Origin of the sequence: Candidatus Rickettsiella isopodorum, assembly GCF_001881495.1 — a bacterium.
GTDB lineage: Bacteria > Pseudomonadota > Gammaproteobacteria > Diplorickettsiales > Diplorickettsiaceae > Aquirickettsiella > Aquirickettsiella isopodorum.
Genome location: NZ_LUKY01000033.1, coordinates 115,344 through 230,686, shown reverse-complemented (window position 1 = coordinate 230,686; position 115,343 = coordinate 115,344). Strand labels below are relative to the sequence as shown.

Here is a 115,343-nt window from a genome sequence, read left to right as displayed (position 1 = left end):
GCAATGATTAAATTAATTTAATCATTGCTTGATCAGTAGTATAGAACATTATACTCTATTCCTGTGCTGTAGGTCTTATTTAATAAGGAAGTTGATTATGTTTAGAGCACAAACCGTCTTTTTGGTATTGTTAATTTTATTTTTCAATCCAGTTGCATTTGCTGCGACAGTAACGGCAAATTTACCCGTTAACGCGACAGTGAATGCAACTTGTGTCTTTGGTAATATCACTTCAGTAAACTTCGGTAACTATTCAGGAGTTCAAAATGATGCAACGGGTAGCATTGAGGTGACTTGTAACAATGGTACTGCATATAACATTGGTTTAAATGCGGGAACAGGTAGTGGTGCAACCATTACTAACAGGGTTATGACGGGAACACCTTCAGGAACACTGACCTATCAACTTTATCAAAATGCAGGGCGCACAACAAATTGGGGAAATACTCCACCTACGGATACAGTCAATTTGACAGGTAGTGGAACAGCTCAATTATCTACTGTATACGGACGAATACCTGCCGGGACAGTTCCTCCGACAGGTAGTTATAATGACACTGTACTAATAACCGTTACTTACTGACATTATTCTATTTAAAAAGTATCCTGACGAAATATATAAATGGTACTTTAATTATGCTAATTGATTTTATAAATTTCATTAAAAGATTTTAGCGGTCTAAGTTATAAAAAGGATTGTAAAGGATCAGTGCAAAATGAAAATAAAGTACTATATTGCTAGGTTTAGTATTCTGGCTGCCTTATTTATACCAGTCGTTAGTGCTAACGTTTTAGAAGTCACCCCTGTCCAGCTTTCTTTATCTCCTAGTCAAAGGATAGGCGTGCTTAAAGTGGCTAATCGAAGTGGTGAACGTAGTATATTCCAATTAAGTTTACTTGATTGGCAACAAAGCCCCAAGGCTAAAGATATTTATAAGATTTCACATGACATCTTGCTTACACCGCCATTATTTGCCTTACCCGCACACAAAACCCAAATTATACGTTTTGCTTTAAAACACCCTACCTATAATACAGTGCAAAAAGCTTATCGAGTGCATTTAAAAGAAGTGCAACAACCAAGACAAAAAAAATTAGGCCAAACATTATATTTTTTAATGGATATTTCACTCCCTTTATTTGTGCAGCCACTGCACATGGTTGAGAATGCAGTTTGGTCAATCAAAGTTTTAGATGCACACCATATGAAATTAAATTTATATAATGATGGCAATATTTCTTTATTTGTAAATCAATGGCAATTATTGTCTAATCAACCAGGGTACTCAATGAAAAAACATTCAACTTTTACATATGTTTTCCCACGTTGTTCTTTTTCTTGGACAATAAAAAACAATTCTAATATTAATTATACGGATATTCTGTCAAATATTAATGGACATAGCAAAAAATCATCTTTGCATAGGCTTTAGATTTGTATTAATTGCATGTTTTATCATTTTTTCTTTAAACAGCATAGATAGCAACGCAAAGCTTGGAAAGAAAACTCCAATAAAACAAGTATCCAAAGAAAAAGCTAAAATTTCAATAATTCCCTTGTTGCTTGAAATAAAGCTAAATGGGACATTGTTGCCGGGTGTTACACAGTGCTATCAAGATGCATCTGGTCAGATCTGGGTTGAAGAAAGTGATTTACACCAATGGAAGATGCAATTTAACTCCCACTCTCCTTTTAACTATCATCGAGATCATCTCTATAAACTGGATTGGTATCCTGGTCTTCATTATCAATTAGATCAGTATGCGATGCAGCTAACTTTATTCGCACCACCAGAATTATTTGTTATTCAAACCTTTGATCCTCTCAGTAAACGTTTAGGTGCGCTACGCCCACAAGATCCTGGCGCCTATCTCAATTATGATGCGGTTGCCTTAAGAAATAATTCTCCTGGAATCAATCAAACGAATCTTTCCGCATTGATGGGCTTAGGTTTATTTAATCGCTTAGGCGTTGGGACTGCCGATGTGATCGCGTATAACAAATATGTGAATAGCATTACCTCACTAACCAATCAATCCAGTAAGTTAGTACGTTTGAATACCACCTGGACTTTAGATCAGCCAGAAAAAATTGCACGTTGGCGTTTTGGTGATGCCATTACGGGTTCGACTTATTGGAGTGGTGCATCGCGTTTTGCTGGTATTCAATATGCCACAAATTTTAATACACAGCCTAATTTAGTGACTTTCCCACTTCCTGGTTACCAGGGTGAAGCAGCTATTCCGAGTAAAGTCGATGTATTTGTCAATAGCGTTTTAAATCAACAACAAATAGTGAATAACGGACCTTATATTTTTAATAATATTCCGGTTATTTCTGGAGCGGGTACTGTGAATATAGTAACCCAAGATTTGCTGGGACGTAGCAAAGTCGCAAGTTTTTCTTACTATGCCAGCCCGCAATTGCTTAAGCCCAATTTAGTTGATTTTTCGTATGAAGCAGGGTTTGTACGCGATAATTATGGTGTGAATAGCAATGACTATGGGCGTTTTTTGGCTGTGGGAACCTATCAACGCGGAATTACTGATAATTTAACCTTAGGTGGTCATGCCGAACTATTATTTGATCAGCAAACCTTAGGTTTTTCTGCTAATTATTTATTAAATAATTATGGAGTAGCTACTTTAGCATTGGCAGGCGGGCATAATAATTCAGGCGGTGGTGGTTTATTAGGCTTAGGTTTTATTCGTCAAGGTCCGCAGCTTAGTTATGGTTTTAATACCAGCTTAACCACTTTAAATTATATACAACTAGGGACACAACCTAACACCTCACCGCCCAGTGTCGTGAATCAATTATTTTTAGGGTACAGTTTAGAAAATTATGGATCGCTTAGCACTAGCTTTACGATGGTTAATAGCCGCAATTTTAATACTGCGAATGGAATATCCAACACACCGACAGCACGATTATTGACAGCTACTTATACGCATAATTTATTTAAAAATATTTCTCTAAGTTTGGGTTTTGTGGGAGATTTACGAAGCTCACAAACAAATCAAGCATTTCTTACTCTCGTTTTTGCTCCTGACGTGAATCATTACATTAATAATTCAACCACTTGGCAAAATCATCAAATACAAGATCTATTGCAATTTACTAAACCAGTTCCATTAGGTAAGGGCTACGGTTATAACATTCTGGGTAGCAATAACAGTAATCGTTATGCAGGTGCTGATGTGACTGTACAAACTGAAATTGGTGCATATACTGCGCGCGTAGGGCAAGGCAGGGGACAAGCAAGTTATGAAGTAGATGCAAGCGGCAGTGCTATTTATTTTGCAGGCGATGGCTTTTTAGCACGTAAACTCACCCAAAGTTTTGCTTTGGTAAAAGTTCCCAATTTCCCTGGTGTGGATGTCTATTATGAAAATCAACTCATGGGTAAGACCGATAGAAATGGAAATTTATTAATCACTGAATTATTGCCTTATCAAGAAAATAGCGTGGAAATAGAACCGACAACATTGCCATTAGATGCAGAGATCGATGTTACGCGTGAAAAGGTCATACCTTATTTGCATAGTGGTGTTTTAGCAGAGTTCTCAGTTAAGCGTATGCAGGGTGTGGAGTTACACTTAAGGACCCCTAGTGGTAATTTTGTGCCTGTAGGGGCAGAGCTTATATTAAATAATGATAGCAATTGTGAAGCCTTTCCTGTCGGATATGATGGTGAAGTTTACATTCCTGAAGTTAAAGATCACTTTTTAGAAGGTTCAGTTAATTGGGAAAATCATGTGTATTATTTTTCAGTTCGCTTACCTAATACCAATGATCCGATTATCGAGTTAGGAGATGTGTCGTGTTACTAAAACAAATTGAACGATATTGGTTACATATGGTTATTTTATTTTTATGCAATTTTTATAGCTATTCTGCTTATGCTGTTTGTACAGGACTGGGATGTTCATGCTCAGTTGCAACCACAGCAGTGACATTTGGTACTTATGTTCCTACTTCTTTAAAAACCGCTAATGGTAATGTGGCAGTGACTTGTTCGGCATTAGTTCTTTTTACTGCTTCTTATGTAATAAGTATGGCTAAGGGAAATAGTACGACTTATACGCCGCGCTTTATGAATTTGTTAGGTGTTCATTTAAATTATAATTTGTACACAACGGCAGGATTTGCTTCCATCTGGGGAGATGGTACTGGTGGCACAGTGACAATTAGTGATTCTTATACAGCAATAGTAATAGGCCCTGTGACTAGAAATTATACCGTTTTTGGCCGAATACCTGCTTCTCAATTTGTCAATACTGGAACTTATACTGACGCGGTTTTGGTAACTGTTACTTATTAACCCCTGTATATCCTAAACGTACTGGATAATAAGCCGTTCATCTATTAGTCTTAATAAGAGGGAGTTGAACGATGTTCGAATAAAGTATAAGCGTAGAAAGAATATTTTTTGCTATTGTTCAAGCTAATTTCTAAAAAAGATATTTTAAGCTTCTTCCTGCAATTATAAGCCTAGTTAGTAAAAGGATTAATTTTCTGTCAATTCTGACCATTGGATGGATAGAAAGGGGGGTTAATCATGCGTTTGTTGTCCCATGCGTGCGTTGCTTTATTTTTTTTATTCTCAATAAGTCCAGCATTTTGTGATGATGCGACTTCAATGCTGGTTTCAGTAAGCGTAGTAAGTGGATGTACTATTCGTGCTACGCCATTAATATTTGGTTTATACAATCCCGATTCATCTATTCCTACTGATTCAACAGCGCGCCTCTACGTGCTGTGTACTTTAAATACACCTTATTATGTGACCTTAGATCAAGGAGCGGGGTATTCAGCAACAACAAGATTACGCAGTATGTCAGGGCCTGATCATTCAGAGATTAAATATCTCTTAACTCAAAATCTAACCCATACGATTAACTGGGGAAATGTTGTTGGTATTGATGCGCAATTTGGTGTGGGAAAGGGTTTGCAGCAAACCTTAGTCGTCTATGGACAAATACCACCTAAGCAGAATGTGGGTATTGGTTCTTATAGAGATGTAGTCAACGTCGGAATTATTTTTTAACAAAAAAGGCAAATTAACCAAACAATTGCTTATCGATCAAATCACATAAGCAATGGATGATCAATAGGTGTGTTTCCTGTATTCGTGCAGTCGATGTTCCTTGAACCCGAATTTCAATATCAGTGGAGCTCAATAATCCCGCTAAAGCACCTCCTTCTTTGCCGGTAAGCGCAGTAATTTTTAGATCTCTACTTTGTGCGGCTTCACAGGCTTTTAATATATTCTCCGAGTTACCACTGGTTGAAATAATTAATAAAATATCACCTGCTTGACCTAAGGCTCTAATCTGTTTGGCAAAAATTTCACTATAGCTATAGTCGTTAGCAATAGAGGTAATCGTTGAAGTATCGGTGGTCAAGGCAATTGCAGGCAAACTCGGACGTTCGGTTTCAAAGCGGTTAATCATTTCTGAGGCAAAATGTTGCGAATCAGCTGCAGAGCCGCCGTTACCACAAACCAGAATTTTATTATTATTCAGGAGACATTCAACAAATAGCTCACTGGCTGCCAAAATAATTTCAGGTAACGTTTCTGCTGCATCCGATTTTGTACGTATGCTCTCAGAAAAATGGGTTTTAATACGTGCTAATAGATTCATAGATTACCTAGAGAATGCGTTTTTTATCCATTCTACTTGAGCCGAGTCCAGTTTGGAAATATTGCCTAGCAATTTATTAGTTGGGGGTTTAACACCCACCACATCGAAACGACAAGTTATTTTCTCAGATAGCTGTTGGGACAATAAATAATATTCTGCTGTTTTAATAATTTTATTTTGTTTAATTAAATTGACTGATTCTAAGCTACTGCCAAAGTGGTGACGTTGTCGATAACGAACTTCTATGAAAACCAATGTAGATTGATCAGACATAATCAAATCGATTTCGCCCAAGCGGCACTGATAATTGCGTTCAATGAATTTAAGTTTTCGTTGTCGTAAATAATCACAAACTAGAGCTTCGATTTGATTGCCTAATTTTTTTGTAGGGAGGGTCCTAGTCATTAATTGACAGGAACTAAACTTCCATGTCGAAATTGTGCACAAGGTAATTGGCGTACGACGCGATGTTGCTTATTTAATGAAAGTATTCCTGTTGTACCTTGCAATGTTTGTTGTGGCGATTGGTTTAGACGTCCCAGTTCTTGAATAATATGAAACGCATCAATACCTAAAGCATAATACTTACAGTTTCGACTGAAATGCATAGGCGAAACTGACTTCAATTGCTGATAAAGATTAGGTTCAATGTTGCAGTTAGGTAGCGACCACGGAGCTGCGCAGAAGATAACTTGATTCAAATCATTGTCAAAACGCTGGGATCCAGGTATGCCACTATAAATTGATGCGGTAGCGTAAACCGGTGTGCCACCGGCATAAAAGAATTTTAGTAAAGGTTTCACTTGGCGACCTATTTGCGGGCTACTGGCTAAGAAAATCACATCAAAATCGGTGCGCCTATCATGGGGAGGTTTAAAATGGAGAAAATGACGCATTTGCTTGGTTATACCAGAAGGATTTTTCGACAATACAAGTTGACCGACAACAGTTCCCCCTAAGGTTTGCCATTGTTGTGCGAAGGCTTCGCCAATCTGCGATCCCCAATTGCCATTGGCAGTTATGATGAGTGCAGAACGTTTACCATTTTTCCAAGCATGATTTGTGGCTTGTTGTGCTTCGTCGATAGGGGATAAACCAAATTGGTATAACTCAGGGGGTGTACTAATATCAGAATTTAAATAGTTCAGTGCTAAAATAGGAATGCTGGTTTGTAAACTGGCAATACTTTGCACCTGAGGTTTGAGTAATGGACCGACAATTATTTTCGCGTTTCTTGCTATGGCTTGGGTATAAGCGGCTTGTATCGAAGATCCAACACGGGTGTCTATGAGGATAATACGCGGTGATGATCCATTTTCCTCAGCAGCGGCCAAAAAACCTTGTTTTACCGATTGACCAATATTAGCTAAGGGACCTTGTAATGGTAGAAGTAAGGCAATAGGCTGTAGATTATTGCTAGAAACTGCTGATGTGGAGATAGCAGAATTTTGGTTCGATAGTAAAGGATTAGGTACACGCATATAATTGCTAGCACAAGCAGTAAGGTCGCCTAAACTTATCAATAATAAGCTTGCGGTTAAACCTAATCGATTCATCAATGAAAAAGACACTCTCTTTCCTAGTCAAATTTTAAACACAGTGTTAATAATAGTTTATTCTAATACTTTTACGCAATGCTTCAGAAAATTTTTCTTACCTAGGTACCTCGTGTATGAGTAAACCTGCTCCGCCTGATAAAGAGGATCTTGAGTTTTTTAAGAAAGCGATGTCAGGTGTAAAACGGTCACAGTCATTTCATACAAAAGCTAAATCAAAAAAAGTTATTTCTGTGGTTGATAAATCAAAGTTAATTAATCAAAAAGATGAGAAGCATCAAATCGCTGTACTTCTTTTTGACCCGACTGAGTTAACAGTAGGATCAGAAGATCGATTATTTTTTAGTCGGCCAGGTTTACAAAATAAACGTATTAAACAATTAACACGAGGGAATATCCGTCAGTCTGATTATCTTGATTTACATCAAATGACTGTAGAGCAGGCGCGAAGGACTGTGCTCAATTTTTTGTTACAGAGTCGTGAACAGAGTTATATCTGTGTGCGCATCATTCATGGGAAAGGAAAGCTAAATCAATCGGGAGCTAAACTGAAAAATCATGTCTATTGTTGGTTAATGCAAATTCCGTGGGTGTTAGCTTTTTCCTCTGCTCAAGCACGAGATGGTGGCGCAGGAGCACTTTATGTCTTATTACGCCGAAATCATTGAAATCAATAGGTATTCTCACAGCAATTGGATTTTTGTCAAGGCGCCGCGAAATGAAGTAACCACAGTGTATTTAAGATACATGAGGATTGCGAATTGAGCGGCAACACAGACAAAGATTCAAGTGCGAAGAGTATATTTATTTTGCGGTTAGTTTGGCATAACTTGCGACTAACCATTTTGTACCGGCATTGTTAAATTTAACCTGTAGACGCATGTGCTCACCGCGTCCTTCGGCATCGATCAGGGTCCCTTCACCGAAGGTATTGTGCGTGACGGTTTGTCCAATGCGTAATCCGGTATCACCTATCATCGAATCACGATTAGAATTTTTTGCAGATTTTAATGCGGATGTAGGTCTAATAACAGAGGTACGCAAACGGATTTCTGCTAATAATTCTTTGGGTATTTCTGAAATAAACCGAGACGGTCGATGATGACTTTCGTTGCCATGTAAACGTCTAACTTCGGCATAGCTAAGGAATAATTTACGCATCGCACGTGTCATGCCGACATAACACAAGCGACGTTCTTCTTCTAGACGACCCGGCTCTTCATGAGACATATGATGAGGGAACAATCCTTCTTCCATTCCGCATAAAAATACCCAGGGAAATTCTAACCCCTTAGCAGAATGCAAGGTCATTAACTGCACGCATTCTTGTGTAGTGTCTCCTTGATGCTCACCCGCTTCTAATGCAACATGTGCAAGAAAGGCAGATAAAATAGAAATACTACTATCTTCAGGAACAAATTGTCTGGTCGCATTGATTAGCTCTTCAAGATTTTCAATGCGTGCTTGACCACGTTCGCCTTTTTCTTTTTTGTAATGACTCAACAAACCACTACTATAAAGCACTTGTTCGGTTTGTTCTGCCAGCGTTAACGCCTGAGTCTCGTTATTTATTTTGTTGATCAATTGGATAAAAAGAGTTAATGCATTGGCTGCACGCGAAGACAAGCTTTGATTAGCTAATAAGTATTCAGCTGCTTGCCATAAAGAAATACCTTGAGAGCGCGCTTCCAACCGTAGCATTTGTAAAGTTTGATCACCAATACCACGTGTCGGAGTATTGACGATGCGTTCGAAAGCGGGATCATCATTGCGATTAGCAATTAAACGTAAATAGGCTAAGGCGTCTTTGATTTCAGCACGTTCAAAAAAGCGTAATCCACCATAGATACGATAAGGAATTTGTGCTGATATTAACGCCTCTTCTAATACACGTGATTGAGCATTGGATCGATATAGAACAGCCACTTCATTAGGTCGTAGTTCTTTTTTTAAGCCTTGCTTAATTTGGTTTATAATAAATCGTGCTTCATCTAAGTCATTAAACGCACCGTAAAGTGAGATCAGATCACCTTGTCCACCATTACTCCAAAGTTTTTTACCTAAACGGCCGTCATTATGGGTTATTAAGGCATTCGAAGCGGCTAAAATAACGCCTGTTGAACGATAATTTTGTTCGAGTCGTATCACCTGATTATCTGGAAAATCACGAATAAAATCTTGAATATTTTTTACGCGCGCACCACGCCATCCATAAATCGACTGGTCATCATCACCGACTATCATTAAATAATTTTTCCCACTACTTAATAATTTTAACCAAGCGTATTGTATGGTGTTAGTGTCTTGAAACTCATCAACTAAAATATGTCGAAAACGTTCTTGATAATGGTGCAAAATATCTGGATTTTTAATAAAAAGCTCATAGCTACGTAAAATAAGCTCTGCAAAATCGATAACCCCATTCCGAGTGCAAATTTCTTCATAGGATTGGTAGATACGAACTAAGGTTTTGGTATAAGGATCATTTGCGTTAGGTACTTGATTAGGTCTTATTCCATCATCTTTTTGTTGATTAATAAACCATTGCACTTTTTTCGGCGCCCATTGTGTTTCATCAAGATTCAGGCTAACCAAAATTCGTTTAATGACGCGATATTGATCATCACTATCTAATATTTGAAAGGCTTGTGGTAATCCAGCGGCTTCCCAATGCTGACGTAATAAGCGATGAGCAAGCCCATGAAACGTACCTACCCACATCAGTCGCATCGGGATATCGAGTAAATTTTCTAAGCGTTGACGCATTTCTCCCGCCGCTTTATTAGTAAAAGTGACAGCAAGAATATTATGCGGAGAAATATTTTCCACATTGATCAGCCAGGCAATACGATGGACTAGCACGCGAGTTTTTCCGCTACCGGCTCCGGCTAATACCAACAAATGGGACTGTGGGGCAGCAACGACTTGTTGTTGTGCCTCATTTAACGATTTTAATAGGTGATGATTAGGATTGGACAACATAGCTGGCGATTGTAACGAAATTTCTATCTTCTTGCATGATTATTTTGAAAGCGACAAAAATTTATTACAAACTTTAGTTTTTTAATCGATCAACTCCGTAGCATATTTATTAGTTGTTAAAGGTTTCGAGATGATGTGTTTTTGATATAGGAATACCATAAATTTTGCATAGGCTTTTTTATTGAAATTAGCTGGATGCCGTGCAATATAAGGTAAAGTAGTTTGCCAAATTTGGTGATTTAACGCATTGTTTAAGGCAGGATGGTTTTTTGCAAATATTTGCCAGCTTTTTTCTGGGTTATTGAGCAAGTATAGAGTTGCTTTGTCGAGTGCTGCCAAAAATTTAGTCAGACGTGGGTCAGTTAATTTATTTTTATTGGCAATGAGAATTAATTCATCATAGGTTGGAATGGCAGCTAACTCGACTGGAAAGATTTTTACCGGCTGGTGAGCAAATTGCATTTGTAAAGGTTCTACGTTGCGCATCACATTAATAACGGCGTCGATGCGATTGCTTAATAGAGCTTGCGTTAAATCATATTGCACATTAATGGTTTGTACATCGCTCATTGTTAAGTGCGCCTTTTCTAATAAGGCACTTAACATCAGCGTTCCTTCAACATGTGATGTATAAGCGATACGTTTGCCTTTTAAATCGGCAAGCTGATGAATAGGCCCATTTTTTTTTACTATCAAACAGTTTAAAGGTTGCTTTATTAAACTGGCTACGCGCATTAAAGGTAATCCTTTTGAAGCTTGTACAACTAATTGCGGTTGATAACTAACGGCCAAATCAGCATGACCTGCTGCCACCAATTTAGGGCCATCATCAGGATTACTCGGTGCAATAATATTTACTTGTATTCCTTCTCGGCTAAAAAATCCTTGTTCTTTTGCCACAAAAATAGCCGCATGATCGGGATTAACCAACCAATCTAGAATTAACGTTAATGGTTTAGCCACGACAGTGCGAGTGAATAACAAAAAGCTCATTAGAATAATAAATTTTTTTTGTATTGGCATAAATAAAAAGTTTCTTTTTTTGATTGATTTGTCTTTTTTCAATGTGAAGGCAATAATGTCCATGGCAGAGCCAGTTTGATCAAAGTATCAACAAGGTAATAAAGTAAAATTCCTAAAAAAAATATAACCAGCAAAACCGCAAACATGAGATCAATTTGCATTTGCGCGTTAGCATTTAACAATAAAAAACCTAACCCTTGATTCGATCCAACCCATTCTCCAATAATGGCTCCTAAGGGCGCCATAGCAGTTGCAAGCCGGATGCCGCAAGCAAGATTCGGTAATGCGGCGGGGATACGGATTTGATACAGAATTTGCCAGCGACTACTATTCATAATCTTAGCGATGTTTAAATAATTTTCCGGTGTTTGCTTTAAGCCATCGAGAAAATTATTAGTAACAGGAAAAAATAACATAAAAGTGGTGGTAATAATTTTAGCCGTTACACCATAACCAAACCAAAGTACTAGTAAGGGAGCAATGGCAAATACTGGCAAAGCTTGGCTGGCCAATAATAAAGGGAGTAAAAAGGTATGCAAGGTGCGAAATAAACACATACTGATTGCAATAGTGACACCTAATATAATTCCAAAAGATAAACCTAAGAGAATTTCGGCCAGTGTTGGTAACGTCTGTGATCCAATTAACGCGCCATGATTAATGAGACTTTGTAATACTTCAAATGGCGTGGGTAATATATAATTTGGAAGTTGTAAAAAGTGAATTAAACATTCCCAGATGATAATACACCCTATGGGAATGCTAATTTTATGAAAAAATAAGGGGCACACTTTTAAAAAAAACTGTTTATTAGAAGAGAATTTTGAAGTCCATGTGAACAAGAGAAAAGTGTGTAGTTGAGTCATTCGATTAATGAATCGGTGACGTAAAAAAATTGGAACCATTATTGTAATTCCTGTAGACGATACAAGAGTTTTGCTTGCCATTGTAATAATTCAGGCTTATTAAGCGATCGCGGTGGCGAATCATTAAATTTGCAATGTATATAATCTATTTTTGCTGGTTGTCCAGACATAATCGCAATATGATGTCCTAAACGCAATGCTTCTAATGGGTCATGCGTTACTAATAATACCGTACGATCTTTTAATGCTTGTGCGGTGAGTTCTTGTAGTTGATAACGAGTAATGGCATCTAAGGCAGAAAAAGGTTCATCCATTAATACAATAGGCCGATTTTCTAACAATACTCGTGCTAAAGCGACGCGTTGTTGCATTCCACCTGACAATTGTGCAGGGTATTTATTTGAAATGTCACCTAAGCCTAATTGCTTTAATAATTTACGGGCTTGGTCGTAAGGCTTGTTGCTACGTCGTAGGCGATGGCCTAAGACAACATTATTTAAAATGTTTAGCCAAGGTAATAAAGTATTAGTTTGTGACATGTAAGCTAATCGACCTAGCAAGCCTTTTTGATCGCAGGTGGTGATATGCGCCGATGGGGTGTTTAATCCGGCGATCAATTGTAGAAAACGACTTTTGCCAATACCACTGCTACCGAGTAGGCAAGTCGTTTGTCCTGCAGCCAAATGGAAATTTAATCGATTAAAAAGAACTTTATCTTGATAGCGCAAACTTGCGTTGCTTACCAACACAGCCGGTGATTTTAACATACACTTTTCCTACGCGGGCATTATCCCGATCAGGTATATAAGGGTATTTCTCAGCTCGTCTCCTAAAAGATTTGTTTTAGGAGACGAGCACCCCTAAGCGAAAGCGGGCATGGTAGCAAGCTCATTACCAAAATGAAAGCACTATCAAAATTTAAATTTTTAATTTCGTAAAGTGATGTCAGTTTAATTGATGGTTTTATCTGCTTGTGTGAATATTGAACAGGAGGTAAATACTTGAGTTATTTCAAAAATTGAAGTTTAATGGGATTCAAAATACTCAAGTTTAAAGCCTAATAAAATTATTAAGCGTTGCGTCACAACCTGGTTTACTGCGAGGAATAGTATGCGTAAAATATTTAAATTAGTGCTATTAACCAGCATTTTGTTAAGTGTATCTAGTTTGGCATGGGGAGCTAGCATTGTAAGAGATTTTAACCTTTCTAATTATAAAGGTAGATGGGTAGTCATTAGTTATTGGGCAACTTGGTGTGAGTATTGTATGGGCGAAATACCTGAATTAAACGCATTTTATCGAACACATGCGGATCAGGTGGCCATGTTTGGCTTTAATTATGATGATCCAGGTAATTTGCAGCAACATATACAACAAAGCGGTGTTATATTTCCTACCTTAGTGAATGATCCGAAAGCTAGTTTTGGAATACGAGGCATATCGGGTTTGCCTACCACATTTGTTATTGGGCCTGATGGTCGATTGAGACATGTATTAGAAGGGCCACAAACAAAACGCAGTTTAGAAAGAGCGGTTGGTTTGTAATTCTCGGTTGCTTACTCTATTTAGTGCCATAGTCTAGAATAGGTTGTAAGTTACGTTTAGAAAACAGGTTCATTGCTTGGATTATTATTCTGTTTTTCTTCAATAGAAGATTCTGTTTGCGTTTGAGGTTCAGTCGTATCGGTAGGAATCTCACCAGGGTTATCAATCGCATTGAATGAAGTTGACTCTTCGGGTGTCGATATTCTTGTTAAATTATCTTTACGAAAATATTCTAAGATAGAGCCCGGTGTTCCGTTAGGTAATAGATTGCCGGTAACGGGATCGATGCTTGCTATCACAATATCAGTTGGCTGTGGCATGGTTTTTTCAGCTTGGCCTTTTAATGCGACGCGCATGAAATCAATCCACATCGGTAAAGCTGCTTTCGCGCCATATTCTTGAACAGAACTTGGTTGGTCGAAACCTATCCAAACGGTGGCCACTAAATTACTGTTAAATCCTGTAAACCAAGTATCGACATAATCACTGGTTGTACCCGTTTTTCCAGCTAGATCACTCCGATTCAACACTCTAGCTTGCGAACCTGTTCCATACCGTATGACATCTTTTAAAGCAGAAGTCATGAGAAAAGCGATATCAGCAGGAATGACTTGTGGTGCATAAGGACTATTTTTTTCATCGGTTAATGGAGGCTCCATTTCTCCGCGTAGACAAGCTTCACATGCTATTTTAGGTTCTGCTTTATAAATGATTTGGCCTTGTTCATCGGTAATATGATCAATTAAATAAGGTGTTATCCGAAAGCCACTATTGGCAAATACAGCATATGCTCGAGCTAATTCCAGAGGAGTGACTTCGCCGGTTCCGAGTGCAAGGGAGAGATTACGAGGTAATTTTTTTGGATTAAAACCAAAACGTTTTACATAAGTTAATGCATAGGGGACATCGATAGCTTGTAATAACCGAACCGATATAAGATTGATAGATTTAGCTAAAGCGACGCGTAAACGCGTCGGGCCACTGAAAATATGATTGTCATTTTGTGGGCGCCAAGGTTCATCGCGACCAGGTATATCAAATACTAGCGGAGCATCATTAAAAACATTGGCTAAAGTATAGCCCTTAGCCAAAGCAGCGGCATAAATAAAAGGTTTAAATCCTGATCCAGGTTGTCGTTCTGCTTGAACGACGCGATTGAATTTACTTAAATTATAATCAAAGCCACCGACTAAGGCAGTAATTGCACCTGTCTGTGGGTTTAATGCGACTAAAGCCCCCTGTACTTTAGGGATTTGTGATAATTCCCAGGTATTATTGGCAGTTAATTGCACACGTATAACATCGCCGACATGAACTTTATTCTTCAAGACCTCAGGAGGAGGATTTAAATTAGTCACGTCAAGGTGAGGCATCGTCCATGCTACACCTTGCCAAGGGATAAAAATCATTTGATTATTGACTAAAAGAGCGGTGATAGCTTGATCAGTCACAGAAATAACAATAGCGGCTTGTAACCCATTGATGGAAGCAACCCGATGTAATGCATTTAAAGTATGGGTTACTTTATTTGCATCTAATGGAGCGATATTTTTTTTTGGTTTCCTATATTCATGCCGTTTGTCATAAGCTAATAAGCTAGTCCGTAATGCTTTATCAGCGGCAATTTGTTGAGCCGAATTGATCGTGGTGTAGACATTATAACCTTTTACATAAATATCTTGGCCAAAACTTTTGTACATCATGTCACGTACCATTTCAGCGACATAAGGTGCTTTAATCATTCCCCCTATATCGGTTTGTGCATGCGTCAACATAGGTGTTGCTATAGCTGCTTCATACGTCGTTTTAGAGATATAACCCAACTCATACATCCGCAATAAGACATGATCGCGACGTTGTTTTGCGGCAATTGGGTTGACTATTGGGTTAATGGCAGAAGGGGCTTTTGGCAAACCAGCAATAGTTGCCATTTCCGGTAATGTGAGTTGATTAAGTGTTTTATTAAAATAAACTTGTGCCGCAGCAGCGATACCATAAGCACGATTTCCAAGAAAAATCTTATTCAGATAAAGTTCTAAAATTTGTTCTTTAGTAAATTCACGTTCGATTTTTAACGAGAGTAAAATTTCAGTAAATTTTCTTAAAAAAGTTTTTTCTCGAGATAAGTAAAAATTACGTGCAACTTGCATTGTAATAGTACTTCCCCCTTGTACTTTGCTTCCTGTGAGTAATACTTCACTCGCGGCACGTAATAAACCATAAAAATCAACGCCATGATGTTCTAAAAAACGTTGATCTTCAGTTGCTAAAAAAGCTTTAACCATTAGATTAGGGACTTCATTCAATCTAACCAGATTTCGATGGAGTTCACCAAATTCAGCGATAGGTTGTCCATCGCTGGTGTAAATTCGCATTGGGATAGGAAGTTGTACCGATTTTAATTCCTCAACATCGGGTAATTGTTTGTCAATATAAATATAAAGCAGACTTCCCGCTACCATCAGCGTGATAAAAAGGCTTAATAGCATCAAAAAAAAATTACGGAAAAAATGATTCGATCGTTTCATAATGAAAGCAGTTGATTAGATGGGCTTTATCATATCGTATGTGGCATCCCTCTTTAAACAAGGGTTTTAATAAAAATAGTGGGTAATAAGGTCTTTGTACACTTTATTTCGATTAAAAGAAAGTAGCGTGGATTTTATATCATTGTATTTTTGAAAATAATAGCTTGCATTTATGTATTAAATAATTGACAATTTATTATTTAGATGCATAATAAAAAAGAACAATAAGTTTTGATAACCTATTAAAAAGTATAAGAAGTATGTATTTTTTCAAGGATAGATTTAAAAAAACTTACGACATTGATGCTACTATAGGCTTGGATATAGGCAGTAGCATGATTAAATGGGTAAGTTTAGGCTGTGATCAGGAGCTTCAGCATTATGCTATTCAAGCAATTTCTAAGTCAATTGGAACTCCTCAGACTAAAGACGTCACTCAAATTGCCAATAGCTTAAAGAGAACATTGCTAGAACGAGACTACATAAGAAATTGTATAGTCAATATCCCTGATATTCTCGTATGCAGTAAATGGGTGCATGTCGATCGTACGGATTGTCAGTTTATTGAAGAAACAATTGAGTTATTGCTGGAACAATTCATTCCCTGTCCGTTATATAAACTTTATTTTGATTATCAAATTTTTGAACCATCACTTGAAAGTTATGAAAAATGTAAAATTTTAATAGTAGCTTGTCGTAAAGAACATTTAGATTTTCGTTTAGATATTATTCATCAAGCAAATTTAGTTCCTATTGCTGTAGAAGTGAGTTCATCTGCCTTAGAGAGAGCTTATTGTTTTTTTTATCCTGATAAGATGAATGAAAATATTATCCTAATAGATATCGGGGCGAGTCAGGTAGCCTTGTTATTTTTGAATAGTTCTCAAACAACGGTTTATAGTGAAAATCTATTAAATGCTCTAGAGCAAGAGTCTACTTTATTGCAAATAAAGCGCTGTATAAAAAGATATGTTCTAGCTTATCCTTATCACAGTTTAAGAGAGCTTTTTCTTATTGGGTCTAATATATCCTTATTAAGCTACTTATTAAATAAATTAGATGGGTTTTTAGAATTAAAGATTCAAATATTAAAACATCAAAATCGAATTAAATATAGTTCTAGATTAAATAGAATAAATTTAGAACAGAAATTTTTAAATTTATTCTTAAGTTACGGTTTAGCTTTAAGATAAGGAAAATATATATGAATCAAATCAATTTGTTGCCTTGGCGTGAACAAGAAAATAAATTAAAAATAAGGCAATTTATTATTGTCTGGTTTGGGATTTCATGCTCATGTCTTATCTTATTATTCACCGTAAAAATTCTGATTATTCAGCAGATGAAACACTATCAATTAGCCTATGAAGATGTTTTATTAAAGATTAAAACACTATCACCCAAAGTGAGAGAAATAAAACAACTTCAATTTGCATCAAAAGAGCTGAATAAAATTATAAAAGTTGTTCAGATCAATCATCAGCAAGTTAAAAAAATTTTAGATTTTATAACACATCTTAAATATTTAATATCTCCCGATATCTTTGTTCGTTTAATAGAATTTCATCCGCCTTATGTGAATTTAGTAATGCATGCGGGTTCAAAAAAAGAATATTTAACATTGATTAAATTTTTAAAACTTAAATATGATCATGAATTGCGATGGTTGATTCTTAATAAATCTCAGGACTTGCAATTAGATTTTATGATTCAAATGATGTTTGATAAAAATTAAGATTCGGATAATCGATTTAGAATACGGTAAATGATGTATATAAAAAATGGCAAAAACTAATTTAAAAAGAATTGATTTATGGTCAATTCATTTCAAATCTATTGTAATCATAGCGACCATTTTTTTTATTTGTATATTAGGATATTTTCTTTATTTACGACCAAGCCTTGAAAAAAAGGAAAAAAGCTATTTAAATTTTAAAGCTTCTGAAAAGGAATTAAATAATCAATTAGAAATAACTTCAGAGTATTCTATTTGTCAAGAAAAAATTAAAAATATAAAAAAACAATTCGATATATATTACAAAGATTCTATAGATAAAACTATTTTAAATGTTCTAAATGGGAAACTTGCGACGCCATTTTTTAAAATTAATAAGATACATATTTTAACAATTAAAAATAAAAAAGATTTTTTAAATTATTTAAAAATAGAAAGTCATTTTTTTAGTGTTAATAATAATATTTTTAATTTTCTATATCTAATATCCAGATTAAAAAAATTAATAATAATAGAAAATTTCAAGTGGATATTTTTCAATGTGCTACAAAAAAATCAAAGACAAGAGATTATTTTTTCATTTAAAATCTATGCGCCTTATTTAAATAGCAAAAATTTAATTTTAGTACTATCAAAAATAAATAAACCAGATGCTAAGTTTACCTCTGAAAAAAATAACTTATCAAAATATTCTCTAAGTAAAATAAAAATGTTAGGTTTTTTGGCGGCATATAAAGATCGGAATTGGGGTTTGGTTGTATTGCCAAATAAACAAGTTTGCAAGCTTAAGTTAGGTGATTATTTAGGTTTGGAACGAGGAATTGTCATAGGAGCTTACGCTCATGAAATTTTAATTCAAGATAATAGTCTAAATAAAATAATAAAGTTGATTATGGACGACAGAAAGTTTCTCTATGCTAAAAATTCTGCGTAAGAAGATGGTATTAATCTATGTTTTAATGTTAGCTTTTAATTGTAAATTATTTGCTAATGAAAATATTTCAAATAAACAAGAAGATAATACTATTTCTTTAACTTTTCATAATATAAAAATTCGTTCAGCTTTACAGTATTTGTCTGAATTGCATAATAAGAATTTAGTTATTGATGATAAAATCAAAGGAAAATTTAGTATTTATTTGCATCATATTAATTGGGATCAAGCATTAGATACTATTTTGCAAACACAAGGTCTTTCAAAGCGATCGATTGCTAATGGCTGGTTTATTACCACGTCTGAACAATTACTAAAACAAGATAGAATTAATTCAGACATACAAAAGAAAAAAAAAGATTTATCCCCATTATTTTTTAAGATCGTTCAAATTCATTACAGAAAAGCATCCGATATTAGTAAATTATTAAAAGATAAAACCAATACTCTTTTATCAACGCACGGTAGTGTAAGTATAGATAATCCGACTAATAGCTTATGGATTAAAGATTCTGCTGAACAACTCAAGGAAATTGTCGCATCTATTAAAGAGTTAGATAAACCTATCGGCCAAATTTTGATAGAAGCACGAATTGTAAGCATTGACCAAAATAAAGAAAAAGAATTAGGAGCACAGTTTGGTTCAACACAAACGCATACAGTTAATAAACTTTTAAAATCCCAGCTTAGAAGTAAAGTAAGCAGTCATAATAATGGCTTACTACAATACTTAACTATGGATTTACCTATCACAGGTAGTCATTCTATTAATGGTGCAGCATTCTTAGGCTTGCGTTTAATGCACTTAGGCCAAAATACTTTCTTAGATCTCGAATTAGCTGCGTTAGAAAGTGAAGGGGCAGCTGAAGTTATTTCTACGCCGCATTTAATAACTGCTGATCAGCAAACCGCCTTTATAGAAGCCGGAGCTGAAATACCTTATCAAGAAAAAGCCTCGAGTGGTGGGACTAATGTTATATTTAAAAAAGCCGTACTATCCTTGAAAGTAACGCCTAGAATTATGCCCGATGAGTGTATGATATTGGACTTAAAGGTCAGTCAAGATCAACCCAGTAGTATTATGACGGTTGCTGCTCCGACAATAAAAGCACGAGGAATTAAAACACAAGTTATTGTCAAAAATGGTGAAACGATTGTATTAGGTGGAATCTATGAGTATTCTCAGAGTAAAATAGAACAACGGGTTCCTTTTTTAGGTACTTTACCCATGATAGGGCGCTTATTTCGTTTAACTAGGTTAAATAACAGGCGTAGTGAGCTTTTGATATTTTTAACTCCGACGCGCTTAAAATACTAAGGGTTGAGACCTTACTTATCAGTTTATTACCCACGGCAATGTGATTTTTGGTAAGTGCCTCGACGGCAGCTATTTGCTGTATACAATAACCATGAGGACTGCGAGTTGAGTAGCAACGTAGACAAAAATTCAAGTACGAAGAGTATATCCATTTTATTAACGAGCTAACTATGCAATTTACTCAATGGCAACTTCAGCTTCATAAATTAAATAGTGACCGAATTATCCATAGTTTAAAAACAGCTATCGCATTATTATTTGGTTTATTGGTTTCTTATTTATTTAAACTTCCACTTCAAGGAAGATGGGTCGTTATCACTATTTTAGTGGTTATGTGCGCGCAATCTCGTGTCGGGGCAATTTTACAAAAATCCTATATGCGTTTTCTAGGAAGTGTAATAGGTGCTAGTGTCGCTAGTTTGATGCTTTGGCTAGTTTATCCAAACGTGGTATTTACTATATTAATTCTATGTATCGCGACAGCGGTATTTAGTTATATAGCGGATAGTCCAAGTACTTGGAGTGAAGCGGGTCCTTTAGGAGCTGTGACATTAATTATTATCGTTATTTCACAAAATCCAAATTTTTATACAGTGGTAAGTCGTTTTTTAGAGATCAATTTAGGTATCGTTATCGCTTTGTTAGTATCACGTTTTATTTGGCCTTTGCATTCACGTACGAAATTACGATACATATTAATTGATACCTTGCAGAATCAAAAAAATCTCGCTCAACAATTAGAAGAATTTACGTTCTCTTATGATGATAAGAGTGAGAAACCTTATGAAGTTTTTGAGAATAAAATATTGAATAATATAGGCATTCAAAAAAAATTATTTCAAGAGGTGATGAGCGAATCATTTGGTCGATCTAATTTAAGCCAAGCCTTTAAAAATATTTTAGATGCTGAGAGAGAAATTTTACGTTGTATCACTTTAATGAGGAATGCATTAATGAATTTCTCAGATCAAAATATTTTGATCTTTAATCAGCATGCTGAAGTACAAAAAATTTATCAATTAATACAAGATTTGTTTCAAAAGAGCCTTGATATTCTCAAAAAAAAGGATGAAGAACAAGCAGTTGAAATAATAGAAGTTTTTTCGGATTGGAAAAAAGAAATAAAATTTCAACTCAAATCGCTAGAAATAAATCAATCCGATCAATTTGCTATTGATTTATTTATTTTTAGTGCCGAACAGTTATTAGTTCAGTTACGTACGCTGATTAGTTTAATAAAGAAAGTATAAAACTTATGAAAAATTCTCCACATTGTTTAATACGTGCTCTTTTAAAGCAACCTGTTGATCGCACGCCCATTTGGATTATGCGTCAGGCAGGCCGTTATTTACCTGAGTATCGTGCAACTCGTAGCAAGGCAGGTAATTTTTTAACTTTATGTAAAACGCCTGAGCTTGCTTGTGAAGTCACGTTACAGCCGCTACATCGATTTGATTTGGATGCAGCCATTATTTTTTCAGATATCTTGACCATTCCGGATGCGATGGGTTTGGGACTTTACTTTATTGAAGGAGAAGGTCCTAAGTTTCATAAACCTTTAAAAACTTTAACCGATATTAAGGCCTTACCAATCCCTGATCCGGGTAGCGATTTAAATTATGTAATGCAGGCTATTGCACTTGCTCGTAGTGAATTAAAAGATAAGGTCCCGTTAATTGGATTTGCAGGAAGTCCTTGGACACTTGCTTGCTACATGCTGGAAGGTGGGGGAAGTAAAGAATTCAGACAAATTAAAACACTCTTATATCAAGAACCCAAGGCATTACATCAATTGCTAAATACCTTAACTAAAGCAACTACCTTGTATCTAAATGCGCAAATTGAAGCAGGAGCGCAAGCCATTATGATTTTTGATACTTGGGGTGGATTATTAACTTCAGCGGCTTATCAACAATTCTCATTAGAGTATATGTCACAAATTGTGACTAATGTGAAAAGAGTGACTACACGCGAAAAAGTGCCTATTGTATTATTTACCAAAGGTGGAAATTTGTGGTTAGAAAAAATAGCTAAATCTGGTTGCGATGCGATAGGATTGGACTGGACGATCGATATAGGCTTGGCTCGACAAAGACTTAACAACAAAGTTGCTTTACAAGGGAATATGGATCCTGCAGTTTTATTTGCTAATCCTGAAAATATCCGCAATGAAGTGATGAGCATACTTCAATCCTATGGTTCAGGATCGGGTCATGTTTTTAATTTAGGTCATGGTATTTCACAATTTACTTCGCCAGAAAATGTAAAAATATTTGTTGATGCGGTGCACCAATTAAGCCCTGCTTTTTATTAGAAACTATATAATATAATTTTATTTTTTAAACGAAGGTACTGATTTAAAGGGGCTTGTGGTGCCATGATTAAAATTAGTTGCTGAAGTTTTATCTTCTTTAAAAAGTGTAGCGACATAAACTAATCTATCAAAGTTATTAACCTTTGGATATTTTGGCAAAGGTCTCATATAGCTTGTGTAAGCTAACCGATTCGGATGTTGAAAGTTTTTTTTAGATGTGTCTTGAGAATTTTTTTCCATATATTTTTTTATTATTTAAAAGCCATTTAGAAGGTTAAGAATAAATTAACTACACTAAACAAATTTTTTTCAATATTAAACTTAAATTTTCAATTTGTAAAAATATAAATAATAATTTTAAATTTTATTTATATTCTTAATATTTTATAAACTAGTAATTGATCTGAAAATCGGATTAATATAATATTATCTGTAGGAAAATTTATGACAAGGAGGATGTTTTTTCATAAAAAATGTAATCTTTTATTTACTTAATAAATAAATTCAGGCAATGGAGTATATTGAGCTATTTTTACTTTTAGCAAAAATATAAAATTATCCCTAATCAATAGAGGTTATTATGCAGGTATTAAGTCGTCACTTATATGAAGAACTTTGTGATGTAAACAAAGCTTACTTGAGAAGTCAAAATTTAATTATTGATGAAAATTGGTCTGATATAGAGCTGGGGGAAGATCAAAATCGAATTATTAACCAACTTATAAAAAATGAAAATGATATAGTAAAAGCTTACGATAAAAATTATCAAAAAGAAAAAGATAAAGTAAAAAATATTCTTTTATTTCTCGGAGCCGCTATCGCATTATTAAGCACAGGTTTTGTTTTAGTTCCACTTTTTATAGCCTCTACTGTAGTATTACCGATACTTCCAATTTTATTGTTTGGCTTTGCAATTGTAGGGATTACCGAATTGTTTTTAAATTTAAAAATTAATCATCTTAAAGCGAATGTAACTTATGCTAACAATACTTTGGATCAATTAAAAGAAGTTGATATCAATGTGAAGCAGGAAATAGTAAGTACGTTTAACCATAAAATCCAAGAAATAAAAGATGCCACAATGGTAGTGCATGATAAAATTGATAGATTAGAAGAAAAAAATACTCAAAATATCTCTCAGCTTTTGGCCAAATTAGGCACATTCTCAACAGCGGTAATTCCTATCCCGCATATAGATCCGGCTAATGAGTTTCATAGCAAGGAAGCTATGTCATCAAGTCCAACACATCAATAAAAATAAAGACCATTTTTGTAAAAACAAAGATGGTCTTTAGTTAAGAAATTTAATGCTTAATAATATTCATTTTAGCGGGTATCGACTTTTGTCGAGATAACAATAAAATACAATAACCTGCAATACCGGATAAAATTGAACCAGTAAAAACACCCAACCGAACTAAAGAGGTTAACTCACTCTCTCTGAAAGCTAATCCAGCAATAAATAAACTCATCGTAAAACCTACTCCACAAATTAAAGCGGTTCCGTAAATATGCCACCAGTTCACTTTATAAGGTAATTTTGCTAGCTTAGTTTTTACTGCTAACCAACTTGCACCAAAAATACCTACTTGTTTCCCAAAGAATAATCCGACAATAATCCCTAAGGGTAGTGGGTGGAGAAAAGTTGCTAAGTGTATATTCGAAAACGATAGGCCGGCATTGGCAAAAGCAAAAAGCGGTAAAATTCCGTAAGCAATCCATGGATGTAATTGATGGATTAAATGATGTAGCAAAGAATTAAAATTTTTATTGTCACTGTTTAATGGAATTGTGAAGCCAAATAATACGCCCGCTATAGTGGCATGGATACCTGAGTTGAGTATGAGTAACCATAAGCTTATACCTAATAAGCAATAAGGAAGAAATCGTTGAATTTTATAATAGTTTAATAAAATTAAGCCTAGAAAAGTCAGTAGCGCTAAAAATAAATAAAGCCAGCCTATTTGTTGCGTATAAAAAGTCGCAATAACGATAATTGCACCTAGATCATCAATGATAGCTAATGCCATTAAGAAAATTTTTAAAGCAACTGGAATCTGTTTGCCAAGCAGTGATAACACACCTAAGGAAAAGGCAATATCTGTTGCCATAGGGATTGCCCAGCCCGATATAAGTTGTGGATATCCATGATTGATAACTAAATAACATAGAGCGGGAACTAACATTCCTCCTATTGCCGCTAAGGCGGGTAATAAGGCTTTAGTGAGTGTGTTAAGCTCCCCTTGAACTAATTCGCGTTTAATTTCTAGACTGACTAAGAAAAAGAAAATAGTCATCAAACCGTCATTAATAAAATGTAAAAAAGAAAAATGGATACTAGGTTCTACATTTACATTGAAATTTAAGAAAGTTTGGTAATAAGTTTGCCAGCTAGAATTAGCGAGAATGAGAGCGAGTAGGGTGGCAATTCCTAAAGCAATACCGCCGGATGCTTCTAGTTGAATAAATTTATGTAGAAACTTGATACGCATTTAATTCGTTTCCCTATTTTTATTTGGCCATTTACACTGGCCGGACAGTGTACTAATGCGAGTTAAACGATGCTCATGTGCTAATAATTCGTCACTACTGGCGTAAATGATGGGCAATGTTACCTTGCCTATTATTTTTTTATGTAGGATAGTTTGACTATCTGCTGAGGTTTTTTCATCACTAAACAAATGAGTTTGACCTCCCGTCATAGCGAGATAAACTCGAGCTAACAATTCAGCATCCAATAATGCACCATGTTTATCTCGCTTCGAATTATCAATATCATAACGTTTACACAGAGCATCTAAGCTATTACGTTGCCCAGGATGTAATTGACGTGCTAATGGAAGTGTATCTAAAACTTGGCAATAGTCAGTAATTTTTTTATACTTTTTTTTAGTTAAGTTAAATTCATTATCCAAAAAGCTTAGGTCAAAGGGAGCATTGTGGATAATGAGTTGTGAATCCTTAATAAATCTTAACAATTCATCCGCAATAGTTTTAAATACAGGTTTATCCATAAGAAATTCAGTGCTCAAACCATGAACAGCGAATGCCCCGGGTTCACTATCGCGACCTGGATTAAGGAAACAATGGAAGTGTCGTTTCGTGAGACGACGATCGATCAATTCCAAGCAGCCTATTTCGATGATACGATGCCCATCATTAACCGCTCTGCCAGTAGTTTCAGTATCTAAAATAATTTGGCGCATAATTGCAGGATTAAATTCCTATTATGGTAATGTTACGTGTTGCTAGAAAAAATGGCTAGTAGTAAAATTTTAATCATTAAGCCTAACCTCTCACGACTAATTAAAGACAATTTCGATCTTAAAAATCTAGATAAACTATGAGTTCGTAATATGCCAAAAATATTAGATGTCGTTTTAGCTTCTTTGTGAAGATAGTAATTCCCAAGATCGTTTATTTAACCAGGGGGTAGTTTTTAGCTCATCGAATAGCGTCAATTTCTGGAAAATGAATTTAATTGGTTTTGTAATTTAGTATGAGTCGCAGTAAAATCAGCTAAACGTTGACGTTCTTGAGCAATAATTTCTGACGGTGCCTTTTTCACAAAAGCGGTATTAGCCAGTTTGGACTCAGCGCGTTCAATTTCCTTTTCTATTTTTAGAATTTCTTTTTTCAAGCGTTGTATTTCAGCTTCGGTATTGATTAATCCTTGCATAGGGATAAGTAGTTCTAAGTTGCCTACTACGCCCATGGCATGAGTCGTATTTTTTTCTTTTTCAACTATCCAATTTATTTCATTTATTTTAGCTAGATTCATAATATCATTTAGAAAAATATGACTATTTTCACGATCTGTTTTATTTCCTTTATAAAGTAGTAAGGGAATTTTTTTACCCGGAGCTATATTCATTTCACTGCGCAGAGTACGGATCGTATGCACAATAGTTTTTAGCCAAGTTAAGTCTTGTTCTGCATGATCATTTTTTTTAGTTTTATCAAATTGAGGGTAGGTTTGTATCATCAAACTACGCCCTGTTTTTCCGGCCAAAGGTGCGATGGTTTGCCAAATTTCTTCGGTAATAAAGGGCATTATAGGATGTAGCAAGCGTAAACAAATTTCTAATATGAAAATTAAACAGCTCAAGGTTTCTTGGGATGCAGGGGAGCTTGTGTTGGTTAAAATAGGCTTAGCGAGTTCAACATACCAATCACAATACTCATTCCAAATAAACTCATAAATGGTTTGCGCCATCAAATCAAATCGATAATCTTCAAAATGCTTATGCATATTAGCAATGGTGTTTTGCAATAATGAATAAAAAGCACGGTTAATAGGTAGTGTTAAATTTTCTAAAGAATTTAACCTTTTTTGTTTTGTGTTATGCATTAAAACAAAGCGCGATGCATTCCAAAGTTTATTACAAAAATTTCGATAACCTTCGGTTCGATTTAAATCAAAACGTATGTCACGGGTTGGTGAAGCTAAGGCACAATAAGTGAATCGTAAAGCATCGGTCCCTAATGCAGGAATACCTTGTGGAAATTGTTGTCGAGTAGCATGTTCAATTTTTTGGGCCATTTGTGCCCGCAGTAAACCTTGAGTACGTTTTGCCACTAAGTCATCTAGGTTAATGCCTAATATTACATCGAGAGGATCTAAGACATTGCCTTTTGATTTCGACATTTTTTGACCTTCATGATCACGTATCAAGCCAGTTACATACACTTCTTTAAAGGGAACCTTACCTGTAAAATGCAGTCCCAGCATTACCATGCGCGCTACCCAAAAAAAGATAATGTCAAATCCGGTGACTAAAACATTAGTTGGATAAAAAATTTTTAATTCTTTAGTCGATTGTGGCCAACCTAACGTGACAAAAGGCCAGAGTGCGGATGAAAACCAAGTATCTAGTACATCTTCATCTTGTTTAAGTGTCACTTTAGGATCGAGGGAATATTGCTCGCGAATGCTTTTTTCATTTTTACCCACATAAAATTGGCCTTGTTCATCATACCAGGCAGGAATTCGATGTCCCCACCAAAGCTGACGGCTAATGCACCAATCTTCAATATTCTCTAGCCATTGTAAACAAACCTTGCGCCAGGTTTCCGGAATAAAATCAAGCTTTCCTTGATTAATAGCTAAGAGTGCGGGTTTTGCTAAGGGTTGCATCGACATAAACCATTGATCGGTAAGATAAGGTTCTATCACAGCTCCTGAGCGATCCCCACGCGGAGTTTTTACCAGATAAGTCTCTGTTTTTTCTAATAATTCTAGTTGTTCTAAATCTTGGATGATTTTTTTTCTTGCAGCAAAGCGTTCTAAACCACGAAAGTTTTCTGGAACCTGTTCATTAAGATGGGCATTAGGCGTAAAAATATTAATATTAGTTAAATGATGTCTTTGTGCGGTTGCATAGTCATTAAAATCATGTGCGGGAGTGATTTTTACACAACCACTCCCAAATGTGGGTTCTACGGATATGTCGGCAATTACTGGAATAACACGTTCAGTTAATGGAAGTTTTATCTGTTTCCCAATATAGGATTGATAGCGTGGATCATCAGGATGTACCGCTACAGCGACATCACCAAATAAAGTTTCGGGTCGGGTCGTAGCAACTAGTAAAAAATCATCGCTATTAAGCAATGGATAGCGAATAGTCCATAAGTAGCCTGGTTCTTCTTGATTGATAACTTCTAGATCGGAAACTGCAGTTAAAAGCTCTGGGTCCCAATTAACTAAACGTTTACCGCGATAAATTAAATTTTTCGCATATAAGTCAATAAATACTTTTTCTACTGCTGCTGAGAAATCAGTATCGCGTGTAAATCGCTCTCGAGTCCAGTCTATGGAGGCGCCCATATAACGTAATTGTTCTGTTATCATGCCGCCGGATTTCTTTTTCCATTCCCATATGGCGTCTACAAATATTTCGCGTCCCATGTCATGTCGAGATTTTCCTTGAGCTAACAATTGACGTTCTACTACCATTTGCGTGGCTATGCCTGCATGATCAGTGCCGCCTTGCCATAAAACGTTTTTTCCACACATGCGTTGATATCGAATTAAAGCATCCATCAGAGTGACTTGAAAACCATGGCCCATATGCAGGCTTCCTGTGACATTCGGTGGTGGAAGTACGATGCAATAGGGTTTACCTTGACCACTAGGTTGGAAATAGGAATTCATTTCCCATTGTTTTCGCCAATGAGCTTCTATCTTTTTAGAGTCATAATTTTTATTTATCATGATGTGCTTATATTGTGCGTGGTTAACAGACAGTTCTGGGCTTTATAAAATTTATATTTCTGACGCGATTGATTTTTATTTTCTTTCTCTGCGGATACCACTTCAATAATACGCGAGAATTCTGGAAAATAAGTTGGAACTTTATCGCTGAGGTTTAATAAAATCTCAGCACCTAGGACGCTGGGCTTGTTAATAGCAATATTAACAGATAGCAGTGGATCAATGACTGAATTAATGCCTAAATAATTATGAGGAATGAAACTAATATCTCGAAAGGTCCATAGCAATTCATCTATGCGCTGTCCTTCCTCATGCGAGCTTACCTGTATAAAAATTTTTTTTTGAAGAAGATAGGCTTTATCGATTAAGCGGCAGGTAAAACGATGTAGATCCTCTTGAGAGAGCGTACTTAATAAATAAAAATCAACGGTAGGATTTGGCATAAGTTTTATAACGTAATGCTAAGATGGATAATCTTCAGAATGACTATTTTCTGTTAGAGTTTGTTTAGAGGGTATAGGCGGCTTTTCTGTTGCAGCTAACATTCCTGGGTCACGTGCTTTTTCAGCAAGTTCATTAAAAGGATGTATTTTTGCATATTGGATGACCTGATGAGCATAAGGTAATCCATTTTGACGATTTTTGGTTTTATATAATGAAAGTACACAGGATTGAATATCCGTGTTTGGATTATTAGCCGCAATAGATTGGCATTGTAAGCGCAATTTTTCTAAAATTTGTGTGGCAATAACCAGATTTTTACAAGGTCTAAATAAATCGGAGGTATGAGCACCGATTCCTGGTAGCCATCGACTGGAAATTTGCATCAAGCCAATTTCCAAGTTTTTCCCTAAGGCGCTTTGCGTACGCGTATATTGGACGGCGGCAGGTATCGTTTTGAAAATCTTAGTATGGCCTTCAACAGTAACAACGAGAGGATTATTTTGGGTTCCGGTTTGTATCATGGCATAGGGAATAGAGTTGTCAGCATACAGACTGCAAGCTAAAACGAGTGTTACTAAATCCATGATGAGGCCCTAATCAACGTAATAAATTATTTTCTTAACAAGAAATATACCTAGGCTTACCTTCGCTTGGCAAGGGATTTCAGCCAAAAAATACCAGATTGTTCTATTGATTAGAGTAAAAATAGACAAGCTATGCTTATATTAATTTAATCGAGGTTAGTTTTTTATTAGCCAGGAGGCCAAAGTAACACGCGACCACCTAGCAGGTGTAAATGTAAATGAAAAACCTCTTGCCCTCCATCCTTATTACAATTAAAAACAGCGCGATATCCAGATTGCGTAATCTGAGCTTTTTTAGCTAAATGACGTGCGACTTGCAGCATATTTCCTGCCAGCAGTGTATCATCCTCTGTCAGATCATTAAGCGTTGCGATATGCTTTTTGGGTACAATTAATTGATGAATAGGCGCACGTGGATGCCTATCATTAAAGGCAATGATAGTTTCGTCTTGATAAACGATATCAGCAGGAAGTTCTTTTTTAATGATTTTGCAGAAAATACAATCCATAATAAGCCTTAATTAACTGGACTAGCCTAAGTCGAATAGTTTGTTTATTATACGCTTCGCACTTGAATTTTTGTCTGTGTTGTTGCTGATCTCCCTCTTTGCGACACTGACCAAAAACCAATTACTATAAATTTATTATGCTTTAAAAGTAAAGTTTTAGGAAATATAAAATTATGAATGCGCTTGTAAAATTAGGTCCAGGTAAAAAAGTCCCTGATGAAATCAATGTAGTGATAGAAATCCCTAGCCATAGTGATCCGATTAAATATGAGGTTGATAAAGAAACAGGTGCGCTACGTGTGGATCGTTTTTTAGGGACAGCCATGTACTATCCTTGTAATTACGGTTATGTTCCTTCTACTTTATCAGAAGATGGTGATCCCGTTGATGTATTAGTAGTAGCGCCTTTCCCCTTGTTAATTGGTTGTGTGATTTGTTGTCGACCGATTGGCATGTTAAAAATGGAAGATGAATCAGGTATCGATGCTAAAATTTTAGCTGTGCCTATCGATAAATTATCTTCGTTGTATCACCAAATAAAAACTTGGCAAGATTTACCGGAACAACTTACACAGAGTATCCAACATTTCTTTGAGCATTATAAAGATCTGGAACCTGGAAAATGGGTCAAAGTGACCGGTTGGGTAGGGCCTGAGCAAGCAAGGATTGAAGTTAAGGCGAGTATGGATCGTTATAAACGCTAATTTTAGTGATAATTTTTTAAAAAATAAAATCGAAATTTTCAATCTGTGAGTTCCGCATTAGCAACAACTAATTAATTTTTTCAGAAAAATGCCTCTTGAAAATGCTTGCGCTAAAATGAGACACTTTAATTTGTAGATTGACAAATTAAAGTGCAGGCTCATGGATTTGACATTGAATGAAATAGGATATTGGTTAGCGCTTTATACTGTTCCGCGCTGTGGTTTAAGCACAGTTTCGATGCTCTTAAAAAAGTTTTATAACCCCAAACAAATTTTGTTAGCTTCGTACGAGGAATTGCTTCATGCAGGTGTCAGTCCAATACTTGCTAGTAACTTACAAAAACCAGATTGGAAAAGTGTAGAATTTAGCTTACGTTGGGTAGAAAACCCTCAACAGCATATTTTACATTGGGGTGATTTACATTATCCAGTATTATTGCGTGAAATTTCTTCTCCACCGTTGGTTTTATTTATAATGGGTGAGCTGTCTTTTTTTCAGCAGCAAACTTTGGCCATAGTCGGTGCACGTAACCCCACACACACAGGTTTAGAGATTGCCTATCAGCTGGCTAACGAACTAACTGACCAAGGATTTGTTATTATCAGTGGTTTGGCAAGAGGTATTGATGGTGCAGCACATCAAGGAGCGTTAAGCAAAGGAATAACAATGGCTGTATTAGGGAGTGGGCTTGAATGTATTTACCCGGTTTGTCATAAAGCTTTAGCGATGAATATAGTGGAAAAAGGAGGAACGTTGATTTCTGAATTTTTTCCATACGCATCGCCTAAGGCAGAATATTTTCCTAGGCGAAATAGGATCATTAGTGGCATGAGCCTAGGCGTTATCGTGGTAGAAGCAACGTTACGGAGTGGGTCATTAATTACTGCACGTTACGCATTGGAGCAAGGTCGAGAGGTGTTTGCTGTTCCAGGTTCTATTCGCAATCCCTTAAGTCAAGGCTGTCATGCATTATTAAAAGAAGGGGCTACACTGGTTGAGAGCGGTATGGATATTATACAAGAGTTCTCATTTCTACCTGAACAGATGAATTGTCGGACTAATGAAGGAATATTGACTAAGCCCTCTAAAGCAGAAGATTTTATATCAAAAAAGAAGGATAAAGCGATTCTTGATGCTAATCCGAAGACTGATCTAGGCTTGGTTTTCAATCATGAGATCCCGCAAATCAAACCTATTCTCGAAAAAAAGGATTTATCTGGACTTGATTCGCAGGATATAAAGCTTGTAGAGTGCCTTGAATTTGAAACGACAAGTATCGATATTTTGATAACGAGAACGGGCTTAACTATCGATAAATTGCTTGTTCGTTTATCAACACTGCAACTACAAGGGTATATTGACGTGGTTCCTGGGGGCTACGTGAGGAAATAAAATGGCAAAAAATCTATTGATTGTAGAATCGCCAGCTAAGGCTAAAACAATCAAGAAATATTTAGGTAAAGACTTTGAAGTTTTGGCTTCCTATGGCCATGTTCGCGATCTGATACCTAAAGAGGGCGCTGTGAATCCAGAGCAAAGTTTTGCTATGCAATATGCTCTGATTGAAAAGAATGCCAAACATATGGATATGATCATTAAGGCTTTTAAGAATGCCGATGCGTTATATCTTGCGACCGATCCGGATCGTGAAGGAGAAGCCATTGCTTGGCATATTTACGAAATTCTAAAGCAAAAAAAACTGCTAAAAAATAAGCCGACTTATCGTGTAGTATTTCATGAAATTACCAAGTCGGCGATTAATGCTGCTGTGGCAAATCCACGTCACATTGCTATGGATTTGGTGAACGCACAACAAGCACGCCGAGCATTGGATTATTTAGTGGGTTTTACATTATCCCCTTTATTATGGAAAAAAGTTCGTCGCGGTTTGTCGGCAGGACGTGTGCAAAGTCCCGCTTTACGATTAATCGTTGAGCGTGAAGAAGAAATCGAAGCATTTCAATCTCAAGAATATTGGACAATTACGGCAAATAATAAATTCGATGAAAAACCTTTTGCGGCGCGTTTAATTCAGTATCAGCAAGAAAAATTGAATCAATTTAGTATTACTAACGAAGAGCAAGCCACTGCAATCAAAGAAAATTTGCAACAACTGGCACAGGGTTATTTACAGGTTACCCATGTTGAGAAAAAACAACGTAAACGCAATCCGGCAGCTCCTTTTACGACGTCGACTTTGCAACAAGAAGCCGGGCGTAAATTAGGATTTACTGCTCAGCGAACGATGCGTCTCGCACAGCAACTTTACGAAGGAATTGATGTCGGTGAAGGTTTAGTGGGATTGATTACGTATATGCGAACGGATTCTGTCCATTTATCCAATGAGGCTATCGTATCGATTCGTGAACTTATTATGCAACGTTATGGCGAGAAGGATTTACCCGAAACTCCCCGGCATTTTCGAACTAAAAGCCGTAATGCACAAGAAGCGCATGAAGCCATTCGGCCGACACATGTAGAATTTTCACCCGAACAACTTAAAAAACATTTAACGGTTGAACAGTTTAAATTATATGAGCTTGTTTGGAAGCGTGCAGTAGCATCACAGATGATGCATGCCACTATTGATACGGTGGCAGTTGATTTAAGTGCTAAAGCAGCGAAGGATCATTGTTTTCGAGCTAACGGATCGACTATTGTGCATGCAGGTTTTATGGCGGTTTATTTAGAAAGTTATGATGATAGTAAACCTAAAGCATCGGATGATAGATCGAAAGCTGAAGAAGAAAGTATGTTACCACCCCTAAAAGTAGGCGATCAAGTTAATCTTATCAACATTAGTGCCGATCAACATTTTACTGAACCGCCACCGCGTTACAGTGAAGCAAGTTTGGTCAAGGCTTTAGAAGAGCGAGATATTGGCCGGCCTTCCACCTACGTGCCTATTATTTCAACCTTGCAGCAAAGAGAGTATGTCACGCTTGATCAAAAAAGATTTAAACCGACGGATGTCGGTAGGATAGTGAATAAATTTCTTACGCGTTATTTTATGCAATATGTTGATTATGCATTTACAGCGCGATTAGAGGATGAGCTGGATCAAATTTCTAGAGGAGAGAAAGAATGGATTCCTTTGTTGCAAGATTTTTGGGTACCGTTTAAAACATTGATTGAGACTACTGAGGAAACGGTACAGCGAAAAGATGTTACTCAAGAAGCTTTGGATGAAGCTTGCCCTAAATGTGGTAAAACTTTATCGATACGCTTAGGTAAGCGCGGTAGATTTATTGGTTGTTCAGGATATCCAGAGTGTGATTACACGCGAAATATGGAAGGAGAGGTCACTACGGCAAGTGAACCTGAAGTTGTACAAGGTCGTTTATGCCCTGATTGCGGACATGCTTTACATATAAAAATGGGTCGTTATGGAAAGTTTATAGGCTGTAGTAACTATCCGAAATGCAAACATATAGAGCCTTTAGAAAAACCAGCTGATACGGGAATAGAGTGTCCTGAATGTCATAAAGGCACATTTCTTAAGCGCAAATCGCGGTATGGTAAAATTTTCTTTTCTTGTTCTACGTATCCTACTTGCACGTACGCAGTGTGGAATGAACCTATCGAACAAGCCTGCCCGCGTTGTGCTTGGCCAGTGATGACGATTAAAACAACCAAACGTCGAGGAACTGAAAAAGTTTGTCCTCGTAAGGAGTGTGGGTATGCTGAGCCTATGCCAGAAGAAAAATAATTTCTATGTTTTTTTACTCACAGCCAAAAATTCAAGTGCGAAGAGTAGTATTAGAGTTTTGCTTTGACTTCACAAAGTAATTCACCTTTAGCCAGTTTGGTAATAATTTCCTGACCCGATTTTACTTCCTTGCTATTACGCAGAATTTTTTTGCTCGTTGCATCCCTTACAATTGCATAACCGCGTGCTAAGCTAGCTAAAGGACTTATGGCGTGAAGTGTGCGGGATAAACCTGAAAGTTTTTGTTCGTGGAAGTGTAATTGTCTTTTTATACTTAAATTTAGACGCTGAGTTAATTCATCACAATTCTGAAAACTATCTTGCAATCGTTGTTGTGGATGACGTAAACGCTTAGCTAGATTTTTTAGATTTTGCTGATAGCTTTTTAATAAATATAAGATAGTTTTAATCAGATGGTGATAGGTTTTATCTAGCTGTTGCTGGTATTCATTACCATCGGGGCTGGCTAATTGTGCTGCCATAGTGGGAGTGGCTGCACGTTTGTCAGCAACAAAATCAGCAATAGTAAAATCTGTTTCATGCCCAATAGCACTAATAAGGGGTAATTCACTTTTAAAAATTGCTCTAGCGACGTTTTCTTCGTTAAAAGGCCATAGATCCTCCAGTGATCCTCCTCCTCGCGCCAAAATTAAAACGTCACATTCTTTACGTTGATTCGCAGTTTTTATCTGCTGAACAATTTGCGCAGAGGCATTTTTTCCTTGAACTAAAGAGGGATATATTATGATGTTAATTGTAGGAAAACGTTCCTTAAGAACAATACAGATATCTCGCAGCGCAGCGCCTGTTTCTGAACTTATCACGCCTATCGTACCAGGAAATTTAGGTAAAAGTTTTTTATGTTGTGGTTCAAATAAACCTTCCGCTGCAAGTTGAGTTTTCAATTGTTCAAATGCTTTTCGTAATGCACCTTCACCCGCGGGTTCAAATTGATCAATGATTAATTGAAACTCTCCTCGTGCAGGATATAAGGAAATTTTGGCGCGAGCTAAGATTTGCATACCATTTTTGGGTTGATTGTCTTTATAACGCTGCCGCCCATTGAAGAGCGCACAGCGTACTTGCGCCTTTTCATCTTTTAAAGAAAAATACCAATGCCCTGAACTAGGGCTTGCGAAATTAGAAATTTCACCTTCTACCCAAATAGGTAAAAATGCATCTTCCAATAGATCTTGAACCATTTGATTAAGTTCCGAAACGCTATAGATTGATTTTTTAGACATATATATAAATCCCAGTATCAAGTAGATATACGGCTCCAATAGAACAGGCAGTAAGGTAAGTAGCTTGCTGCCCATAGTTTAACTAATGATTTGTCTTCTCACCTCAATAACATTAGGGACTTGCTTAATCCGATCTAAGACTTTACCAAGTGAGAGTAAACTGGGTATTTCAATCGTTAATTTAATATACGCTTTGGGATCGAGCTTATCACTGGCTAGTGTTAGTGCAACCAAATTTAATTTTTCATTAGCAATGAGTGTAGATACATCCCGTAGTAAACCAGGTCGATTGTACGCTTCCACGCAAATGTCGACCGGATACACTTGACTAACGGCTAGGCCCCAATCAGCATCTACTAAGCGATTTTGCTTTTCTGGTTCAAGATTGAGTAAATGTATACAATCATCACGATGCAAAACAATGCCTCGACTTTGGGTGATAAATCCTCGGATAGGATCACCTGGTACAGGTTTGCAACAGCCGGCAGTTTGGGTTAACAAGTCGGTAACTCCGGCTATGCTAATGCCTTCTGGCAAGCTGCTACGAGGTTTGCCTAACAAAATTTCAGGTTGGACTAAGTTGGATGCTAACTGTTTTTCTTGCGATTGTATTGCATTTAAAAGTTGGGCAAGCCGTAAATCACCACTGCCTAATGCGGCAATCATTTCTTTTTTGGTCTTAAAATGCAGTTTATGCGCTAATTTCTCAGGATCGAGAGTTGTTAATCCTAGTCGTTGAATTTCTTTATTGAATAAATCTTCTCCGTGGAGTAAATGTTTTTCATAATCTTGAGTTTTAAACCAGTGATGGGCTTTTGCTTTAGCTCGAGCAGTGTATAAATAGCCTAGATTGGGATTTAGCCAATCTAGGCTTGGACTTCCTTGTTTTGCAGTAAGAATTTCGATTTGCTCACCAATTTTTAGTTGGTAAGTTAATGGAACAATAGCACCATTGATTTTTGCTCCTCGGCAACGATGTCCTACTTCACTATGAATATGATAGGCAAAATCCAAAGGGGTCGAACCTTTAGGTAAATCTAGAATATCTCCGTTTGGAGTAAACACATAGACACGATCATCTAAAACAGTGGTTAGACCAGGTACGGTTGCTTTGCCACGCTTCACTAATTCTTTTTGCCACTCTAGTACTTGACGTAGCCAAGCAATTTTAGTTTGGTAACTTTCTTTTTGTCGTTGGGCTGTTTCTTTATATTGCCAATGTGCGGCTAAACCATGCTCAGATTCTTGGTGCATTTGATGAGTGCGAATTTGAATTTCGAGTATTTTTTGGCCAGGACCTAAAACCGCGGTATGAATAGAACGGTAACCATTGGATTTTGGTGTTGCAATATAATCATCAAATTGTCCTGATACAGGTGACCATAGACTATGAATGATACTTAAAACATTGTAGCAATCTTTAACAGTATTGACCAAAATACGGATGGCATTGAGATCATACAATTCTTCAAATTTTAATTTTTTTTGTTGCATCTTTCTGTAAATACTATGGATATGTTTTACACGTCCATAGACTTCAAAATTATGTAGTTGGGCATTGTCTAAAATTTTTCGTAACTGAGTTAAAATTATTTGTACATAGGACTCACGATCGATCAATCGTTCTTGAAGTAGCTGTGCGATTTGAGCGTATATTTTGGGTTCAAGATAATGTAAAGAGAGATCCTCTAGTTCCCATTGCAATTGACCTACACCCAGACGATTAGCTAAAGGAGCGTAAATATCAAGCGTTTCTCGAGCATAGGCTTGACTGGCTTTTCGATCCAACATATCCAGAGTGCGCATAGTAGCGGTACGTTCTGCAAGTTTAATGAGAACAACTCGCATATCTTCTACCATGGCAAGTAGCATTTTTCGAATATTTTCTAACTGAGTTTGATGTAGATTAGCAGCGGTACTGGCAATACGAATGGCGTTCATTTGTTTAGCGCCCTCGATAATTTTAGCCACATTCGGCCCTAAATGCTCACAGATCGTTTCTAAGCAAAGTTCAGCATAGTTTACACAACTATAAATTAAGGAAGCGGCAATTGTTTCTTTATCAAGATGTAAATCTAACAGAATTTCGGCCATCGTGAGGCCTTGCTGTAAGCAAGAAACATGCGTAGGAGTAGTTTTTGCTTCTCCCACAATTTGACTTAAAATAGAAGCCTGTCGAATCAATTTGAAATCTTCTTGACTACGCTGCATCGCCGCATGGTGTAGCCATGTTTCTAAATTAATACTACCGTCATTATTTAAGTAGAGCGAATTTTTTATTTTAACCATTTTCAATTATCCTTATTTTTAGTTTGTTGCTCTAAAAAAATTAGAAAAATCAATTGACTTATGTAAACTTGGCTTTGAGCTGAGTATTTATTTTATACATAACTTCTAGCTAAAAATTCGCAAATTTGATTTTCTAATAAACGATAACCTCCTTGATTATTTTTACCAGGAACAGGATCATTAATTAAAATAGAAAAAGCTAGAACTTGATTGTTTGCGGTCCGAACATAGCCAGCTAAACTACTTATTCCATGCATGCTGCCTGTTTTAGCGTGTATTCTACCCAGTGAAAGACCGCCTAGACGATGTTTTAATGTTCCATCGATTCCCGATCGCGGTAAGGATTCAAAAAGCAAATCGCTATCAGGTAATTGGGTATAAGCGAAATTTAATAATTTAACAAAGGCATTAGGCGTGACTATATTATTACGAGATAAGCCAGAACCATCGACCATCACAAGGTGCTTGAAATCAATATCTGTTTTGCTGGCAAGAATAGCTTGAACAGCATTTCTACCGGTTTTCCAACTACCTTGGACTGAAAAATACTTTTCCCCTAGTTTTTTTAATAAACTATCCGCAATAAGATTATCGGACTTTTTTAACATATTTTTTATTAAAAAAGCAAGTTCTGGTGAACTATTTTCGGCTAATGTTTTAGCAAATGGCGGAGTCTTCCCATAGACTAAATTTGAATAGTGGATAGAGTATTTTCTTAATAATCCGGCCACAATATCATAGGTAGCCAAATTTGGATTTTGCAAAGCCACTGCGAATGATAAAGGGCCCATCTTAGGGGAAAGATATCCTCTTAAAGTATAGTGATTTTTGCTAGCAGTCTTTGGTTTTAAATCTAAGGAATAACTTCCTTGCCTTAAACGTTTGGTCACAGCTTGATTGTCGATAACGATACCTAAATTGCTATTACTTTTTGTGACAGTAGGATGTAATAAATGTTGATTAGGTTTAACACTAAGGCTAAAGCAATTGCGATTGATGATGGTAGCTGTGACAGGGGCTGCATAGCAGAAAATCCTATCATCAATGACACGTCCTGGAGGCCAAGTACTTCGATCAATAACAGTATCATCAATAACGATGTTGCCTTGGATTCTATTTATATGTTGTTCATTTAATGTTTCTAGCATGTCTTTGAGATCATCTAGAGTTAAATAAGGATCACCACTAAATTTAATATACAGATTTCCAGTTAAAACACCATTATGAATCCTTGCTCCGGGGTTAGTTAAAAAACGGGTTTTAAATTGGAAATGAGGCCCTAAATAATCTAAAGCGGCAATCCCAGTAAATAATTTTAGAGTACTAGCAGGGACAAAGCCACGGTTGGCATTATATTGGTATAACACTCTTCCAGTGGATAAGGATTGAATGGAAACACCCGTGTTAAAGCCTTTAAAATGACTTAATATGTTATTCAGGCCTTGTTGCATGGATGTAAGCGATGCTTCTTCTTGACCATTTTCGCCATAATAGGCAAAACTTTTCATGGGGCTCATTAGCAAGATCGTACTGGAAACTATTCCTATCAAAAACCAGAAAGTTTTGAGAAATGTGCTGTTTAGTTTATTCATACTACCTATTTAGTAAATAAACAAATTGCTTCGCTATGATGAGTTTGCGGAAACATATCCATGATTCCGGCTTGTTGTAAGGTGTAACCTTGTTTTATTAATTCTCCTGCATCTCTAGCAAGACTAGCAGGATTACAGGATACATACACAATTCGCTCAACATTCCAATGCGCAATTTGTTGAATGATTTCAAAAGCTCCAGAGCGAGGTGGGTCCAATAGAATTTTGTTGAATGTTTGTTGAATCCAGGTTTCTTTTAGTATAGAACCTGTTAAGTCAGCCGTATAAAATTGTGTATTGTTAATAGCGTTGTGCCTAGCATTGGCTTTTGCCCGCTCTACGAGTTCAGCATATCCCTCGACGCCTACGACAAATTGGCATCGTGTGGCAAGGGGTAGACTAAAATTACCTAATCCGCAGAATAAATCCAATATCCGATCGCTGAAATTAGGTGAGAGCAATTCCATAGCTCGTTGGATCATTGCCTGATTGATGTTTGCATTGATCTGGACGAAATGCTTAGGTTCGAACAAGAGCTCTAAAGGGTTATAACCTTTATTTTCCAAGCGATAACTTAACAATTTAGGATCTTCTGGCCAAATACAGTGCGTGGTACTTTCATTGCCAGGTTGTAGGTAGAGTTGTAATTTATGCTGTTTCGCAAAGTTTTTCAATTGCATTTGATCAGAGCTGTCTAAAGGGGTGAGATGTCGAAAAACTAAGCCTAGCATTTCATCACCTAGCGCTGCTTCAATTTGCGGAATAGTTTGGAAAGCATTTAATTTATGAATAAGTTGTTGTAAAGGAACTAAAAGTTGACCCACTCTAGGATCCAATGTTTTACAAGTTTGTAGTTGTGCTAGATAACGTCCATTTTTCTCACGGAAACCAACTAATACGGCTCGCTTTTTGGTTACGTATTTAACACCTAGGCGCGCTCGGCGGCGGTAGCCCCAGCTTGCACCCTTAAGTGGAGGGAGTAATGATTTAGGTTTGATTTCAGCAAAATGGATGAGTTGCTCAGTAAGAGTTTTTTCTTTGTGCTGAAGTTGAGCTTGGTTACTGAGATGTTGTAGGCTGCATCCACCACAACTATCATAATGTAGGCATTCTGGTTGAATTCTATCAGTTGAAGCTTTTAATATTTGGGTAGATTTTGCTTCATCATAGGAACGCCGCTTTTTGTTATAAGCGATTAGGACTGTTTCTCCAGGTAAAGCATTCTCAACGAAGGTAATTTTCCCATTAATGTGCGCAATGCCCCGGCCTTCATGAGAAATCCCTGTAATAACAACAGGAGTGGTATTGATAGATGAAGTTTTTAAATTTTCCATGCGGCTATAAATTGTTTGAAATGGGGTTTATTTTCTTGAGCAATGGTTTCATAGATATAAGCACACTTTTTTTGATAAGTCTCAACAGATAAATTTCCTCGTATCAATTCAAAACGAAGATAAATTAAGTAGGTATTTAACACGTCTGTTTCGCAATAATTTCGAATGGCGTCTAATTTTCCATTTAAAAAGTAATCCCAAACTTGGCTACCATCCATCCCAAGTTTTCCTGGTAAACCTAACATGATGGCGATTTCCGTCATTGGGGCATTTGCGCGGCCTTGGTAGGCGGCTAAAATGTCCATTAAATCCATATGCCGATAATGATAACGGCTCAAATAGTTATTCCAACGGAAACTAGCATCCTCATTCCCTATATTCCAATAACTAGGACTACTAATTCCGTATAATAATGCTCGGTAGTGTAAAACAGGCAGATCGAAGCCACTGCCATTCCAGGAGATCAAGATAGGTAAATATTTTTCAATACATTTGAAAAACGCTTCAATTAGGACAGGTTCATCTGAATTGATATTACCCAATGACCCTATCTTAAATTGATTTTTAGTGTGTAATGCGACAGAAATAGCGACGATACGCTGCAAATGATAAGGAAGAAAGTCAGAATTACCCGTTTTTTCTTGACGTTTAGCTTGCATTGTTTCTGCGACTTTCCGATCGCTTTTTTCACTCTCTAAGTTATAAAGGATTCGCCCATTTTTTGTATCAGGAACAGTTTCAATGTCAAAAACAAAAGTATTCATAGAATTATCAGGCTAGAAATAGATAAAACCTCTTTAATGTAAACTAATTTTTGCTAAAAATTGCCATAATGATTACCCGTATAATGACTTACTTTCTATCTACTAGATGTCTCGGCTATGATACGCAAAAAATCAAGTTTTTTAGCGTGTTCTTACTGATGAATAGTCGATCAAGTATATTTCTGAAAATAGCCTACGTGTTCGCCTCTTTTTATAGTAGACTTCTTTCGAAACTTTTTAAATGAATCTAATTTTAGCATGGTTGTTTACAGATATAATACAGGTTGGGTTCTTTACCATGGGCTAGAAAACTCAAAAAAATCATAGTTAAAAGATATAACTAGAGTGATAAAAGCATATTTTTAGACTTCTGGCTAGTCCTGGATCTGGGTTTTTTGTGGATGCTGTTTAGATACTTACTTGAGATAATAATAGATGAGAATTATTTTATTAGGGGCACCTGGGGCAGGAAAGGGTACGCAAGCAAAATTTTTAACAGCTTACTACCATATTCCTCAAATTTCTACGGGGGATATGTTACGTTCTGCTGTTAGTCAGGGTACTCCCGTCGGCCTTCAGGCCAAGGCTTTAATGGACTCAGGTCAATTAATTTCGGATAAGGTCATTATCGAATTGGTCGAAGCACGCATTCAACAACCTGATTGTATCAATGGTTTTTTATTTGATGGATTTCCACGCACTTTACCTCAGGCGGAGGCGATACGGGCTAATGGTATTTTGATAGATTTTGTTATAGAAATTAAGGTTGAAGACGATGAAATTGTAAAGCGCTTAAGTGGCCGGCGTATTCACTTGGGTTCAGGACGTATTTATCATATATTGTATAATCCCCCCAAAATACCGAATAAAGATGATGTAACAGGGGAAGAGCTTATTCAACGTAAAGATGATACCGAAGCAACGGTACGTGAACGTTTACGGATTTATCATCAACAAACCAAGCCCTTACTTTGCTATTACAAAGAATGGCAGGATCGCGGCGATCCGGGTGCGCCCTGTTATATTTCAATTAATGGATATGCTGACGTTGAAGAAGTTCGCAGGAATATTTTTGCAGCGCTAAAGGAAAACAGGAAAGAATAGAATTAGCTAATCAACGATAAAGGGGTTAGGCATTTTAAAAGTTGGTTTAAATCTTTTGGCAATTCAGCATTTAGCGTTATAGTTTTCGCTATTGAGGGTAAAGTAAATTCAAGTTGACTGGCATGTAAGAAAAGCCGTTTACAGCCCAATTGACGCATCTTTTTATTGATTTCTTTATCGCCATATTTTTCATCTCCAATGATAGGGTGCTTGGCAAATTGGGCATGAACGCGAATTTGATGGGTGCGACCAGTGATTGGCATTACTGCGACCAGCGTAGATTCAGCATAATAATGTTGTACAGAAAATTCAGTTAAGGAACTTTTGCCTTCTGGTTGGACGCGTACAATGCGTTCTCCTGATAGCAATTGGTTCTTATATAAGGGGACGTCGACTTTTAATAACGATTTAGGCCAATGCCCTGCCACTAGAGCAATATAAGTCTTTTTAATTTTCCCTAAACGTAATAATTCATGTAGTTCTTTTAGAACACTACTTTTTTTAGCGAGTAATAAACAACCTGAAGTATCCCGATCCAAGCGATGAACTAATTCCAAGAACTTTAATTGTGGACGTAGTAAACGTAAAGCCTCTATGACTCCTAAATGTATCCCACTCCCACCGTGGACAGCAATACCACTCGGCTTGTTAAGGACTAAAAAATGCTTATCTTCAAAAATGATTGCTTTTTCAAGTAGCTCAGCTAGTTTTTCATTCAAACTATTTTTTTTCGTGGCAACGAGGGCAAGTCGTAGAGGAGGGATGCGAATAATGTCCCCTTCTTGTAAACGATAATCCGGCTTTACCCTTTTTTTATTGATACGTAATTCGCCTTTTCGTATGATTCGGTAAAGTCGACTTTTAGGTAGGCCTTTTAACCGCGACATTAAAAAATTGTCGAGTCTCTGGCCAGAATAGTCTTTTGTTACAGTTAAATGTTGAATAGTTTGCACAATATCGTTAATCTAGCATAAATCTAGCACACCTTTCTAATAATTTGCTTAAATCTTAAATAAGTTGCCGAAATTGACATCAGTATTTTATCTTTGTTATATATCACCCGCTTTTTAGGTAATTGCTAGTTTAGTTGGCGTACGAAATTAAATTTATAAATTCAGAGGCTATTATGACTCAATCTGCGGAAGTAACCACTAAAGACTTGTCTTCTTCGACGGCAATTTTGACGGTTAATAACTTATCTCCAATTAATTTGCCAATTTGCGAAGCGACCTTAGGGCCTGATGTTATTGATGTGACTCAATTAGCCAAAGTTAATCGATTTACCTATGATCCAGGGTTTCTATCTACTGCGTCCTGTTCTTCTAAAATTACTTTTATTGATGGCGATAAAGGTATCTTACTTTATCGTGGCTACTCGATTGATCAACTCGCAGAAAAATCAGACTTTATAGAAGTTGCTTATCTATTGCTTCATGGTGAATTGCCGAATCAAATTCAAAAACAGGGTTTTAATGAGGAGATTAATCAACACACGATGGTTCATGAGCAATTACGACATTTTTTTCATGGATTTCGCAGAGATGCTCACCCCATGGCAATTATGTTAGGTGTTGTTGGGGCACTATCTGCTTTTTATCATGATTTGTTGGATATTCATAATAAAGAACATCGTAAACTAGCCGCATTAAGATTAATTGCTAAAATGCCAACCCTTGCTGCCATGTCCTATAAGTATGCGACTGGGTTGCCCTTTATGTATCCTCTTAATCATTTAAATTATGCAGAAAATTTTATGCATATGATGTTTGGAGTTCCAACCGAAGAGATCCAACCTAATCCAGTGTTAGCGAGGGCTTTAGATAAGATTTTTATTTTACATGCAGATCATGAACAGAATGCTTCTACTTCTACTGTGAGACTGGCAGGTTCAACAGGCGCTAACCCTTATGCCTGCATTTCTGCCGGCATAGCCGCTTTATGGGGTCCTGCTCATGGTGGCGCTAACGAAGCTTGTTTAAATATGTTGCTTGAAATAGGAGATATCTCACGGATTGACCATTACATCGAAAAAGCAAAAGATCCTAATGATCCTTTTCGGTTAATGGGCTTTGGACATCGTGTCTATAAAAATTATGATCCACGTGCATCCGTGATGAAAAAGACATGCCATGAAGTATTAGAAGAAACTGGCCAAAAAGAAGTACCTTTATTTAAACTTGCATTAGCTTTAGAAAAAATTGCTTTAGAAGATCCTTATTTTATTGAAAGAAAATTATATCCTAATGTAGATTTTTATTCGGGTATTACTTTAAGTGCTTTAGGGGTTCCTACTAATATGTTTACTGTAATTTTTGCATTAGCTCGTACAGTAGGTTGGGTTTCACAATGGGAAGAAATGATGTCTGACCCTAAACTCCGTATTGCAAGACCTAGACAATTATATATTGGAAATACACAAAGAAATTATATACCTATTGAAAAAAGATAATTAAATCCCCATAAAGGCTATTTGTAAATTTAGTAGTTAAAAATCCTATTAGAGAATGCCGAATTTTTTAGTGATAAAATATTGCTGAATTATCTATAATTTATCGATATAATAAGATGTCTATTTAGGTTTATACTTCTTAATTTAGGAAATATTATTTAATATCACCTTAACTTTAAGAAGGTATATTGATTGTTTAATATAATATTAACTCTAAGGAACTCATATGATGAATGTTAAAGCACAAACAAAAACTAAACGAGGTAGACCACCTTTAAGTGCAGCTAAAAAAATGCAACGTAGTAAGGCTGCTCTAAATGCTCGAATGACACAAAAAGCCTTGCGTGCCAAGATTGCTATGCTCAAAGCCAATTTCAAAGAAAAACTGAAAATTGCTGAGCAAGAGGCTTATCAAAAAGCGTTAGAAAAGGTTGTTAAAATTGAACATAAAAAAATGGAAGCTAATTTCAAGGCTTTAGCAGTTGCAAAGGCAAAAGGAAATAAAAAAAGAATGAAAAGAATGTTAACCACACGAGGAAGACCATCCCAGCTCAATATAGCTAAAACAGGCACTATTCGTAAACGTGGCAGACCACGGAAAGTGAAATAATTTTTAACACAATATCAATACAGGAGAATGGCGAACTTTTGATTATAACAATAAAAATAGCTAAAAAATAAAAATTAATTTTACTTAAAATATTAACTAGAAAGGATTTTAGTTTAAGCACTAAAAAATGCAGAGTTACAACGCTATTATCGGTATAGATTAGTCGGATAGAAAGGCTAATTTTTAGAGGATAGGATTATTCTTGGACACTCCAAATTTCTTCTTTAAATTCTAGTTTAGAATTAGAGGAATTTTTGAGTCAGAGGGTTGTTCTATATAGAATAAAAACTAGGCCTTAAAAATCTGAATATTTCGGTATTTGGGTAGGGGTATCTAAAGATTTCCTAGCACTTAAAAATCTAAAGCTTAAGGTTGAAAGCAAAAGATTAAGCCCCCTAAACCCCAAATTTTGTCATTATAAAGCTTACATTAGAAGTATTAAATGTAAGCCTTTTGACTAAGGAAGCCGGCTAAATACGTTCAAATATTGTACGAATTATGCTATAGTGGTCTTTCTTCTGTTGAAGCAGAGGAGGGGGTTATATAGTGATATTAAAGAAAATAACAAGTTTATTACTGCTAGCGAGCGGTCTCTTCGTGATGACCGTTAATGCTAGTCCAGTAAACCAGGGAGCTAATGTGCAAGCTGAGCTGCAGCAGTTCAGTCAGCGAGCTCCAGCTCTTAATCCTAAAGTATTACAGTTAGGCTTAGAGGCTTATAACAAGGCGAGACAGGAAGGTTTAGACAATCAACATATTCTAACAATTATTGATTATACCAAGCCATCAACAGCACGAAGATTGTGGGTATTAGACCTTAACAACGATTCGGTCCTTTTTCATGATTACGTTGCCCATGGACAAAACAGTGGTGGCAACTACGCAACTTCTTTCTCGGATAGACCAGGAAGTTTAGAGTCAAGTTTAGGTGTGTTTTTAACTGAATCAACTTATCAGGGTAAACACGGCTATTCATTAAGAATAAAAGGTTTAGAAAAAGGATTTAACGATAGGGCGGAAGCTCGTGATATCGTAGTCCATAGAGCGGATTATGCAACGGCGCAATTTGCGCAGCAGCATGGTCGTCTAGGACGAAGTTGGGGTTGTTTTGCAGTGAGTCCAGTAGTTGCCGATTCATTAATCCATTCGATTAAAAACGGAACGCTAATATTTGCTTACTATCCTGACCCATCATGGTTATCAAAATCACAATTTCTTTCATAATAAAGAATACTAATGATTAACCGCAAGCAGCCTAAAGGCTGCTTTTTTTTGTGTGTTTTACTGAGCTCTTTTTTTAAGTTCTAAGTTCATATTCTTTGTATCTCAAATTAAAAAAATAGCTAATTTCTGATATTGAAATAATTTAAATAATTAATTTTTACACAAAGTATTCTTTAAAATTTCTTCATAAATTAAAACTAATTTCTCAAGATCATCAATAGAGACGCATTCATTAATTTGGTGAATAGTACTATTGCATGGACCAAACTCAACAATCTCTGCTCCTAAAGGCGCTATAAAACGGGCATCAGAGGTGCCACCTGTCGTTGAAATAGTAGGTGTAACCCCAGTAATTTTTTTTATAGCATCAAAACAGGCTAAACGTAACTGGCCTGAAGCGCTTAAAAAAGGAAATCCTCCACGTTGCCAAGTGATTTGATAGTTTAAATGATGTTTTTTTAAAATACTTTCTACAGTATCTTCTAATTTTTTTGCAGTGGTTGCGGGGGAGTAACGAAAATTAAATTTAACTTCTAGATTATCTGGAATCACATTACCTGCACCAGTGCCACCATGAATATTAGAAAATTGTAAGCTGGTAGGTTGAAAGTTAGGGTATGCTATTCCTTCGTCCCAATTAATATCCAATAATTCGGCTAAACTAGAGCTAAAGCAATGAATAGGATTTTCGGCTAATTGAGGATATGCAATATGACCTTGTTTACCTTTAATGATCAGATGGGCTGATAAAGAACCACGGCGGCCGATTTTTAAAGTATCTCCTAATTTTTTTTCGCAAGTAGGTTCGCCCACTAAGCAATAATCTATTTTTTCGTTTCTGTTTCTAAGTACTTCCGCTATTTTTGCTGTGCCATTGATGCTAGGGCCTTCTTCATCGCTCGTAATTAACCAAGCGATAGAACCACTATGATTAGGGTATTTTTTAATAAACTTTTCACACGCGGTCAACATTGCAGCTAGGCTACCTTTCATATCAGCGCTGCCACGACCATAAAGTTGGCCATTGCAAATGGTAGGCACAAAAGGAGGACTATCCCATTTGTCTAGGGGACCCGTAGGAACGACATCAGTATGTCCAACAAAAACAAATAAAGGTGACTCTTTCCCATGTCTAGCCCAAAAATTATTGACTTCTGCAAAGGGTAAGTGTTCAATCACAAAATCTAAGTGCTTTAAGTGCTGACATAAAACAGATTGACAGCCCTTATCATCTGGCGTAACAGAGGGTAGAGCAACAAGTTGTTGAACTAATTCAATAAGCGATAACATAAGGTTTTTGAGTATATTAACATTGTAAGATATGATTCTACCTTAAAGGGGCTATTTAAAGGAAATAAGAAATGAAATAAGAAATCGAATTTTAAGGAATAAACTATAGAATTTCAGGAGTTAATAATAACTGAAGTAAATACAATAAGTTTTTTCAACTATAGATTTTCATATGAAATATAACTCAATTAAATCCTTTTTTTATCAAACGGGATTAACTTCATCAGAGTGGCAACCCTATCAACGTCGTGTATACTTAACATCGAGTTTAAGTGATGGAAAGAATGCTGTATGACGAGCACTTTAGTATTTATTTATTTTGTTATTGTCTTAGCATTTATCTTCGACTTTATTAATGGTTTTCATGATGCGGCTAACTCTATCGCTATTATGGTTGCAACAAAGGTTTTAAAGCCTTTAACAGCAGTATTGTGGGCCGCATTTTTTAATTTTATTGCATTCTTATTTTTTCATCTAAGTGTTGCAACGACTATAGGCTCGGGATTAATAGAACCTCATATCATTACCCCGTATGTGCTTTTTTCAGCGCTAATGGGTGCTATCATTTGGAATCTTTTAACGTGGTATTTTGGTTTACCTTCAAGTTCATCTCATGGGTTGATAGGAGGGTTAGTCGGTGCAGCTTTAGTGGCTGGAGGTTGGCACGTTTTAAATTGGCATGGATTGCTACCTGTATTGATAGCAATCGTTTTGTCACCATTATTAGGATTATCAATAAGTTGGCTGTTGATAAAATTAGCACATTTTTTTTTAAAAGATATCAATTCCGATAAGACTCAATGTTGGGCTAAACGCGCCCAATTCGTTGCAGGGGCTTTATTAAGCTTAGGTCATGGTGGTAATGATGCCCAAAAAACGATGGGTATTATTGCTGTGTTATTATTTTCTACAGGTCTTTTAAATGGACATTTTTATGTTCCATTTTGGGTAATTATTTCTTGTAACTTTGTAATGGGATTAGGCACACTAATAGGAGGTTGGCGTATTGTCCATACTTTAGGAAATAAAATAACCAAATTAACACCTTTAAGTGGCGGGTGTGCTGCGACAGGTGCTGCATTTACGTTATTTGCAGCGACTGATTTAGGTATTCCTGTTTCTACCACACATACGGTGACAGGGGCGATTTTAGGAGTAGGCTCAACAAATGGTTGGCTAAATACACATTGGCCCACTATACGACGAATTATGTGGGCATGGATATTAACTATTCCAGCAGCTGGATTAGTCGCTAGCTTTTTTATGATGTTAGCAGCGCCTTTAAAACAGCTGCTACATTAAAAAACCATAAAAAGAAATTCGTAGTTTCTTGAAGATAATTACTTAGGTCTAGATTTAGGTATTACCATGACTTCGCTTTCATCGTCTACAAGAGGGCTATTTGAACATACTAACTTTTGAAAGATATAAAAGCGACTTCTTTCATTAGAGGTTGTTTTTTTAGAAGCCTTAGCTGAAGTTTCTTGAGCTATTTCTTGGGTGGTATTTTCAGAGTTAACATTACCTGAAATTCTTTTCTTAAGATGAGTAGGTTCTTGCATAAACACACTCCTTGTGTTGGTAATTCATGTCATTAATTCGAGAGAATTTTAAATCCATCCATTAAGTATACAAGATAATGCTTTAGATAAAAAATAATATTAAATATTATTTTTTATTACTTTAAGGGTGTTTTTAGATTTATTTGAAGAAAATATACAATAAGATAAGTTATCAAGATAAGTTATTGTCTGAATAAAAAATATGGCCCGCTGGACGTTAGGGTTTTTAATCGGCGTGATATGGATCACACATTTTTCGCATTTACCTTCGGTAAAACTGGCTTATTTACTAATTTTTATAAGTATCATTTTAGTTACGTTAGCTTTTTTTAAGTTATTTTTTTCTCAGAGCTGGATTTTATTTTTTGTTGCTTGTTGTTTAGGTTTTTCTTGGTCCTTGATAACCGCTCATCAACGTCTCTCTCAACAATTACCAAAAATATTAGAAGGTAAGATACTGATTGCTAGAGGACGTATACTAACTATTCCAGAAAATCACTCGGGTGTTGTGCGTTTTGACTTTCTTATTCAACACTTGGCGACTTCTATCGCTATACGCTATCCTATCCCTGTGCGTATTAAGGGATATTTTTATAAAAATTCGAATGTATTAACTCATTTTAAAAAAGGCGATATTTGGCAATTTACCTTGCGTCTCCGTCGACCACGTGCTTTTTGGAATCCTGGTAGTTTTGACTATCAAGCGGAACTATTCCAACAAAATATAGGTGCGACAGGTTATTTATTAGAAAAATTCCCTTTGCGTTTAATTGAACGTGCGAATGCCTATTATTTTATTGATAATTTACGCCAAAAAATCACTGCGAATGTAAAAAAATCTTTGCAAGATTACCCCTTATTAGGACTTATTAGTGCATTAACGACAGGAATACGCTGCGAAATTACAGATGAACAATGGCAAGTTATGCGCGGTACAGGGACTAATCATTTATTTGCTATTTCAGGTTTACATCTTGCTTTTATTGCAGGAATTATTTATTGGATAGTTCGTCTTATTTGCTGTCGACTCCCCTATGTTACTCTTTATATTCCCGCTCCTAAAATTGCTAGTGCACTTACGTTATTAATAGCGGTTTTCTATAGTGCTTTAGCGGGATTTTCTATCCCGACTCAACGTGCGCTACTGATGCTAGTGGCATTTTCAATGACGAGAATACAGCAACGCTATCTTACTAGTTGGCATTCATTTCATTTGGCATTATTGATTATTTTGATTATCGAGCCTTTTACGGTTTTATCAGCGAGTTTTTGGCTGTCCTTTATAGCGGTGATATTAATTTTTTATGCGGTTTCTAATCGCATAAAACCATTAGCAAATTGGCGTGCTTGGTGTCGGATTCAAGTAACTGTCAGCTTAGGGTTAATTCCTTTATCTTTATTATTTTTTCATCAAATTTCTTTGATTAGTTTTGCTGCTAACTTAATAGCGATTCCATCTATTGGATTTATAATTTTACCGATCAGTTTATTAGGTAGTTTAGTTAGTCTTGTTAACATGGTGTTTGGAAACACTCTCTTAATTTTCGCAGAACAATTACTTGAATTACTTTGGAAAGTACTCAATTTTTTTTCAGAAATACCTTTAGCCCAATATTACGCTTACGTATCAACTCCATGGATATTAGTTTCAAGCTTAGTGGGCATTTTATTACTTTTAGGACCTAAAGGAATGCCAACTCGCTGTTTAGGTTTCATTTGGATTTTGCCTTTATTTTTTTGGGAAAGTCAGAGACCACAATATGGCGATATTTGGATTCATCTTCTTGATGTTGGGCAAGGTTTAGCCAGTGTAGTTCGTACTCAACATCACGTCCTGATTTATGATACAGGTCCTCGTTTAAGTCCATCCTTTGATGCAGGAAAATTGGTCATACTTCCTTTTTTACAAACTATCGGCGTTCAAAAAGTAAATTTGATGGTAGTTAGTCATGGTGATAATGATCATAGTGGTGGAGCGATGATTATTTTAAAACAAATACAAGTTAACAAGGTGCTGAGTAGTATTCCAAAAAAATTTCTACCCAAAATCGTAAATTTATGTGAAGAAAAAATGCATTGGCAGTGGGATGGAATTAGTTTCGAGATTTTATATCCACCCATGCATCATCTTTATCAAGGTAATAATAGTTCATGTGTACTAAAAATTAGTAATCGTTTACAAAGTATTTTATTAGTGGGCGATATAGAAAAGAGGGCAGAAAACTATTTGGTTCATGCAAAACAAAAAGATTTGCAAAGCACAGTTTTAATAGTACCACATCATGGTAGTAAAACCTCTTCAAGCATAGCGTTTTTAAATTATGTGCAACCCGTTTACGCTTTATTTTCTACAGGTTTTCATAACCGCTTTAAATTTCCACATCAAATTGTATTAAATCGTTATCAACGTTTAGGTTCTGAAATTTATAACACGGCAACTGAAGGAACTATTACGTTAAAATTAAATGTACTTACTAATACTATACAAAGAGAGACTTACTATGACAAAAGCCATCGTTTTTGGCAGGATTAATAAAGTATTGGGAGATAAAAGGTTTTATATACTGAGTTTTAATAAAAGAACCTTATGCACAGAAAAAAATTTAAATGCAAAAAGTGTAAATTAAAAAGGGCCGTAAAACGGCCCAAGGGGGTTTATCTGTGTTGTAACGTCCTTGTAGCATCCTTGCTAACACTACCTCCTTGTAGTGTAGACATCCTTATCTATTCCCATAACATAAGGATTTTCTAATTAATTTTCAAATAAATAATCACTTTAAGATCTTTATTGAAAACTAAGTCCTTGATCAGATCATTAACAACACACATTACATAGATTAACAAAGTTAGAATTTATTACAATGGGCGTTTGACGGCTTCAGTTTTAACTTACACGCTTTTGAGTAAAGACTTACAGGCGCTAAGAGATGAATTGAGCAGGCGACGCTTAAAAGAAATTAATAAATAGGATTATCTTTTAATTGAGCTAAAAAAATTTCCTTATGTTTGTATTTATTTAAAATACAGTGGAATAGGATTCATGGTTTAATAACCATTTTTTTATAGATATTTCTTTTCCTTTATAGCCACCTAAGTTTTTTTGGGCAACAACTCGGTGACAAGGAATCAATATCGGAAGAGGATTCGCTCGGCAAGCATTACCAATAGCTCGCGCCCCCGTGTTTAATTTTTTGGCGAGCGTTCCATAACTAACAGTTTTTTGTATAGGGATTTTACTCAAGGTTTGCCAAACTCGTTTCTGAAAAGGGGTTCCTTGTAATTGATAGGATATATTAAATTGAAAGCTGGGATGTTTAAAATATTGATTAAGCTGATTGACGATGTCGTACAGAACTTCTTCGTTAGGTTGAATTAATGCCTTATCATCAGTTAAGAAATCAAGCTGTGTAAGTAATTGACAGGTAGTGGATATCCCTAGTTTACCAAGGGGGGTTTGGATAATAGCTTTATAAAACATTTATCTTATTGTTCTCTTCGTACTTGAATTTTTGTCTGTGTTGCTGCGTTCGCAATCCTTATGTATCTTGATGAATAAACGAAGGCTATTTCATTATTGCAGCACTTGCCAAAAATCCCCTTGCTGTGAGTATATTTATGTAGAGATTAAAGCTTTTGGTATGCCAACAATAAAAATATGGTCGGCATAGGTTATGGGCGTCTATTCTATAGAATTGTTATTACTAACTTCCTCTTTTGAAGTTTGCATAGTGGTTATTAATTTTTCTTTAATACGCGCTGCTTTACCGCGAAGGTTACGTAAGTGATATAGTTTTGCTTTTCGAACGTCACCACGTCTTTTAATTTCTATGCTAGCCGTTAAAGGACTATAAAGAGGAAAAACTCGTTCCACCCCTTCACCATGTGAGATCTTTCTTACTGTAAAGGCAGAGTTGAACCCACGATTACGTCGAGCAATAACAACTCCCTCAAAGGATTGTAATCGTTCACGTGTGCCTTCTTTGACTTTAATTTTAACTGCAACTGTATCTCCAGCACGAAAGTCGGGAATGTCCTTTTTTGATTGCATTTGTTCTTTTTCAATAGTCTGTATGAGATTGCTCATCACTAACTCCAAATTTTATTCGCTATTTTCACGGATGAATTCGGCCAATAATACCTGCTCTTGCTTGCTAAGTATATGCTTTTTTAATAAATCAGGTCGGCGTTGCCAGGTTCGTCCCAAAGCTTGTTTTAAACGCCAACGAGCAATGGCGGTATGGTCTCCCTGTAGCAAAACATCAGGAACCTTCTGTTGTCCATCTATCTTTGCAGGGCGGGTATAGTGTGGATAATCTAATAGAGCCGAACTAAAGGAATCTTGTGAGGCGGATTCCATATGGCCTAATGCCCCTGGTTGTAGGCGGACTATCGTATCAATAAGGCACATCGCGGCGAGCTCTCCGCCACTCAAAATAAAATCCCCTAAAGACCATTCCTCGTCGACTTCACTGTTTATAAGACGTTGATCGATGCCTTCATAACGACCCGCAATTAAAATAAGTCCTTTACGTTGACTTAATTCTTGAGCCGCTACTTGATCGAATCGCTTTCCTTGAGGGGATAAATAGCTGACTAGAGGAGCCGAGTGTAAGGTCTGTTGGCGTGATTTTGCCATTTTTATTGCAACAAGTAATGGCTCAAACTTCATCACCATGCCAGGTCCGCCTCCGTAAGGACGGTCATCGACAGTATTATGTTTATCTTCTGTAAAATCCCGGGGATTCAAATGGGATATTTTTATCAACCCTTTTTTTTGTGCGCGCCCAGGTATGCTTAAATTCAAAGGACTAAACATTTCAGGAAATAGGCTAATAATTTGGATATCCATCAAAATTCCGCATCCCAATCGACAATCATAGTTTTATTCTCTAAATCGATAGACTTAATGGTTTGATCTAATAAAAAGGGAATTAAATGCCTTTTTTTATCAGTAATTACCAATACATCGTTAGCACCCGTAGCAAAGATAGCTGAGATTGTGCCGAGATAAATGTTTTCACAGGTATAGACTTTTAAGCCTTCTAAATCTATCCAGTAGTATTCACGCGCTGTTAAGGGAAAGAATTTTTGTCTATCAACATAGATTTTATAATTTGTATAAAGACATGCTGATTCAGGTGTTGTACAGTTGGCGAGTAGTGCTAATATCTGTTGACCATGAAGACGGCAATCTATTATTTCAATTAGAATAGCTGGGGAAGAGGATTTATTAGGTGCTTCTAAATACCAGGGTTGATAATCGATAATATTACTAACAGGTTCTGTATAAGAATTAATTTTAACCCACCCTTTGACACCGTAAGGTTTTCCTATAGTACCTACTAAGACCTTTTTTTTCGTCATTTTTACCTCTTTTACTCAATGATAGGCATTTTATTAATCATCTAATGCAGAGAGGTAGTCTTGATTTAAGGAGATGGTAATATATTACTCACACAGCAGTGGGATTTTTGTCAAGTGCCGCGCCCATGTGGCCGGGTATATACACAACCATGATTTCGAGTTGATCGGCGACACAGACAAAAATTCAAGTGCGAAGACTATATTAAGCAGCTATCGCCTGGTTGTTAGTTTGCTTAGTATTAGCTACTTTTCTAGCCTTTTTCAGAAGACTTTGGACTTGCTCTGAAGGCTGAGCCCCTTGGGATAACCAATAGTTAACCCTATCTTCTGTAATCTTTAGCTCTATTTCTTTACCTGCAGCAACAGGATTATAAAAACCTAAACGCTCAATGTAGCGTCCATCACGGGGTTTTCGGCTATCTGTTACAACAATGTGATAGAAGGGGCGCTCTGTACGGCCTCCTCGTGCTAAACGAATGGTAACCATGGAATAAATTTTCCTCTCTATTTGTACTGTCTATTTAAACGCTCAATTGAGTGAGATTACGTTAATAGCAAGTATTTTAATAAGCTTGCCAGATTGAAACCTCACCGAATTCTACGCAAATTTTATTAATTTGGGAAGGCTTTTATTCGGGTTTCTGCTATCGAGGGTAATGGTTCTGTAGTCCTTGTAGAAGTTTCGTCATTGAGCCAGGCTTAGACAAACGCTTCATCATTTTTTGCATTTGGTTGAACTGCTTTAATAGTTGATTAACATCTTGAATTTGGGTTCCTGAGCCAGAGGCGATACGACGTTTTCTGGATCCCTGGATAATGTCTGGGAAAAGCCTTTCTTTTTTAGTCATAGAGCATATGATTGCTTGCATTTTTGAGGTTAATTTTTTATTCAGTGTATTTTTAGCGTTAGCCAATAAAGCAGCATTATTGCCATCAGGAAGCTTTCCTAAGAGTTTCTCCATTCCTCCCATATTGTCCATTTGTATGAGCTGATTTAAAAAATCCTGCAGATCAAATTTTTTACCTTTTTGTAATTTTTGATTGAGTTTTTGTACTGCTTTTTGATCGCTATGGCGTTGTACTTCTTCAACTAAAGAAAGGACATCACCCATACCGAGTATGCGCGAAGCAATTCTATCAGGGTAAAAAGGCTCTAGAGCCGTTACTTTTTCGCCTGAGCCGATAAATTTAATCGGTTTACCTAAAATAAATTTTATAGATAAAGCAGCCCCTCCGCGCGCATCACCGTCCATTTTACTCAGAATAATCCCAGAGAGGGGGATTATTTCATCAAAACCTTTTGCTGTTTTTACAGCATCTTGACCCATCATGCTATCGAGTACAAATAAGGTTTCTACGGGATTACTAATAGTATGGATAGTGTGCACTTCATCCATCATGCCGGTATCAATATGCAAACGACCGGCTGTATCGATAATAACAACATCTACCCCTTTATTACGGGCGGCTTGAATAGCAGTTTGAACGATATAAGTAGGGGTTTGTGAGGCGTTACTCGTATGAAAAAATACACCGATACTTTCGGTCAAGCTTTCAAGTTGTAAAATAGCGGCAGGGCGATGAATGTCGGTGCTAGTCACTAAAACCGATTTATTTTTTTGTTCTTTTAACCAATAAGCTAATTTTGCAACCGTTGTTGTCTTTCCCGAACCTTGTAATCCGACCACCATAATTACAACCGGTGCTTGTGTGGAAAGATTTAATTCGGATAAATCATTACCCATTATATTAGTTAAGGTATCACTGACAATTTTTATAAAGGCTTGACCAGGCGCTAAGCTTTCTGTGACTTTTTGTCCAATGGCGCCTTGGCGTACTTGTTCGATGATTGTTTTAACAACAGGGTAGGCGACATCCGCTTCTATTAAAGCTTTTTTTACTTCACGTAGACTTTCCTTAATGTTATGTTCACTTAAGCGGCCTTGGCCACGAATGTTTTTAAAAGATTGTTTTAATCGAGCTGTTAAGTTGTCAAACATGATTTTATAGTGATCCTGGGTTTATCATAATTTTTAAAAAAGGCTAAGCCTACGCGAAGTAGTACAGTAGAGAGCCTGAGTAATAAGAGGCATGATGAATGACCAAAAAAATTCTGCTATTGTTATTGTACCAGTTTAGCTGAGGAGTGAGCGAGTTTCATTATGGCGCCCTATGCTGATTTAATTCATATTTTTCTTTCGACTCTTGCACTGATTGTTTTGGTTAGCGCGTCACTCCAAGCATTGTTATTGGCTAGCCAAGAATGGATGCTTAAGCATAAACAAGCGGTTGGATTTATTCAATATTTCCCACCTTTAGAAGTGATGGAAACCTACCTTTTTAAGCTAATTGCTATCGCTATCATTTTACTGACTTTAGTTTTGGCAACGAGCATGATTTTATTCCATCCTGTTTTTGAGCATCGCTTGTGGCAAAAAATACTTATATCATTGCTAGCCTGGGGGGTACTTTTAATGCTATTAATCGGGAGAAGTTATTTTGGCTGGAGAGGAAAAATTGCGATTAGCTGGACACTAATTGGCGCTAGTTTGATTGGAATTGTTTATTTAGGAGCAATTTTTTTCATGCCTAATCTTTAAAGGATGAGACCTAACGCATGCATTATTCATTTGCATTTCTTGTTGGTTTATTAGTTTTTTTATTACTAGCGGCTGTATTTTTTTCATTGGCAGAAGCAGCCATGTTATCTATAAATAGGTATCGATTGCGCCATTTAGTGAGGCATCATAACCTGCTTGCTAAACGTGTACAGGACTTATTAAAAAGACCGGATCGTTTGCTTGGGGTTATCCTTTTATGCGGAACTTTTGCTGATATTCTTGCTTCTGCTGTCGTTACGTTGCTTGCATTACATTATTTTTCGACATCCGGTGTTTTTTTAGCAACCTTAGCACTTACTTTTGTGGTTTTAATTTTTTGTGAAGTAGCGCCAAAAACTTTAGCAACCTTATATCCCCAACCGATAGCGTTGTTTGCCGTTTGGCCTTTAATTATTTTATTACATATTCTATATCCTTTTGTTTGGCTAACCAATTTATTAGCGAATACTACCTTACAACTACTGGGAGTAAAAATTCCGAAATTGACGGTTGAACAATTATCTCGCGAAGAATTAGTGAGTTTATTACGCGAGGGTACTGGGCATATGCCTAATGATTATAAAAATATGTTACTCAAAGTACTTGAGTTAGGCAAAGTAACCGTAGAAGATATTATGATTCCTAGACAGGAAATTATTGGTATTGATATTAATCAGTCTTGGGAATCGATTTTAAAGCAATTAATTAAGAGTGAATATACACGGTTACCGATTTATCGAAATTCTGTTGATGAGATAATAGGTATTTTACATTTTCGAAAAGTTTTAAATAGTTTAAGTAAACAACAATTAAGTAAGGAAGTATTGATCGAAGCGGCAGAAGAAGTTCATTTTATACCTGAAGCAACGGCTTTAAATAGTCAATTGTTAAATTTTCGTCGTGAGAAGCATCGTATTGGTTTGGTTGTCAATGAATATGGTGAAATTCAGGGACTGATTACCTTAGAAGACATACTAGAAGAAATTGTTGGTGAATTTACCACTGATATGGCATTAATGCGCCGTGCCGTTTCATTACAAGCAGATGGAAGTTATTTGATAGACGGAGGAATTGCATTGCGCGATTTAAATCGTCAATTAAATTTAAATCTACCATTACGAGGCCCTAAAACTTTAAGCGGATTAATTATTGAGACACTTGAAGTGATTCCCAAAGTAGGGACTATCTTTCAGTTTGAAAATAAAACGATGGAAGTTATTTTGATTAAAGATAATATGATTAAAACTGTTAAAATATTTCCAAGTCACCCTGTTTTATCTAAAAATATTTAAAATATTTTCTATTAAATTTATTTTTTTGAAAAAAAATAAATAGTTGATATAATTACTTACGGATATTTTTATTGAATTAATTTTTTTTAGAAGGCTATGAAATGATTCGAAAAGTTACAGGGATATATGCTACTTATTGTACAAGAAATTCAACTCCATTAGGGCTGGCGAAAAAAGCTTTGTATTGGCAAAAAACGAAAGAATTAGGATCAACCACATTAACTTCAACTCCTTTTGATAATAGTGAAAAGTCTTTATCAGATATGAACCAAGGCTTAACAGGAAATCAAGATAACGTAGGGAAAAATTTAAATTTTTTCTTGAAAAGTTTGTCAAAAGCAACGGTAACAGAAAACTCTATAGAAAATCCTATGTCTAAATCGCCCGTGCCTACGAAATAATTCTTTTTCGAAGAGTAAAATTAAACTAGATAACGTATAAATACCCTTTATTTTAGAGAAAGAAAAATTAACACACTTTGAGGTTAAGGTAAGTTTATCCAAATGAGGCTTAGCATACGCCCTGTTATTTGGTCTCTGCGATAAGAAAAAAAACGAAGCTTGTCGGAATAAGTACAGAAATTACCTCCATAGATGGAGGTAATTCCTAGTTTGAGCAAACGTTGTTGGGCCAATTTATATAGATTGGCTTGCCATCTTTTGTTCTTTATAGGCTGAAAAGCTGTTTCAGCAGCCTGATCTTTGTCTATGAAAGACTGAAAAACTTCTTCTCCGACTGTAAAAGCTTGAGGGCCGATAGCAGGTCCTAACCAAACTAATATCTCTCTGGGTGGTAAACCTAATGCACGGATAGTATTTTCGATAATACCACTACTTAAGCCTTTCCAGCCTGCGTGAATGGCTGCGACACAATAACTGTTGGAACTACAAACCAATAGAGGTAAGCAGTCGGCGGTTTGTACGGCGCAAACCGTTTGTCCTGTTCTTGAATAAATAGCATCAGCTGCAAGACTATCGATGGGATCATCAGCTGAAATAGCAGTGTTCCCATGTATTTGTTCTAACCAGATAATGGATTTTTTTAGATATAAGTACTTTTGTAGTAATTGGCGATTTTTAGTGACATCATCTAAATTGTCACCTACATGCATGGCAATATTTAAACTAACATAGGGGCTTTGGCTAACACCGCCTAGTCGAGTGGTAGTGTAGGCTTTGATCCAGCTTGGAGCGGGCCAATCAGGAATGATTAGATCAAGCATTGAATTTATCTTCTCGTAGACAGTTAATTAATTGCTTCATATCTTCAGGTAAAGGACTTTGCCATTCCATGGGTTGTAAGGTAATAGGATGTATAATACCTAAACATTGCGCATGTAAAGCTTGGCGAGGAAACTGATGTAAGCAATTTATCAGTAATTCACTGGCTTTTTTTGGTAAGTGAAAACGACCCGCATAGGTTTTATCACCTACCAAAGGATGATGAATGTGTGCCATATGCACACGAATTTGATGAGTACGGCCGGTTTCTAATTTTACTTTAATAAGTGTGTGATGATTAAAACGCTCCATGACTCGATAATGAGAGACCGCTGGTTTTCCGCTCAACAACTCAGTAACGGCCATTTTTTTTCTTAATCTTGGATGGCGACCAATAGGTGCATTTATAGTTCCTCCAGCGATTAACAGACCTTGAATAACAGCGATATATTCACGTTTCATAGTTCGTGCTTGTAGTTGTTTGACCAATTTATCGTAGGCATTTAAAATTTTTGGAATGATTAATAGACCAGAGGTGTCTTTATCTAGGCGATGTATGATTCCTGCTCGGGGAAGTTTTTTGAGTTCAGGTAAATAATGCAATAAAGCATTAACAAGTGTTTTATGAGTATTTCCTACCGCAGGGTGGACAACTAAGCCCGCAGGCTTATTCACTACGAGTATCGCCTCATCTTCATAGATAATATCCAATGGGAGCTCTTCCGCATCCCAACTGACCTCCTCATTTAAGCTAGCCAAAATAGTAATTTTAGCACCCGCTTTTATTTTATCCCGTGGTCGTTTGAGTTCACCATCAACCCAAACTTGTTGACAACGAATCCATTGTTGTAAACGTGTACGAGAATAAGCAGGAAATAACTGACTCAAAATTTGGTCGAGACGCTTTTCTGCTAAATGTTCGGGGACAATTGCTTGGCAATTTATTACTTGAGCTGTGTTTTTCATAGAATATCGCTATAATGCTGACGGGAGCGATGCCTTTTTATTATGACTTAATAGAGGATACTATCTATGTTCAATGTAGCAAGCAATCTTGAATCTAACGAACGCCTTTCACGTTTAGTGATTGGTATCGTTTTGCTGATTGGTGTGTTATTGGGTCTAGGCAAATTATTTGCATTTTTAGTAGGGGTTATTCTTATTATAGAAGCCATCATAGGTTGGTGTGGGATCCCTATTTTGGCAGAAAAATTTAAGCTAAATGAGATTTTCCGTAAAAAAGATAAAATGTAGAATTCTTAGTCAAATTAATAATAATAAATTAATTTGACTTTTTTGGATGTTGGATAAAAGAATAGAAAGTTATTTCGCTTATTCCTTCCTTCACTTTAAAAAAGGGAATAAAGCACAGCTTTATTGAAAAGTATTGTGAAAATATTTAAATTTATTTTAGTGAGTTTTATATTGGCTATGCTGAGCGCATGCGCCAGCCACTCTAACGATCCATTTATCGCTTTTAAAGGACAAACCGTTAATCAAATCTATCAAAATGCAAAAGAATCATTACTCGATCGGAATTTTAGTCAAGCGATTAAATCTTATGAAGCATTAGATGTATTATATCCTTTTAATCGTTACGCCGAAAAAGCTCAACTAGAATTGATATATGCATATTATAAAGATGGTGATGCACCCTCAGCGAAAGCCGCAGCAGAACGTTTTATTCATTTATACCCCCATAGCCAACATATTGACTATGCATACTATATGCAAGCTATGGCGGATATGGATCAAGATAGAGGTTGGTATTTACGTTATGTGCCTATTGATCTTTCTTTGCGAGATCCAGGTACTATGCGTTTAGGATATCAAGAGTTTGCTGAGTTGATTCGTCTTTTTCCAGATAGTCGATATGTTCCTGATGCCCGTCAGCGCATGATTTACTTGCGCAATTTATTTGCAAGTTATGAATTACATATTGCTGATTATTACTTCCATAGAAAAGCCTACGTCGCTGCAGCAAATCGTGCCAATGAGATTATACAACGTTATCAGGGGGCGCCAGAAGTTAAAAAAGCTTTAATTATTATGATTAAGTCTTATCGTATTTTGGGTTTAGAAGGATTAGCGAGCCAGAGTTTAGCGGTGTTTAGGCTCAATTACCCGGATGCAGATTATGTGAATATTTAAGTGTTTGAATATTCACATCAACTTTAGCTAGATAAAAATCCCGAAGTAATCGGATAGCGACGTTCTCTACCAAAAGCTCGTGGCGTGATGCGCGGCCCCAATGCTAATTGTCGGCGTTTATATTCATTCTTGTTAACTAAATTGATAACTTTTTGTGCTACTTCTCTAGTGAATCCTGCTTTAACAATGTCATCTATACTTTTATCTTGCTCGACATAGAGTTCCAAAATAGGATCAAGTTGATCATAGGGGGGTAGAGTGTCTTCATCTTTTTGATTTTCGAAGAGCTCAGCAGAGGGTGGGCGTGTCATTAATGAGCTAGGAAAAATATGCTCACTATTACGATAAGTAGCCAGTTGATAAACGCGAGTTTTAGATACATCCTTAAGGACTGAAAATCCGCCGACCATATCTCCATATAAAGTACCATAACCGACTGCTAGCTCACTTTTATTCGTACAATTTAATAGGAGGTGTCCCTGTTGATTAGATAGAGCCATCAGTATTATAGCACGACAACGTGCTTGGATATTTTCAATGGCAAGTCCTACAGGAGGATGTTTCGGATCTAAATTTAATGTAGTTAAAAAAGCTGAAAAACTCGGTTCAATGGATAATGTATTAACATGCACGCCTAATTTATTAACAAGGGCTTGTACAATATGTTGACTTAGTTTAGATGTGTAACGAGAGGGTAAAAATACGGCGTGAACACGATCTTTTCCTAAAGCATCCACTGCAATAGCTAATACTAAAGCAGAATCGATACCACCGGAAAGACCGATTAAAACCCCCGGAAAATGATTCTTATTAACATAATCACGCACTCCAAGGATTAAGGCTTTATAGATAATTTCATTCGTTAATGGTTGGGATAAAAGAGTTTGTGGTACAAATTGAGCCAATGAATTAATTTTGAGATCGACTAACCATAAGGTTTCTTTAAAAAAACCGGCTTCGGCGACAAGATGTCCCTTAGCATCAAGTGCTTGAGAACCACCATCAAATATTAAATCGTCTTGTCCGCCTATCCCATGCACATAAAGTATAGGCAAGTTTGTTTCTTTTATACGGTCGGTGGTTACTTTTAAACGTTGCTTGGCTTTTATATAATCAAAAGGAGAAGCGTTGATGCATATTAATAATTGTGCACCATTTTCTTTGAGTATTGAAGCAGGTTGGCTATACCATAGATCTTCACAAATTAAAATACCTATATGTAAACCTTTTATTGTGAATAAACCACCTGCATTTCCAGGTATGAAATAACGATATTCATCAAAGACACCGTAGTTGGGTAAACATTGTTTGTGGTAGGTACTAACAATTTTTTTATTTTCAATTAGGCTTGCTGCATTATAAATTCCTTTAGAACTAAAATCGGGATGACCTAATAAAATAGCGATATCTATTGATTTTTTTTGAATAATTTTTAAAGCGTGTTGGATTTGATTTTTAAAATCTTCACGTAATAGTAAATCTTCAGAAGGATAACCACTTAATGCGAGCTCAGGAAAAATCAACAGATCAGCTGAAACTTGCTTGGCTTTTTGTATACTATCTAAAATTATTTGTGTATTTCCTTTAATATCACCCACTAAGAAATTTAATTGTGCAACGGCAATGCGGAATATTGTTGACATAATCACCTCGAGCTTATTTTGCCCAACGCATTAATATAATAGCGATGAACATAAAAATGAGTATAGGAAGTAGTGCCGCTAAAAAGGGCGGCCATTGATAGACAATAGCGAATGGACCAAAAAAATTATTTAAGAGATAGAAACCAAATCCTACTGCAATTCCTGCAATAGTCCTCAAACTGGTCGCTAAAGTTCTTAAATGTTTAAAAGTAAAAGGAATAGCCAAACAAAGCATAACCCATATGGCAGCAGGCTGTAGTATACGTTGCCAAAAAGCTAAAGAATATTGACTAGTATTTAGAAGATTTTTTTTACGATAACGAATATAATCATTAAGTTGTCTTAAAGACATTTCTTGTGGTTGAATAATAGAGATATTTAAAAGTTTTGGACTAAAAGAAAATGGCCAAATTTCATGTGCAATATGTCTGGCTTTAATTTTTTTTAGGCTAATGAGACTGGTTGCAATATCATAGGCATGCCATTCATTTTTTTCATAATTAACCTGCTTGGCAAAGCTTGCTTTCAGTAGATTATTATTATCATCAAATTGGTAACGGCTCACTTTATTTAAATGAGTTGGATCCAAAATTGATTGAATATATATATAATTATGTCCATCTCGAATCCAAACAGCCCCTTGTTGGGTCATTAGGGTTTGTCCATTTGTGGTAAGAAAGGATTTATGATTTTCTGCTAGCCGAGCAGCGCGTGGCGCTAAACCTTCCCCAATCAAAACCGTTAGGAAAACCATCAGCAAAGTCGCTTTAATTAAACTCCAAGCCATTTGATAAAGAGAAACGCCACTGGAATGTAATATCATTAACTCACTATGCTTTGCTAAAACGCTTAAACCAAGAATACTACCCAGCAAAATAGCTACTGGGAAAAAGCTGTAAAATTGGGATGGTAGAGTGAGTAATACATAATAAAAAGCACTGGCTAAAGTATAGTGGCCATATCCAATATCACGTGTTTCAGCAATTAATTTAATAAGCGAAAACAGGATTAACAATATCCCAAGTACAGAAAGGGTGGTACTGATAATGGTTCTGCCTAAATAGCGATCGATGATTTTCATTGTCTTAGCTTAAATAAACGGAATAAGTGATATCTGACCCTATTCCATCCCAAAGCATAACACCAGGCAAATATTATGGTAAGAATGAGCAGACCATGTATCCACCAAAGACCCCAATCATAAGAAATATCTCCATTTTCTATCCAATTACGCCCTACCAGTAATAAATTAAGGTACATAATATAAATGACTATAGCGGGTAATATATGAAGATATTTTCCTTGTCTTGGGTTAACTCGGCTTAGTGGTATCGCTAATAAAGCGAGAAGTAAAATTGAAATAGGGGCTGAAAGTCGCCATTGTAGTTCAGAAAAATAGCTGGCTTTATGAGCTTGACTCGCATTCCATAAAGTAATACTCGACAAGGCATCATCTTGTTGTTTATTAGCTGCGGTAGTTTTTAAGTCGATACGTATTCCGTATTTTAGAAACTGCGTAATATAATATTCTGTTTGGCCAGGTATTCCTTGGTACCGTTTTCCATTTACCGCGACAAAAAAAGGTTCTTTGGTGATAGGAGTGATCATTTGATAACCGCTATTAGCACTAATTATAGTCCAAGGTGTTATCTCTGAAGATAATTTTTGTGAATTTGTTTGTGCTAGGAAAATGTTTTTTACTGATTTGTGATCAGCGGAGACACTTTCCACATAAATGATGCGATGACCTCCATTAGTTTGTTGAAAACTGCCGGGTTGCACGGTCTGTAATTCTACGGCTGTCCCAGTTTGAGTCAGCAATTTATTTCGATAACTTAATAAAAACGGGTTTAGCCAAAGATTTAAACCAGCGACCATAAAAGTTAGTAAGAAAATAAAGGGTAAGCTTAAGCGAGTTAATTGGCCCAAACTAAACCCACAGGCATTCAGCACAGTCATCTCATAATCGGCATAAAGGCGACCATAGGTGAACAGTATGGAAAGAAATAGGCTAAAAGGAAGAAGTATTGCTAAAAATCGAGGAGACTCCAAAATTATCAGCTTCCATAAGATACTTGCCGCAAATTTTCCGCCGGCTACTTGATTAAGATAATGAACAAATTCATTGCTCATTAAAATAAGGAATAAAAGGCTAGTAATGAGAGAAAGGCTAGCCAGTAACTCTCGAGTTAAATAACGAAAAAGAATCATTTTGTAGGTTAAAGGTAGAAGAATTTAAATTATTTCATAAAGAAGATATTGAATCTAGCAAATAAGTGTAATTTAGGTAAACTGGTCTATTAATAAAATAATTTGAGGTGGCTATGCAATATTCTATCAACTCATTGGATCTCATTAAACAAAAGAGTGATTGTTTAATCGTCAGTATTTTTCAAGATAAGCGACTTTCTCGATCTGCCCAGTTATTAGATAACCATAGCCAGGGCTATATCCAAAAAATTTTAGAAAAAGGTGATTTAATAGAAGAGTGTGGTAAAAGCCTCATGCTTTATAATGTCCCTGGAATTTCTGCACCTCGAGTACTTCTGGTTTATTCTGGAAAAGAATCCGATTTGTCCCTAGCAGATTTTCGTAAAGTGATCAGTTGCATGGCATGTATACTTAAGTCTATGCAAATTGATGAAATAACAAGTTTTTTAACTGATATTTCCATTAAAGCGTGTGATCTTGATAGACAAATCCGCCAAAGTATCGAGCTTATTGAAGATTGTTTTTATTGCTTTGACGAATTAAAAACAGATAAGAAAAATAAAATCTCTCCACCTAAGCGATTTATTTTTAATCTTCCAAATTCTGCAGAACGGGTGAATGTTTCAGAAACAATAAAACAGGCTTCAGCAATTACGCAGGGAATAAAATTAACTAAAGATCTAGCCAATCTACCCGCTAATTTATGTACACCCCATATTATGGCTGAGCAAGCCAAAAAATTGGCAAATGATGCAGGACTTACGATAAACATATTAGATGAAGTGGCGATAAAAAAAGAAGGTATGGGGGGGTTATTAGCCGTTGCGCAGGGTTCACAAGAACCTGTCCAGTTTATTACTTTAGAATATCTTGGAGCCTCAGAGCAAAAGCCGGTTGTATTAGTCGGTAAAGGGGTCACTTTTGATTCGGGTGGAATTTGCTTAAAGCCTGCTGTTGGTATGGAAGAAATGAAATATGATATGTCGGGTGCCGCTAGCGTCATGGGGATATTAAAAACCATTGCTCAACTTAAGTTACCTATTCATGTGGTGGGTATAATGCCATTAACTGAAAATTTACCCAGTGGTACTGCAGTGAAACCTGGAGATGTGATAAAAACATTATCAGGACTTAGCGTAGAGGTTATTAACACGGATGCAGAAGGCCGTCTAATTTTGGCGGATGCCTTAACTTATAGTGAACGTTTTAATCCGGATGTCGTTATTGATATGGCTACATTGACGGGTGCGATTATTGTCGCATTAGGTGCAGTAGCGACAGGTATGATGAGTAATAATATGGAACTTGCTCTGGAAATCGAAAAAGCAGGCCAGCAAAGTCAAGATAGAGTATGGTCGTTACCTTTATGGGATGACTACCAACAACAAATCGACAGCAATATAGCAGATATTTCTAATGTGGGTGTGGGTGGTGGCAAGAGTATTACTGCAGCTTGTTTTTTATCTCGATTTACTAAAAAATTACACTGGGCACATTTAGATATTGCTGGAACAGCTTGGAAAAGTGGGCCAGAAAAAACGGCGACGGGTCGACCAGTGACTTTAATAGTTCAATTTTTATTGAATCGGTGCAAAAATAACAAGAAGTAAATGTTCTTCTTATGATTTGTTTTAACCCCCATTACAGAATTAATTAGGATAGGGTGAACTACAAAATAGTCTCTTTCCTTTTTTAGATGAGGGCTTAACAATTACTTATTGCATAATTATTTTATTATTAATATAATAATTTAAAAGGAAATGCCAAGTTAGAGTAGAAATGAAAAACTCTGTGCTATTAAGATCTCAGCAAGGATTTAGCTTAATCGAAGTAATGGTTGCTGCGACAATATTAAGTATTAGCCTAATAGGTTTTGCTCAAGCTCAATTATTGGCTTTACAGGCTGCCGAACATGCTTACTTAATCAATTTGGCTAATTTAAAGAATATAGAATTGGCTGAGGGTTTTAAAATTTGTCGATCTCGGCGATTTTGTTTCCAGCCAGTATTAACACTATGGAAAAATGAGATCCAAGAAAATTTTCCAAAAGGAATGGGACTGATTTCAAAATGTAATTTATCTAACTATCAAAGCAAAATTCAATGGTTCTCTAGTTTTTCTAAATTTCCATTGTCTCTCGATTTATTATTCAGTGCATGAATAGGATAGAGCAAGGGTATAGCTTGCTTGAATTAATGGTAGCAATAAGTTTATCTTTATTTCTCAGTATGGGAATGATAAATATTTTTATTCATAATAAAAATATTTATCATTTAACCCAGGGTTTAAATACTATCTCAACCAAAGCACGAATGGCGTTTCACTTACTTAGTCATGACATTCGTATGGCCGGTTTTATTGGTTGTGTCCGTTTAATCGATAATCTACCATTAATAAATATCCATTTAACAGCCGATACTAGCTTAGTTGTTTGGCATAAAGGATATACTACAGCAAAGTTAGTCTTACCTAACCTCGCGCGGTATCAAAAGGACAGTGATGCTATTTTAATTCAATTTCTGGATCCTAATACCTTTCCAGTAAAGGAAGCTAAATCTAGTCATATTGTTTTGGCACATAGGGTGGTTTTTCAACCTAAAGATGTTTTACTCATCAGCGATTGTCAACATGCAGAATTTATTCATTGGAGTAATATTCATCTGGCGTATAGCTACCAAGTAGATAGTGAAATTGGGGTTTTTAATAAAATTATTTATTATATTGCCGATACAGGACGTAAGAGTGAAACTGGACAGAAAATTTATGCTTTATATCGGCGTAATTTAAATCAATCTTTTTACAAACCCATAGAATTAATAGAAGGGATAAAAAGAATGACAATACGATTAGGCATGCAAAATAGTGATGGAACGTTGTATTACAGAAATGCAAATGAGGTAAAACATTGGGCAGATGCACGTAGTGTAGAAATTAGACTATTATTAACAGATGGTAAACAGCTCGAAAAGGAATGGAAGCAAATAATAGGTCTACGTGAACGATTAAACGATAATTAAGTTGGTTTGGATTTCACTTGAGAAGCTAAGGGATATAAAATTTTACTATTCGATGTTAATAAAAGTACTAAGCAACAAGGATTTATATTAGTGACAGTATTATTTTTTCTTTTTATCACGTCGTTAATGACGGTATCTATATTAAGTCATTCTTATTTAGAATTAGGTATAAGTCGAAATCTGCTTATTGCTTCACAGCAGTTCCAGGCGGCAGAAGCAGGATTAAAATTGACCGAAAGTTGGCTAAAAAGTCGTTCAACACCTATTTTCGCGCTGCATAAGCGCTTTAATTATGCAGGTTTTCAAATTAGCTCAGAGCTTAGACGACATAGAACGTCCTATTGTATTAACCAAAGTCAAGCTTATATTTATGACGTTATTGTGCAGGCAAAACAAACTACCTCAGGTGCGTTGAGTTTACAAACTACGTACGCAATTAAAACAAAAAACCTTTGTCAGTCGGGAGACCTAGCATTAACAAAAACTGGACGTAGCTCTTGGCGAGAATTAAACAGTTTATCTTAAAGTTATCAAGTAAGTGGGTGTTTTCAATTCTGTTAGGCTGAGACGAAAAGCGCTGTTTTTTGAGAGTAGCGTAACGGAGCATACATGCAGTATGTGAGTAACGAGACGCAGAAAAACAGGTTTTTTAGACAGCATCATGCAATTGAAGATACCCTCTAAGTTTGCTACCTAAATTAAGGGGTAACTATGTGGCTAATGATTAGCATAATTTTTTTTATCTTTGCCTTGATAATAATAGTCCTTAGCTTACGCTCATTGAGACAAGCTTTCCTAGTAAAACCTTTTCTAGCTTACTTAAACACGATTCTTCCTCCCATTAGCGCAACAGAAAAAATTGTTCTAGAAGCAGGTGATATGTGGTGGGAAAAAGATTTGTTTCGTGGGCATCCAAATTGGATAGCTTTGCATGATATTCCTTTATCCAAGCTAAGCAATGATGAACAAGCTTTTATCCATAATCAAACAGAAATACTTTGTAGCATGCTTGATGATTTTAATATTTTAACAGTGGAGCATGATTTACCATTTTCTGTTTGGGAATTTTTAAAAAAACAAAAATTTTTTGGTATGGTCATTCCGAAAAAATATGGAGGATTAGGTTTTTCTGCATTAGCACACTCTTCAGTAGTATTAAAGATAGCTACTCGATCGGTTAGTGCGGCTGTTAATACACTCGTCCCCAATTCTCTCGGACCTGCTGAATTATTACTTCATTATGGAACAGAAGATCAAAAAGATTATTACTTGCCTAGGCTTGCTAAAGGAGAAGAAATTCCTTGTTTTGCATTAACTTCGGTGGATGCGGGTAGTGATGCAGCAGCACTTAAAGATAAAGGGATAGTCTGTAAAGGAATCTATCAAGGTAAAGAAATGCTAGGTATACGGCTCAATTTTAATAAACGCTACATTACTTTATCGCCTATCGCTACGGTTATAGGTGTTGCTTTTAAACTAATGGATCCCGATCAATTGCTGGGAGAAAAAAAACAAATAGGGATTACGCTTGCTTTAGTGCCTTCCTCATTAATGGGGATAGAAATAGGTAAACGCCATTCGCCCATGGGTTTAGCCTTTATGAATGGCCCTATAGTAGGTAAAGATGTTTTTATTCCCATTAGTTTTGTTATTGGTGGCGAGAAAATGCTGGGTCAAGGTTGGCGGATGTTAATGGAATGTTTATCCATAGGTCGTGGTATTTCATTGCCGGCCGTCAGTGCTGCACAGGCCCAGTTAGCTTATCGCATGACAGGGGCTTATAGTGTATTAAGAGAACAATTTCATTTATCGATTGCTCATTTTGAGGGAGTCGCTGCGGCTTTAGCGAGAATAGCAGGGTTAACTTATTTAATTGAAGCGGCACGTCGATTTACGGTGACTGCAGTTGACGCTTCGTTAAAGCCCGCATTAGCATCATCAATAGCAAAATATCACATGACTGAATTTGCACGCATCATTATTAATGATGCAATGGATATTCATGGTGGGAGGGCTATCCAAATGGGGCCTCGTAACTATTTAGCACAAGGATATATTGCAATACCGATATCGATTACGGTGGAAGGTGCGAATATTTTAACTCGAAATCTTATTTTATTTGGACAAGGGGCAATACGTTGTCATCCTTATTTAAGAGATGAAATGCAAGCGATAGAAAAAAAAGATATTGCTAGTTTAGATAAGTTATTAATTCATCATGTTTTTTATAATATAAAAAATTTATTAAAAACATTTTTATTTGCTTTCGGCTTAGGTCGATTTTTTGTGCAGACACCTATAAAAAAACTCGGTTATTATTATCGACAAGTTTCACGTTTATCAACAGCTTTAGCGTTAGTGACTGATTTCACCTTAATAATTTTGGGTGGAAATTTAAAACGTAAAGAACGTTTATCGGCGCGCTTGGGTGATGTGTTAAGTTATCTTTATATCGCATCTAGTGTCATGCGTTATGTACAAGAATATCCACTATCAAAAGAAGACGATGTTTATGCGAGTTGGGGATTAGATTATTGTCTTTATCATGCTCAGTATTCATTTGATAAATTTTTTAATAATTTCCCTAAACCGTTTCTAGCTAAACTATTAAAGTTTATTATTTTTCCTTTAGGGCGACCTTATCAATTACCTACTGACAAACAAGATATGCAGTTAGTTTCTGTGATGACACAAACGAGTACATTTCGCGATCGTATGACTCAAGATTGTTATTTAGGAAAAAAACCAGAAGATCCAACAGGACGTATGGAAATTGCTTTTAATGAATTTAGTAAGACGCAGGCAATCCGTGAAAAATTAAAAAAAGGTCGATTTAATCGAAAATTAGATAGTGACCTACAGTTAGAAAATGCTTTAAAACAAAAAATTCTCACTCATGCGGAAGTAGAACAATTTCGAGTAGCTAAAAAATTTCAGCAAGATGCTATGCAAGTGGATGCTTTTTAATCGCTATTTTTTTGAAGGCATAAATGATTAGCTTACTTGCACATTCGATTACACTCGGTATATTAAAATAAAACTAAGCTTAACTACTTAAAAAATGCTTTAGGAAAATGTTTATGCAAGCACTAGATCGATCAAATTTTGCACGATCAGTTTATATTGTGGATGGCATGCGTACACCCTGGTTGAAAGTACGGAGAGGCCCTGGAAATTTTTCGGCTTCTGATTTAGCGGTACAAGCAGGAAGATATTTATTAGCACGTCAAACATTTACACCTGATCAACTGGATGAAGTAGTTACTGGTTGTGTTATACCAAGCTCGGATGAGACTAATATTAGTCGTGTCATTGCATTACGCTTGAATTGTGGTAAAGCCGTACCTGCTTATACAGTACAGCGGAATTGTGCTTCAGGTATGCAAGCTTTAGATAGTGCAGCTTTAGATATCGCTTGTGGGAGGTACGATTTAGTATTAGCAGGTGGTACAGAGGCGATGAGTCAAGCTCCTCTACTACTGAGCCGAGAAATGACCGCTTGGTTTGCTGAATGGAATTTAGCCACATCTTTTTTAGCTCGTTTAAAGCTACTCACTCAATTTAAATTAAAATATTTAAATCCAGTTATAGCCTTATTACATGGTTTAATGGATCCTATTGTGGGTTTATCCATGGGGCAAACTGCTGAGGTTATTGCACATCGTTTTGGGATTACTCGTGAAGAAATGGATAAATTTGCTTTACAAAGCCACCAACGCTTAGCAGCGGCGCAAGATGCTGAAATTTTTAAAGATGAAATCAATCCGATTTATGATAAACAAAGTCTTTATTATTCTTTTGATAATGGTTTGCGCCGTGATACGAATCTAGAAAAATTAGCATCACTGCCTCCTTTTTTTGACAAGCCTTTTGGATTAGTAACAGCTGGAAATAGTTCTCAAGTTACTGATGGTGCCGCTTTTTTAATTTTGGCGAGTGAAGAGGCAGTAAAGAAATATCAATTGCCAATTTTAGCGCGCATTGTTGATGTGGCATGGGCAGGTGTCGATCCGAGTGAAATGGGTTTAGGCCCTGTACATGCTGTAGCAACACTTTTAAAAAAACAAGCACTCACTTTTGAAAATATCGATTTTTGGGAAATTAATGAAGCATTTGCAGGTCAGGTTTTAGCTTGTTTGGCTGCCTGGCAAGATACTCAATATTGTAAAAAACAACTGGGTTTAACTGAAGCTTTAGGCAAAGTAGATCAAGCAAAACTTAATATAGACGGCGGAGCCGTTGCTATGGGTCATCCCGTGGGGGCTAGTGGTGCACGACTAGTTTTACATTTGGCACATATTTTAAAAAGAAAACAAGCACATTTTGGTGTGGCAACACTTTGTATTGGTGGTGGGCAAGGTGGTGCACTGTTACTTGAAAATATCGATAAAGCTAAAACGGGAGTATTCTAATGGAAGTAAGCTATTTAAATTGGCGATTGCAGCAAAAAGAGCATGTTCTTTGGCTGTATTTCGATAAAAAAAATAGCTCTAGCAATAACTTAGATAAAAACGTATTAACGGAATTAAGTTCGATCATTAAAGATATAACTCATAATGAATCAGTGCGAGGGTTGATCATTATATCGGCTAAACCAAATGGTTTTATTGTAGGTGCCGATATTCAAACAATTAGCCAATTAAAAACCAAAGAAGAGATTTTTGCGTTTATTCGGCAAGGACAAAAGGTGTTTGATGCATTAGCGGTACTTAATATCCCTACAGTAGCCTTAATTAATGGGTTATGTTTAGGAGGAGGCTTAGAACTTGCTTTAGCTTGCGATTATCGCATTGCTATAAATGACAATAAAACACGTTTAGGTTTGCCTGAAGTGCTACTCGGAATTCATCCAGGTTGGGGAGGGACAGTACGTTTGCCACGCTTATTAGGGGGACCTTCTGCATTAGAATTAATTTTAACGGGAAAAACAATTTCTCCTTATGTGGCAGCTAAATTAGGTTTAATCAATAATGCTGTTCCATTACGACAAGCTGAACGAGCGGCTTCCTATTACGTTTCAGTAAAAAGTAAAAAAAAGAATCATTTTTTTGCATTAAATTGGAAGAAAATAACTAATTATCATTGGATGAGAAATATTATAAGCAAAATTGTGCAACGTCGTTTAAGTATCAAAGTTAATCCTAAACATTACCCTGCGCCTTACGCTGCACTTCATCTTTGGCAGAAATACGGTGTCAATAAACAAGCATTTTTACATGAAGCAGTCTCTTTAAGTGAGTTAGCGTTGACTCCTACAGCGAATCATTTAATTAGAGTCTTTTTTTTAAAAGAGCGCTTAAAGAAATTAGGAAAAAAAGATACTACATCTTTCAAACAGGTTCATGTCATAGGCGCAGGAACAATGGGAGGAGATATTGCTGCTTGGTGTGCTTTGCAAGGATTGCAGGTAACTTTACAGGATAGAGAAGCGAAATATATTGCTCCGGCTATGGCAAGAGCTTACGCATTATTCCGAAAACGATTAAAGTCACCACGTGCTATCCAAGCTGCAATGGATAGATTAGTCCCTGATCTAGCAGGTTATGGTATACGCCGTGCGGATATTATTATTGAAGCAATATTTGAGGACTTAATAGTAAAACAAAATTTGTTTCGCCAATTAGAGAATCAAATTAAATCAGATACATTATTGGCAACCAATACATCGAGTATTATTTTAGAAGATATCCAACAAGGGTTACAACGTCCAGAACGTTTAATTGGTTTACATTTTTTTAATCCTGTAGCCAAAATGCCTTTGATAGAGGTGGTGCAATCGGCTATTAGTGCACCCGACAGCATAGAAAGGGGCTTGGCATTCGTTCACCAAATTAATCGCTTGCCTTTACCTGTTAAAAGCTCTCCGGGATTCTTAGTCAATCGTTTATTAATGCCTTATTTGATGCAATCTGTATTGTTGTTGCAAACTGGAATTCCTGCGCCGGTTATAGATAAGGCAGCTGTAGATTTTGGTATGCCAATGGGACCTTTAGAGTTAGCTGATACGGTAGGCCTAGATATTTGTTTAGCGGTCGCTAAGATTCTCAGTCAATCTTTAGGAAGCGTTGTGCCTGAAGGTTTAGAAAAAATGGTTGCTAATAAGGATCTAGGGCGAAAAACGGGTAAAGGCTTTTATCGTTATAAAAAAGGTAAACCTATTAAAGAAAAAATTCCTGAAGACTATAAAGCACCAACGAATTTAGCGGATAGTTTAATTCAGCCGATGATAGATGAAGCTAAAAAATGTTTGGAAGAAAAAGTAGTTGCAGATAGCGATTTGATCGATGCTGGAACTATATTTGGTGCAGGATTTGCTCCTTTCCGCGGTGGTTTGATGCAATACGCAAGAGAGCAAGGTGATTTGTAGGCCTCTGTAATGTAAAGGCTATTTTTCTTGTTGTAAACGTTCGATGCGTAATTCCAAAGGCGGATGGCTTGAAAATAAGGCGCGAAAACCACCACTTTTATGTGATATTTTTAAAGTTGATAAAGAGGGGGCTCGAGTATCTTCAGGCACCATTGCTTTTTGTAATGCACGTAATGCTTCAATCATTTTATCACGGCCTGCTAATAGAGCGCCGCCTTTATCAGCGCGGTATTCCCGATGTCTGGAAAAAGCAGCAACTAAAATACTGCCTAAGAATGTAAATAGAATATCAAATACCATCGATAGCATAAAAAACATCGGTCCAGGTCCGCTTATCGATCCCTCATTATTATTGCGTCCAGCAGATCCTACAGAGATCACATAAGCGACAATACGTGATAAAAAAAGTGCAAAAGCATTAATTACACCTAATATGAGTGTCATGGTAACCATATCACCATTAGTAACATGAGTGATTTCATGTCCTAATACTGCTTCAATTTCATCGGGGTTCATTTTTTGGAGTAAACCACTAGAAACAGCCACTAAAGAATTATTTTTAGTGGGGCCTGTAGCAAAAGCATTGAGCTCAGGTGAATTGTAAATGCCCACTTCAGGTAAAACCTTTAAGCCAGCTTTTCGTGCTAAATTATGTATAACTTCAAGGATATTTTTTTCTTCACCAATAGCCGCATTAGGATCAATAATTTTTAAATTCATGCTTTTTTTAGCAATAAATTTTGAGGTAAAAAGTGAAATGAAAGCTCCTGCCGTACCCCACAAAGCGCAAAAAATAGCTAATGATAGATAATTAATTCCGTGAGAGGTGAGATAACTATGTAGACCTAATAAATTGGTAACAATAGAAATAGTAGCAATAACTAAAATATTAGTGCCTAAAAATAATAAAATACGACTAAACATAAAAATAATTCCTCATGTAGGAGATCATTTTACTCATTTCATAGTGTAGCAGTTAATTCATTGAAAAAGAAAAACCCCGCAGAAGCGGGGTTTTTTATAAAACTGAACGACAGGTGAAGGGAATTTACATCATTCCGCCCATACCACCCATTCCGCCCATACCACCCATGCCACCCATATCACCACCAGGAGCACCGGCACTTTCATCCTTCTTAGGAGTTTCAGCAACCATGCATTCTGTAGTAATCATGAGGCCAGCAATAGAAGCTGCATTTTGTAATGCAGTTTGGGTTACTTTAGTAGGATCTAAAATACCCATTTTTATCATGTCACCGTATTCACCGGTTGCTGCATTGTAGCCGTAGTTCCTTTCTTCACTATGCAGTACTTTATCAATAACCACGTCAGGAAGTCCGCCAGCATTAGCAACAATTTGACGCAAAGGTGAGCGCATTGCTTCAGCAACAATACGAATACCATGTGCTTGATCAGGGTTAATACTTTTGAGATTTTTTAAAGCGTTTAACGCACGAATTAAAGCGACACCACCACCAGGGACTGTACCTGCTTCAACTGCGGCACGCGTTGCATGTAGTGCATCTTCTACACGTGCTTTCTTTTCTTTCATTTCCATTTCAGTCGCAGCACCGACTTTAATGACAGCGACACCACCGGATAGCTTAGCTGAGCGTTCCTGTAGCTTTTCTTTGTCGTAGTCAGACGTGCTTATTTTAATTTGTGCGTCAATCTCATCTATTCGAGATTGGATCATACTTTTATCACCTTGACCGTCGATGATAGTGGTATTGTCTTTGTTCACAACAACACGCTTAGCAGAGCCTAAATCGGTTATAGAAGCTTTCTCAAGCATCAAACCACATTGTTCGTCCATAACATTTGCTTTGGTTAAAAAGGCGATGTCTTTTAGCATTTCTTTACGACGGTCACCAAAACCAGGTGCTTTTACAGCGCAAACTTTGACAATACCACGAATAGTATTAACGACTAGGGTTGCTAACGCTTCACCTTCTACATCTTCTGCAATAATAAATAAAGAGCGGCCTTCTTTAGCGACGCTTTCAAGTACAGGTAACATTTCACGAATATTAGAGATTTTCTTATCCACTAATAAAATATAAGGATTATCCAATTCGCAAGCCATGCTTTGTTGGTTGTTGATGAAGTAGGGTGAGAGATAGCCTCGATCAAATTGCATACCTTCTACTGTATCGAGTTCGTTTTGTAGGCCGGAACCATCTTCTACGGTAATGACTCCTTTTTTACCCACTTTGCTCATTGCCTTGGCGATAATTTCACCAATTGCTTTATCAGCATTTGCCGAAACAGTACCTACTTGCGTAATAGAATGGTTGTCATCACAAGGTTCCGAAATAGCTTGTAGCGCTTCTATTGCCGCAGTTACTGCGGTATCAATACCTCGTTTGAGATCCATTGGGTTCATACCCGCCGCAACGGCTTTCATTCCTTCACGTAAAATAGTCTGAGCTAGTACAGTAGCAGTGGTTGTACCATCACCTGCTTCGTCTGAAGTTTGAGAAGCCACTTCTTTGACCATTTGTGCGCCCATATTCTCAAATTTATCTTTGAGTTCAATTTCTTTTGCAACTGACACACCATCTTTTGTAATGGTAGGAGCACCGAAACTTTTGTCTAAAATAACATTTCGACCTTTAGGGCCTAAAGTTACTTTGACAGCTTCTGCTAGTATATCAACACCTCGTAGGATAGAAGCACGTGCATCTACACCAAATTGTAAAACTTTTGCAGCCATTTTATTAATTCCTCTGAATAAAAATAAGGGTTAAAATTGTGATTAATCTTTGATTAATGCCAAAACATCATCTTCACGCATGATGAGATATTCTTTACCATCAAGTTTGATTTCAGTTCCACTATATTTTCCAAAATATATTTTATCGCCTACTTTAATGCTTAAAACCTGAATTTGACCGGATTTCAAGCGTTTACCATGTCCTACAGCGACTACGGTACCTCTAACTGGTTTTTCTTTTGCAGTGTCTGGAATAACAATACCACCTATGGATTTTTCTTCTTCTTCATCACGTTTGACAAGAATGCGATCGTTCATAGGGACTAAATGTTCAACTAAAGGTTTTTCTAATGCTACACTCATGCAGATTTCTCCTTAAGAATTACTGTCAAAATGAGGATATTAATCAATTAACCCCTCAGCAGCAGGGGCTAATCATAATGATGTTTGATAAAGAGTACAACTAAGTTAACTTTACCACACCAACATCACTCTATATGGGGAGCATACTAAGAAAATTCAAGTCATAGATGCCAAAATTTACAGGATTTTAACTTATTTTTTGGGTACTTTAATGACAAACAAAATCACTGTCCAAACTAAAGATTCGCCTGTGGCAGTAGGCATTATTCTTACATAGCGTAATGAACAGATTATTTTAGCCCATCTTATCTCGCTAGAAGCGCTATGGGGCGGTAAGTTTTACGCTTGGGAGGTGCTAGAGAAATAGAGCGATTATGGTTTTAGATTAAATTAATCTGTGTTACTACAAGCAGTTTTCTCGATCACAGTAGTAGAAGGGTTATTAAAGTTGTCACGTAAATACCATAATAAGCCTAATCCAGGCAGACAAGCGGCAAGAGATAACACAAAAAAAACTGGCCAACTGTAATAAGTAACAATAAGACCGGCTAAAGGGCCAACGAAAACTCGTCCTGCGCTTGCTAAAGCTGAAAATAAGGCGAATTGTGTAGCGGTATAACGATGATTACATAAGCTCATCAATAAGGCGACAAAAGCAATACTCGCCATGGCATTACAAAAGCTATCTATAGAAATAGCAAAAACTAACCAATGGTAATTATGCCCTACGATAGCGAGTTGGAGTAAAGCTAAAATGGCCACCGCTTGTAAAATACCAAAATAGAGTAAGGCACGAAATAAACTAATACGTGCCATTAAGACACCGCCCGCCAGAAGGCCTAGCATGGCTGCAAAAAAACCTACACCTTTATTGACAAAAGCTACCGTACTTAAAGAAAAACCTAAGCCGCGAATGAGAAAGGGTGTAGTTAATGAAATGCTGAGTGCATCGCCAAATTTGTATAACACAATAAACAATAAGATCAGCCAGGCAGATTTTCTGCTTAAAAATTCTTTAAAGGGATCAATAATTGCTGCGCGTAGAGAGGTAGGGGGATGTTTTTCTTCTTCATCAACAGGTTCTTCACCAAACCATGCACCAAAAAGACCAATAGCTATTAAACCTGCCATCAGCAGATACGTATTACGCCAGCCAATATATTCAGCTAAAGCAAGTGCTGCTGCGCCAGAAACCAACATAGCCGCTCTATATCCCCAGCTATAGAGTGTGGTTCCTAAGCCTCGCTCGTTAGGTTTGAGAATATCTGTTCGATAGGCATCGATAGCAATATCCTGTGAAGCTGAAAGAAAAGCAACTAGAAAAGCAACTGTTATTAATAACGAAGCACTGGTTTGAGGGTTCGCTAGAGCCATGATAGAAATGGCTGCTATCAAAGCTAATTGGATAACGATGATCCAGCCTCGCCGTCGTCCTAATAGAGGAGGTATCCAACGATCAAGCAAGGGTGCCCAAAGAAATTTATAAATATAAGGTTGACCAATTAAACCTAAACTGCCAATAGCTAGCAAACTGGCACCGGTGACTGTAAACCAAGCTTGGAGTGTGCTCGAGGTTAATGCGAGTGGTAAGCCAGAGGAAAAACCTAGTAAAAAGGTAGAAAACAGATTGCGTTTACTGAGTTGATTCGGAGACATTTTTTTCCTAGTCAAAGAGAAGAAATTTAGCTTCTCTTATCTAAATCAGTATTAAATAATTTTATTGACATGCTAGTAATCAGGGTCAGCGATGATGCGTGGGCGGCCACCTGCGCCATATTGTACTAATACATGTTGTCCGTGATTAAAAGTTGGCATCGATGCTTGTACGACAGAAATTAAAGAATTATTTCTGAGTTTAACGACATATTCAACACCCGTTTGTGTTGAAAGCCCTTTTTGTATTTGGTTGCCCGCAAGACCACCTAATAGGGCGCCGCCGATACCGCTTGCTAAACTACCTCTTCCGCCACCTATTTCGGAACCTGCAATAGCACCCAGTGCACCACCTGCTATGCCTCCCACACCCAGTTCACTGTCTCCAGTTACCTTTACAACGCGACTGCTTCTCACTACGCCCCTAACAACGCGGTGGACTTGCCCGGCGCTAGTTGTGGTGTAAACGTTAGGCGATAGTGAAGATGCACAACTTGTTAAAAACGATAGGGCTAGGATAGATAGTAAGCAATGAATGTGAAACTTCATATGAACCCGTAGATGTTGGATATTATTCTAGTGTAATGTTTAAGTAAATAGTTTGAATAGTCGTTTAAACTTATTAAAAGCTGATATTATTAGATGTCACTCTGCCCGTCAATGTATATTTTAATCCCTTAAAACCAGCTTATTCTTGCCAATAATTAACAAATATCTTTGTGAGTTCGATTTAGCTATTTTATTATACTAATAACTCACGACTACGAATAGCTTTGCCTTCGAGGAGATAGTTTAGAGCAAGACGAAATAAACGTTTTGCATCTAATAAATGGGTGGGTGTATCCCATGATTCATGATGCATCGCTAAAAGAGAGGCGCCAGAAAAAATGGATTGTTTAGGTAGTGAGTTATTTAAGCAAACAACCAAACCTTGACTCGGAATAAATTGATAAGATTGATGGGGTAAAAGAGCTTGATTAGTTAAACTATCTTTATTCAAATATAAGGCATAACCCAACTCAGCTAATAATTTTTTTTCAAATAAACGTAAAGCAAGAGCGGGATTGTCAGGTAAGCTACACAGCGCTGTTTGATAAGCTTGGAATAACTGCGGATAAGGATCGTAGCGGTAAAGTAAACGGATTAATAGTTCATTGAGATAAAGACCGCATACTAAAAGCTTACCTGTTAAATGAGGAAGAAGAATAGGATTAGGTTCTGCATTGAGTAAATTCATGAGATCAGTTTTTCCGCGCCAAGAAAGTAGCAATGGCACAAAGGCTTGTAGTGATCCTTTGAAGCGTGATTTTTTCCCGCGTACTCCACGCGCGCCTTTTGCAATTAGGTTGATTCTGCCTTGCGAGATGGTGAATGCGTCTATTAATAAGCTAGTGTCTCGATAAGGTCGGGTGTGTAAAATATAGGCAGCTTGCAGTGGGTCGGTGCTTAACATGGGACTAAAAGATAAAAATAATGAATAGACGCTATGTACTTGAATTTTTGTCTGTGTTGCGGCTCAATTTGCAATCCTCTAGCTTATAGACACAGATTGCTATAGGGTCTTGGTACTTGCCAAAACCCGTCTTGTATTTTTCTTACACAAAAAATAAACTTTAATCTTTTGTGTAAGAAAACTTCCACTTCTTATGGAAATCCAGTAATATTAGCCTATATAGGTGTTTTAACAGTGCGTTCATCAATATATAGGGATGACCACTTACTAAGCAATGCCAATAACCGAATCTAAAAAATAATCTTAGCTGAAAATGATCGTGACAACATTCTTTAAATTGATAATAGGAGCAACCCTTGGCTGAAATTATTGTTATTACATCGGGAAAGGGTGGTGTCGGTAAAACGACAAGTAGTGCTGCAATGGCGGCAGGCCTTGCATTTCGTGGATTTAAAACAGTCGTTATTGATTTTGATATTGGTTTGCGTAATCTCGATCTGATTATGGGCTGCGAGAGGCGGGTTGTTTTTGATTTTGTTAACGTGATTCGCGGTGAAGCAAATATTAAACAAGCCTTAATTAAAGATAAAAGACTTGAGAATCTTTATATTCTACCTGCTTCACAAACCCGTGACAAAGATGCCTTGACCAAAGAAGGCGTGGAAAAAATTTTAGAAGAACTCAAAAAAGATTTTGATTATATTCTTTGTGATTCACCCGCCGGAATAGAACGTGGCGCAACATTAGCAATGTATTTTGCTGATACCGCTATAGTTGTCAGTAACCCGGAAATTTCCTCGGTCAGAGATTCTGATAGAATGTTAGGAATCTTAGATAGTAAATCTCGACGAGCTGAACTAGGTCTTGATCCGGTTAAACAACATTTACTGCTAACACGATATTCATTAACACGAGTAGAAAGAGGTGATATGCTCAGTGTGGATGATGTATTGGATATATTATCTATCCCTTTATTGAGTGTTATTCCAGAGTCGCAAGCAGTATTACGCGCTTCTAATGCAGGTGTTCCAGTGACGTTGAATGGAGAAAGCGATGCACATCAAGCTTATGCAGATGCTGTTTCTCGTTTATTAGGTGAAGAAATACCTTTTAAATTTACTAAACTAGAGAAGAAAGGTTTGTTACGTCGTCTCTTTGGTCGTGAGGAGATAGCAACATGAGCTTGTTAAATTATATTTTTAGAAATAAGCCTAAAAATACGGCGACGCTTGCTAAAGAGCGTTTGCAAATTATTGTTTCTCATGAGCGTAGAACAGAGAATAACTCCGACTTTTTACCAAAATTACAACAGGAATTGATTGAAGTTATTGCTAAGTATGTTGATATCGATCAAGATCAAGTAAAAGTTGAACTGGAACGAACGGGAAACTGTTCAATATTAGAATTAAATATAACGCTACCTAATGCAGAAATAACTGTAGGCAGTGGCGCTTAGATGTTTCCTTATTTATTTCACGGGAATTAAACGTTTTTCTCCGGGTTTTGATACGGCTACATACACTAGACTTGCTTCTGAAACCTTAATTTTTTTTGATGAACTCACACCCTCTTGGTAACGTTCTGCATAGACTTCCACCTCAATGGTGACTGAAGTTTTCCCTACGGCAGAAACTTTGGTATAAAAACTGGCAATATCATAGATAAACAAAGGCTGTAAGAATTTTAATTCCTTGACAGCAACGGTAACAACGGCTCCCTTCGCACGCTGTGCAGCGGCAATAGCTCCAGCAATATCGATTTGTGACATCAACCATCCTCCAAAAATATCGCCGGTTTTATTGGCATCATTAGGTCTGGTTTTTACACGTAAGGTAGGTTCTAGCAAATTAGTAGTCATCTCTATACTCGGTACAATCAGGAGTTTAAGTATAGCAAAAAATTCTTAATTGGATTTTTTATATTAATATAGCTTTTCCATCTTTAAATAGCCCTAAATAGCCCTCTGCGTTTTTCAAAGTTTTAATGATAAAATTAACAGCCTCATTTTTACTTCAAAACGTTTAAAAAATTATGACGAATGGTACAAATATCACCGAAGAATTAGGTCGCTCCGATGAAGAAACTATGGTTTCAAAGGATCGATTTAGCGAGTTACTGTTTAAACTAGAGCAAGATTTGGAAGAGTTAAAGAAGGAGGATGAAGAAGCTATTTTAGATCAAAAAACTAAAAAAAAGCATAATGAAAATTTAACAGAACCAGAAAAAGAAAATAAAAAATCTGATGAAATTAGTGAAGATGAAGATAATGAAAAAGGGCTTTTCGATTATCATTTTAAAGAATTGGAGAAATTTAAAAAAATTTCAACCCTCCCTTTAGTTCAAATTAAGCATATAAAATGGTTTTTTAGTACAGCGCTTTTTGTTTTAATGAATGAGATGCCAGAAAGTTTTGATATCAAACCCATCGAGATTTATAATTGTATGTTAGATCGCGTGCAAATCAAATCTAAACAAGATTTTCATAAACATTTAAAAGTGTTGTTAGATGAAAAAACAATGGAAAAAGAATTTCCTTTCATGCGTTTTTTTCCTGTTTTAAGTGCAGCAAAAAAGAGAAAGAGCAGTGTTTTGGGTGAAAGTTTTTCTCCAGAGGTTAAGCGGATTCAATTATCTCCTTCGCCTTTGTCATTAGAAAGTCCTTTTAAATCTTAATAATATATAATCAAAAAATAGGATTAAATAGTTGATTGGGTTTGTTTTAGATAGTTAATAATATCAAGAGGAGAAGCGATACTTGCGCTTGCATTCCAACTATTGATATTTTCTTTATCGCTGATATATCCATAAAGTGCGATAAAGCTATACATGCCGGCAGCATTAGCGGCTTCAATATCACGCTTAGCATCACCCACATAGACACAGTTTTCCGGAAGGCAAGCAATGCATTTGCAGGCATGTAATAAAGGCTGAGGATGAGGTTTACTATATTGAAGCGTATCTCCGGCAATAATACATTTAGCTTTACTAAGTAGTGGAAACTTCTTTATTAAATGCTTAGTTAAAAGAGCAGATTTATTAGTAACGATGCCCCATGGCCATTTTTCTTCTTGCAAGTAATTAATTAAATTTTCTACGCCTGGAAATAAATGAGTATGCACGCAAATATGTTGGTGGTAATAATCAAGAAATTGGGTGCGCAAAACAGGAAAAGTGGGATCTTTTACTGTGACCCGTAATCCTAGATTTAATAAACCCGCTACTCCGGAAGATATAGCAGGTCGAACTTCGTCTATGGATAAAGGTTTTACGTGTTGTGATTTTAAAATTTGATTGAGAGCAGCCGCTAAGTCAGCCGCAGTATCTAGTAAGGTTCCGTCGAGGTCAAAAAGTATTCCATTTATTTTTGCATGTTTTAATGTTGAATATGGCATGACTTAAGACCGTTTCCTAAAGGCAGCAAGATAATTGACTTGGATATCTTTTCCTAAGGCATAATGTTGGCTTAGGGGATTGTAGTCGATGCCTTGGAATTTTTGCAGGATCAAATTAGCTTGCCGTGCTGCCGTGGCTAACTCAGAGGGGCGGATAAATTTTCTATAATCATGTGTTCCTCGAGGTAAGAGTTTTAATAAATACTCCGCACCGATAATTGCGAATAAATAGGCACGTGGATTACGGTTTATAGTAGAAAAAAAAATACTAGCGCCTGGCTTAGCCAGGTTGCTACAGGCCTGTATGAGCGAGCAAGGGTCAGGAACATGTTCCAATAGTTCCATGCAGCATACGACATCAAAGGACTGGCTATGAGTTTTAGCGAATGATTCTGCATCAGTAAGGAAATATTTTATCGAGAGCTGATTTTCGATAGCATGCTTTTTTGCAACGGTTATAAGGTCATTACTTTTATCAATACCGGTGACTTGAGCGCCTAGTTTAGCCATTGCTTCGGACAATATTCCTCCGCCACAACCGATATCGATTATTTTTTGACCTTGTAAAGCGTGTTGTGCGTGTATAAACTCTAAGCGTAGGGGGTTGATGGCATGTAAGGGTTTGCATAGGCCTTCAGCATCCCACCATTGCTCAGCCATAAGTGTAAATTTTCTGATTTCTGCTGAATCGCTATTAATAGCTGACATAAAAATTAGATTGTTTTCATTGGTTTTTTGCAAGGAGCGTATTACAATGAGCTAGTTTACTTGACCCCTCATAATGTGTCTATTGGTTATAAACAGGAGTGTAGGAATTTAGGATAGCTTGCCAACTTGTATGGGGAATTTGTTATCACTCAATCTTTATAGCTCAATATGAACAACCTTACTAACCGTGTTTATAAATCGATCATAGATAAGATTTTAAGATTTGCGCTACAAAAAATTCCAAAAGAACAATCTAAGTTATTTACTGCTTTTGCCAAGCAATATTATACTCATACTGATTTAGAAACATTAAAAAGCCGCTCCGCAGAAAATTTAGGAGCAGCGCTTGCTGCCCATTGGAGTCTGGTTTATCGACGTTTGCCTGGCGAAGCAAAGATTCATATTTATAATCCTAGTCTTGAAAAAGAGGGTTGGGAAAGCAAGTATAGTATTGTTCAAATTGTTGCTGAAGATAAGCCTTTCTTAGTCGATTCCACTCGAATGGAGATCAATCGGCAAGGGTTTAATATTTTTTTCAATATTCATTTCGGTAATATAAAATTACGCCGTGATAAACAGGGAAAAGTAATAGAGGTTTTACCTTATGACGCAATAGCAGACAAACAAACTGAAGCCTTAATTTACTTAGAAATTGATAAAGAGGCGAATACTGAAACTCTGAATAAACTAGCTAAAAAACTGGAAAAGGTATTAGAACAGGTTAGTTTAGTTGTAAACGACTGGCCAGAAATGCGATCGAGAATGCAAAGTTGCTTGAAAGAACTAGGACAAAATTCCCCTCCTTATGATCCAGAAGATGTTGCGGAGTCTAAAGATTTTTTGGCTTGGTTGTTGAATGATCATTTTACTTTTTTAGGCAGTCGCGATTATGATTTGAGTAAAGATCATAAGACACTGCGCATGGTCAAAAAATCAGGTTTAGGTGTTTTAAGAGATGAAACCAGAAGCAAAGAGGAGAAACCTTTAACTGAATTACCGCCTGAGGCACGTCGTTTAGCTTTCTCCCCCCAAGTACTTGTTATTTCTAAAACTAATAGTAAATCCAGAGTGCATCGTTCCGTTTATGCGGATTATATTGGCGTTAAACGTTTTAATGAGCAGGGAGAATTAATTGGAGAAAGGCGTTTTATTGGCCTTTATACTTCAACAGTTTATCATAGCGATCCACGCAGCATCCCATTAATACGACGTAAGATACAATTAATTTTACAAAATTCAAATCTACCTTTAAAAGGCCACTCTGGAAAAGCGTTATTAGATATTCTCTCTAGTTTACCGCGAGACGACTTATTCCAAGCTTCAGTCAAAGAGTTAACCCAACTCGCTTTAGGTATTTTACATATCCAAGAGCAAAGAACAGTCCATCTATTCGTTAGACAAGATAATTATCGGCGCTTTATTTCTTGTTTAGTTTATTTGCCGAAAGAGCAATTAAATACTGAACTACAACGCCAGATGGAAAAAATCTTGGTGCGTGAATTCTCGGGTATTGAAATTGGCTTTTCGACATTATTTGGAGATTCTAATCTAGCACGTATCCATTTTTTAATTCGAACTGATCCCAAGAAAGATTTAATCTATGATGTTAAAAAAATTGAGGCGCAACTGACTGAAGTTGCCCGTTCTTGGAAAGAAGAATTGCGCCAAGCTTTGATTGAATATTACGGTGAACAAGAAGGCGCGCGCCTATTGCAAAAATATATGTATGCTTTTCCTAGCGGATATCGAGATACATTTTCCGCAAATATAGCCGTACATGATATTGAACAATTAGAAAGAATCTCTTCAGAACATCCTTTGGAAATGAATTTTTATCCATCGACGAATGAAAAGGGTGTTCCGTTAAGATTTAAATTATTTCAGGCAGGCAAGCCCATCATTTTGTCTGATGCCTTGCCAGTGCTAGAAAATATGGGGCTATGCGTTATGGACGAATGGCCACAAGAAATTACCTTACCGGATGGGCATCGTATTTGGATTAATGATTTCGGTGTAAAACCCGTCCATATTGACGACGTAGATGTTTCACAGGTAAAAGAAATTTTTCAAGAAGCGTTTAGCAAGATATGGTCTGGCGAAGTCGAAAATGATGGCTTTAATCGCTTAATATTGGCTGGCCAATTAACTTGGCGTGAAGTTTCTATATTAAGAGCTTATACGAAATATCTTCGTCAAATCGGTGTGCCATTTAGTCAAGCTTATGTTGAGACGGTGGTATCGCGAAATGCAGGTATTGCTAAAATTTTAATTAAATTATTTAAATATTATTTTGATCCGAGTCGACAAGATGAATCCGGAAGTGTAACGGCTAGTCTAGAAAAAAGTTTACAGTCCGCATTGGATGCAGTCGTTAGCCTAGATGAAGATCGCATTTTGCGAAACTTATTTGAAGTCGTTCGGGCTACTTTGCGAACTAATTATTATCAAACCGATCATCAAAATAAACCTAAACCTTGGCTAGCACTTAAGTTAAATCCTAGTCAAATTATGGATTTACCATTGCCAAGACCAATGTATGAAATTTTTGTGTATTCTCCTCGTGTTGAGGCGGTTCATTTAAGGGCTGCGAAGGTGGCCCGTGGCGGCATTCGTTGGTCGGATCGAAGAGAAGATTTTCGTACAGAAATATTAGGTTTAATGAAAGCTCAGCAGGTAAAAAATGCAGTGATAGTTCCTGCAGGTGCCAAAGGGGGCTTTGTTTGTAAACAATTACCAGAAAATACGGATCGTGAAGCAGTGATGAACGAAGTAATACGCTGTTATCAAACTTTTATGCGAGGTTTATTGGATTTAACCGATAATTTACAAAATAATGTTGTCATACATCCTAAAGATGTGGTGCGATACGATGAAGAAGATCCTTATTTAGTCGTTGCTGCGGATAAAGGCACGGCAAGTTTTTCAGATATTGCTAATGCCATCGCGGCGGAATATAACTTTTGGTTAGGAGATGCATTTGCTTCGGGTGGTAGCGTTGGTTATGACCATAAAAAAATGGGGATTACCGCTCGAGGGGCATGGGAGTCTGTTAGAAGGCATTGTAGAGCATTAGGTTTAAATCCTGATAAAGATGATTTTACCGTTGTGGGCATTGGTGATATGTCAGGTGATGTTTTTGGTAATGGGATGCTGCTCTCTCATCATATTAAGCTTGTCGCAGCATTTAATCACATACATATATTTATCGATCCTAATCCAGATTCGGAAAAAAGTTTTCAAGAGCGAAAACGTTTATTTAATTTACCGCGCTCTACTTGGAAAGATTATAGCGCCAGTTTAATTTCTAAAGGTGGTGGGGTTTTTCTACGCTCCCAGAAATCTATTGTATTGTCTAGTGAAATTAAGAAACTATTAGATATCAATCAAGATTCTATTGCACCAGACGGATTAATTCGTACCATATTAAAAGCCAATGTAGATTTATTATGGAATGGAGGTATTGGTACTTACGTTAAGGCATCCAGTGAAAGAAATGCAGATGTCGGTGATAGAACTAACGATAATTTACGTATTGATGCCAAAGAATTACGCTGTCGTATTGTTGCGGAAGGAGGTAATCTGGGTTTAACACAATTAGGTCGTGTTGAGTATGCTTTGAATGGCGGATTAATTTATACCGACTTTATTGATAATTCGGCGGGTGTAGATTGTTCGGATCATGAGGTTAATTGTAAGATTTTGTTGAACGCAGTGGTGGCTGCGGGTGAAATGACTTTTGATCAGCGTAATTCGTTATTAGCAGAAATGACCGATGAGATTGCTAAACTCGTTCTTTACGATAACTATTGTCAAACACGTACCATTAGTTTAGCGGCGATGCATGCCCAGCAAGAATTAGAATTTCATCGCCGTTATATCCAAGAATTAGAGCGGCACGGTAAATTAGATCGTTCTTTAGAATTTCTACCCGATGAGAAGGCTTTATTGGAAAGGAAAGCATTGGGTAAAGGATTAACGAGTCCCGAAATTGCAGTATTACTTGCCTATACCAAAATGTGGGTAAAAGCGGAATTACTGGAAATGCATTCTTTAGAAGAAGATTATTTAAAACGTGTTTTGGAGTCTGCATTTCCAAAACTCTTGCGCGGTCGTTTTTCTAAATTTATGCAGCAACATAGTTTACGTCGCGAAATTATCGCAACCAAGATTAGTAATGCCATGGTAAATGATATGGGCATTACCTTTGTTTTTCGTTTAAAAACAGAAATTGGTGCAGATATTGCCTCTATTGCACGCGCATATGCTGTTGCACACCATGTGTTCGGTTTCTCTGAGTTGCTTGGGTTAGCAGAAAATCTAAGTGATGATGTTACACCGGCCACTCGTTACGCAATTATGCGTCAGTTTAATCGCTTAATAAGACGTGCAACACGATGGTTTATCTATAATTATAAAGATCAATTAACCGATATTTTAGGGATGGTCGATCGATTTAGGCAATCGATAGTTACACTGAGTAAAAATTTACCCAATTTACTTGTTGGAGAAGAACGAGAGTACTGGGAAAGAAATATCCAGGGATTTATCGAAGCTGGTATATCGGAAGATATAGCTAAGCGTATTGCTAATGTGGATCATGAATATGCCTTGTTAGACATTATTGATGCGGCGCAGAAAAATAATTTGGCCTTGCAAGATGTAGCGGGGCTGTATTTCATGGTGGGTGAAAGATTTGGATTTACTTGGTTGCGATCCCAGATTATGAAGATAACAATTGAAACTTTATGGGATAATTTAGCGAGAGTGATCTTATTGAATGATCTCGATACACAACAACGGCATTTGACGGTTGTTATTTTACACTGTGTTATTGATAAACAGGTTAATAATGAAATCTGCTTGGAACAATGGGAGACAGACAATCAAGGTTTTATTAAGCGCTGGGAGCAATTCTTAGCTGACTTACGTAGCACAGGTGAATTGAAATTAATGATGTTTTCAGTGGTTATTCGAGAATTGGTCAGTATGGTTGACGCCTCTAATGTCTCTAAAGTAATAAACTAGATTAGCTAATTGGTTACTTAAATATTTTCTTTCCCAACTATTTTTTAATTAAAAAATTATTATCCATTCTAAATATAAACATCAAAAATTTAAATTAAATAATAAAATTTAATAATTATTCTAAATTCAATTTCTGAAAAACTTTTATTTTAAAATACTTTTCATATGTTTAAAATGGTAATATAATTTACCTTGTGTGAATTCTTACAACAAAAATGGAATAAAAAATGTTAATTCTTTCTACATTTAATTCGGATTCTCTTCAATCTCCTCTTCAAACTTTACTTGAAAAATTTACTTCTGAGTCTGTAACTATAAAATATAGTAATAAAAATTTAATGGGAGATCTTTTAAGTTTAAATTCAAATCTAGAAAAATCCTATGCTATTTTATTGAGATTATTTGATTTTATAGAAGCAGAATCGTTTATCGACGAGACTAAACTAACAGAGCATTTAGATATTATTCTAGCGCAAATTACTAAACTCAAGCACGAGAAAGGTTCCCCTTTCATAGTTTTTTTATGTCCAAGTCAACCCAACTCACAATTAGAAAGTATAGAAAAATTATTCTTAGAAAAATTAAATAAAAATAAAATTCATACATTGACCATAGTTGATGTTGAAGAAAAATATGGAATAATTAAATTTGATAACCCTACGGGAGATGACACACACACACCTTATAATCCTAAATTTTATAGAGCTATAGCCTGCTTATTGGCAAGAAAATTACATGCAATTAAACAAAAACCTTGTAAAGTTATTGTGGTTGATTGTGATAATACTTTATGGACAGGGGCTGCAGTTGACGATGATGATGCTAAAAAAAATATAGTATTTGAAGAGTATAATATTTTATTACAGAAATATTTAGTTAAACAACAAGAAAAAGGAATCATTATTTGTTTGTGCAGTAGAAATGCTAAAGAAAAAACGGTTTTAGATGTTTTTAAACAACGCCAAGCAGACATGTTTTTAAAAATAGATCATATTACCGCATATAAAATAAATGAGGAACTTAAATCTAAAAATATTAAAGAGCTTGCAGTAGATTTAAATCTTTTTCCCGATGCTTTTCGTTTTATCGATGATAATCCCACAGAAATTTACGACGTAAGCCAAATTCCAGGTGTTCTCTGTATTACTATGCCGCGAAATTTGGAAGAATATAAAAATCATTGGGCTTTTGATATAGATGAGCATGCCGAAATAACTGAAACAGACAAAAAGCGAACTGACCTCTATAAACAAACTGAAATTAAAGCAGCGTTAGCGACAAGATTTTGCGATCCTGTGGAATTTTTAAGATCTCCGGAGCTAGGTCAAACTATCATTATTAATAAAATTAATTCTATTGACACTGAAGATGATAAGAAGGTCATTGTAAGAGTGAATGAATTATCTGGGAGAACGAATCAATTTAATTTATTCCCTGAATCTAAAGCCAAAGAAATTAATGAAATAAACTCGATAGTAAAAAATGATGAAAGAGAAATTTTTATTGGCAGTATCAAGGATAAATTCTCTACAACTGAAGATATTACGGCTATAGCAATAAGTAGTTTAGACCGAAATAGTTTAACTATTAATAGTTTTTTTGTTAGCTGCAGAGTCTTTCGTAGAGGGATGGAATATGAGATGTTGAAGTACATAGCTCAATTTTCTCAAGAAAGGGGTTTAAACAGTATCAAGCTTAATTTTAAAAAATCTGAAAAAAATAAGCCAGTTAGTAGTTTTTTAAATATTTTAAGCGAGCAAACCAATAAAGATCCAATTTTCAGATATTTATGTAATAAAGTAGAGAATTATACTTGGATACATAATAGTCTTAAATTTTTATTTAAAAAATTAAATATTTGTTTGGATTTTAATTCACTCGAATTACATGAAGAGTTTACTTTAACATTGCCTACTCTCAAGGTAATAGAATTAGATATAGATTCTTTGATTCATGCATCCTTAAATCTCTCTCCAGGATTAGAAAAAGAACAACAGAATAAAAAAATTACCTTCAATAGCAACGAAGTCAGTGAAAATTATTTATTAGAATTAAAAGAAATGACAACTTTTTTGCTGTTAAATGACTTTTATATAGATAACAACACGGAAATGCTTTTTTTATCTAAATTAGAGAATTTAGAGAATAAAGTAATACAAATATGCAATCATTATTTAGGTAAAGCAGGACAAGATAAATCTTTAGTTGCGCGTGGTTTGGATTCGCTTAAGGCTACAGAATTACGTTACTATTTGTTTAAAAATGAAGGGATAAATATTACTATTCCGATATTGTTATGTGAAAAAACAACTGCTTTTAGCTTAATTGAATATATCGAAGAACAAAAAATATCCCTTGAAGTAATAGAACAAAATGATAATTTTTATAATCGGATTTTACCTGTTTCTTTTCAACAGCAAAGAATTTGGTTCGCTGAACAGCAAGAATCAACTGATAATAGCGCCAATTGTCATATGACAGCGTGTTATAAAATAAATAAAAAAAATTTAGATATTCAACGATTAGAAAGAGCTTGCCAGAAACTCATAGAGATGTACGATATATTTGGGGCCTCTTTTTCTTATCGAGAGGGTAGATTAACACAATCAATTTTACCACCTGAAGCGAGACATTTAAGCTTCCACATTAAAAAGCTAAAATTGGAGATCTCCTTAGAAGAAGTTATACAGCTTGAAATTAGTCAACCTTGGAGTATGGAGAGTAAAGATCCACTGATACGTTTTGTTATTTTTGAAGCGACTAAAAATTATCATATTTTTATTCATGTGCATCACGCGATTTTTGATGCCGTTTCGCTTAAAAATTCTCTAGATACTTTATCCAAAATATATCGGGATAGTATAATTTCTAATTCTTTCAAGTTAACGGATTATCCCCCTCAATATATAGAATTTATTTACCATCAGCAGAAAAAATTTGAAGATGAAACTTATCAAGCGAGAGCATTAACCTTTTGGAAAAATACTTTATCAAAAATAGAAACAGTAACCACATTACCCACTGATCAATCTTTATCGACATTCAAACCAGCGACTGAACAAGCAGCTGAACGATATACATTTTCTTTAACGCTCGAAGATTTATTAGCCTTAAAAAATTTAGCTCAATCAACGGGTGTTACGTGTTTTAGTGTGGTTAATGCTTTGTTTAGCCTCTTAATTGCTTCTTATACTTATCGAAAAAATATTACATTGATAACAGCGACGAACGGGAGAGGCGAACACCCCTCTTTCGATAAAATGGTTGGTTTTTTTATCAATCTAGTAATTCAGCAATTTGATTTAGAAGAAAACCTATTTTTTGATAAGTATCTTAAAAAGAACAATAAAAAATTCTTAGTGAGTCAAGAATTTCAAGACATTCCTTTTGGTAAAATACAGGAAATTTTATTAAAGCAAGGGATTAAAGATATCTTATTAAGTCCCGCATTTATTTATCAAAGTTATTCTATTCCGGAGTTAAAACTGAATGGAGAAATGGCAGAATTAGAATTACCTAAGCAACCCATAATTTTTGATATGAGAAAGACATGCCGCTTTGGTCATTTCACGCTTTTTGCTCAGGAAAATCAGCAGGAATTAAATTTTGTCATTGAATATGCTAATGACTTGTTTAGTCTATCTTTTATAGAAGGTTTTGCTAAGAATTTTATACATACAATTAGGAGCGTTTGTAATGATCCTAATCAAAGATTGCAAGAAATATCGGTGGTTTGTGATGAAGAACGAAGCCAATTAATTAGATTGGGCAGAGGCCCGAAACTTGATTTTGCTAAAAATGATAATCTAGTAAGCAAATTTCAGCAAATTGTTGAAAAATATTCTGAGAATAATGCACTTTATTATAATGAAATTAGGCTTAGTTATCGTGAAGTTGATAATCAATCGACACACTTGAAGCATGTTTTAAATACAAAAGGAGTAAAGCAAGGTAGTTTTGTAGGGATTTTCTTAGAAGCCAATCACTTATTTTTTATCGCAGAGTTAGCGGTATTAAAAATAGGCGCTGTTTTTATTCCCCTTTCTAAACACGATCCCTATGATCGCCTAAAATCAATTATTGCAAATGCAGGAATTGTTTTTTTCATCTTGGATATTACTGAAGATTTATTTAAAAAAAATGTTCAAATAGATAATTTAATTTGTATTAATATTAATGAGCGTACTTCAGAGCATAGTTTACTTCATAGCTCACCTGCACTGACCACTACGATGGAAGATAATGCCTGTATACTGTATACATCGGGATCTACCGGCACTCCAAAAGGAGTAATACTATCCCAAAAAGCTTTATTTCGTGTGATAAAAACACTGTGTTATATGGTAGAGCCGGGTGATAATATTGCTCAAACAGCGAATCAGGTCTTTGATGCGGCACAACTTGAATTCTTACTGGCATTTTTAAATGGCGCTAGCTTGGTTATCATTGATAAAAATCTTTTGCTTAGTGAAAAGCTATTTACAAAAGAATTATCAGATAAAAATATTAATGTAATATGGTTAACAGCCGGGTTATTTAATCTCTATGCTCTTAAATCCCCTGAAATATTCAAAAAGGTAAAATATTTAATGAGTGGTGGGGATGTTGTGGATAAAAAAGCAGTTGAGCAAGTTTTGTGCTTCAATCCAAATTTGCAATTTATGAACGGTTATGGCCCTACAGAAACAGGTATTTTCGCATTAACTTATATGGTAAATAGAGAAAATTTAAGCGAATTTTCTACGGTGCCTATCGGCAATCCAACTATTGCTGGTACGCAAATCTTAATTTTGAATAGGTTTAATGGGTTAGCACCATTGGGCGCAATAGGTCAGTTGGGTATTTTAGGAGAAGGTTTGGGAGCCTATCATAATAATGAAACCTTACAAAAAAAATGTAATTTGCCTTATCCTAAAAACTCAATCAATGATGCATTCTTGGAGGGAGAAAAGTTTGTTACTCTGTATATGTCAGGAGATAAAGTTCAGTTTAAAAATAATAATATATTATTTTTAGGTAGGATAAATGATGAACAGATAAAAATCCGAGGCAATTTAGTATCCATGGCTGAAATTAAAGATGCCCTTGAAAAACATCCTGCTATAAAACAGGCTGAAATAATATATAAGAAAATAAACGATAAAAATAAAGTTTTAGTTGTTTTCTATACAAAAAATGAAGGAAATATAAACCCAAAGAAACAGGAGTTACTTCAGTTTTTAAACACTAAATTATCACCAGCAATGATTCCAGTTTATTATGAAAAAATAAAGAAATTTCAACTGACAGCCAATGGAAAACTAGATAGAAGGGCTTTATCTCAGTTGCCTTTAACTATGAACGAAGAAAGTGATAGCGATAAAGAAAATATGTCGGAAAAATCAAAGAAAATTCAGAAAAAATTATTATCGATATTTAAGATGATATTACCTTTTTCTCCAACTTTGGATAGTGATTTTTTTGATATAGGAGGGAATTCTATAGAAGCTATTCAGTTATTAGCTAAAATTGAAGAAGTTTTCGGTAAAAAAATTTCTTTTAATATGTTACGACAAAATTCTAGTATACGATCGTTATCTCATGCTTTAGAGCGTGCTGACTATTCAGAAAATGATTTGCTATCCCTTTTATATAAAGGAAGCGATGAAAAACTTCCCCCTATTATTTTTATACACCCTGCAGGGGGTGGTTTATTTTGTTTCAACAAATTGATAGATGCTTTGAGGAAAACTCAATTGCCTAATTATTGTTATGGTATAGAAGACCCGGTCATACTTGATCGGCAGGTTAAAAACTTAAGTATTCCGGAAATGGCAAAAAATTATCTTAAATACATTGGTGAAAAAATTAAAGGACCTTTTATTATAGCGGGTTATTCTTTCGGAGGAATGATTGCTTTAGCAATGGCATCTCAATTAGAAAAGCTTAATCAAAATTGTTTGGGTGTTATTTTGCTAGATACCTGGGTTGTATCGTGTGCGAGCAAAAAACTTCAAACTGCTTTGTTGGTGCCTGTTTTAGAATATTGTAATGAGGTCATAAAAAATGTAAGTGCTAATCCTAAAGTTAAGAATGTAGAAAATTTAATTCAACCTATGATAAAGCAATGTGAATATTATCAAGATATTGGTTTTAAATTTAGACCCGATAAACTCTCTTTAACTCCTATAAGGTTATTCAAAGCAACGGATTTGGATAAGTTTAGGGATATGGAAAAAGAAACCGAATCTAATTTTTTAAAAGATTTTGTCGGTGAAAAATTTGAAGTAAAGCCGGTTGAAGGTAATCATTTTAATCTGCTTGAGGAGAGAGCCGGATTAGCTACATTAGCTATGCAGATTGTGGAGTTTGTTGAAAAAATCTCTCGATCAACTTATAACGCTAATATCAGAAGTTTACCTTTCTTTTCAATTAGCAAACGGGATGTTAACCTAATAAATAGTGCCACGAAACCTCTTAGCCTTAGCAATTAAAACAATATGCTTTCTAAACTTTTTGGAACATAATAATGAATTTTCAACTTATCTTAGATGTATTACCTTTTTCGGTTTACTGGTTAGATAGTAAAAAAAAGTTTTTTAGAGGAGGTAATCAACATTTTCTGGCATCATTAAAAATAAATTCTTTATCAGAAGTAATAGGTAAACCAGTATCTGGTTTTTTTTTGAGTGATTATCTAAGGATAGTGAATGATTTACTTAATAAAAGTATTAAAAATAAAGATAAGAGTTTTTCTGCTGTTTACTACAAATTAATTAATGATCAGGAGGAGCCTACGTTAATTCAATGTACTTCGGTTATGTCAAAAAAAGGATCGATTACTATCTTCAGTGAAACTTATCCAAGATTAAATGATTTTAATCAATATTTATGGGAGGAAAATGAAAAATTAACTGTTTATTTAAATAATATCATTGAAAATGTACCTGCAAGTATCTATTGGAAAGATATCAATAGCGTTATTTTGGGTGGGAGTAAACTACATAGCGAATTAACTGGATTTACTAATACGAGAGCTGTTATCGGTAAGACAGACTTTGATTTTCCTTGGAAAGATCAAGCAGAAAGGATACAAGAAAACGATCGTTTTGTAATGCAAAATAATCAAATGGTAAGTTTTGAAGAAAGGGCTAGATTATCCGATGATAGGATGCATGTTTTTTTGACTCAAAAATCACCGTTAAAAGGAAAATTTGATAAAACAATAGGAGTCCTAGGAGTCTCGATTGATATCACAGAGCTTAAAAATACACAGAAAAAATTGCAAAAATCAAAATTATTAGCCGATGCGGCCAATCAAGCTAAAACTGAGTTTCTTGCTAATATGAGCCACGATATTCGCACTCCTTTAACAGGAATCATCGGTTTATCGCAATTACTTCAGCAACGTTTAACAATATTGGAAAATAAAGATGATTTACGTTTGATGTACAAAGCCAGTAAGCAGTTATTAAGTTTACTTAGCAATGTACTTGATGTTGCTTCTCTAGAAAACGTTAACGAAGCTCAGCTTAAGATCGAGAGTTTTTCTTTACAAGCTTTAGCAGTATCTTTGCAAAATCTATTATTGCCATCAGTAAAAACTAAAGGACTCACCTTGCAGATAAATTTGGATGTTTCTACTAAAGGAAATATAGCGAGTGATCAAAATAAATTGGAACGTATTTTACTCAATTTAGCGACTAACGCGATTAAATTTACCGAACAAGGGAAAGTGGTTGTAACTATCAAAGAATTAGTATTATTACCACAGCAATCAGATGGGGTATATATTGAGTTTACTATCAGTGATACAGGTATAGGCATTCCCACTAATAAATTGACGTCCGTATTTGATCCTTTTTTTCGAATAACACCTAGTTTTGAAAAAACAGATCAAACGGGTTATGGCGTTGGTCTTTATATTGTAAAAAAATTCATTAACCTGTTAGGTGGCGAGATACAAGTAAAAAGTGAAGTGGGTGTGGGAACGAGCTTCTCTTTTACCTTATTTATGAATTTAGCGAAAAAAAATAAGCTTTTAAAATTTAAAAATAAGAATTCTGAGCCTTTTGTCTTTTTAGAAACGTATAAATTAGCCGAAACAAAAAAAAATATAGCAGCGCAAGCACAAACCAAAAAAAAAGTAATAAAAAAAAATATTTTATTGATAGAAGATGATCTTTTAACAATTAAATTTTCTCAAGAACTGCTTACTCAAGCGGGATATAACCTAACGGTGGTATCGACTATGCAAGAAGCATTAGCTTTTGCAAAAAACCATACGTTTGATTTAATTATTGCTGATTTGGGCTTGCCTGGTCTTAGTGGTAGTGAAATTGCTGTTTTATACCGTTATTGGGAACGTATTAATCAAAAACCGATGACCCCAATTGTTACCTTAACGGCTCATGGAGAAGGTAAATTTAAGGAAGAATGTTTAGCGGCAGGTATCAATGAAGTATGGTTAAAACCCTTGACTAAAGAAAAAATAAAAAAATTAGATAAGTATTTCCAAGATAAAAAAATTAATGTCATTGAATTTAATCCTATGCCCAAACAGTCAAAACCAATTAAACATGAGTATAATGTAGAAGAAAATAATTTAATCATAGAGAAGGCTAATTTACTCGACATTATTAATTCATACCCTATCTATGATAAGAGCATTAGTCTTAAAAATCTGAGCGGCAATGTTGATCTGTTCAATGAAATTATAGAGATGTTTAAACAATCTATTCCGGATCATATCCAAGAACTTGAAAAGATCTATCAATTAAAGAATTGGGAAACTATCGAAAACATAGTGCATAAAATAAAAGGCGGGGCATGCTATGCAGGGGCAATCAGATTAAATCATCTATGTAAAAATTTTCTACGTTGCTATTTAACTGGCCAGTCCCAACAGTTAGATACACTCTATGCTTATCTAGTTATTAGCTTAAAGGAAACCTATCAAGCACTCGACGCATAAGAATTAGCCTCTAAAAAGAAAAAATAACTTTTTTCTTGCAATTCCCCAATATATTTCTTAATAAGCTTTCTTTTCAAATTAACTATGGCAAAATACAAAGTGGTTGCGGTTCTTTTGTCACAGCAAAAAGTTTTTTGTAAGGGCCGCGAAATGAAACAACTTTCGTGTTTATAATCGACATGAAGATTGCGGACTAAGCAGCAACACAGACAAAAATTCAAGTGCGAAGAGTATATGCCATCTTTTATCCATCTGCATCTTCATACAGAATATTCTTTGATTGATGGCTTGATTCGTATAGATAAGCTTGTAGCTAAAGCCGATGAGCTATCTATGCCTGCTATTGCAATAACGGACTTATCCAATTTATTTGCAACGATTAAATTTTACCAGACGGCGATTAAAAAAGGTATTAAACCCATAATCGGGGTTGAATGTTGTGTAAAAAATGACCTGAATTCCGATCGAGGATTCCAATTAATTTTACTTTGTCAAAATCAACAGGGTTATCGAAACTTAATTCAATTAATTTCACGTGCTTATTTAGAGAATCAACAGGAAGGTCAACCTGTTCTCAAAAAAAGTTGGTTTGAAAATTATTCTGCTGGCTTAATTGCCTTATCTGGAGCGAGAGAAGGTGATATTGCTTCCTGCTTAATGAAAAAAAACAAGCCATTAGCAGCAGAATATTTACAGTTTTGGCTAACGTTATTTCCCAATCGTTTTTATTTACAGTTGCAACGTTTAGGTCGCCCTTTAGAGGAAGAATATATCGGATTGGCTATAGAGTTAGCAACAGAGTTCAATGTTCCAGTAGTTGCTACTAATGAAGTATGTTTTATTGCAGCTGAAGATTTTGAAGCGCATGAAGCCAGGGTTTGTGTTAATAATGGCTATACCTTAAATGACCCTAAGCGACCTACGATTTATACCGATCAGCAATATCTTCGGTCTATCGAAGAAATGGTTGAATTATTTGCGGATATTCCATCAGCATTGACCAATTCAGTTGAAATAGCCAAACGGTGTAATCTAGAAATTGAACTCAATTCATCTTTCTTACCTAATTTCCCTATTCCAGAAGGAATGAGCGCAGAAAAGTTCTTAATACAAGAAGCACAACAAGGCTTGATACACTATTTAGAGAAGCGTTCTAAATCTTTTTTGCGTTTATCTCAGCTTGAGAATAAAGAATCTAAGTTATCTACGCTAACTGAAACCAATGTGGCGCAGCAACAGCTTGTTAATTCCAATGAATTAGAAAACATTTATTTTGAAAGACTACAATCCGAGCTCAAAGTGATCAATTCAATGGGTTTTGCAAGTTACTTTCTCATTGTGGCTGACTTTATTCGTTGGGCAAAAAAAAATCAAATTCCCGTTGGTCCGGGTAGAGGTTCTGGAGCGGGTTCTTTAGTAGCTTATGTGCTGCAAATTACGGGGTTAGATCCTCTGCAGTATGATTTGCTTTTCGAACGTTTTTTAAACCCTGAGCGTATCTCTATGCCAGATTTTGATATTGATTTCTGCATGGAGGGGCGTGATAGGGTTATTGACTATGTAACGGAGCGTTATGGGCGTGATGCAGTTTCACAGATTATAACGTATGGAAGTATGGCCGCCCGTGCAGTCGTTAGAGATGTAGGGCGGGTTTTGGGCTATCCCTATGGTATGGTGGATAAAATTGCCAAATTAATTCCTTTTGAGCTGGGTATTACTCTCGAAAAAGCATTGGATCAAGAAGATGAACTAAAACATCGCTATGAAAATGAAGACGAAATAAAAGTATTAATTGATTTAGCAAAAAAATTAGAAGGATTGGTGCGTAACGTAGGTAAACATGCCGGCGGAGTAGTGATTGCTCCTTCTAGATTGACAGATTTTACACCACTTTACTGTGAGCCAGGAGGAATGCATTGTATTACTCAATTTGACAAAGATGATATTGAAAAAGTGGGTTTGGTAAAATTTGATTTTCTAGGTCTACGAACTTTGACCATCATAGATTGGGCAGTACAGGCGATTAATGCGAAAAAATTATCAGGAGAGTCTTTACTTGATATCACAGCCATTCCTATCGATGATGTCAGCACTTTTGCCTTATTAAAGGCTTGTAAAACTACCGCTGTATTTCAATTAGAATCGCGAGGGATGCGCGATCTCGTTAAACGATTACGTCCAGATAGTTTTGATGAGATTATTGCTTTAGTCGCTTTATTTCGTCCAGGACCTTTACAGTCTGGAATGGTGGATGATTTTATTAATCGTAAACATGGACGTGCCCAAGTTCAATATGATCATCCTTTTTTAGAACCGATATTAAGTTCAACTTATGGAATTATTTTGTATCAAGAACAAGTGATGCAAATTGCACAAGTGCTAGCAGGTTATACCTTAGGGGCTGCGGATTTATTGCGTCGAGCCATGGGAAAAAAGAAATCGGAAGAGATGGCGCAACAAAGAACTATTTTTATAAAAGGTGCAGAACAGAAAGGCATAGATTCTTATTTAGCAAACCAAATCTTTGATTTAATGGAAAAATTTGCAGATTATGGATTCAATAAATCACATTCGGCAGCCTATGCTTTAGTTTCTTATCAGACAGCTTGGTTAAAAGCGCATTATCCCGCGGAGTTTATGGCCGCTGTATTATCATCCGATATGGACCATACCGAAAAAGTAGTCACTTTTCTGGAAGAATGTCGCTTAATGAAATTGAATATATTGCCACCGAATATCAATCATAGTGACTATAAATTTACCGTAGATGATTCTAATGGTTCGATTCGGTATGGTTTAGGTGCAATTAAAGGTTTAGGTGAAGGTGCAATAGAAATGCTCATAGAACAACGTCAACAACAGGCGTTTAGTGATTTATTTGATTTATGTCACCGCGTTGATTTACACAAACTAAATCGTAGAAGTTTAGAAGCCTTAATTTTTTCAGGTAGCTTAGATAGTTTTGGTGTAAATCGAGCCAGTCTTTTAGCTAATATAGAAGCCGCTTTACAAGCGGCAGATCAGAAATCATGGGCAAAAGTTTCAGGTCAGAAGGATTTTTTTGGGCTTGATATGGTCTCTCATGCAAGTCAAATGGTGAATCAAGAGGATTGGCCAAAATTACAGCGATTACAAGCTGAAAAGGAAGTCTTAGGTTTTTATTTAAGTGGCCATCCTTTAGAAGGTTATGCTAAAGAATTATCCCATTTTATCACTCTATCTTTAAGTGAGTTAACTGCCAAAGCAGGTCATCAAATTACCATTGCCGGTTGGGTACTGACCATTCGTTCTTTATGGACCAAACGCGGTGATCGTATGGCTGTTCTTAATTTGGAGGATGCCAGTGGACGTTTAGAAGTGACCTTATTTAGTGATACCTATGCTAAATATCGTGAAAAGTTGAATAAGGATAAACTATTAATCATTGAAGGAGAAATTCAACGTGATGAATACACTGGTAATACGCGGATATTAGGGAAAAAAATTTTAGATATCAGTGAAGCACGTGAAAGCTATGCAAAAAACTTACTGATTAAGCTTTCTAAACCTATCATTAAGCCTGCGCTACTTGAGGATTTGCAAAAAATAATGAGCAATTTTTGTCCGGGTTTTTGCCCTACTCGTATTGCTTATTATCATCCTGAACTAAGGACACAAGTTTATTTGAGTTTGGGTGATAGTTGGAAGGTAAAGCCTGAAGATGATTTGTTGAAGGCGCTACGTGAAAGCTTTGGTGAAGAATCTATCAGTATTCAATATTAATTTAAATAGAGTCGTATTCTTTAGTTAAGATACGAATTTTACAATGTTTGCTGAGAGGATTCGAGTTCAGGCGGGACACTTTTTTTCATAGCCTCTTAATATATCGAAAAATATTGAACTGCGTAGCTAGGCCAACGAGTAAAACTGGCAGAAACACACTATATAGATTATTATCCCCTTTGATTTCATGTATTTCTGATGGCTAAGCGATGGTTAAAAATGGGAAAGTAGTTGAAAACCAACGATTCCAACGGCAACACGATAAATCTAAATTGATCCGTTTAAATTCTCAATTGCCTTCAAAAGGATGGTTTTTTAAATTTTCATTGAGTTTGCTACTGGTATTAAGTTTTATCTTATTATGGCAAAAATTAGCTGATCCAAGTTATTTCCCTATCAAGAACATTAAAATTAGTGGTGACTTAACGTATGTTAAGCAAAGTCATCTGCAGGAAATTATTTTGCCCTTTATAGCAAAAGGGTTTTTTCGTTTAGATAGCCGAGGATTGAAAGAACACATTTTACATGAACCGTGGATAGCTAATGTAACTATAAAACGGTTTTGGCCAGATACGTTAGCGGTAAGTTTTGTTACTAAAAAACCTATCGCTTTTATTGGAAAATATGGTTTAGTGGATGAACAAGCTAATATTTTTATTCCAGATAATGAAGATTTTAAAGGATTAGATTTGCCCACTTTTATGGCACCTGTCGGTAAACAAAAATATTTATTACAAATCTATACCGCGATGAAGCCCATGTTCGCAAAATTAAACTTAAAAATTAAATTGTTAAAACTAGTGGACCAACAATATTGGTATCTGAAATTAAATAATGGATTATCAGTTTATTTAAGTCGAAGTCAACCTTATATACAATTAGAACGGTTGATAGATGTTTATTCTGATGTTATCGCAAGTAAAGTATCTATGATAGATTATGTGGATCTTCGCTATGCTCACGGTATGGCAGTAAAATTTAAGAAACGAATTGCTTAGAAAAAATAGGTTACCTAATTCGAGTGTTATTTGATTTATAGAGAACAGTTTACAAAAAAATAGCGTAATGGTCTATATCCTAACTATGAAGTCAAAAATGAAGTTTGAAAAGATCTAGAGAATTTAATTGAAGGTGAAATAATATGGCAAAGAAACCGACTAAGAATTTAATTGTAGGTTTAGATATTGGTACATCCAAAGTTAATGCCTTGGTGGGTGAAGTAAAGCCCAATGGTATCGAAATTATTGGTATGGGAATTTATCCTTCATTAGGATTAAAGCGTGGTGTAGTAGTCAATATCGATGCAACGGTTGATTCAATTCAACAAGCAGTAGGTGAAGCTGAATCAATGGCAGGGTGTCCAGTTCGAAGTGTGTATACGGGTATTGCTGGAAATCATATACGAAGTTTGAATTCTCACGGAATTGTTGCCATTCAAAATCAAGAAGTGACACATGCGGATGTTGAACGTGTGATAGATGCTGCGAAAGCAGTCGCTATTCCAGCCGATCAAAAAATATTACATATTTTGCCACAGGAATTTATTATTGATAGCCAAGAAGGTATTCGTGAGCCAATAGGAATGTCAGGTGTGCGTTTAGAAGCTAAAGTGCATATGGTAACAGGCGCGGTTAGCGCGGCACAAAATATCATTAAATGTATTCAACGCTGTGGTTTAGAAGTTTCAGAAATAATTTTAGAGCAACTTGCTTCAAGTCAATCTGTTTTAACTGAAGATGAGAAAGAATTAGGTGTGTGTTTAATAGACATTGGTGGAGGAACAACGGATATTGCTATCTTTACTGAAGGAGCTATACGTTTTACATCAGTTATTCCTATTGCGGGTGATCAAGTCACAAATGATATTGCCGTTGCATTAAGAACGCCCACACAAAGTGCAGAGCAGATTAAAAGAAGACATGCCTGTGCTTTGCCAGAACTAGCAAGCCCAGATGAATTAGTCGAGGTATCCGGAGTGGGAGATCGACCTGGACGCACGCTGACTAAACGTGCTTTAGCTGAGGTGGTGGGGCCACGTTATGAAGAGCTTTTCCATTTAGTGAAGGCAGAATTATATCGTAGTGGTTTTGAAGAATTTCTTGCGGCAGGGGTGGTATTAACCGGTGGTGCTTCTAACGTCAACGGTAGTGTCGATTTAGCAGAAAAGATTTTTAAGTTACCCGTGAGACTCGGTCACCCACAATATATTACTGGAAATAACGAGGTAACGACGAATGGTATGTATGCGACCAGTACCGGCTTACTATTATATGGCTATCAACAACAATGCGAGCAGCGAAAACCTAATGTTTTATTTGGTAGAAAAATAGCACGTATAAAAAATTGGTTATGCGAAAATTTTTAAATAATACTGAAATCCTTAGGAGTTAACTATGAGCACCGAATTTGATTCCCCCAACACACCTGTTCAAAATGCCATTATAAAAGTGATTGGTGTCGGTGGCGGTGGTGGGAATGCACTTGAGCACATGTTGGCACAAGACATCACAGGTGTTGAGTTTATCTGTGCTAACACCGATGCCCAAGCATTAAGAAATTCTTCAGCGGAGTGTTTGTTACAATTAGGACAGCAAATTACTAAGGGTTTAGGTGCGGGGGCAGATCCTGAAGTAGGCCGACTAGCGGCAGAAGCAGATAGAGAACGTATTCGATCGGCATTAGAAGGTGCCAATATGGTTTTTATAACTGCTGGGATGGGTGGAGGAACGGGTACGGGTGCTGCACCGGTAGTAGCGGAAATTGCTAAACAAATGAAAATTTTAACCGTTGCGGTTGTTACTAAACCTTTTGAGATTGAAGGTAAGAAGCGTTTGCGCTTAGCCGAAGAGGGAATTAAACAACTGAGCCAATATGTCGACTCATTGATTACGATTCCTAATAATAAATTAATGAGTGTTTTAGACAAAGATATTAGTTTTTTAGATGCATTTAAAGCGGTAAATGATGTATTATTTGGCGCTGTCAAAGGAATTGCCGCTTTAATAACTCGCACTGGTTTAATTAATGTAGACTTTGCAGATGTTAAAACAGTGATGTCAGAGATGGGTATGGCGATGATGGGAACAGGTATAGGCACAGGTCCTGAAAGAGCACGTTTAGCAGCAGAAGCCGCTATTGGAAGCCCATTGTTAGAAGATATCGACTTAGCAGGAGCACGCGGTGTACTCGTTAATATAACAGCGGGACCGGATTTATCAATGCGAGAGTTTGGAGAAGTTGGTGAAGTTATTAAGAAATTTACTTCGGAAGAAGCTAATGTGGTTATTGGAACTGTAATAGATTCTGAAATGTGTGAAGAATTACGTGTGACCATAGTGATAACAGGTCTTCTTGGACACCTTTCTACTGGAGTATCAGGAGGAGTAGGGGATTCAAGTCTTGTTAGAGCGGCTGACGGTAGTTTAGATTATCATCAGTTAGAACGCCCTACGGTATTGCGCAAACAAGGTGTCGTTACTTCAAGTAAATCCACAGTAGATAGTAGCGCAACTGATATTGAATATTTTGATATTCCGGCTTTTTTACGTAGACAAGAAGAGGTTTCTTAAGAGTGTCCAGAAAAAACAATTCAATTCAAACTTCGCGTGCGCTAAAACAACGTACATTGAAAAACGTTATTAAAGCGGCAGGGATCACATTGCATAGCGGTGAAACAGCTATTTTAACTTTGCGACCAGCACCCATTAACACCGGAATTATTTTTCGACGGCTAGATTTTAATCCTATCGTTGAAGTGCAAGCGCGCGCTGAACATGTCGGTGAAACGACATTACAAACTACGTTATTAAAAAATGGGGTTAGAGTGGCTACCATAGAGCATCTCATGTCAGCGATGGCAGGTTTAGGTATTGATAATGCCTATGTTGATATTACGGCATCAGAAATTCCTATTATGGATGGAAGTGCAGGACCCTTTATTTTTTTGATTCAGTCGGCGGGTATTGAGGAGCAAACTGCTTCAAAACGCTTTATTCGAATCAAGCAATCTATTAAAGTGACTGAAGGAGATAAATGGGCTTCTTTTGAGCCATTTGATGGTTTCAAAGTTTCATTTGAAATTGATTTTAATCATCCACTTTTCCAAAATCGAAGCCAAAAGGCAAGTATAGATTTTTCTACGACATCATATATTAAAGAAGTAAGTCGTGCACGTACGTTTGGTTTTATGGCAGACTACGAAAAATTGCGTGAAGTTCGACTCGCTTTAGGTGGAAGTCTTGATAATGCAGTCGTTGTAGACGAATATAGAGTGCTGAATGAAGATGGCTTACGTTACGAAGATGAATTTGTACGTCATAAGATTCTTGATGCAGTTGGCGATCTCTACTTATTAGGTCATAGCCTCATCGGAGCATTTAGTGGCTATAAATCTGGTCATGCGCTGAATAATTTATTATTACGTCGTTTACTAAGTAATGCCAATGCTTGGGAATATGTTGAATTTGAAGATGAAATAAAAGCACCGCTGGCCTATCGACGTGCTTTGCTTAATGCACATTAGGACAGGATTCTTTTTCTTTATTAAGATAAATTTTAATTATTCTAGCAGTTCATCCAAGGCAGCATTAGCCAGACTGTCTACACGGTCGTTTTCGGGGTGGCCACTATGTCCTTTTACCCATTCCCAGCTGATTTGATGACGTTCAGCTTGTATGGCTAATTTCTTCCATAAATCGGAATTTTTAACCGGTTTTTTATTCGCTGTAAGCCAAGCACGTCGTTTCCATTGAGGTAACCATTCGGTAATTCCTTTTTGGACGTATTGTGAATCGGTACTGAGTGTTATGTGACAAGGTTTTTTTATTGCCATTAAAGCTTGAATAGCTGCCATTAACTCCATGCGATTATTGGTAGTCAAGATTTCAGTACCCGAAATGGTTTTTTCTTTTCCTTTGAAGCGTAAGAGAGCTGCCCAGGCCCCAGGCCCAGGATTTCCTCGACAAGCACCATCAGTAAAAATCTCTATTTTTGGTATTTTAAGCATGATGGGGTCCTCGAGCATTTGGAGCTAAAACCTTATGATTGAGTACCGGTGGAAATTGCCAAACTAAGCCTAAGCCATTGAGGCGCTTTACCCGCTTTTCAGCAATAATCAAATAAATTCCTCCCATAAAAGGGATAAGCCAAGGCGACACTCGTTCTAGCCAAACTAATTTCTTAAATAGCCACATACCGGGGGGGCTAGATAAAGGGGGGCGGAATAGAAAGCTTTCAGTATGCTGAATTTCACCCCCTAAAAAGTGTATCCATTGACAAAGCGTTTGGATCGTGTGAAAACGACCGTCCCCCCAAGTAGGCTTCTTACTCAATGAGAATAGTCGATATAGACCCCATAAACTGATAGGATTGATGCCTAATATAATCAAATGACCACTGGGGGCTAGTACTCGCCAAGCTTCTGTGAGTATGGTTTGAGCCGTACTTTTGTTCACTTCTAAGGTATGGGGCATCAGGACTAGATTAATACTATCGTTGGCAAAGGGTAAATGAGTATAGTGACTTTCTAAGTGAGAGCTGTTTATTTTGTCAGTAATATGCTTACATTTATAATTTGAAGAAATGATAATTTTATGAATAATAGGGCTAGTTGATAAGCTTGAAAATGAATATGGGCTCAACTGCAACAAATGTCGGCCAGCATAATGAGGGATTAGGTTAGCTAAACGATGATTTTCAATGTCTAGGTAATGCTGTTTCAAAAGAGTTATCCAGCTAACAAACTGTTAGAAGTAATTTAATCGATGAATCTTAACACCTTTTTTATTATCGCATAGGTAGGGCCTGGCTAAAAAGACCTAAAAATGTCTGGTTTTAACCTTCACTTATACGAAAAACAATGCAAAAATGTAGGTTTTTGAGTAAGTAATTTCCGCACTAAATGTAGGTTAAAAACCTACAAAAAGAGCGTTTAATTTAGCTCTTGTAAGCCCTTTGTCTTGACCTCTCTAAGGGGTCCCCGTAAGATCTTTAGTATGACTTATAAAATGCTTAAAATTTACTCGTTATTACTTACCGTACTACTCATTCTGGCAGTGGGTATCACCGCCTGTGTGCAGTTCCCTACTTCTGAAGAAGGTGTGAAGGGCCTCAGCGGTTCGGGTAACGATACAGATAGGAAAACCTATCAAACCGTTATTATGAAATCGACCGGTAGTAGTTTAGCGCCTCAAAACGCTAAAGCGATGTATAGTGCTGTAGAAAAAGGTACGCTTTGGGGGCCTATTCGAGCTCATTTTCAATTGTCAGCTCGTGAGGAAAACCAACCTCAGGTCCAAAAGCAGATCCGTTGGTTTGCTAGAAACCCGCTTTATTTAAAAGATGCGGTAAATCGAGCTGCGCCCTATATTTACTATGTATATGCGCAAGTGAGAAAGCGTGATTTACCTACAGAATTGGTTTTATTGCCTATTATTGAGAGTGGATATAATCCGTCAGCGACTAACTCGTCTTCAGGGGCGGCTGGTTTATGGCAGTTAATGGCCAATACTGCTAAGGGGTATGGTGTGCATCAAAATAGAGGTTTTGATGGTCGCCGAGATATTAGTAGCTCGACCAATGCGGCCTTAAATTACCTTACCTATTTAAGAAGCTTCTTCGGTGGCGATTGGTTGTTAGCCATAGCGGCTTATGATACGGGTGAAGGTAACGTGCAGAATGCGATCCGTCACAATACGGAGCAAGATAAGAATACTCATTTCTGGGCATTACCATTAGCATCTGAGACACGTTCCTATATTCCGCGTTTATTGGCTTTAGCTGCGATTGTTAAAAATCCAGCTAAGTATGGCGTGAGTTTACCTCCCGTCAGTGCTAAGCCTTATTTAGAGCTAGTTGATGCCAAAAACATGAGTTTAACTCACGTAGCTAAATTAGCAGGTATGAACGTTTCGGAATTAAAGGAATTGAATCCGGGCGTGAAAAGTACTTCAGCGGCGATTAAACGTGGTCAGCTCGCTTTACCTATTGATAGGGTCGCTTTGTATAAACAACAATTAGCGGCTGCTTCAAGCCCGAACTTTAAGGTTCAGGTTGGCAATAATAAGCTTGCTTTAAAACAAGCTAGATCAAAAGGCAAGCAGAGATCTGTTCAATTAGTAAACAATGAGCAGGCTAAGCCAAGATCAGCTACTTTAGTTAAGGATAAATCAAGCTCGCAGATCTATTGGGTAAAAAGCGGCGATACATTAACAGGTATTGCTAAACACTACCATATATCGGTTAAGAAGATACAGGCTTGGAATAAGCTGGATAGCGACTTCCTCAAGCCAGGTGAAAAATTAAAAATTATGCTTTCATAAAAGCATAAACTTTAAACGAAGAAGTATTCATACTTCTTCGTTTTTTTTATATACGTTTCGTACTTGAATTTTTGTCTGTGTTGCCATTCAACTCGCAATCCTCATGAAAATTATTACGCAATGTCTTTAAATAATGAATAAATAAATTTTTAGTTTCTGGATGTTTTAAGGCATGAGCAATCGTTGCTTTTAAATAGCCGAATTTACTTCCACAATCATAGCGTGTTCCTTCAAACTCCCAAGCATATATCACCTCGTCTTTTAGCTGATGAGCAATGGCATCTGTTAGTTGAATTTCCCCATTTTTTCCAATAGGTGTTTTGGAAAGATAAAAGAAGATAGTTGAAGTAAGAATATAGCGACCGACTACAGCCAAATTAGAAGGCGCTTCTTTGTGACTAGGTTTTTCTACAATGGCGTTAATCTGACTCAGTTTACCTTCTTTAGTTTTATAACCAATTATACCGTATTGTTTACTTTCTTCAGGAGTAATAGCTTGAACAGCAATGATGGTATTTTGTTTTTCTTGATAGAGATCTAACATCTGCTTTAAACAGGGGAGTGTTGAATCGATTAAATCATCGGCAAGTAAAACAGCAAATGCTTCATCATTGATAAGCGTTTGTGCACATAAAACAGCATGTCCTAAGCCTAAAGTGTCTGGTTGACGTAGATAAACACAGCTAACCCCTTTTGGTAAGATATTTTTTACAATAGCTAACAGATCCTTTTTGCCTGCTTCAGCCAGTTTGGCTTCTAATTCATAATTAGAATCAAAATGATCTTCAATCGCTCGTTTACTACTACTTGTTATAAAAATGAGCTCGGTAATTCCCGCTGCAATGGCTTCTTCGACCGCATATTGAATTAAAGGTTTATCCACAATAGGTAACATTTCCTTAGGACTCGCTTTTGTTGCAGGTAAAAAACGTGTACCTAAACCAGCAACCGGGAAAATTGCTTTAGTAATTTTTTTAATCTTTTTCATACTAGAGAGGTTCTCCGCGACCAATGGCATAGTATTTAATTCCCAATTGCTTTAAACAATCTGGATCATAAAGATTTCTTCCGTCAAAGATAGCGGGATATTTTAAACGCTGTTTGATGAGCTGGAAATCTGGATTAAAGAAGATATTCCATTCAGTGACTATTACTAAGACATCTGCACCAACTAAGCTATCTTCCGGATTATCACAGCAACTAAAATTAACTTGATCTTTGTATAAACGAACCGCTTCGGGCATTGCGACTGGGTCATAAGCCTGAATTCTCATGCCTGCAGCTAAAGCGGCCGCAATAAATACTTTGCTCGGTGCTTCACGCATATCGTCGGTGTTTGGCTTAAAAGATAAACCCCATAAAGCGACAACTTTCCCGCGTAAATTATTTTGAAAGAATTGTGAAACCTTGCTAAATAAAAGTTTTTTTTGTGCATCATTCACCTGATGTACTGCATTTAATAACTGTGGTTGGTAATGAACCGTTTTAGCAGTAGCTTCTAAAGCAATCACATCCTTAGGGAAACAAGAGCCGCCATAACCGCATCCAGGATTAATAAAATGATAACCGATACGCGGATCGGAGCCGATACCAATACGAACTTGCTCTATGTCTGCATTTAAACGTTCTGCCAAATGGCTCATTTCATTTATAAAGCTAATTTTAGTGGCTAAAAATGCATTAGCGGCATATTTGGTCAGTTCGGCTGAGCGAATATCCATCGCGATTAAACGATCGTTATTACGATTAAAGGGTCTATAGAGATGTCGTAAGTGAGATTCTGCGTCATTATTATCGGTACCAATAATAATTCGATCTGAACGCATAAAATCATTCACTGCTACGCCTTCGCGTAAAAACTCAGGATTCGAAGCGATATTAAATGGAATGTTAATGTTGCGTTGATGTAACTGGTTTTGAATAATAGCCTTTACTTTATCAGCAGTGCCAACGGGCACAGTCGATTTATTAATAATTAATTTGGGTTCAAGCAGTGTTTTACCGATATATTCTGCAACCTTTAATACATACGTTAAATCAGCTGAACCATCCTCATCTTGAGGAGTGCCTACCGTAATAAATTGATAAAAACCATGTTCAACTCCTTGTTGTGGATCCGTACTAAAATTAAGCCGTCCAGCACTTAAATTTTTTTGTAATAAAGCAGGCAAATCGGGCTCATGAATAGGACATTCACCTTGTTGTAAGCGTTTTACTTTTTCTTGATCAATGTCAATACAAAGTACTTTATTTCCATGCTCGGCTAAACAAGTGGCTGTAACCAAACCTACATAACCTGCACCAAAAAGATTAATTCGCATAATTTTTAAAAAAACTAAAAAATACTAAGTGTCTATGAATTTCTAAAAGAGTTGGTATCACGTCTTTAATATCGAGCGATATAGTATCGTAGAATAGTGATTGCTTCAATTTTGGCTGGACATACGCTAGACTTTAATGTTTTAGAGAGTCTTTCTGATGCGACCCTATTTGGATTTTTTACAGCATATTCTTAATCAGGGACAAGCTAAAGCGGATAGGACGGGTACAGGTACACTGAGTATCTTCGCCTATCAAATGCGTTTTGATTTAAGTGTCGGTTTCCCTTTAGTGACTACAAAAAAATTACATTTAAAAAGTATTATTTATGAATTGTTGTGGTTTTTACGTGGTGATACCAATATTCGTTACTTAAATGAGCATCAAGTCACTATTTGGGACGAATGGGCTGATTCGGCCGGTAACTTAGGACCTATTTACGGTAAGCAATGGCGATCTTGGCTGACAACCGATCAGAAAATTATTGATCAAATCAGTCAGCTTATTGAACAAATAAAAGCTAATCCGGATTCACGCCGCCTAATTGTTAGTGCTTGGAATGTAGGTGAACTAGCAAAGATGGCTTTGCCTCCTTGTCATTTATTGTTTCAATTTTATGTGGCGAATTCACGTCTTTCTTGTCAGCTGTATCAACGCAGTGCTGATGCTTTTTTAGGAGTACCATTTAATATAGCTTCTTATGCGTTATTAACTCATATGATTGCACAACAGTGTAATTTACAGGTGGGAGAGTTTATTTGGACCGGTGGTGATTGTCATATCTATAGTAATCACCTTGAGCAAGTAAATTGCCAATTGTCCAGGCAACCTTATAGGGTTCCTCAATTAAATATTCTACGTAAACCGAAAACATTATTTGATTATGTGTTTGATGATTTTTCCTTAGTTGATTATAAGTGTCATTCGCTGATTAAAGCAGCGGTAGCGGTTTAGCAAGCACAATATCCCATAAAAAAATAATGTTTCGATATTAAGCTAAATAGTTTTTAAGTATTTAACTTCAAGCATTTCCGTTCCTTTCGTTAAAAATACTTGTATTTCTTAAGAAAACCTTAAGAAATACAAGTTAGCCTTATAAATCAATATTTAAGTTTATATTAATAATTTAAAGGTTTTTTATTTTATGGGCATAAAGGAAAAAATTATCATATCAAAAAATGAAAGTAAGAATTCTAATTATGTAGATACCAATAAGTGGAAAATAGCAAACAAAGTTATTTTATTCGAAACTCAAAATGGCGGGGAATCAACTATCGATGAGATTCCTGGTGGTGGTATGGTACAACAAAGAATCGCAGCCCAGGAAAAGCAAATACAAAAATATAAAGCTGAATTAAATAGTTCATCAACAACTTGCTTCAATGATACCGTTTCTAGTCCTTCTGAAACTTCTATTTCATCACAATATTCTTCTTATGAAGAAAATAATAATGTTCAACAAGCAAAACAAAAAAAAGCTTCTCAGATGCCGACTAGAAGTAATAGTTCGCTATTTAGCAATAACTCAAGAAGCGAACCCTCTAAAATATTTAAATTGGATACAAACGGAAGATTAGCTATTTTATCAAAAAATCATCCTTTTTTAATAAAAATTACGCCAGAAAGAGCAAAGATTCCTCAAAGTCACCGAAACGCAATCCGTATTGATAATTTAACCGATAAAGAACTGAAAATTTTAAGTAATAATTACGTTGATAAAGTAATCACAGCCGGT

General features: G+C 36.2%; 96 protein-coding genes and 1 riboswitch (1 of these 97 only partly in view). Of the genes, 50 read left to right on the top strand and 46 right to left on the bottom strand.

The window, feature by feature from the left end:
* Positions 1-97: 97 nt before the first annotated feature.
* From A1D18_RS04955 to A1D18_RS04935, 5 genes are all read left to right on the top strand, one after another.
* Positions 98-583, top strand: a complete 486-nt coding sequence (locus A1D18_RS04955) for a Csu type fimbrial protein (RefSeq protein ID WP_071662700.1) — start codon at positions 98-100, stop codon at positions 581-583.
* A 133-nt stretch (positions 584-716) separates the two neighbouring features.
* Positions 717-1,433: a fimbrial biogenesis chaperone gene (locus A1D18_RS04950; protein WP_071662699.1), complete on the top strand. Its 717-nt coding sequence runs from the start codon at positions 717-719 to the stop codon at positions 1,431-1,433.
* Complete coding sequence (locus A1D18_RS04945) at positions 1,396-3,834, top strand: fimbria/pilus outer membrane usher protein (protein WP_071662698.1); 2,439 nt, start codon at positions 1,396-1,398, stop codon at positions 3,832-3,834. Before A1D18_RS04950 ends, A1D18_RS04945 begins: the two co-directional genes overlap by 38 nt.
* Positions 3,825-4,325 carry a Csu type fimbrial protein gene (locus A1D18_RS04940; protein WP_071662697.1) on the top strand — a complete coding sequence of 167 codons (501 nt, stop codon included), beginning with the start codon at positions 3,825-3,827 and terminating at the stop codon, positions 4,323-4,325. The genes A1D18_RS04945 and A1D18_RS04940 overlap by 10 nt, the downstream gene beginning before the upstream one ends.
* A gap of 237 nt (positions 4,326-4,562) precedes the next feature.
* Positions 4,563-5,051, top strand: a complete 489-nt coding sequence (locus tag A1D18_RS04935) for a Csu type fimbrial protein (RefSeq protein WP_071662696.1) — start codon at positions 4,563-4,565, stop codon at positions 5,049-5,051.
* Positions 5,052-5,064: 13 nt separating this feature from the next.
* On the opposite strand, the gene A1D18_RS04930 is transcribed toward A1D18_RS04935, so the two are convergent.
* The 3 genes from A1D18_RS04930 to A1D18_RS04920 are packed head-to-tail and all read right to left on the bottom strand — an operon-like array spanning position 5,065 to position 7,220.
* Positions 5,065-5,649 carry a phosphoheptose isomerase gene (locus A1D18_RS04930; protein ID WP_071662695.1) on the bottom strand — a complete coding sequence of 195 codons (585 nt, stop codon included), beginning with the start codon at positions 5,647-5,649 and terminating at the stop codon, positions 5,065-5,067.
* Between the two features lie 3 nt (positions 5,650-5,652).
* Positions 5,653-6,054 carry a YraN family protein gene (locus tag A1D18_RS04925; RefSeq protein ID WP_071662694.1) on the bottom strand — a complete coding sequence of 134 codons (402 nt, stop codon included), beginning with the start codon at positions 6,052-6,054 and terminating at the stop codon, positions 5,653-5,655.
* Complete coding sequence (locus A1D18_RS04920; RefSeq protein WP_143750434.1) at positions 6,054-7,220, bottom strand: penicillin-binding protein activator; 1,167 nt, start codon at positions 7,218-7,220, stop codon at positions 6,054-6,056. Before A1D18_RS04920 ends, A1D18_RS04925 begins: the two co-directional genes overlap by 1 nt.
* 101 nt (positions 7,221-7,321) lie before the next feature.
* On the opposite strand from A1D18_RS04920, the gene A1D18_RS04915 reads away from it, so the two are divergent.
* Entirely contained in the window at positions 7,322-7,873 is a 552-nt protein-coding gene (locus A1D18_RS04915; protein WP_071662692.1) for a Smr/MutS family protein, read from the top strand.
* 136 nt (positions 7,874-8,009) lie between these two features.
* On the opposite strand, the gene uvrD is transcribed toward A1D18_RS04915, so the two are convergent.
* From uvrD to A1D18_RS04895, 4 genes are all read right to left on the bottom strand, one after another.
* Positions 8,010-10,187 (bottom strand): DNA helicase II, encoded by a 2,178-nt coding sequence (uvrD, locus tag A1D18_RS04910; RefSeq protein ID WP_071662691.1) that lies wholly within the window; start codon positions 10,185-10,187, stop codon positions 8,010-8,012.
* Between the two features lie 81 nt (positions 10,188-10,268).
* Positions 10,269-11,210 carry an ABC transporter substrate-binding protein gene (locus A1D18_RS04905; RefSeq protein WP_071663016.1) on the bottom strand — a complete coding sequence of 314 codons (942 nt, stop codon included), beginning with the start codon at positions 11,208-11,210 and terminating at the stop codon, positions 10,269-10,271.
* 38 nt (positions 11,211-11,248) lie between these two features.
* Positions 11,249-12,115 (bottom strand): ABC transporter permease, encoded by an 867-nt coding sequence (locus A1D18_RS04900; RefSeq protein WP_245756783.1) that lies wholly within the window; start codon positions 12,113-12,115, stop codon positions 11,249-11,251.
* Positions 12,115-12,843, bottom strand: a complete 729-nt coding sequence (locus A1D18_RS04895) for an ABC transporter ATP-binding protein (RefSeq protein WP_071662690.1) — start codon at positions 12,841-12,843, stop codon at positions 12,115-12,117. The genes A1D18_RS04900 and A1D18_RS04895 overlap by 1 nt, the downstream gene beginning before the upstream one ends.
* A riboswitch (TPP riboswitch) is annotated at positions 12,833-12,948 on the bottom strand. It overlaps the preceding gene by 11 nt.
* Before the next feature lie 238 nt (positions 12,949-13,186).
* Here A1D18_RS04895 and A1D18_RS04890 point away from each other — a divergent pair.
* Complete coding sequence (locus A1D18_RS04890) at positions 13,187-13,621, top strand: TlpA family protein disulfide reductase (RefSeq protein WP_071662689.1); 435 nt, start codon at positions 13,187-13,189, stop codon at positions 13,619-13,621.
* A 56-nt stretch (positions 13,622-13,677) separates the two neighbouring features.
* Here A1D18_RS04890 and A1D18_RS04885 read toward each other — a convergent pair whose 3' ends face one another.
* Positions 13,678-16,149 (bottom strand): penicillin-binding protein 1A, encoded by a 2,472-nt coding sequence (locus tag A1D18_RS04885; RefSeq protein ID WP_071662688.1) that lies wholly within the window; start codon positions 16,147-16,149, stop codon positions 13,678-13,680.
* 260 nt (positions 16,150-16,409) lie between these two features.
* On the opposite strand from A1D18_RS04885, the gene pilM reads away from it, so the two are divergent.
* From pilM to A1D18_RS04845, 7 genes are all read left to right on the top strand, one after another.
* On the top strand, positions 16,410-17,342 hold the full coding sequence (gene pilM, locus A1D18_RS04880; RefSeq protein WP_071662687.1) for a type IV pilus biogenesis protein PilM: 933 nt from the start codon (positions 16,410-16,412) through the stop codon (positions 17,340-17,342).
* Positions 17,343-17,353: 11 nt separating this feature from the next.
* Positions 17,354-17,884: a PilN domain-containing protein gene (locus A1D18_RS04875; protein WP_071662686.1), complete on the top strand. Its 531-nt coding sequence runs from the start codon at positions 17,354-17,356 to the stop codon at positions 17,882-17,884.
* 46 nt (positions 17,885-17,930) lie between these two features.
* Positions 17,931-18,818, top strand: coding sequence for a pilus assembly protein PilP (locus A1D18_RS04870; RefSeq protein ID WP_071662685.1), 888 nt, complete (start codon positions 17,931-17,933; stop codon positions 18,816-18,818).
* Positions 18,799-20,136 carry a type IV pilus secretin PilQ gene (locus A1D18_RS04865; RefSeq protein ID WP_071662684.1) on the top strand — a complete coding sequence of 446 codons (1,338 nt, stop codon included), beginning with the start codon at positions 18,799-18,801 and terminating at the stop codon, positions 20,134-20,136. The genes A1D18_RS04870 and A1D18_RS04865 overlap by 20 nt, the downstream gene beginning before the upstream one ends.
* Positions 20,137-20,306: 170 nt before the next feature.
* Positions 20,307-21,386 carry an FUSC family protein gene (locus A1D18_RS04860; protein ID WP_071662683.1) on the top strand — a complete coding sequence of 360 codons (1,080 nt, stop codon included), beginning with the start codon at positions 20,307-20,309 and terminating at the stop codon, positions 21,384-21,386.
* Between the two features lie 5 nt (positions 21,387-21,391).
* Positions 21,392-22,450 (top strand): uroporphyrinogen decarboxylase, encoded by a 1,059-nt coding sequence (hemE, locus tag A1D18_RS04855; protein ID WP_071662682.1) that lies wholly within the window; start codon positions 21,392-21,394, stop codon positions 22,448-22,450.
* A 580-nt stretch (positions 22,451-23,030) separates the two neighbouring features.
* Positions 23,031-23,705: a hypothetical protein gene (locus A1D18_RS04845; RefSeq protein ID WP_071662680.1), complete on the top strand. Its 675-nt coding sequence runs from the start codon at positions 23,031-23,033 to the stop codon at positions 23,703-23,705.
* A gap of 49 nt (positions 23,706-23,754) precedes the next feature.
* Here A1D18_RS04845 and nhaA read toward each other — a convergent pair whose 3' ends face one another.
* The 6 genes from nhaA to A1D18_RS04815 all read right to left on the bottom strand — a co-directional run bounded on the left by nhaA (position 23,755) and on the right by A1D18_RS04815 (position 30,204).
* Positions 23,755-24,942: a Na+/H+ antiporter NhaA gene (gene nhaA, locus A1D18_RS04840; protein WP_071662679.1), complete on the bottom strand. Its 1,188-nt coding sequence runs from the start codon at positions 24,940-24,942 to the stop codon at positions 23,755-23,757.
* The gene (dnaQ, locus tag A1D18_RS04835; RefSeq protein WP_071662678.1) at positions 24,943-25,656 is read right to left on the bottom strand and encodes a DNA polymerase III subunit epsilon; all 714 of its coding nucleotides are present in this window, start codon (positions 25,654-25,656) and stop codon (positions 24,943-24,945) included.
* Between the two features lie 251 nt (positions 25,657-25,907).
* Positions 25,908-28,664 carry a valine--tRNA ligase gene (locus tag A1D18_RS04830; protein WP_084028783.1) on the bottom strand — a complete coding sequence of 919 codons (2,757 nt, stop codon included), beginning with the start codon at positions 28,662-28,664 and terminating at the stop codon, positions 25,908-25,910.
* A complete protein-coding gene (locus A1D18_RS04825) occupies positions 28,664-29,110 on the bottom strand; it encodes a DNA polymerase III subunit chi (RefSeq protein WP_071662676.1) in 447 nt (148 codons plus the stop codon). The genes A1D18_RS04830 and A1D18_RS04825 overlap by 1 nt, the downstream gene beginning before the upstream one ends.
* 18 nt (positions 29,111-29,128) lie before the next feature.
* The gene (locus A1D18_RS04820) at positions 29,129-29,695 is read right to left on the bottom strand and encodes a transglycosylase SLT domain-containing protein (RefSeq protein ID WP_071662675.1); all 567 of its coding nucleotides are present in this window, start codon (positions 29,693-29,695) and stop codon (positions 29,129-29,131) included.
* Between the two features lie 167 nt (positions 29,696-29,862).
* Positions 29,863-30,204, bottom strand: a complete 342-nt coding sequence (locus A1D18_RS04815; protein WP_071662674.1) for a histidine triad nucleotide-binding protein — start codon at positions 30,202-30,204, stop codon at positions 29,863-29,865.
* Positions 30,205-30,377: 173 nt separating this feature from the next.
* Between A1D18_RS04815 and ppa the strand changes: the two genes are divergently transcribed.
* The 3 genes from ppa to topA all read left to right on the top strand — a co-directional run bounded on the left by ppa (position 30,378) and on the right by topA (position 34,618).
* On the top strand, positions 30,378-30,908 hold the full coding sequence (ppa, locus tag A1D18_RS04810) for an inorganic diphosphatase (protein ID WP_071662673.1): 531 nt from the start codon (positions 30,378-30,380) through the stop codon (positions 30,906-30,908).
* 160 nt (positions 30,909-31,068) lie between these two features.
* The gene (gene dprA / locus A1D18_RS04805) at positions 31,069-32,301 is read left to right on the top strand and encodes a DNA-processing protein DprA (protein WP_071662672.1); all 1,233 of its coding nucleotides are present in this window, start codon (positions 31,069-31,071) and stop codon (positions 32,299-32,301) included.
* A gap of 1 nt (position 32,302) precedes the next feature.
* Entirely contained in the window at positions 32,303-34,618 is a 2,316-nt protein-coding gene (gene topA / locus A1D18_RS04800) for a type I DNA topoisomerase (RefSeq protein WP_071662671.1), read from the top strand.
* Between the two features lie 50 nt (positions 34,619-34,668).
* On the opposite strand, the gene xseA is transcribed toward topA, so the two are convergent.
* From xseA to A1D18_RS04775, 5 genes are all read right to left on the bottom strand, one after another.
* Positions 34,669-35,862 carry an exodeoxyribonuclease VII large subunit gene (gene xseA / locus A1D18_RS04795; protein ID WP_084028746.1) on the bottom strand — a complete coding sequence of 398 codons (1,194 nt, stop codon included), beginning with the start codon at positions 35,860-35,862 and terminating at the stop codon, positions 34,669-34,671.
* Between the two features lie 78 nt (positions 35,863-35,940).
* Positions 35,941-38,151 carry a GTP diphosphokinase gene (gene relA / locus A1D18_RS04790; protein WP_071662670.1) on the bottom strand — a complete coding sequence of 737 codons (2,211 nt, stop codon included), beginning with the start codon at positions 38,149-38,151 and terminating at the stop codon, positions 35,941-35,943.
* Between the two features lie 92 nt (positions 38,152-38,243).
* On the bottom strand, positions 38,244-39,659 hold the full coding sequence (gene dacB, locus A1D18_RS04785) for a D-alanyl-D-alanine carboxypeptidase/D-alanyl-D-alanine endopeptidase (protein WP_071662669.1): 1,416 nt from the start codon (positions 39,657-39,659) through the stop codon (positions 38,244-38,246).
* An 89-nt stretch (positions 39,660-39,748) separates the two neighbouring features.
* A complete protein-coding gene (gene rlmD, locus A1D18_RS04780) occupies positions 39,749-41,077 on the bottom strand; it encodes a 23S rRNA (uracil(1939)-C(5))-methyltransferase RlmD (RefSeq protein ID WP_071662668.1) in 1,329 nt (442 codons plus the stop codon).
* Positions 41,065-41,841, bottom strand: coding sequence for a 3'-5' exonuclease (locus A1D18_RS04775; protein WP_071662667.1), 777 nt, complete (start codon positions 41,839-41,841; stop codon positions 41,065-41,067). The genes rlmD and A1D18_RS04775 overlap by 13 nt, the downstream gene beginning before the upstream one ends.
* Before the next feature lie 435 nt (positions 41,842-42,276).
* Here A1D18_RS04775 and adk point away from each other — a divergent pair, with 435 nt between their 5' ends.
* Positions 42,277-42,945 carry an adenylate kinase gene (gene adk, locus A1D18_RS04770; RefSeq protein WP_071662666.1) on the top strand — a complete coding sequence of 223 codons (669 nt, stop codon included), beginning with the start codon at positions 42,277-42,279 and terminating at the stop codon, positions 42,943-42,945.
* A gap of 2 nt (positions 42,946-42,947) precedes the next feature.
* Here adk and rluC read toward each other — a convergent pair whose 3' ends face one another.
* Positions 42,948-43,898: a 23S rRNA pseudouridine(955/2504/2580) synthase RluC gene (gene rluC, locus A1D18_RS04765; RefSeq protein ID WP_084028744.1), complete on the bottom strand. Its 951-nt coding sequence runs from the start codon at positions 43,896-43,898 to the stop codon at positions 42,948-42,950.
* 206 nt (positions 43,899-44,104) lie between these two features.
* On the opposite strand from rluC, the gene gltA reads away from it, so the two are divergent.
* The 3 genes from gltA to A1D18_RS04750 all read left to right on the top strand — a co-directional run bounded on the left by gltA (position 44,105) and on the right by A1D18_RS04750 (position 47,228).
* Entirely contained in the window at positions 44,105-45,394 is a 1,290-nt protein-coding gene (gene gltA / locus A1D18_RS04760) for a citrate synthase (protein ID WP_071663013.1), read from the top strand.
* Positions 45,395-45,620: 226 nt separating this feature from the next.
* On the top strand, positions 45,621-46,004 hold the full coding sequence (locus A1D18_RS04755) for a hypothetical protein (protein WP_071662664.1): 384 nt from the start codon (positions 45,621-45,623) through the stop codon (positions 46,002-46,004).
* A 600-nt stretch (positions 46,005-46,604) separates the two neighbouring features.
* The gene (locus A1D18_RS04750) at positions 46,605-47,228 is read left to right on the top strand and encodes a murein L,D-transpeptidase catalytic domain family protein (RefSeq protein WP_071663012.1); all 624 of its coding nucleotides are present in this window, start codon (positions 46,605-46,607) and stop codon (positions 47,226-47,228) included.
* Positions 47,229-47,378: 150 nt separating this feature from the next.
* On the opposite strand, the gene dapE is transcribed toward A1D18_RS04750, so the two are convergent.
* A complete protein-coding gene (gene dapE / locus A1D18_RS04745; RefSeq protein ID WP_071662663.1) occupies positions 47,379-48,518 on the bottom strand; it encodes a succinyl-diaminopimelate desuccinylase in 1,140 nt (379 codons plus the stop codon).
* A gap of 172 nt (positions 48,519-48,690) precedes the next feature.
* Between dapE and A1D18_RS06940 the strand changes: the two genes are divergently transcribed.
* Entirely contained in the window at positions 48,691-48,813 is a 123-nt protein-coding gene (locus A1D18_RS06940) for a hypothetical protein (protein ID WP_281244144.1), read from the top strand.
* Positions 48,810-49,820 (top strand): inorganic phosphate transporter, encoded by a 1,011-nt coding sequence (locus tag A1D18_RS04740; RefSeq protein WP_071662662.1) that lies wholly within the window; start codon positions 48,810-48,812, stop codon positions 49,818-49,820. The genes A1D18_RS06940 and A1D18_RS04740 overlap by 4 nt, the downstream gene beginning before the upstream one ends.
* A gap of 38 nt (positions 49,821-49,858) precedes the next feature.
* Here the strand turns inward: A1D18_RS04740 and A1D18_RS04735 are convergent, their stop codons facing one another.
* Positions 49,859-50,080, bottom strand: a complete 222-nt coding sequence (locus tag A1D18_RS04735) for a hypothetical protein (RefSeq protein ID WP_071662661.1) — start codon at positions 50,078-50,080, stop codon at positions 49,859-49,861.
* 202 nt (positions 50,081-50,282) lie between these two features.
* Here A1D18_RS04735 and A1D18_RS04730 point away from each other — a divergent pair, with 202 nt between their 5' ends.
* Positions 50,283-52,613, top strand: coding sequence for a DNA internalization-related competence protein ComEC/Rec2 (locus A1D18_RS04730; protein ID WP_071662660.1), 2,331 nt, complete (start codon positions 50,283-50,285; stop codon positions 52,611-52,613).
* A gap of 483 nt (positions 52,614-53,096) precedes the next feature.
* Here the strand turns inward: A1D18_RS04730 and A1D18_RS04725 are convergent, their stop codons facing one another.
* The 6 genes from A1D18_RS04725 to ffh all read right to left on the bottom strand — a co-directional run bounded on the left by A1D18_RS04725 (position 53,097) and on the right by ffh (position 57,444).
* Positions 53,097-53,558: a methylated-DNA--[protein]-cysteine S-methyltransferase gene (locus tag A1D18_RS04725; RefSeq protein ID WP_071662659.1), complete on the bottom strand. Its 462-nt coding sequence runs from the start codon at positions 53,556-53,558 to the stop codon at positions 53,097-53,099.
* A 201-nt stretch (positions 53,559-53,759) separates the two neighbouring features.
* Positions 53,760-54,164 carry a 50S ribosomal protein L19 gene (gene rplS / locus A1D18_RS04720; RefSeq protein ID WP_071662658.1) on the bottom strand — a complete coding sequence of 135 codons (405 nt, stop codon included), beginning with the start codon at positions 54,162-54,164 and terminating at the stop codon, positions 53,760-53,762.
* A 15-nt stretch (positions 54,165-54,179) separates the two neighbouring features.
* Complete coding sequence (gene trmD, locus A1D18_RS04715; RefSeq protein WP_245756800.1) at positions 54,180-54,935, bottom strand: tRNA (guanosine(37)-N1)-methyltransferase TrmD; 756 nt, start codon at positions 54,933-54,935, stop codon at positions 54,180-54,182.
* Positions 54,929-55,444: a ribosome maturation factor RimM gene (gene rimM / locus A1D18_RS04710; protein ID WP_071662656.1), complete on the bottom strand. Its 516-nt coding sequence runs from the start codon at positions 55,442-55,444 to the stop codon at positions 54,929-54,931. The genes trmD and rimM overlap by 7 nt, the downstream gene beginning before the upstream one ends.
* Before the next feature lie 202 nt (positions 55,445-55,646).
* Positions 55,647-55,931, bottom strand: coding sequence for a 30S ribosomal protein S16 (gene rpsP / locus A1D18_RS04705; RefSeq protein WP_071662655.1), 285 nt, complete (start codon positions 55,929-55,931; stop codon positions 55,647-55,649).
* A gap of 157 nt (positions 55,932-56,088) precedes the next feature.
* Positions 56,089-57,444 carry a signal recognition particle protein gene (gene ffh / locus A1D18_RS04700; RefSeq protein WP_071662654.1) on the bottom strand — a complete coding sequence of 452 codons (1,356 nt, stop codon included), beginning with the start codon at positions 57,442-57,444 and terminating at the stop codon, positions 56,089-56,091.
* Positions 57,445-57,606: 162 nt separating this feature from the next.
* On the opposite strand from ffh, the gene ccsA reads away from it, so the two are divergent.
* The 3 genes from ccsA to A1D18_RS04685 all read left to right on the top strand — a co-directional run bounded on the left by ccsA (position 57,607) and on the right by A1D18_RS04685 (position 59,737).
* Entirely contained in the window at positions 57,607-58,044 is a 438-nt protein-coding gene (ccsA, locus tag A1D18_RS04695) for a cytochrome c biogenesis protein CcsA (RefSeq protein WP_071662653.1), read from the top strand.
* A gap of 17 nt (positions 58,045-58,061) precedes the next feature.
* Entirely contained in the window at positions 58,062-59,336 is a 1,275-nt protein-coding gene (locus tag A1D18_RS04690) for an HlyC/CorC family transporter (RefSeq protein ID WP_071662652.1), read from the top strand.
* 101 nt (positions 59,337-59,437) lie between these two features.
* Positions 59,438-59,737, top strand: a complete 300-nt coding sequence (locus A1D18_RS04685; protein ID WP_071662651.1) for a hypothetical protein — start codon at positions 59,438-59,440, stop codon at positions 59,735-59,737.
* A gap of 83 nt (positions 59,738-59,820) precedes the next feature.
* Here the strand turns inward: A1D18_RS04685 and pgeF are convergent, their stop codons facing one another.
* Together pgeF and rluD are read right to left on the bottom strand one after the other, a co-directional pair.
* A complete protein-coding gene (gene pgeF / locus A1D18_RS04680) occupies positions 59,821-60,558 on the bottom strand; it encodes a peptidoglycan editing factor PgeF (RefSeq protein WP_071662650.1) in 738 nt (245 codons plus the stop codon).
* Complete coding sequence (gene rluD / locus A1D18_RS04675) at positions 60,551-61,522, bottom strand: 23S rRNA pseudouridine(1911/1915/1917) synthase RluD (protein ID WP_071662649.1); 972 nt, start codon at positions 61,520-61,522, stop codon at positions 60,551-60,553. Before rluD ends, pgeF begins: the two co-directional genes overlap by 8 nt.
* Before the next feature lie 66 nt (positions 61,523-61,588).
* Here rluD and A1D18_RS04670 point away from each other — a divergent pair, with 66 nt between their 5' ends.
* On the top strand, positions 61,589-61,810 hold the full coding sequence (locus tag A1D18_RS04670; protein WP_071662648.1) for a YgaP-like transmembrane domain: 222 nt from the start codon (positions 61,589-61,591) through the stop codon (positions 61,808-61,810).
* 135 nt (positions 61,811-61,945) lie between these two features.
* Positions 61,946-62,707 carry an outer membrane protein assembly factor BamD gene (locus A1D18_RS04665; RefSeq protein WP_245756782.1) on the top strand — a complete coding sequence of 254 codons (762 nt, stop codon included), beginning with the start codon at positions 61,946-61,948 and terminating at the stop codon, positions 62,705-62,707.
* 23 nt (positions 62,708-62,730) lie between these two features.
* Here A1D18_RS04665 and A1D18_RS04660 read toward each other — a convergent pair whose 3' ends face one another.
* Genes A1D18_RS04660 through lptF form a run of 3 tightly spaced genes read right to left on the bottom strand, consistent with a single transcriptional unit; the run spans position 62,731 to position 66,561 of the window.
* Positions 62,731-64,350: an NAD+ synthase gene (locus A1D18_RS04660; protein ID WP_071662647.1), complete on the bottom strand. Its 1,620-nt coding sequence runs from the start codon at positions 64,348-64,350 to the stop codon at positions 62,731-62,733.
* 13 nt (positions 64,351-64,363) lie between these two features.
* Entirely contained in the window at positions 64,364-65,431 is a 1,068-nt protein-coding gene (gene lptG, locus A1D18_RS04655; RefSeq protein WP_071662646.1) for an LPS export ABC transporter permease LptG, read from the bottom strand.
* On the bottom strand, positions 65,428-66,561 hold the full coding sequence (gene lptF, locus A1D18_RS04650) for an LPS export ABC transporter permease LptF (RefSeq protein WP_071662645.1): 1,134 nt from the start codon (positions 66,559-66,561) through the stop codon (positions 65,428-65,430). The genes lptG and lptF overlap by 4 nt, the downstream gene beginning before the upstream one ends.
* A 113-nt stretch (positions 66,562-66,674) precedes the next feature.
* Here lptF and A1D18_RS04645 point away from each other — a divergent pair, with 113 nt between their 5' ends.
* The 7 genes from A1D18_RS04645 to A1D18_RS04615 all read left to right on the top strand — a co-directional run bounded on the left by A1D18_RS04645 (position 66,675) and on the right by A1D18_RS04615 (position 75,945).
* The gene (locus A1D18_RS04645; protein WP_071662644.1) at positions 66,675-68,171 is read left to right on the top strand and encodes a leucyl aminopeptidase; all 1,497 of its coding nucleotides are present in this window, start codon (positions 66,675-66,677) and stop codon (positions 68,169-68,171) included.
* 169 nt (positions 68,172-68,340) lie between these two features.
* A complete protein-coding gene (locus A1D18_RS04640; protein WP_071662643.1) occupies positions 68,341-68,721 on the top strand; it encodes a prepilin-type N-terminal cleavage/methylation domain-containing protein in 381 nt (126 codons plus the stop codon).
* The gene (locus A1D18_RS04635; RefSeq protein WP_084028742.1) at positions 68,718-69,578 is read left to right on the top strand and encodes a PilW family protein; all 861 of its coding nucleotides are present in this window, start codon (positions 68,718-68,720) and stop codon (positions 69,576-69,578) included. Before A1D18_RS04640 ends, A1D18_RS04635 begins: the two co-directional genes overlap by 4 nt.
* Positions 69,579-69,617: 39 nt before the next feature.
* Positions 69,618-70,103, top strand: a complete 486-nt coding sequence (locus tag A1D18_RS04630; protein WP_143750432.1) for a PilX N-terminal domain-containing pilus assembly protein — start codon at positions 69,618-69,620, stop codon at positions 70,101-70,103.
* A 186-nt stretch (positions 70,104-70,289) separates the two neighbouring features.
* Complete coding sequence (locus tag A1D18_RS04625; RefSeq protein WP_216095022.1) at positions 70,290-72,545, top strand: acyl-CoA dehydrogenase; 2,256 nt, start codon at positions 70,290-70,292, stop codon at positions 72,543-72,545.
* 113 nt (positions 72,546-72,658) lie between these two features.
* Complete coding sequence (locus tag A1D18_RS04620) at positions 72,659-73,990, top strand: acetyl-CoA C-acetyltransferase (protein WP_071662640.1); 1,332 nt, start codon at positions 72,659-72,661, stop codon at positions 73,988-73,990.
* Positions 73,990-75,945, top strand: coding sequence for a 3-hydroxyacyl-CoA dehydrogenase NAD-binding domain-containing protein (locus tag A1D18_RS04615; protein ID WP_071662639.1), 1,956 nt, complete (start codon positions 73,990-73,992; stop codon positions 75,943-75,945). Before A1D18_RS04620 ends, A1D18_RS04615 begins: the two co-directional genes overlap by 1 nt.
* A gap of 18 nt (positions 75,946-75,963) precedes the next feature.
* Here the strand turns inward: A1D18_RS04615 and htpX are convergent, their stop codons facing one another.
* From htpX to recO, 6 genes are all read right to left on the bottom strand, one after another.
* Entirely contained in the window at positions 75,964-76,869 is a 906-nt protein-coding gene (gene htpX, locus A1D18_RS04610; RefSeq protein ID WP_071662638.1) for a protease HtpX, read from the bottom strand.
* Between the two features lie 124 nt (positions 76,870-76,993).
* Positions 76,994-78,616 carry a chaperonin GroEL gene (gene groL / locus A1D18_RS04605; protein WP_245756799.1) on the bottom strand — a complete coding sequence of 541 codons (1,623 nt, stop codon included), beginning with the start codon at positions 78,614-78,616 and terminating at the stop codon, positions 76,994-76,996.
* A gap of 87 nt (positions 78,617-78,703) precedes the next feature.
* Complete coding sequence (groES, locus tag A1D18_RS04600) at positions 78,704-79,024, bottom strand: co-chaperone GroES (RefSeq protein ID WP_071662636.1); 321 nt, start codon at positions 79,022-79,024, stop codon at positions 78,704-78,706.
* Positions 79,025-79,414: 390 nt separating this feature from the next.
* Positions 79,415-80,680: an AmpG family muropeptide MFS transporter gene (locus tag A1D18_RS04595; protein ID WP_071662635.1), complete on the bottom strand. Its 1,266-nt coding sequence runs from the start codon at positions 80,678-80,680 to the stop codon at positions 79,415-79,417.
* 72 nt (positions 80,681-80,752) lie between these two features.
* Positions 80,753-81,094 (bottom strand): glycine zipper 2TM domain-containing protein, encoded by a 342-nt coding sequence (locus tag A1D18_RS04590; protein ID WP_245756781.1) that lies wholly within the window; start codon positions 81,092-81,094, stop codon positions 80,753-80,755.
* A 325-nt stretch (positions 81,095-81,419) separates the two neighbouring features.
* The gene (recO, locus tag A1D18_RS04585) at positions 81,420-82,130 is read right to left on the bottom strand and encodes a DNA repair protein RecO (RefSeq protein ID WP_071662633.1); all 711 of its coding nucleotides are present in this window, start codon (positions 82,128-82,130) and stop codon (positions 81,420-81,422) included.
* A gap of 356 nt (positions 82,131-82,486) precedes the next feature.
* Here recO and minD point away from each other — a divergent pair, with 356 nt between their 5' ends.
* Complete coding sequence (gene minD / locus A1D18_RS04580) at positions 82,487-83,311, top strand: septum site-determining protein MinD (protein ID WP_071662632.1); 825 nt, start codon at positions 82,487-82,489, stop codon at positions 83,309-83,311.
* Positions 83,308-83,586: a cell division topological specificity factor MinE gene (minE, locus tag A1D18_RS04575; RefSeq protein WP_071662631.1), complete on the top strand. Its 279-nt coding sequence runs from the start codon at positions 83,308-83,310 to the stop codon at positions 83,584-83,586. The genes minD and minE overlap by 4 nt, the downstream gene beginning before the upstream one ends.
* Before the next feature lie 12 nt (positions 83,587-83,598).
* Here minE and A1D18_RS04570 read toward each other — a convergent pair whose 3' ends face one another.
* The gene (locus A1D18_RS04570; RefSeq protein WP_071662630.1) at positions 83,599-83,988 is read right to left on the bottom strand and encodes an acyl-CoA thioesterase; all 390 of its coding nucleotides are present in this window, start codon (positions 83,986-83,988) and stop codon (positions 83,599-83,601) included.
* Positions 83,989-84,161: 173 nt separating this feature from the next.
* On the opposite strand from A1D18_RS04570, the gene A1D18_RS04565 reads away from it, so the two are divergent.
* Entirely contained in the window at positions 84,162-84,803 is a 642-nt protein-coding gene (locus A1D18_RS04565) for a hypothetical protein (protein ID WP_071662629.1), read from the top strand.
* Between the two features lie 23 nt (positions 84,804-84,826).
* On the opposite strand, the gene A1D18_RS04560 is transcribed toward A1D18_RS04565, so the two are convergent.
* Together A1D18_RS04560 and ubiG are read right to left on the bottom strand one after the other, a co-directional pair.
* Entirely contained in the window at positions 84,827-85,522 is a 696-nt protein-coding gene (locus A1D18_RS04560) for an HAD-IA family hydrolase (protein WP_071662628.1), read from the bottom strand.
* A gap of 3 nt (positions 85,523-85,525) precedes the next feature.
* Entirely contained in the window at positions 85,526-86,230 is a 705-nt protein-coding gene (ubiG, locus tag A1D18_RS04555; protein WP_071663009.1) for a bifunctional 2-polyprenyl-6-hydroxyphenol methylase/3-demethylubiquinol 3-O-methyltransferase UbiG, read from the bottom strand.
* Positions 86,231-86,398: 168 nt separating this feature from the next.
* On the opposite strand from ubiG, the gene A1D18_RS04550 reads away from it, so the two are divergent.
* The 8 genes from A1D18_RS04550 to lpxC all read left to right on the top strand — a co-directional run bounded on the left by A1D18_RS04550 (position 86,399) and on the right by lpxC (position 108,492).
* The gene (locus A1D18_RS04550; protein WP_071662627.1) at positions 86,399-91,255 is read left to right on the top strand and encodes an NAD-glutamate dehydrogenase; all 4,857 of its coding nucleotides are present in this window, start codon (positions 86,399-86,401) and stop codon (positions 91,253-91,255) included.
* 227 nt (positions 91,256-91,482) lie between these two features.
* Positions 91,483-97,728, top strand: coding sequence for an HAD-IIIC family phosphatase (locus A1D18_RS04545; protein ID WP_071662626.1), 6,246 nt, complete (start codon positions 91,483-91,485; stop codon positions 97,726-97,728).
* Between the two features lie 35 nt (positions 97,729-97,763).
* Positions 97,764-100,208, top strand: coding sequence for an ATP-binding protein (locus A1D18_RS04540; protein ID WP_071662625.1), 2,445 nt, complete (start codon positions 97,764-97,766; stop codon positions 100,206-100,208).
* Positions 100,209-100,442: 234 nt separating this feature from the next.
* Positions 100,443-103,970 (top strand): DNA polymerase III subunit alpha, encoded by a 3,528-nt coding sequence (gene dnaE / locus A1D18_RS04535; RefSeq protein ID WP_071662624.1) that lies wholly within the window; start codon positions 100,443-100,445, stop codon positions 103,968-103,970.
* Between the two features lie 209 nt (positions 103,971-104,179).
* Positions 104,180-104,968 carry a cell division protein FtsQ/DivIB gene (locus A1D18_RS04530; RefSeq protein ID WP_071662623.1) on the top strand — a complete coding sequence of 263 codons (789 nt, stop codon included), beginning with the start codon at positions 104,180-104,182 and terminating at the stop codon, positions 104,966-104,968.
* Positions 104,969-105,111: 143 nt separating this feature from the next.
* The gene (gene ftsA / locus A1D18_RS04525) at positions 105,112-106,335 is read left to right on the top strand and encodes a cell division protein FtsA (protein ID WP_071662622.1); all 1,224 of its coding nucleotides are present in this window, start codon (positions 105,112-105,114) and stop codon (positions 106,333-106,335) included.
* A 28-nt stretch (positions 106,336-106,363) separates the two neighbouring features.
* Entirely contained in the window at positions 106,364-107,539 is a 1,176-nt protein-coding gene (gene ftsZ, locus A1D18_RS04520) for a cell division protein FtsZ (RefSeq protein ID WP_071662621.1), read from the top strand.
* A gap of 2 nt (positions 107,540-107,541) precedes the next feature.
* Positions 107,542-108,492, top strand: coding sequence for a UDP-3-O-acyl-N-acetylglucosamine deacetylase (lpxC, locus tag A1D18_RS04515; protein ID WP_245756780.1), 951 nt, complete (start codon positions 107,542-107,544; stop codon positions 108,490-108,492).
* Between the two features lie 36 nt (positions 108,493-108,528).
* Here lpxC and rnhA read toward each other — a convergent pair whose 3' ends face one another.
* The gene (gene rnhA / locus A1D18_RS04510; protein ID WP_071662620.1) at positions 108,529-108,975 is read right to left on the bottom strand and encodes a ribonuclease HI; all 447 of its coding nucleotides are present in this window, start codon (positions 108,973-108,975) and stop codon (positions 108,529-108,531) included.
* The gene (locus A1D18_RS04505; RefSeq protein ID WP_071662619.1) at positions 108,968-109,690 is read right to left on the bottom strand and encodes a class I SAM-dependent methyltransferase; all 723 of its coding nucleotides are present in this window, start codon (positions 109,688-109,690) and stop codon (positions 108,968-108,970) included. The genes rnhA and A1D18_RS04505 overlap by 8 nt, the downstream gene beginning before the upstream one ends.
* A 273-nt stretch (positions 109,691-109,963) precedes the next feature.
* Here A1D18_RS04505 and A1D18_RS04500 point away from each other — a divergent pair, with 273 nt between their 5' ends.
* Positions 109,964-111,289 carry a transglycosylase SLT domain-containing protein gene (locus A1D18_RS04500; RefSeq protein WP_071662618.1) on the top strand — a complete coding sequence of 442 codons (1,326 nt, stop codon included), beginning with the start codon at positions 109,964-109,966 and terminating at the stop codon, positions 111,287-111,289.
* Between the two features lie 46 nt (positions 111,290-111,335).
* On the opposite strand, the gene galU is transcribed toward A1D18_RS04500, so the two are convergent.
* Together galU and A1D18_RS04490 are read right to left on the bottom strand one after the other, a co-directional pair.
* Positions 111,336-112,277, bottom strand: coding sequence for a UTP--glucose-1-phosphate uridylyltransferase GalU (gene galU / locus A1D18_RS04495; protein WP_143750431.1), 942 nt, complete (start codon positions 112,275-112,277; stop codon positions 111,336-111,338).
* 1 nt (position 112,278) lies between these two features.
* A complete protein-coding gene (locus tag A1D18_RS04490) occupies positions 112,279-113,610 on the bottom strand; it encodes a UDP-glucose dehydrogenase family protein (RefSeq protein WP_071662617.1) in 1,332 nt (443 codons plus the stop codon).
* Between the two features lie 157 nt (positions 113,611-113,767).
* On the opposite strand from A1D18_RS04490, the gene A1D18_RS04485 reads away from it, so the two are divergent.
* Both A1D18_RS04485 and A1D18_RS04480 read left to right on the top strand, forming a co-directional pair.
* A complete protein-coding gene (locus A1D18_RS04485; RefSeq protein WP_071662616.1) occupies positions 113,768-114,562 on the top strand; it encodes a thymidylate synthase in 795 nt (264 codons plus the stop codon).
* Between the two features lie 190 nt (positions 114,563-114,752).
* A protein-coding gene (locus tag A1D18_RS04480; RefSeq protein ID WP_071662615.1) for a hypothetical protein crosses the window boundary here: on the top strand, positions 114,753-115,343 show its 5' portion. The gene runs 21 nt beyond the window's last position; the window shows 591 of its 612 coding nt (coding positions 1-591); its start codon is at positions 114,753-114,755; its stop codon lies off the right edge, out of view.

What these genes read in the sequence shown, in the direction of transcription:
- A1D18_RS04500 (WP_071662618.1), top strand. Translation starts at nt 109,964, where the DNA reads ATGACTTATAAAATGCTTAAAATTTACTCGTTATTACTTACCGTACTA.
- A1D18_RS04725 (WP_071662659.1), bottom strand. Translation starts at nt 53,558, where the DNA reads ATGTTTTATAAAGCTATTATCCAAACCCCCCTTGGTAAACTAGGGATA.
- A1D18_RS04875 (WP_071662686.1), top strand. Translation starts at nt 17,354, where the DNA reads ATGAATCAAATCAATTTGTTGCCTTGGCGTGAACAAGAAAATAAATTA.
- lptF (WP_071662645.1), bottom strand. Translation starts at nt 66,561, where the DNA reads ATGATTCTTTTTCGTTATTTAACTCGAGAGTTACTGGCTAGCCTTTCT.
- A1D18_RS04550 (WP_071662627.1), top strand. Translation starts at nt 86,399, where the DNA reads ATGAACAACCTTACTAACCGTGTTTATAAATCGATCATAGATAAGATT.
- A1D18_RS04485 (WP_071662616.1), top strand. Translation starts at nt 113,768, where the DNA reads ATGCGACCCTATTTGGATTTTTTACAGCATATTCTTAATCAGGGACAA.
- A1D18_RS04915 (WP_071662692.1), top strand. Translation starts at nt 7,322, where the DNA reads ATGAGTAAACCTGCTCCGCCTGATAAAGAGGATCTTGAGTTTTTTAAG.
- A1D18_RS04755 (WP_071662664.1), top strand. Translation starts at nt 45,621, where the DNA reads ATGATGAATGTTAAAGCACAAACAAAAACTAAACGAGGTAGACCACCT.
- A1D18_RS04815 (WP_071662674.1), bottom strand. Translation starts at nt 30,204, where the DNA reads ATGGATTGTATTTTCTGCAAAATCATTAAAAAAGAACTTCCTGCTGAT.
- rplS (WP_071662658.1), bottom strand. Translation starts at nt 54,164, where the DNA reads ATGAGCAATCTCATACAGACTATTGAAAAAGAACAAATGCAATCAAAA.
- A1D18_RS04890 (WP_071662689.1), top strand. Translation starts at nt 13,187, where the DNA reads ATGCGTAAAATATTTAAATTAGTGCTATTAACCAGCATTTTGTTAAGT.
- rlmD (WP_071662668.1), bottom strand. Translation starts at nt 41,077, where the DNA reads ATGGAAAATTTAAAAACTTCATCTATCAATACCACTCCTGTTGTTATT.
- A1D18_RS04640 (WP_071662643.1), top strand. Translation starts at nt 68,341, where the DNA reads ATGAAAAACTCTGTGCTATTAAGATCTCAGCAAGGATTTAGCTTAATC.
- A1D18_RS04645 (WP_071662644.1), top strand. Translation starts at nt 66,675, where the DNA reads ATGCAATATTCTATCAACTCATTGGATCTCATTAAACAAAAGAGTGAT.
- topA (WP_071662671.1), top strand. Translation starts at nt 32,303, where the DNA reads ATGGCAAAAAATCTATTGATTGTAGAATCGCCAGCTAAGGCTAAAACA.
- A1D18_RS04955 (WP_071662700.1), top strand. Translation starts at nt 98, where the DNA reads ATGTTTAGAGCACAAACCGTCTTTTTGGTATTGTTAATTTTATTTTTC.
- ftsA (WP_071662622.1), top strand. Translation starts at nt 105,112, where the DNA reads ATGGCAAAGAAACCGACTAAGAATTTAATTGTAGGTTTAGATATTGGT.
- groES (WP_071662636.1), bottom strand. Translation starts at nt 79,024, where the DNA reads ATGAGTGTAGCATTAGAAAAACCTTTAGTTGAACATTTAGTCCCTATG.
- rluD (WP_071662649.1), bottom strand. Translation starts at nt 61,522, where the DNA reads ATGAAAAACACAGCTCAAGTAATAAATTGCCAAGCAATTGTCCCCGAA.
- A1D18_RS04845 (WP_071662680.1), top strand. Translation starts at nt 23,031, where the DNA reads ATGCAGGTATTAAGTCGTCACTTATATGAAGAACTTTGTGATGTAAAC.
- A1D18_RS04775 (WP_071662667.1), bottom strand. Translation starts at nt 41,841, where the DNA reads ATGAATACTTTTGTTTTTGACATTGAAACTGTTCCTGATACAAAAAAT.
- A1D18_RS04570 (WP_071662630.1), bottom strand. Translation starts at nt 83,988, where the DNA reads ATGACTACTAATTTGCTAGAACCTACCTTACGTGTAAAAACCAGACCT.
- A1D18_RS04565 (WP_071662629.1), top strand. Translation starts at nt 84,162, where the DNA reads ATGACGAATGGTACAAATATCACCGAAGAATTAGGTCGCTCCGATGAA.
- A1D18_RS06940 (WP_281244144.1), top strand. Translation starts at nt 48,691, where the DNA reads ATGAAATATAACTCAATTAAATCCTTTTTTTATCAAACGGGATTAACT.
- dnaE (WP_071662624.1), top strand. Translation starts at nt 100,443, where the DNA reads ATGCCATCTTTTATCCATCTGCATCTTCATACAGAATATTCTTTGATT.
- nhaA (WP_071662679.1), bottom strand. Translation starts at nt 24,942, where the DNA reads ATGCGTATCAAGTTTCTACATAAATTTATTCAACTAGAAGCATCCGGC.
- htpX (WP_071662638.1), bottom strand. Translation starts at nt 76,869, where the DNA reads ATGTTTAGTCGTATTTTATTATTTTTAGGCACTAATATTTTAGTTATT.
- A1D18_RS04540 (WP_071662625.1), top strand. Translation starts at nt 97,764, where the DNA reads ATGAATTTTCAACTTATCTTAGATGTATTACCTTTTTCGGTTTACTGG.
- A1D18_RS04870 (WP_071662685.1), top strand. Translation starts at nt 17,931, where the DNA reads ATGGCAAAAACTAATTTAAAAAGAATTGATTTATGGTCAATTCATTTC.
- A1D18_RS04735 (WP_071662661.1), bottom strand. Translation starts at nt 50,080, where the DNA reads ATGCAAGAACCTACTCATCTTAAGAAAAGAATTTCAGGTAATGTTAAC.
- dacB (WP_071662669.1), bottom strand. Translation starts at nt 39,659, where the DNA reads ATGAAAAGTTTTGCCTATTATGGCGAAAATGGTCAAGAAGAAGCATCG.
- rpsP (WP_071662655.1), bottom strand. Translation starts at nt 55,931, where the DNA reads ATGGTTACCATTCGTTTAGCACGAGGAGGCCGTACAGAGCGCCCCTTC.
- A1D18_RS04900 (WP_245756783.1), bottom strand. Translation starts at nt 12,115, where the DNA reads ATGGTTCCAATTTTTTTACGTCACCGATTCATTAATCGAATGACTCAA.
- A1D18_RS04730 (WP_071662660.1), top strand. Translation starts at nt 50,283, where the DNA reads ATGGCCCGCTGGACGTTAGGGTTTTTAATCGGCGTGATATGGATCACA.
- A1D18_RS04930 (WP_071662695.1), bottom strand. Translation starts at nt 5,649, where the DNA reads ATGAATCTATTAGCACGTATTAAAACCCATTTTTCTGAGAGCATACGT.
- relA (WP_071662670.1), bottom strand. Translation starts at nt 38,151, where the DNA reads ATGGTTAAAATAAAAAATTCGCTCTACTTAAATAATGACGGTAGTATT.
- minE (WP_071662631.1), top strand. Translation starts at nt 83,308, where the DNA reads ATGAGCTTGTTAAATTATATTTTTAGAAATAAGCCTAAAAATACGGCG.
- A1D18_RS04670 (WP_071662648.1), top strand. Translation starts at nt 61,589, where the DNA reads ATGTTCAATGTAGCAAGCAATCTTGAATCTAACGAACGCCTTTCACGT.
- rnhA (WP_071662620.1), bottom strand. Translation starts at nt 108,975, where the DNA reads ATGCTTAAAATACCAAAAATAGAGATTTTTACTGATGGTGCTTGTCGA.
- A1D18_RS04825 (WP_071662676.1), bottom strand. Translation starts at nt 29,110, where the DNA reads ATGCCAAATCCTACCGTTGATTTTTATTTATTAAGTACGCTCTCTCAA.
- hemE (WP_071662682.1), top strand. Translation starts at nt 21,392, where the DNA reads ATGAAAAATTCTCCACATTGTTTAATACGTGCTCTTTTAAAGCAACCT.
- A1D18_RS04740 (WP_071662662.1), top strand. Translation starts at nt 48,810, where the DNA reads ATGACGAGCACTTTAGTATTTATTTATTTTGTTATTGTCTTAGCATTT.
- A1D18_RS04935 (WP_071662696.1), top strand. Translation starts at nt 4,563, where the DNA reads ATGCGTTTGTTGTCCCATGCGTGCGTTGCTTTATTTTTTTTATTCTCA.
- A1D18_RS04925 (WP_071662694.1), bottom strand. Translation starts at nt 6,054, where the DNA reads ATGACTAGGACCCTCCCTACAAAAAAATTAGGCAATCAAATCGAAGCT.
- A1D18_RS04860 (WP_071662683.1), top strand. Translation starts at nt 20,307, where the DNA reads ATGCAATTTACTCAATGGCAACTTCAGCTTCATAAATTAAATAGTGAC.
- ftsZ (WP_071662621.1), top strand. Translation starts at nt 106,364, where the DNA reads ATGAGCACCGAATTTGATTCCCCCAACACACCTGTTCAAAATGCCATT.
- A1D18_RS04490 (WP_071662617.1), bottom strand. Translation starts at nt 113,610, where the DNA reads ATGCGAATTAATCTTTTTGGTGCAGGTTATGTAGGTTTGGTTACAGCC.
- A1D18_RS04885 (WP_071662688.1), bottom strand. Translation starts at nt 16,149, where the DNA reads ATGAAACGATCGAATCATTTTTTCCGTAATTTTTTTTTGATGCTATTA.
- pilM (WP_071662687.1), top strand. Translation starts at nt 16,410, where the DNA reads ATGTATTTTTTCAAGGATAGATTTAAAAAAACTTACGACATTGATGCT.
- dapE (WP_071662663.1), bottom strand. Translation starts at nt 48,518, where the DNA reads ATGTTATCGCTTATTGAATTAGTTCAACAACTTGTTGCTCTACCCTCT.
- A1D18_RS04595 (WP_071662635.1), bottom strand. Translation starts at nt 80,680, where the DNA reads ATGTCTCCGAATCAACTCAGTAAACGCAATCTGTTTTCTACCTTTTTA.
- A1D18_RS04660 (WP_071662647.1), bottom strand. Translation starts at nt 64,350, where the DNA reads ATGTCAACAATATTCCGCATTGCCGTTGCACAATTAAATTTCTTAGTG.
- A1D18_RS04635 (WP_084028742.1), top strand. Translation starts at nt 68,718, where the DNA reads ATGAATAGGATAGAGCAAGGGTATAGCTTGCTTGAATTAATGGTAGCA.
- A1D18_RS04865 (WP_071662684.1), top strand. Translation starts at nt 18,799, where the DNA reads ATGCTAAAAATTCTGCGTAAGAAGATGGTATTAATCTATGTTTTAATG.
- dnaQ (WP_071662678.1), bottom strand. Translation starts at nt 25,656, where the DNA reads ATGCGCCAAATTATTTTAGATACTGAAACTACTGGCAGAGCGGTTAAT.
- ffh (WP_071662654.1), bottom strand. Translation starts at nt 57,444, where the DNA reads ATGTTTGACAACTTAACAGCTCGATTAAAACAATCTTTTAAAAACATT.
- recO (WP_071662633.1), bottom strand. Translation starts at nt 82,130, where the DNA reads ATGTTAAGCACCGACCCACTGCAAGCTGCCTATATTTTACACACCCGA.
- A1D18_RS04545 (WP_071662626.1), top strand. Translation starts at nt 91,483, where the DNA reads ATGTTAATTCTTTCTACATTTAATTCGGATTCTCTTCAATCTCCTCTT.
- A1D18_RS04530 (WP_071662623.1), top strand. Translation starts at nt 104,180, where the DNA reads ATGGTTAAAAATGGGAAAGTAGTTGAAAACCAACGATTCCAACGGCAA.
- pgeF (WP_071662650.1), bottom strand. Translation starts at nt 60,558, where the DNA reads ATGCTTGATCTAATCATTCCTGATTGGCCCGCTCCAAGCTGGATCAAA.
- A1D18_RS04560 (WP_071662628.1), bottom strand. Translation starts at nt 85,522, where the DNA reads ATGCCATATTCAACATTAAAACATGCAAAAATAAATGGAATACTTTTT.
- A1D18_RS04750 (WP_071663012.1), top strand. Translation starts at nt 46,605, where the DNA reads ATGACCGTTAATGCTAGTCCAGTAAACCAGGGAGCTAATGTGCAAGCT.
- adk (WP_071662666.1), top strand. Translation starts at nt 42,277, where the DNA reads ATGAGAATTATTTTATTAGGGGCACCTGGGGCAGGAAAGGGTACGCAA.
- galU (WP_143750431.1), bottom strand. Translation starts at nt 112,277, where the DNA reads ATGAAAAAGATTAAAAAAATTACTAAAGCAATTTTCCCGGTTGCTGGT.
- A1D18_RS04950 (WP_071662699.1), top strand. Translation starts at nt 717, where the DNA reads ATGAAAATAAAGTACTATATTGCTAGGTTTAGTATTCTGGCTGCCTTA.
- ppa (WP_071662673.1), top strand. Translation starts at nt 30,378, where the DNA reads ATGAATGCGCTTGTAAAATTAGGTCCAGGTAAAAAAGTCCCTGATGAA.
- A1D18_RS04625 (WP_216095022.1), top strand. Translation starts at nt 70,290, where the DNA reads ATGTGGCTAATGATTAGCATAATTTTTTTTATCTTTGCCTTGATAATA.
- A1D18_RS04945 (WP_071662698.1), top strand. Translation starts at nt 1,396, where the DNA reads ATGGACATAGCAAAAAATCATCTTTGCATAGGCTTTAGATTTGTATTA.
- ccsA (WP_071662653.1), top strand. Translation starts at nt 57,607, where the DNA reads ATGGCGCCCTATGCTGATTTAATTCATATTTTTCTTTCGACTCTTGCA.
- dprA (WP_071662672.1), top strand. Translation starts at nt 31,069, where the DNA reads ATGGATTTGACATTGAATGAAATAGGATATTGGTTAGCGCTTTATACT.
- A1D18_RS04820 (WP_071662675.1), bottom strand. Translation starts at nt 29,695, where the DNA reads ATGGATTTAGTAACACTCGTTTTAGCTTGCAGTCTGTATGCTGACAAC.
- A1D18_RS04905 (WP_071663016.1), bottom strand. Translation starts at nt 11,210, where the DNA reads ATGCCAATACAAAAAAAATTTATTATTCTAATGAGCTTTTTGTTATTC.
- uvrD (WP_071662691.1), bottom strand. Translation starts at nt 10,187, where the DNA reads ATGTTGTCCAATCCTAATCATCACCTATTAAAATCGTTAAATGAGGCA.
- lptG (WP_071662646.1), bottom strand. Translation starts at nt 65,431, where the DNA reads ATGAAAATCATCGATCGCTATTTAGGCAGAACCATTATCAGTACCACC.
- A1D18_RS04690 (WP_071662652.1), top strand. Translation starts at nt 58,062, where the DNA reads ATGCATTATTCATTTGCATTTCTTGTTGGTTTATTAGTTTTTTTATTA.
- A1D18_RS04615 (WP_071662639.1), top strand. Translation starts at nt 73,990, where the DNA reads ATGGAAGTAAGCTATTTAAATTGGCGATTGCAGCAAAAAGAGCATGTT.
- rimM (WP_071662656.1), bottom strand. Translation starts at nt 55,444, where the DNA reads ATGACGAAAAAAAAGGTCTTAGTAGGTACTATAGGAAAACCTTACGGT.
- A1D18_RS04895 (WP_071662690.1), bottom strand. Translation starts at nt 12,843, where the DNA reads ATGTTAAAATCACCGGCTGTGTTGGTAAGCAACGCAAGTTTGCGCTAT.
- A1D18_RS04685 (WP_071662651.1), top strand. Translation starts at nt 59,438, where the DNA reads ATGATTCGAAAAGTTACAGGGATATATGCTACTTATTGTACAAGAAAT.
- xseA (WP_084028746.1), bottom strand. Translation starts at nt 35,862, where the DNA reads ATGTCTAAAAAATCAATCTATAGCGTTTCGGAACTTAATCAAATGGTT.
- A1D18_RS04620 (WP_071662640.1), top strand. Translation starts at nt 72,659, where the DNA reads ATGCAAGCACTAGATCGATCAAATTTTGCACGATCAGTTTATATTGTG.
- ubiG (WP_071663009.1), bottom strand. Translation starts at nt 86,230, where the DNA reads ATGTCAGCTATTAATAGCGATTCAGCAGAAATCAGAAAATTTACACTT.